Here is a 115,343-nt window from a genome sequence, read left to right on the forward strand (position 1 = left end):
CCCCAACATCGCCCCGGCCTTGCCCCTCCATCGGCCAGTCCATATCGGCATCACATCATGCCGGATCGGCACCATCCCGGACGATAGCGTGGGCGCCTGTTGCGGCGCATTTGCAACCGGGCCGCCGCTCCCGCGCCAGGCCTGGCATGGTCATTGCAAACCCGCCCCGGCACGACACAGTCCATTCAACGAAAGGGATTTACATGAAATTTGCCAAACCGGTGCTGGCCGTCTCGCTGGCCCTGCTGGGCCTGTCCACCCAACTCGCACGGGCCGACGCGCTGGCCGACATCCAGAAGGCCGGCACCATTCGCATCGCCGTGCCGCAGGACTTCGCGCCGTTCGGCTCGGTCAATTCGGAGCTGCAACTGCAGGGCCTGGACATCGATGTGGCCAAGCTGATCGCGCAAAAAATGGGCGTGAAGGTGCAACTGGTGCCGGTAGCCAGCGCCAACCGCATCGCCTACCTGCAGACGCACAAGGCGGACCTGGTCATCTCCACATTGGGCAAGAATGCCGAGCGTGAAAAGGTGATCGACTTCTCGCAATCCTATGCGCCCTACAACAACAGCGTCTTCGGGGTAGCCTCAGTCAAGGTGAGCGGCCCGGCCGACCTGGCGGGCAAGACCGTGGGCGTGGCACGCGGCACCTTCCAGGACCTGCAGCTGACCGACACGGCCCCCAAGAGCGCCACCATCAAGCGCTACGAAGACAACAACGCCATGATCTCGGCCTACGTGTCCGGTCAGGTGCAGTTGGTCGGCACCGGCGATTTCGTGGCCTATGCGCTGGCCGAGAAGGCTCCCGAGAACAAGCCGGTGCTCAAGTACATCATCCAGGAATCCAGCTGCAGCGTCGGCCTCAACAAGGGCGAAGCGGCCTTGCTTGACAAGGTCAATGAGGTCCTGACCGCGTCCAAGAAAAATGGCGAACTCAATGCCATCGTGCAGAAATGGCTGAACGTGCCCTTGCCCGCCAAGATGGCTACCACTTTCCAATAAGCAGAACGGCCCGCCAGGGCGGGCCGTCCTTGCGGGCCGGATCGCTTACTGGTAAGTCGTGGCGATCTTTTCCGGCAGCGGCACATTGAGCCACTTCTTGACGATGCCATTGAGCTCACCGCTCTTCTTGGAGGCAGTCAGCGCCTCATTGACCTTGGCCATGAGCGCGGGCTCACCCTTGTTCATGCCTACATAGCAGGTCGAGACGTTGATGATGTACTTGAGCAGCGGCTTGTTGGCGGGTGTCTTCTCGGCCAGCGCATAGGCCACGAAATCGCCGGTGCCGACCAACTGCACCTGACCGGACACGTAGGCCGAGATCAGCCCGTTGTTGTCTTCGTAGCGCTTGATGATGGTGCTCTTGGGAACGCTGTCAGTGAGCATCAGATCTTCGAAGGTGGAACGGGCCACGCCCACAGTCTGGTTGGCCAGGTCAGCCGGACCCGCGACCTTGATGGCGGCCACGCCGAAGACACTGTTGTTGTAGGGCGCATAGCCTTGCGAGAAGTCGATCACCTTTTCACGCTCGGCATTCTTGCCCAGGGTGGAGATGATGAGGTCGATCTTGTGCGTCTGCAGGAACGCCATGCGGCTGGAGATCGGCACCGGTACCAGTTCGGCCTTCACACCCAGGCCCTTGGCGACCAGCTTGGCGACCTCGATGTCCAGCCCCTGCAGCTGCAGATCAGCCGTGACCGATCCATACGGCGCAAAGTCCTGCGGCACACCGATCCTGACCACGCCGGCCTTCTGGATGTCGGCCAGGTTGTCGGCGCAGGCGGTAGCGCTGAGAGAGGCCAGAGCGGCCAGGGCAATGATGGTCTTGATGAACTTCATGAAGGTTCCCTTGTTGTCGTGGATGTCGTCAACGGTGCGGCAGACAAAGACTTAGAAAATCACACGCCGCAATCCGTACGCGTCCCGCATCGTTGCCATGAAGCAGGAGCTGCCGGACGCGATCTTCTTCCCTGCAAGGACCATGCCAGCCAGTCCCGGATAGCGGAAATCATTTCCGTCATCGGAGCACCCGGGGGAAATCCGATATCGCTCCGGATATCGCTCCCGATCTCTGCGGTGCCTGCCCGAAGTTCTAAGGTTTCCGGATCGGACAACACCATGCCGGCCCACGCGCCAACGCCCATCCCCCGAGCGAAAGCGGAGAGGCCGGCCGCCGTGCACGATTGATCGCGACGAGGCAAAATCTAAGGAATGCAGGACTGGCCCAAAGGGACAATATTGTGGGAATTCGCTTGACACGAACTTCAAGCAGGAATAAAAAGCGGGGGCATCTTCGCTGTTGCGATCGCGCCAAAGATCGGCACCGGCATTCCCGCCAAATAAGAGCGGCCCGACAAAAATCGTAAAATCGAAGAAATAAGTTCTTCTGCCTTTACGATCGAAGTTATATTGCCGCAGGCACCTCAGCAACCTCATTCCAGACCAATCACAAGGGAGATACCCATGCCCAAGCGTTCCAAGACCATCGAACCCGTCGTGGTGGTTCCGCCGCAGTTTCTGACCGAACCGGATGGTTTCCTCAATGTCCCGGTGAGCCGCAAGACCCGCGATCACATCCACCACCTCAAGAAAAGCATGCGGGTTTCCAGCCAGGCTGAAGTGATCGAGAAGGCCGTCGCCATCGTGCGCGCCATTGATCTGGCTGCCAAAGGCGAGTTGCCCGAAACCTGAACCATTCTCGGCACCACCTCCGGCCATGCAAAAGGCCATCCGTTCATCCGGATGGCCTTTTTTCATTGCACGACCTGAACAGCCGCTTCGGCTGGCACGGCGCGCTGCCGTCGGCACCGCGCCAGGCGCCTTACTTGCCGGCCATCTTCTCATCGAACCAGCGTTTCCACGCCGGCACGGCCGTGGCAAAAGTGCCGCGATGCGTAGTCGGTCCGGTCGACACCGCCTGCACATGCGGATTGCCCGCGCCCATGGCTTGCGCGTAGGTCATCGCCATGCGGCCTACGCCAGGGGTGATGGCTTCGTCCGTCTCGCCATAATAATTGCGCACGTCGGAACGGATGACCCAGCGATAGGCCTGGGTCGCCGCGATCAGGCGCCCGTAGGCGGACTGGGCAAAGTATTGCGGGTCGAAATATTCAGGGCGCATCAACTTGTGCAGGTCGGTCGGAATGTCGGCCACATTGAAGGGCTGGCGATCATAGGCTTTCTTGGCCACGTCATAGACGGAATCCTTGAGTACCGAACGCGCCAGCCCCGGTACACCGTAGTAATTCTCGAAGGCGAAGGCCGAGAGGATCACGATGCTGTTGAGCCAGGCCGCATCATTGGGACGCGGATAGGTAAGAAAGCCTTCAAGCAGTGCGAACACATCCAGGGGCGCACTGGCGGTGGTGGCGGCATCGACCCTGATGCCGGCCGCCTCCAGCTTTTCGAGGAAGGCCATGGTCACGAAGCCGCCCTGGGACCAGCCCGAGAGGAACAGTTTGTCGTCGCGCACGCCCATGCTGGCCAGCACGCTGCGCGCCGCCAGCAACATGTCGTAGGTGGCCTGCTGATGGCTGCCCTTGACCATGTAGCCTTCCGGCTCGCTGGAAATGCCCATGCCGAAATAATCGGCACCGATGAGGGCATAGCCCTGGCCGGCGAACTGGGCGATCATCAGTTGCGTTTCGGGAGATTGCTCGGGGAAGGAAGGTACCTGCTGGCGCTCATACACTGTGCCATGCTGGTAGGACACCAGCGCATAAGATCTGGCGGACGTATCGGGCAATGCCAGCAGGCCGGACGCCAGGATGGGCTGATTGCCGCGCTCCGGGATCACCGAAGGATAGGTCACTCGATAGAGCAGCACGGCATTGCGCGCGGGCGTGTAGTTGACCTGGACACCGGAGAAGGCGGGCGTGTCCTTTTGCAGAATGGCATTGAGCCGGTCGACATCCCAACGGCCGATCAGCTGATAGCGCACACCCGAGGCCACCGCCTGCACCGCCGGAGCAACGGGCGTCTGCGCCCATGCCGGAGATGGCAAGGCGGACAACATCCCGGTCAGTATTGCCAGAACCATGCTGGCGCGCATCAGGCATGACTTCATTGCTTCCCCTTTTTTGTATTGGAATTGAATCGCTGCAATCGTTTGCATCGCCTGTAGACGGCGCTTGCGTGCAACATGCAGCGTATGTATATACTGTCCAGCCTGGCGCATTATGACGAGCCGGTGCGCGTCGCAAAGCGGGAAAAGCGGGGGCTTTACCGTGCAAGCGCAGGTTTGGGGCTGAAGTGACTTCTGGTATAAACAGTGACTGGAACGCCGTCTGCCCTTTCCCCCCGATGGCCGGCGGCGCCATTCACATTCCGACATCGAGAAACGAGCAAGCCATGAACAAGCGTTCCCCCTCCCGCGTCCGCTTTCTGAAGCTGGCCGCCCAGGCCGGCCTGATCTGCGCCGCAGCCCTGAGCTACCCTGCACATGCCCAGGCCAACCTGGACTTCTTCTCCAACACGGCCGTGGCCGACCTGAAGAAGGAACAGATCAACTCCCTCTATGCCGCCATCAGCGCCTCGCTGGATGCGGGCGTGAGCGGCAAGACCTCGCAGTGGACCGATGGCCCCAAGCCCTCCACCACGGCCAAGATCACGCCGACCTTCGAGCAGAGCACCCCGCCCTGCGCCAAGGTGGACCTGGTGGTCTCCAGCAAGCGCGGGACCGAGCCGCTGAAATTGCGCTATTGCAAGAACAGCGCAGGCAAGTGGGCGCTGAGCAACTGATCCGCTGACTGACTGCATTACTGCGCGCAGCGCGGCGTCGGCATGCTTTTTGCACCCCGCGCAACTCACACCGCTTCCTCAAGGTAGCTTTACACCATGGCTGATACAGACCAACATTTTCTTGTCGTCGATGACTTTTCGACGATGCGCCGCATTGTCAGCGGCCTGCTCAAGGAACTCGAATACACCAAGATCGTGGAAGCCGATGATGGCTCCACGGCCCTGAAGATCCTGGAGTCGGGTGCTTCCAACATTACCTTCGTGCTGACCGACTGGAACATGCCGGTCATGGACGGCCTGACCCTGTTGAAGAAAATCCGCTCCACGCCGGCGCTGGCGCATCTGCCGGTATTGATGATCACGGCCGAGGCCAAGAAGGAGAACATCGTCACGGCGGCCCAGGAAGGCGCCGATGGGTATATCGTCAAACCCTTCAACGCCACCACGCTCAAGGAAAAGATCGAGAAGATCCTGGCGCGGCGCGCACAGATGAAATGAGAGAGCGCGATGGACATCCCCGCCAATGACGACCAGCAGGAACCGGAACCGGGCAGCATCATCAAGCACGCCTCCATGACGACCCGCATCCACCGGACCATCTATACCCTGGAGAGTCGTATCGTGCAGCAGGGCAGTGGCGTGCAGCGCTCGGAATATCGTGTGCTGCTGGAACGCAATGTCATCAAGGACTGGACCGAAGGTGACGTGGCCCAGTATTTCGGACTGGACATCTACTGATTCCTGCGGATTGTGGTGCGCGCTTTGCACACACCGGCAGAAAACATCAACGGCAGCCTCGTGCTGCCGTTGTCGCGTCACGTCGTGCAAAGACCGACGCAGCGCTCAACCGCGGCGGCCACCTGCAACGGGTCGAAGCGAGTCCAGCGGGCTGCAACGTGCTGGTCCGGCCGGATGAGGTAGGTGCATCCCTCGCGCGCGGCATAGCGCTGTGCGACCAAGCCTTGCACATCCTCCAGCATGGCCCCGGAACCGGCCGGGCCGATGGTCTTGACCGCAATCTCAAGGCCTGCCGCATGCAGGCTGGCAGGGGTCTCGCCACTACCGAACACCAGTACGGTGAAGCCCTCCCCCAACTGATCCAGCAGCCAGCCCGGCCGCCTTGCCTGCCGCACCGGCGCATCGGCGCAGGGGGTGCCGGGCACCATGCGTGGGCCAAACAGGACGTTGTCGGGGGTATTGAGCGAGGACGCCACATAAGGCGTGGGCGTGGACAGGCGCCCGCTGTTGACCAGGGTCCGCGCGAACGGCTCGCGCTCGGCCAGGGTCAGCACGGCATCGCGCAGCACACGACTGACACGGCTCTTGGGCGTGATGAAATCGGTGGAGCGCGTGGACTGGCGCAGGTTGTCGTCGGCGGCGAAGGCGCGCTCCTCGTGATAGCTGTCGATGAAGCTGGCCGGTGCCTGGCCATCGATGACCAGCTTGAGCTTCCAGATCAGGTTGTCGATATCCTGCACGCCGGTATTGGCGCCACGTGCCCCGAAGGGGGAGACCTGGTGCGCCGCATCACCGGCAAAGAGTACCCGCTGGACGCGCATGTTGTCGATGCGGCGGCAGGCAAACTGGTAAACCGACACCCATTCCAGCTCGAATTCCACACCCTCGCCCAGCATGGCCTGGATGCGCGGGATGACCTTGCCGGGCTTCTTCTCTTCCTCCGGATCGGCGTCCCAGCCGAGCTGAAAATCGATGCGCCAGACGTTGTCGCACTGCCTGTGCAGCAATACGCTCTGGCCGGGATGAAAAGGCGGATCGAACCAGAACCAGCGCTCGGTGGGAAAATCGGCCTTCATGATGACATCGGCGATAAGGAAGCGGTCCTGGAAGAACTGACCGGTAAATTGCGCGCCGACCATCTTGCGCGTATCACTGTTGGCACCGTCGCAGGCGATGACCCATTGTGCCTGCATGGTGAAGATGCCATCCGGCGTTTCCACGCTCAGGGTGGCACCGTCGTCGTCCTGCTCCAGGGCCAGCAGGCGATGCTTCCAGCGCAGCTCGATGAGCGGCTGCGCCAGACAGGCTTCCACCAGATACTGCTCCAGATAGTATTGCTGCAGGTTGATCATGGCCGGCATCTTGTGCCCGGTCTCCGGTAGCAGGTCGAACTGGTAGACCTGGCGCTCCTCAAAAAACACCTTGCCCAGTTGCCAGCCCACGCCCTTGTCCACCATGCGCTGCGCCACGCCCAGGCGGTCCCAGATTTCCAGCGGACGCTTGGCATAGCAGACCGCACGCGAACCGATGCTGACCGTGTCATTGTCATCCAGCACCACGGCGGGCAGGCCGCGTGCTGCGCATTCCAGTGCGGCCGTCAGGCCGATGGGACCGGCGCCGATGATGACCACCGGATGGCGCAACGGTTGCCCGCTGCGCTGTTCATCAGATTGCCGGTAGGCGAAACGGGGATAGGTATAAGTGCTCTGCATGGGTGTCTCCTGTCAATGAACGGGTGATGCTGGTGTCATTTTTTTATCGGATCAATGGTCTGCCGCCGTGAATTCCTGCGCGTGCATCCAGGCAGCGTGCCGGGGCGCACGGCGGGTCCGCGACCACTCTTCGAGCATGTCCCACTTCACCTCGTCCAGGCGCTGCATCTGCTGCGCACTGGCGCAATCGGCGGCCAGTTCGATGCGGTGGCCACTGGGATCGAAGAAATAGATGGATTTGAAGATGGTGTGATCGGTAACGCCGACCACGTCGATGCCATCGGCCCGCAGGCGCTGCATGACTTCCCGCAACGTGGCTTCGCTGTCGACCTTGAAGGCGATGTGCTGCACCCAGGCCGGGGTATTGGTGTCGCGCCCCATGGGCGGAGAATTGGGGATCTCGAAGAAGGCCAGCACATTGCCCTGGCCGGCGTCGAGGAAGACGTGCATGTAGGGGTCAGGTGCCTTGGTCGAGGGCACCTGGTCTTCGGCGATGGCCAGAATGAAATCCATGTTCAGGTATTTCTGGTACCAGAGCACGGTTTCTTTGGCGTCCTTGCAGCGGTAGGCAACGTGATGGATGCGATCGATCTTCATGGCAGTCTCCTGGAGGGCGTTCTTCGAATTAGTAACGGTTGTTACTATATGGACAGCCGACGGCCAGGGTCAATGTGGAAGATGGGCAAGAACGGCAGCACAGGCAGGGGTCTTGACATGGATCAAGCGCAGGACGGCTGCGTTGAATTGGTAACATCTGTTACCATGCGGGAATGAAACTGCAATCCTTCTTTCCTTATCAACTGGCGCAACTGGCCGAGGCGGTCAGTCGTTCGGTGGCCGGTGTCTATGCCGACCGCTTCGGGCTGAGCCGTGACGAGTGGCGCATTCTGGCTGCCCTGGCCGAAGAGGGGCAGATGCAGGCCAGTGCTCTGGTGCCCCACACCTCGCTGGACAAGATGCAGGTCAGCCGCGCGCTGGCGCGCATGGAACAGGAAGGACTGGTACTGCGCCAGCCCTGTCCGGACGATGCACGCGCGCGCATCGTGCGGCCAACGGCGCAGGGCCGCAAGCTGTACCGCAAGATCGTTCCGATGGTGCAGGCGCGTGAAGCCTATCTGTTGCAGGCCTTGAGCTGTGGCGAGCGCGAGGCACTCCTGCGCGCCATGGAGAAGATCCGCGAGCGCGCCATGCAGGCCGTGGACGCGGCCGACTGAGGCTGCTCGTTGCCAGCCTCAGACCGCTAGGCGGACCAGGCCAGCTTGGGTTTTCTGACGGGGAATTCGCGGTAGACCGCCCTGCCGCGCCCGGCCTCCTTGGCCTGATAAAGGGCCTTGTCGGCGCTTTCGATGAGTTCGCGCGGGAGGTAGGAAAAGCCCTCGTCGGAGGTGATGGAGGTAAGGCCGATACTGACCGTGACCGTACCCTCGACGCTGGATGCGTGCGGGATAGCCCGGGCCCTGACGGCTGCCTCTATCCGTTCGGCCACGACGAGGGCACCGGCGCTGCCGCACTCAGGCAACAGCACGGAAAACTCTTCGCCCCCGTAGCGGGCCACGGTATCGATCTCCCGCTGGACGGCGCCGCAGATGGCCGCTGCAATGTTCTTCAGGCAGACATCACCTACCACATGGCCGTAGCGGTCGTTGTATTGCTTGAAGTGATCGACATCGATCATCAGCAGCGAAAACGCCCCGCCCACTCGCGCAAAGCGCGCCGCTTCGGCCTCCAGCAATTCATCGAAATGGCGGCGATTGATGGCGCCGGTCAATCCGTCACGGCGCGACTGAGTCTGCAGCAGCTCGAACATGGCCTCAAGTTCCGCCTGCGCCCTTACCGCATCAGCTTGTGCCCGCTCCCGCAGTGACACCTGCGCCACCATCCTGGTACCGCCGTAGCAGATCGCAAGCAGCAGGACAATGATGCCCACGCCGCGCACGATGGCATGCCTGGCCCAGCCGTGCAGGACTTCGTCCTCGGACACGGCCACGATGACAAAGAGCGGGTAGTTGGCAAGGTGCTTGAAGCCATGGATGCGCAAGATACCGTCCTGCGTCGAGCGGCTCTCTACCGCACCCGCCTCTTGCACCTTGATGTGCTGTTGGAACAAGGGCGACTGCGCGAGCGACTTGCCCATGGAATCGGCAAGCAGTGGCCGGCGATACAGGACCGTGCCGTCGTTCGAGCCGAACAGGATGGCACCCTGCTGCCCGATATCGAACTTGTGATAGAAGCGCTCGAAGAACTGAATGTCCAGCGTGGCCAGCACGACGCCACCAAACGAACCGTCGGGCTTGCTGACGCGGCGGCTCATGGTGAGAACCCAGTGTCCGGTCGACTTGCTGCGGATGGGCTTGCCGATGAAGGTGGTATCGGCCTGATGTGCCTGGTGATGCTGGAAATAGTCGCGGTCGCTGTTGTTGAATCGTGTTTCGAGAACCGGCTGGGAGGAGGCGATCCATCGGCCTTTTTCGTCATAGACGAACAGGCCCGCCAGTTGCGGCACCTCGCTTACGTTGCGGACCAGGAAGTTGTGCAGGCGCTCGTTGTCCGTGGTCGCCAGCCGCTTGTCCTGAACCTGCTCCATCACGGCCTTGAGCACGATGTCGACCTCGTCGAGCGCCTGGTCCGCATGCTGCGACAGGGCCAGCGCCATGTTGGCCGTGGCGCGGAAGGATTCGTCCATCTCGGTGCTGTGCTCGTGCCAGGAGGTCCATGCCTCCAGCACGAGGATGATGATGCAGACGGCCGCCACAAACCCCTTGGCCGCCCTGGACGCCACCTTGATCGGACACACTTGCATTGCTCTCCCCTGAACGGTGACGTCTCGTGGCGCCATTATTGTTCAACCGGGCGGGCATTGCCATCAGAGATTGCCTGAGATGCGCGTAGTGCGCCACAGCGCGGCAAGGCGGCTCAGGATTCTCCCGATGGTATCAAAGAGCCAACACAGTATAAGCTCGGGGGATGGGAGAAATCATGCTAAACAGTTTTGCAGAAGAGATTGCGGACCGATATGTCCTGATCATAGAGAAGCTGGCCGAGATGGCCGGAGCCAACCTGATCGTGGGCGACCTCATCCGCAATGCCACCCGCAATTGCCTGGTCGCGATGTCGGCTGCCGGTGCCGAGTCCGGCGAGATACGCCAGTACGCAGGTGGTCTGATCGGCAGGCATATCGGCGCCCTGCAGGCGCACAGCGGACGGACGCTGGCGGCATGGGTGCATGCCCGCAATCATATGGAATTCCTGCTGTTCATCGAAGAACAGGACGTGTTGCCACAGTCCGCAGAGGTGGGAGCCGGCGCCGGGGTGACGGTGCACTGAAGCCGGCAGCGGCCGGGCAAAAGGACAGCTGAGCGGGACAGAATCTGTCTCCCTGCGAAGCGCAGCACAAGCAATTTTCAGCTGCCCAAGAAGGGATTTGACGACGGCTACGGCGTTGGCACGGACAACCGTGCAGATCAGCTTGTGACTACGATTTCTCTCCTCTCGGCAATGCCGGCTCGCCCTTTCCTACAAAAGTTAGAGAAAAGCGCTGATCGCTGCGCCCGAAGTGACTGCTCTAGGATGATCCAGCCTTTCCGGTCCGTCGGACCGGTCCTGTGACCATACACTTTCTGGGGTAGTGACCACTATGAAGCTCGATTCGCTCGCACGTCCTTGCTTGCCCATCAGGACATTTCGCCTGATGGCTTCTCTTTCCGGCACGGTTGCACTGAGCCTGCTTGCTCAAGGCGCCCATGCAGATCCCTCACCGGCGCTCGATCGTTTCAGCCTGTCGGCAGGCGGCTATTACGTCAATCCGACCTTCAACGTCCAGGCCAATACGCGCTACGGCTCCGCTGACAGCGGTGACATCGACCGCAACCGCACCACCCTGCCGCGCTTTCGCGCCGAACTTCTGCTGGGAGACAGCCAGGGGCTGTCCTTCGATTATTTCCGCTACCGCAACGACTACAGCTACAGCACTTCGCGCTCCTTCAACGTCGGCGGTACGCCAGCCATCCTGGCCGGCACAGCCAACGCCAATATCGAGGTGGACTTCGCCTCGCTGGCCTACAAGTGGTGGCTGGGCAAGGGCAATGACGTGTTCGGCATCGGCCTGGGCGCTGGTTATTACCGCGCCCACTATGATCTCAGAGCCAATGGTGTCTTCAACGGCACCACCGGCTCCCTCGATGAAAGCGATACCGAAAAGACCTTCGCACCGCTTCTTGAGCTCGGATGGAAGCACGCTTTCAGCAAGGACCTGCGACTGTATGCCGAGGCTTCGGGGGTCAAGAAAAACTGGGGGACGGTGACCGGACACATCTATGGCGCGGCTCTGGGCGTGGAATGGTATCCGCTGAAAAACCTCGGCATTGGCGCCGACTATGGCATCACCCGCATTCATATCGACCGCGATGGCGGCAGTTCGCAAGCCGCACTCGATGTGAAGCTGACCGGGCCATCGGCCTATCTGAAAGTGCGGTTCTGATTCGGGATCGTCCGGCAAAGTGGCGAGCAATAAAAAAGCCCCGCAATGCGGGGCTTTTAGCACTACTGGCGGAGAGGGGGGGATTCGAACCCCCGATAGGCTATGAACCTATACACGCTTTCCAGGCGTGCGACTTAAACCACTCATCCACCTCTCCTGGATTTGGGTTCGCGTTCAGCGAAGCCACGCATTATAGCAAGCTTCTCGGCGAAGCCAAGTCTTTTCTGCATGTTTTTCAAAAAGACCATAAAAAAACCGGCAGGACCAGGCATCGCTACCACAACGCCCTGCCCCGCCGGTTTGCCTGCCGCCGCCTTGCAACGGCAGTATCAGGCTTACTGCGCTTCCTTGAGCTGATCCAGGATGGCCGGATTTTCCAGTGTGGAGACGTCCTGCGTGATCGCCTCGCCCTTGGCCAGCACGCGCAGCAGACGACGCATGATCTTGCCGGAACGGGTCTTGGGCAGGTTGTCGCCGAAACGGATTTCCTTGGGCTTGGCAATCGGACCGATTTCCTTGGCCACCCAGTCGCGCAGCTCCTTGGCAATCTGCTTGGCCTCGTCTCCGGTCGGACGCGGACGCTTCAAGACCACGAAGGCGCAAATCGATTCACCCGTCGTTTCATCGGGCTTGCCGACCACGGCGGCCTCGGCCACGATGCTGTTGGCGACCAGCGCCGATTCGATTTCCATGGTGCCCATGCGGTGGCCGGAGACGTTCAACACATCATCGATACGCCCGGTGATGGTGAAGTAGCCGGTCTCCTTGTTGCGCACCGCGCCGTCGCCAGCCAGATAGATGTTGCCACCCAGCTCCTCCGGGAAGTAGCTTTTCTTGAAGCGCTCCGGATCGTTCCAGATGGTGCGGATCATCGACGGCCACGGACGCTTGACTACCAGGATGCCGCCATTGCCATTGGGGATGTCATTGCCAGTCTCATCGACGATGGCTGCCGTGATGCCCGGCAACGGCAGCGTGCAGGAACCGGGTACCTGGGGCGTTGCGCCCGGCAGCGGTGAAATCATGTGGCCGCCGGTCTCGGTCTGCCAGAAGGTGTCGACGATGGGGCAATTCTCGCGGCCAACGTTCTTGTAGTACCACATCCAGGCTTCCGGATTGATGGGCTCACCCACCGAACCGAGGATGCGCAGCGAGGACAGGTCGTATTGCTTCGGGTGGACCTTCTCATCTGCATCGGCGGCCTTGATGAGCGAACGGATCGCCGTCGGTGCGGTGTAGAAGATGGTGGCCTTGTGGCGCGCCACCATGTCCCAGAAGCGGCCAGCGTTCGGATAGGTGGGTACGCCTTCGAAGACGATCTGGGTCGCACCCACGGCCAGCGGGCCATAGGCGATGTAGGTGTGGCCGGTGATCCAGCCGATGTCGGCAGTACACCAGTAGACATCATCAGGCTTGATGTCGAAGGTCCACTTCATGGTCAGCACGGCCCACAGCAGGTAGCCGGCCGAGGAATGCTGCACGCCCTTGGGCTTGCCGGTGGAACCGGAGGTGTAGAGGATGAACAGCGGATGCTCGGCATCTACCCATTCCGGCTCGCAGGTATCGGGCTGGTTGGCCACCACGTCGGAAAGCCACAGATCGCGCCCTTCGACCCAGTTGATCTCGGCACCGGCGCGCTTGTAGACGACCACGTGCTTCAGGGTGTCGCAGCCGCCCATGGCCAAGGCTTCATCGACGATGGATTTCAAGGGCAGCTGCTTGCCGCCACGCACCTGGTAATCCGCGGTCAGCACGGCCACGGCGCCAGCGTCGATGACGCGCTCGTGCAGGGATTTGGCGGAGAAGCCGCCAAAGACCACCGAGTGCGTCGCACCGATGCGCGCACACGCCTGCATGGCGGCTACGCCCTCAACCGACATGGGCATGTAGATGACCACGCGGTCACCCTTCCTGATGCCCAGCGATTTGAGGCCGTTGGCGAACTGGCAGACCTTCTGGTGCAGTTCGCGATAGGACACGCGGGTGACCTTGCCGTCGTCGGATTCGAAGATGACCGCAGTCTTGTCGGCATTGCCGTTGTCCAGGTTGACGTCCAGGCAGTTGTACGAAACGTTCACCTGGCCATCGGCGAACCACTTGTAGAACGGGGCGTTGGATTCATCCAGGGTCTGCGTGAAGGGCTTGTGCCATTGGAGGTTGTCCTTGGCCAGTTTGGCCCAGGTGCCTTCGTAGTCTTTTTCGAATTCGGCGTTCAGGGCCTGGTAGGCGTCCATGCCCGAAATGGCGGCGTGCTTGACCAGCTCGGCCGGCGGTGCGAATACGCGGTTCTCTTGCTTGAATGTCTCGATGTCTGCCACGGTAGTCTCCAAAAGGTTTGTTTTTGCTTTCCGCAAAACATAGGCCGTTTCACTTACTCAGTCCTTACACAAGCAGCACCCATCGGGGCGGGAAGCCGCTTGCATCAGGGCTGACCGGCGATGACGGCGCCTTGGTAGGCGTCGGAGCGGCACAGTAGTGCGCTGGCTCCATGGACGCAGACCTTCATATCGCTGCAATGTTCTCTGATGTTCAAGACAACATATTGGCATTCTGGCACAGGTCGATGTTTCCCGCAGGCACTGTCCACGGCGCTTGCGAGGCGGGTCCCCGGAAATGGGCGAAGGGCGTGTAGAATACGGCCCCAAATCCGAAGCCGCGCTGGTCCTCCGCAGTCGGCGCCCTCCTCGGATATCGCCACCATCGCCAGAATCACGCGTAGCCCAGACCCATGAAAAACTCGTCGCCCCAGCCTCCCCGCAAGATCGGCATCCTGCCCAACCTGATTTTCATGAGCCGCTGGCTGCAACTGCCGCTCTATCTGGGGCTGATCCTGGCGCAGTGCGTCTACGTCTATCACTTCTGGGTCGAGCTGGTGGACCTGATCGGTGCGGCCATGGGCAGTGCCAGTTCGCTGGCTCACATCCTGGACGCCGTGGCCATTCCCGGCGCCATCCGCCCGGAAAAGCTCAATGAACAAACCATCATGCTGGTGGTGCTGGCGCTGATCGACGTGGTGATGATTTCCAACCTGCTGATCATGGTGATCGTGGGCGGATATGAAACTTTCGTCTCCCGCATGAACCTGGAAGGCCATCCGGACCAGCCCGAGTGGCTCTCGCATGTGAATGCTTCTGTCCTGAAGGTCAAGCTGGCCACGGCCATCATCGGGATCTCGTCGATCCACCTGCTCAAAACCTTCATCAACGCCAATCTGTATGATGCCAAGACGCTCATCGCCCAGACCGGCATCCATATCGCCTTCCTCTTGTCGGCCATGGCCATCGCATATTGCGACCGGCTGATGGTGCATCCGACCGAATCGTCCGACAAGCCGCACTGACTTTGCCTCATCCAAACCGAGAGAACCAGCCATGACCATCATCAAGCAAGACGATCTCATCGAATCCGTCGCCGCCGCGCTGCAGTACATCAGCTACTACCATCCGGCCGACTATATCCAGCATCTGGCCCGCGCCTACGAGACCGAGCAAAGCCCGGCCGCCAAGGATGCCATCGCACAGATCCTGACCAACTCGCGCATGTGCGCCGAGGGCAAGCGCCCGATCTGTCAGGATACCGGCATCGTCAATGTCTTCCTGAAGATCGGCATGGGCGTGCGCTTCGAAGGCTTCTCGGGCTCGATCGCCGACGCCGTCAACGAAGGCGTGCGTCGCGGCTACTCGCACCCGGACAACGTGCTGCGCGCCTCCATCGTGGCCGACCCGCAGTTCGAGCGCAAGAACACCAAGGACAACACCCCGGCCGTGATCCACATGGAACTGGTGCCCGGCAACACCGTGGACGTGCAGATCGCGGCCAAGGGCGGCGGCTCCGAGAACAAGACCAAGTTCGTCATGTTGAATCCCTCCGACAACCTGGTGGACTGGGTCCTGAAGACGGTCCCGACCATGGGTGCCGGCTGGTGCCCGCCGGGCATGCTGGGTATCGGCATCGGCGGCACCGCCGAGAAGGCCATGCTGATGGCCAAGGAAGTGCTGATGGAAGACATCGACATGTACGAGCTCTTGAAGCGCGGCCCGCAGAACAAGACCGAAGAACTGCGTATCGAGCTCTATGAGAAGGTCAACGCACTGGGCATCGGCGCACAGGGCCTGGGCGGCCTGACCACCGTGCTGGATGTGAAGATCATGATGCACCCGACCCATGCGGCCTCCAAGCCCGTGGCCATGATCCCCAACTGTGCCGCGACCCGCCACGGCCACTTCGTGCTGGATGGCTCCGGCCCGGCCTACATGGAACCGCCGTCGCTGTCGGACTGGCCTGAAGTGCACTGGGTAGCCGACACCGAGAAGTCCCAGCGCGTCAATCTGGACACCCTGACCAAGGAAGAAGTCGCCTCCTGGAAGCCGGGCCAGACCCTGCTGTTGAACGGCAAGATGCTGACCGGCCGCGATGCCGCCCACAAGCGCATCCAGGACATGCTGGCCAAGGGCGAGAAGCTGCCGGTGGACTTCACCAACCGCGTGATCTACTACGTCGGCCCGGTCGATCCGGTACGCGACGAAGTGGTGGGTCCGGCTGGCCCGACCACCGCCACCCGCATGGACAAGTTCACCGACATGATGCTGGAGCAGACCGGTCTGATCTCCATGATCGGCAAGTCCGAGCGCGGCCCGGCTGCCATCGAGGCGATCAAGAAGCACAAGTCGGCCTACCTGATGGCCGTGGGTGGTTCGGCTTACCTGGTCTCCAAGGCGATCAAGTCGGCCAAGGTGCTGGGTTTTGCCGACCTGGGCATGGAAGCGATCTACGAGTTCGACGTCAAGGACATGCCGGTGACGGTGGCCGTGGACGCCAACGGCATCTCGGTGCACAACACCGGGCCGGCCGAATGGAAGGAAAAGATCGCCCAGAGCGTGTCGCTTTCCAAGATCCCCGTCACCACGGCCTGATCAAACTCAGGCAAGCCTCGCAGCAGGAGCGCGCGCAGCACCATGAATGAAGCCGTCAAGCAGGTCAGCGTGCCTTCTGCCGCAGGGTCTGACAGCACTACCGCAATGCCGACCGCAGCTGATGCCGCGGTCGGCATTTTCGATTCCGGCATCGGCGGCCTGTCGGTGCTGCGTCACATCCACGCCGCCCTGCCGCGCGAACAATTGCTCTACTTTGCCGACTCCGGCTATGCGCCCTATGGCGACAAGACCGAAGCGCAAATCGTGGAGCGCTCCCTGGCCATCGCCTCCTTCCTGCTGGAGCAAGGCGTGAAGGCCCTGGTGGTGGCCTGCAATACCGCCACCGCCGCCGCCATCCAGGCCATCCGCGCGCACTGGCCGCAACTGATCGTGGTGGGCATCGAGCCCGGCCTCAAACCGGCTGCCCAGCAAACCCGCAGCGGCACCGTCGGCGTGCTGGCCACGCGCAGCACGCTGGCCAGCACGCGCTTTGCCTTGTTGCAGCAGCAGATGCAGGCGCAGTATCAGGTGCGTTACCTGCCCCAGGCCTGCGTGGGCCTGGTGGACCTGATCGAGAAAGGTGAACTGTTCTCGCCAGCGACGGTGCAACTGCTGGAGCGCTATCTGGCACCCCTCCTGGAGCAGGGCGCCGATACGCTGGTACTGGGCTGCACCCACTACCCCTTCGTGCGCCCGGCCATCGAGAGCGTATGCAAACGCCTGATCGGTGAGGTCCCGGAGATCATCGATACCGGCCAGGCCGTCACCCGGCAACTGCAACGCCTGCTACAGACCGAGGGCTTGCAGACCCGGGCCGCCACCGGCTCGCTGGCCGGCTTCACCACGGCCAGCGGCACGACGCTGGAACAGGCCTTCCGGGGGCTGCTCAAGCTCGATCCCCCGGTACGGGCCTTGCTGCCACAAGCCGGTGGGTGAAGCAGATCCTGGCTGGGTGAGGAAGGAATTTCAGGGGAATTGCCAATTTGCATGGAAATTGTGTTGCCATTCCCTTCAAGTGTTTGTATAATCTTTTGCTTACTTGATGACGGACGCGAGTCTGTCTGACAGTCGACGGTGGCTGTAGCTCAGTTGGTAGAGTCCAGGATTGTGATTCCTGTCGTCGTGGGTTCGAGTCCCATCAGCCACCCCACAAATTCAAGCAAAAAGCCCGGTCCTGGTGACCGGGCTTTTTGTTTTGGCGGGGCGCGCCGCCTTACCTCCTCTGCTCCCCTCCCCGACAAGGCCGGCACCAATGCGGTGCCGGGCACTTTCCTGCGTCAGTTGATCATCCCCGTCGAATACGCATACTTGATCAGCTCCGCATCCGTACTCAATCCCAGCTTGCGCATGGCATTGTTCTTGTGAGTGCTGATGGTGCTGGGCGTGCGCGAAAGGCGCACGCAGATTTCCCCCAAAGACTGCCCCTCGACGAACAGACGCACCACTTCCAGCTCGCTCTGGGTCAGCTCGCGCACCAGGCCGAAGCCCTCGCCCTGGGCCCAGCTCATCTCCAGCTCGCCGCGCAGCGAGACCGGGAAATACAGCTGCTTGCTGCTCTGGGTGGCCAGGCAGGCATTGATCAGCTCGTCGGTCTTCTCGCGCTTGTTGATGACGGCAAACACGCCCATGCGATACAGGCGCCGGATGACCGCACCATTGTTCATGGCGGTGTAGACGATCACCTTGGTCGACGGATGCTCGGTCTTGAGGCGCTTGACCAGCGCGAAGCCATCGGACTCGTCGCTGTCATCGGCCGGCATGGCGAAGTCGGTGATGACGATCTCGCAGGGCGAACGCTTGAGCGCGTTGATCAGGGCTTCGCCATTCTCGACTTCCAGGTCGATACGGATTTCCGGCAGGCGCGCCAGCTCACCCCGAAGCGCGCCCAACACGATGGGATGATCATCGGCTATGGCAACGTGCAGGACTTTCTTCAAATTCATGCTACCCCCAAATGGTTCAATTGACTGACAGGTGGCGACTCCGCGACATCATTGCCCGCGTTCATCCTCCCATATATCGCCTTTGTATTGCCTCGGCTGGCGCCCTCGATTTGTCTGCATCGATGTCGGCTCCCCATGTCGGACGATGCCACTACGGCATCGCGAAAACTTCCATCGTTAGGAGATAGAGAAAATCTGAAGAAAATAGAAAGGAAAGTGCGTTATTCCCACAAAAAATCGAATTATTTCGAGGTGTCAATAGAAAATATTCGATCCCAAGCTTTTAGTGAAGATATCTAAAAAATATTTGTGACCTGGCTCGATATCGTGTGAGGTTCCCACGGAATTCTCATCGCTCCTCACCAACACGCACCATCAAGCCCAGGTACGCCCAAGCTGCATCGCAGCGTCCTGGCTTTGTCCGGCTGACGCCTCAAGGGCTTGCACCGGGGCGCCTCCTGCATCACCAGTAATCCTCGGTCACGAACTGCCCGCCACCGGTACGCCGCAGCGGCGTCATGCCGCGTTCCCGCAGCAACTCGCGCACCTCGGTGACCATGTCCGGATTGCCACAGGCCATCACGCGGCTGTGCTCGGGGCTCAGGGCCAGACCGCTGGCCTGTTCCAGCCGGCCGTCCCGGAGCAGAGTCGTGATGCGCCCGCCCAGCCAGCCTGGGGCGACCGGCAGGTCGGCCTCGCGCGTGACGCAGCACAGCCGATGCAGGCGCGCCGGCCAGTCCTGCTCGCGGGCTTGCTGCTGCAAGCGGGCGAAGGTTTCGGTATAGGCCAGTTCCTCGCGCTGGCGTACACCGTGGACCACGATCAAATCCTCGAATCGCTGCCACACCTCGGGCTGCTGCAGGATCGAGACATATGGCCCCAGGCCGGTACCGGTGGCCAGCATCCACAACTGGCGACCATCGGCGAAACGATCGGCAGTCATGAAGCCGTAACTGAGCTTTTCGACCCAGACGGCATCGCCCGGCTGAAGCTGGTTCAGGCGTGAAGTGAATTTTCCTTCCGGGACGATGATGGCGTAGTACTCCAGGTAATCGTCCCCTTCGGCCGAGGTGATCGAATAGGCACGCGAGACCACCTCGCCATCGATCTCCAGGCCCAGGCGCGCAAACTGCCCGGCCGTGAAACCGTAGCCGGCCGGGCGCGTGGTGCGAAAGCTCAACAGCTTGTCGGTCCAGCGATGCACCCACAACAGGCGCTCGCAAGTCGCCTTTTCCGAATACGCATCAAAGCTCACACTACTGGTACTGCTCACAGGATTCTCCTTCGATGAACTGCCAGATTGCCCGTACGACAACCACTGCCGGGGCATTACAATAGCGGGATGAACAGGCGGGCAGGCCCTCCGGGGCTTGCACCGGCAATACAGCAAGCGGCGTGCATGGCACCGTGTCACAGGATGACATGCAGGGCGAGCCGAAAATGAAGCTTGCGCCGCCTGCACGGCCAGGAACTATCCGCACTGCGCAAAGGTCAGGCCTGGGTGGCATGCCGCCAGCCCTCATCCTACCCGACTTGCCTTGCGGCGCGTCAGGCCGCCTCAACCGACAACCGATGATGCAGTGAATCAATGACTTGGACCCGCAGTCTGGCCATCGCCTTCCTCTGGTGCGCCGCCGATACCGCCCACGCCGCCTACAAGGTACAGATCGACGCCCCACGGCCGGTGCAGTCGCTGCTCAAGGATTTCCTGGACCTCTCGCGCTACCAGGACCGCGACGACATCAGCGACGAGCAGCTCAAGTTCATGATGGATACCGCCGCCGACCAGGTGCGTGAGCTGACCTCCACCGAGGGTTACTTCACGCCCGTCACCAAGGTCAGCCAGCAGGACGATGCCGGCGCGGAGGGCAAGAAGGCGGTACGCCGCATCACCATCAGCGTAGACCCCGGTCCGCGCACCGCCATCAGTGCGACCGACATCGGCGTCACCGGCGTGGCCGCGCGCGAGGACCAGGCCACCGTGGCGCGTATCCGCGCAGACTGGGCGCTGCCGGTCGGCCAGCCCTTCCGCCAGGAAGACTGGGACCGCGCCAAGAACGCCGGCCTGGAAAAACTGCAGCAGAAGAAGTACGCCGCTGCCCGCATCGCCAGCTCCGAGGCGCGTATCGATCCCGACGAGCACCAGGCCGAGCTGGCCGTGCGCTATGACAGCGGTCCGGCCTTCACGCTGGGGCCTGTGCAGATCACCGGCACCCGGCGCTACCCGGAAAGCATCATCCGCCACGTCAATCCGCTCATCGTGGGCGAATCCTATGACGTCAACCGCCTGCTGGCCCTGCAACGGCAGATCCAGAACACGCCGTATTTTTCCAATGCCATCGTGGCCATCGATGACGATCCCGCGCATCCCGACCAGACCCCGGTGAAGGTACAGGTCACCGAGTTCCCGACCCAGCGCATCCGCGCCGGCGTGGGCTACAGCACCGATACCGGCGCCCAGGTCGAGGGCCGCTACTCGCACTACAACGTGTTCAACAAGGCCTACGTCTTCGACAGTCAGTTGCGGCTGGAGCAGAAGCGCCAGTACGGCGTGCTGTCGCTGGCCATGCCGCCGGACGACAAGGCCTTCGTCAACAGCCTCAATACCTCCTACGACCGGACCAAGTTGGAAGGCATCGATCTGCGCAGCCAGCAGGTCGGGTTCAAGCGCGCGCGCAACAGCGAGAACTACGACACCACCTACTCGCTGACCTATTACCGCGACGAGCTCAGCCAGGAAGACGGCAGCACCCTGCCCGCCAACACCATCGTCACGCCCGGCAAGCACCGCGCGCTGGTGCCGGGCTTTGCCTGGTCGCGCCGCAACGTGGATGACCCGATCTTCCCGCGCAAGGGCAACCTGCTGACCCTGGAAGCCGGTTTCGCCCTCAAGGGCTTGCTGACCGACCAGAGCTTCTCGCGCCTGTATGGCCGCTTCAAGCAGTTCGTGCCGGTCGGCAAGCGCGACATCGTGGTGCTGCGCGCAGAACTGGGCGGGGTCTTCACGGCGGGCAGTGCCGGAGCGGTGCCGCCCTCGCTGCTGTTTCGCACCGGCGGCAACGATTCGGTGCGCGGCTACAGCTACCAGAGCATCGGCAACGAGCAGAACGGTACCGTCTATCCGACCAAGTACCTGGCCGTGGGCAGCTCGGAGTACCAGCGCTGGTTCAGCGAGAACTGGGGGGCGGCGGTCTTCTATGACGTGGGCGCAGCCGCCGACAACTGGAACAACAAGACCTTCTATCACGGGGTCGGTACCGGTGCGCGCTGGCGCAGTCCGGTCGGCACGCTCAACCTGGACCTGGCCTATGGCATCCAGAAGCACCAGATCCGGCCGCACGTTTCGCTGGGCATCGCGTTCTAGCGCCGGACCGGCAGCGCGCCCACCTCCCGATGAACTGAATTCGAATCACCACCCAGCATGAGCGAACCGCAACACGATCCGCAACAAGCCCCCGCCACACCGCCGCCGCGTCGTCGCGCCCGCAGCGGCCGTCGCATCGCCGCGTGGAGCGGCGGCAGCGTGGCCGCGCTGGTGCTGGCCGTTGCCGCTGCCGCCCTGTTGGCCACCCATACCGAAAGCGGTGCGCGGCTGCTCTGGGACACCGCCGTCAAGGCCCTGGACGGCAAGCTTTCCGGCCAGTTGCTGGGCGGCACGGTCGCCGACGGCCTGCGCCTGCGCGACCTGCATTACCAGGATGAGAAGCGCATCCTCGACATCGACAGCGTCGACGCGCGCTGGCACCTGGCGCTGTTGCGCCGCAAGTTCAACCTCGATTACCTGCGCGTGGGCAACGTGCAGTTGAACCAGCAACCCTCGCCCTCCGAACCGAGCACCCTGCCGGCCTCGCTGGAGATCCCGCTGGCGCTGGAGATCCACGAGATCAGCGTGGCCAGCCTCAAACTGATCCAGGGGACTTCCACCACCGAACTCGCCAAGCTCAAGCTGCATGGCAACTCCGACGGCGTGCAACATACGCTGGTGCTGGACAGCCTCAACACCGCCTTCGGCGACGCCACTGCCTTGCTGCATCTGAACGGCAAGCGGCCGTTTGCCATCGGTGGCGGGCTGGAACTGGCCGGGGCCTACCAGTACGGCGAGAACAAGGAGCTATACCAGCTCAACGCGCAATTGTCGGGCTCGCTGCAGGAACTGGGCATCGCGCTCACGGCGGGCGGCGACAAGCTCAAGGGTAATGCCGACATCGTCGCCACGCCCTTTGCCAGTGTCCCGCTCAAGCGTGCCAGGGTGGACCTGCAGCACCTCAATCCGCAAGCCTTCAACGCCGCAGCGCCCGCCGCCGACCTGAACCTGCGTGCCGACCTGGCACCACCTGCCGGGTTGGCCGCCGACGCTCCCTTGCAGGTGGCGGGCCGTGTGGAGATCGACAATGCCCGCCCCGGCAGCCTGGACCAGCAACGCTTGCCGTTGCTCTCGGCCAGCGCCGACCTGAAGCTGGACCTGCAGCAACAAACCCTGTCGCGGCTGGAGATCCGCCTGCCGCAGCACGCACGCATCGAAGGCAGCGGGCAGTTTCGGCCCGGCAGCAGCGAGCCCGGCAAGGCTGAGCCCATGGCGGGACAGTTCAAGCTGCGCGTGAGCGACCTGGACCTGAACCAGCTGCATCACCAGGTGCGGCCAACCCGGCTTTCCGGGCCGGTGGATGTCACGCTTGCGCCCGACGCGCAGCAACTCCTGCTGACCCTGCAGGACAGCACCCTGAAGCTACATGTGGACAGCCTCATCGGCAAGGATCAAATACAACTGCGCGACGCCTCGCTGAGCGCCGGCAAATCGCGCCTGGAGACCTCCGGTACCCTGCAGACCGCCAATGCAATGGATTACGCCTTCAAGGGCCGGCTGGTGGACTTCGATCCGACCGCCGTGCTGCAGGCGGTGAGGCCGCCCCCGACCACCTCCGGCAAGGGCCGCAAGCGCGTTGCCGCGACCACCTCCAAGCCCATCCCGGCGCGCATCAACATGGACTTCGACGCCGCCGGTGCGCTCTCTCCGGAACTGAAGCTCAAGCTGGGTTTCCGCATCCACGACAGTACTTACGATGCCCTGCCCATGCGCGGCCAGGGCGACATCAACCTGGCCGGCATGCGCCTGATGCCCAGCCACGCCAATGTGCAGATCGCCGGCAATACGCTGGACCTGGACGGCAGCTTCGGTGCCGCCCGCGACAAGCTCAGGCTCAAGGTCGATGCGCCGCAGCTCGCGCGGCTGGGCTATGGACTGGCCGGCCTGTTGCGGGTGGATGGCATCCTCACCGGCACGCGCGAGCGCCCCAACCTGCTGGCCAGCCTGCAGGCCGAGCAGCTGGCCTTCGGTGCGCACAAGCTGCATCACCTGACCGGCCAGAGCGAATTGCACAGCAACCTGGCTGCCGGTGTGGCCTCGCCCGACAACCGCCTGTCCCTGAGCATCGAAGGCGACGGCTACAGCGGTCCGCACGCCGAACTGGCACGCCTGGCCCTGAAACTGGATGGCACCTATGCCAGCCACACCCTGTCCATGCAGGCCAGGGGCAAGCTGGCCGACCAGCCGCTGGACCTGAACCTGGCCGCGCACGGCAAGCTCACCGAAAAGACCCGTGGCAACTATGGCTGGGCCGGCAGCCTGGACCAGTTCAGCAACCAGGGCCTGCCGCGCATCGCCCTGACCAGCCCGCTCACACTGGACGCGTCGGCCGACGACATCGAGACCGGCAGCACCCGCATCGAGATCGACCACAGCGCGCTGGAACTGAAGCGCCTGTCCTACCACCAGGGCCGACTGGCTTCGGCGGGACAGGTGCGCGCGCTGGATGTGGGCCGGGTACTTGAACTGGTGCAGCAGTTCACCGGGACGCCGCCGCCCGTCAAGACCGACCTGGTGCTGGACAGCGACTGGGACTTCAGCCTGGCCGAGACTGCCAGCGGCTACCTGCAGATCGCGCGCAAGTCGGGCGATCTGCGGGTCACCACCAGCGTGGGCGAAGCGGCGCTGGGCCTGTCCGAACTGCAGCTCCGCGGCCAGTTCCAGGGCGAACGCATGAATGTCACCGGGCGCGTCAACGCCGCGCGCATCGGTACACTGGAGCTGGGTGGCGAGGTCGGCCTGCGTCGTGTGGATGCACTGCTGGCCCTCGCGCCCGAATCGCCGCTGAACCTCAGGGCCAGCCTCGATGTACCGGAACTCAAGCGCGTGGGCGACCTGATCGGCCCGCAAGTGAGCCTCAACGGCAAGCTGGCCGCCACCCTCAACGCCGGCGGCACGCTCGCCCAGCCGCGCCTGTCGGGCGCCATCAATGGCGACAACCTGGCCGTGACCGAATTCGACCAGGGTATCCAGTTGAAGGATGGCATCGTGCGTATCGTCATGGACAGCAACGTGATCGATCTGCGTCAGATCGAGTTCCACGGCGGACGCGGCACCCTGCGCGCCGGTGGCAAGGTCCAGCTGGGTGCGGATAATCCCGACCTCAACGCCACCCTCACCGCCGACCATCTGGAACTGTTCGCCAGCCCCGACCGCCAGCTGATGCTCTCCGGCGAAGGCAAGATCAGCAACGTCAACGAACAGTTGCGGGTTGATGGCAAGTTCACCGTCGACCGTGCCCTCTTCGACCTGCCCAAGAGCAGCGCGCCCAAGCTGGGCGATGACGTGGTCATCGTCAGCCGCAGCGGCAAGAACCGCGTCGGTGCAGCCGCCTCGTCACAACAGAAACTGGAAGCGGCCACCGAGAAACCGGCCAGCAAGTTCGCCCCCGTCATCAACCTGGCGCTCGATCTGGGCAACGACTTCCGCTTCCGTGGCAGCGGCGCCGACCTGCGTTTGCGGGGTGATATGAATGTTCGTAGCGAACCGCTCTCCCCGCTGCGCGCCACGGGCACCATCAACGTGGCCGAGGGCAGCTATGAAGCTTTTGGCACCAAACTCAATATCGAGCGCGGCATCATCAACTTCCAGGGCCCGATCGCCAATCCCAACATCAACATCCTGGCCATGCGCCGCAACCAGGATGTCGAAGCCGGGGTCTCGGTGACCGGCAACGTCAACCAGCCACGCGTGCAACTGGTGTCCGAACCCAATGTGCCGGATGACGAAAAACTGTCCTGGATGATGTTCGGTCACGGCACCGACAGTTCCAGCATCGGCCAGCGTACCGCCAGCAGCCAGGCCCTGGCGCTGGTGGGCAACATGGGCGGCAAGCGCATCGCCAAGGATATCGGGCTGGACCAGTTCAGCATCGGTTCCAGCGAATCGGGGCTGACCGATGACCAGGTGGTCAACCTGGGCAAGGCCATCACCCAGAAGATCACGCTGGGCTACGAGCAGAGCCTGCAGGGCGCGGCCAGCGTAGCCAAGGCCACCTGGCAGATCTCGCGACGCTGGTCGGTGGTGGCGCGGGCCGGCACCATCAATGGCCTGAACATCCTGTTCAGCCGCCGCTACGACTGAGGGGTACAGGCAACGGCGGCTCGCCCTTGCATCAGGGGAATCTGTTAATCTCGATACAAGTTCAGGACATCCCTGATAGACGCGCCCAACAGCCTGAACAACAATGCAGACAGGCAACAGGGCGCCGGGGGGTAAAGCCGTTTCCGGGGGAAAGCGACAACATGCCAGAACACAGAATCCAGCGCGCATCCAGAACAGCCAAGCTGTTCGTGGTCGTGGTCTGTCTCGTCATCCTGCTGCTGGAGGCGTGGTCGGCCTGGCGTGCCTATGAGGTGGCCACCGACGAGGCCATCCGCAATGCCTCCAACATGGCACTGGCCATGACCCAGCATGCCGACCAGTCCTTCAAGGAAATCGACGTGGTCCTGCAAGGCATCCAGGAGCATATGGAATATGACGGTCCCGGCGTGGCCGGGCGCCAGCGTACCCATGATTTCATGGTGGCCTCGGTGGCGGCCGTACCGCAGCTGGCCAGTCTGATGGTGTATGACGAAACGGGCCTGGCCATCGGTACCTCGCAGGCCACTCTGGAACACCGCTACATCCAGGACGATTACTTCCTGCATCACCAGCGCCTGCGCACCGACCAGGCCTACATCGGCAAGCCCATGCGCAGCCGCACCAACGGCCAGTGGATCGTGACCATGAGCCGGCGCGTGAACCACACCGACGGCAGCTTTGCCGGGGTGGTGGTGGCCGATGTCGACCTCAGCCACTTCCAGCGCTACTACGAACAGTTCGCCATCGGCCGCGACGGCGCCATCCTGTTCGGCCTCAACGAAGGCACCGTGATCTATCGTCAGCCGCTGCTGAGTTATTCCATTGGCCTGGACATCTCCAAGTCCGTGCTGGTGACCCGATACCTCAGCCGGGCCGAAGAAGGCAGCTTTGAGATGCGCTCGCCGCGTGACGATATCGTGCGCCTGACCAGTTTCCAGCATTGCAGCCTGTATCCCCTGTTCGTCGCCGTGGCGCTGGCCAAGGACGACGTCCTGGAAGACTGGACACGGCGCGTGTGGATCCGCGGCATCGCGGTGCTGCTTCTGCTCATCGTCATCGGCTATGGCGGCAACCGCCTGGTGGCGCAGGTGGCCGGACGCGAAAATGCCGAGCTCGAAGCCATCACCGCCCGGACCGAACTGGAAAGGCTCTATCGCACCCTGGAAGCGCAGTCGCAGAAGGACGGCCTGACCGACGTCTTCAACCGCCGCTACTTCGATGCGGCGCTCACCGCTGAACTGGCGCGACTGAACCGTTCCGGCGAGTCGCTCTCGCTGATCATGGTGGATGTGGACCACTTCAAGCGCTACAACGATACCTATGGTCATGCTGCCGGCGACATCTGTCTCAAGCAGGTGGCGGCTGCCCTCAACAGCGTGGCACGTCGCCAGGGCGACATCGTGGCACGCTATGGCGGCGAGGAATTTGCGCTGATCCTGCCCAACTGCAACGCTGCCAGCGCCCATGCCATTTCCAACCGGCTGGTACAGGCCGTGCGCGCCCTCGACATCCCGCATGAAGGCAGCTCGGTGGGACACGTCACCATCAGCGTAGGAGTCGCCAGCCTGGCCAGCGGCAAGGGTGCACAGGTCGATGCCCGCGAACTGATCGACACCGCCGACGCTGCCCTCTACCGCGCCAAGGAACAGGGTCGCGACCGTGCGATCCAGCACGACTATCCGCGCCTGACGATGATCCCCGAACACCCGGGGCGGAGGTGAAGATGCGCTGCCTGATCCGCTACCAGCTGCGTGACGAAGCGGCCCCGGCCCATCACGAATTCAGCAGCGAGGCGCCCGATGTCGAGCAGGTCGTCCAGCACCTCACCGAATTCCTGCATCCGGAAGTGCTCTTCGAATTCCTGCCGATGCGGCCCGGCGGCAAGGACAGCATCACGCAACTGCGCGAGCGCATGGCGCACGCGCGCGATTATCTGGAACAGTATTGCGGCCTGCAGAGCCTGTCCTACATGCTCCTGCCGGAAGGGGCCAGCTCAGCCCAGGGGAAATGGACCAATGTGCTGCTGGGCAGCCAGAAGGAGACGACTTACCCGCAGCACGACGACGACCGGCAAGGCAGCGCCTGAACAGGCCCTAGGGCGGTGGCCCCAGCAGCAGGCGCCGGTCTGCCACGCAGCGCACGATCTGGGCATCATGCGTCACCAGCAGCACGGCGCTACCCGCCTCCCTGGCCTGCTCCACCAGCAGTGCGATGACCTCCTGCTGGGTCAGCGGGTCCAGGCGCGAAGTCGGTTCATCCGCAAAGATCAGGGCCGGACGCATCAGTAGCACGCGCGCCAGCGCAATGCGCTGCAACTCACCGCCCGAGACCTGGCGCGGCAGGCGCTCCAGCAGACTGGGACAGAGCCGCATGCGCGCCAGCAGATCCTCCAGAGGCTGCCAGTCCAGTCCATGCAGGCGCACCAGATCGCGCAACGACTGACGCAGCGTGACGGTGGGCGCAAAGGCCGCCGCCGGGTCCTGATAGATCTTCTGGAAGGCGGTGCGCGCCAGACCGGCCGCCCGCGTGACCTGTCCGGCATCGGGCCGCAGCAGGCCCAGCACGATATTGCCGAAAGTGGTCTTGCCAACGCCGCTGGGGCCGCTGACGGCGACGATTTCCCCGGCACGCAGACGTGCACTGATGCCGCTGAACAAAGGCTGCTCACCGAAGGACTTGGCCACCTGGCTGAGCTCGACGAGCACGGAGGAGGCCGGAGCCGATGCCGTGGACACGGTCGCCGCCGGTTGCGGCCAGCACGCCGGATCAGCCGCCAGCAGTCGACGCGTGTAGGCGTGCCCGGGCCGCGCCAGCAGTGCTTCAGCCTGGCCGCGCTCGACCATGCGCCCCTCCAGCATCACCGCCAGTTCGCCGCCCAGCGCGCGCGCCAGCCACACATCATGGGTGATGCACAGCAGACTCATGCCCTGCTGCTGCGCCCTCTGCAACAGGGCCAGCACCTCGCCGCGCCGGTCCGCATCCAGCCCCTTGGTCGGCTCATCGATGATCAACAGCGGCGCGCCCGCGGCGTGGGTGGCCAGGAATGCCACGCGCTGGGCCATCCCGCCCGAGATCATGAAGGGGTAATGATCGGCCGCTGCCTCCAGCCCCAGGCTGGCCAGGGCCTGCCCGGCCAGCGTACGGGCCTGGCGGCGCGCGCCGCGCAGGCTCTCGTGGCGGCTGTCGGCGGCGGGACGGCTGACCAGCTCATAGGTCTCGGCCACCTGATGCGCCACTGTCATGGTCGGGTCCAGCGCCAGCCAGGGCTCCTGCGGCAGCAGCGCCACGCGCCGCCCCCAGCCGCGCCGGCGTGACGCGGCATCGGCGGCCTCGGTGGTCGCTCCATCGATCTCGATCCGGCCGCTGGCATGCAGGCTGGCCGGCAGATTGCCCATGATGGCCTGGGCCAGCAGCGACTTGCCCGAACCGCTCTCGCCCAGCAGCGTCATCACCCCACCGCGCGCAATGGAGAAATCGATGCCCTGTACCAGCGCGCTCTGGCCGTGCCAGACCGACAGGTCCTGCACCCGCAATGCCGCATTCGAGGAAAGAATGTTCATTCCTGCTCCTTCTGTCCTGACGACAACAGCAAACCCAGCAAGGTGAGGAACAGCACCAGCACCGGCCCGCCCAGCAGCCAGGGTGCTTCGCGGTAATACGGCAGCAGTTCGATCATCATCACGCCCAGTTCCGCCGTGGGCGGCTGCAGCCCGACGCCGACGAAACCCAAGGCCGACATCGCCAGCACCGCACCCGCCAGGCCAAAGCGCATCAGCGTCAACAACCGTGGCAGCAGCGCCGGCAGCAGATGGCGGCGCATGATGTAGACGGCCCCGAATCCCAGCAGGCGCGAGGCTTCCACCTGCGGACTGGCCAGCAGGATGCGGCTGGCGGCGCGCACCACGCGGAAATATTCCACCCACAAGGCCAGCGAGATGCCCACATACAAAGGCCAGAAGCCGCCCGGAGCAAAGGCCGCCAGCAGCAACACCAGCAACAGGCCCGGCAGGGCCAGCACGGCATCGGCCAGGGCGGAGAGCACACGCTCGGTCCAGCCGCCGCACCAGGCCGCCAGCAAGCCGATGAGTACCCCGGGGAGCGCCGCCGAGAGCACGCTCAGCAGCGCCAGCGCCAGCGACAGCCGCGCGCCATGCGCCAGTCTTGCCAGCATGTCGCGACCGAGCTGGTCGTAGCCCAGCGGATGGGCCAGGCTGGGCGCTTCAAGAAAGCGCGCCAATTGCTGGCGCGCCGGATCGGCATCGATGAGCAGCGGCCCCAGCCAGGCGAACAGGAAAATCAACAACAGCAGCAACAGGCCCGCGATCTGCGCGGGTCGCCAGCGCCGTGTGCCCGGCTGCAGCGGCCATTCGGAGGTAGACAGATTCATGGTCGGCGGCGCGGATCGATGAAGGCGCAGGCGGCATCGACCAGCGCATTGAAGAGAACGAACAACAGGCCCAGCATCAGCGCCGTGCCCTGGATCATCGGCACGTCCCGTCCGAAGATGGCATGCACCAAGGCGTGACCGATGCCGGGCCAGGCGAAGATGGTCTCCACCAGCACCACCCCTTCGACCAGCATCACCAGTTGCACTCCCAGATAGGCCGTGACCGGTGCGGCCACATTGCGCACGCCATGGCGCAGCAAGGCTTGCCCGGGCGTGAGTCCCTTGGTCAGCGCGAAGGCGAAGTAATCGGAGGCGCGCACCTGCACCATGGCATCGCGCGCCACCCGGCAGGACACTGCCGCCAGCCCCAGTGCCAGCGTCAGCGCCGGCAACACAATGCCACCGTGGTCGGTATGCCCCGCCGCCGGCAAGGCGCCCAGCTGCACCGAGAACAGCAGGACCAGCACCAGGCCCAACAGGAAGGAAGGCAAGGCCCGCAACAACACCGACACTGCCAGCGTGGCGCGATCGATCCAGCCACCCGGAAGCAGTCCGGCCAGCACACCGAGGGGCGGGCCGATCAGCAGCGACAGCACCATCGCCAGGAAGGACAGGCGCAGCGTGGGGCCCAGCTGATGCGCGATTTCCACCAGCACCGGCAGCGCCGTCACCTGAGACACCCCCAGGTCCAGGTGCAGCAGACGACTCCACCATTGACTCAAGGCCATGAACCAGGGTTGGTCCAGGCCCAGTTCGGCGCGCACGGCCAGGGCCGCCTCGGTGGTCACCATGTCGTAGCCGTAACGACCGGCGGCGATGCGATAGGCCATGTCGCCCGGCAGCAGGCGTGTCATGAAGAAACAGAGCGTGCCCACCAGCAAGGCCACCAGGGCGGCTTGCAGCAGGCGCTGGCTCAAGGCGCCGGCCAGTTGCCGGCGCGTGGCCGGTGGCAGCAGCAGAAGGCGGGTCAGGTCCATTGCAGGGAAGCGATGCGATAACTGCGTTCGAAGGGATCGATGCTGGCGCCGCGCAGGCGACCACTGACGGCACAGGTCTGGCGATACCACAGCACCGGGATCACCGGCAACTGCGCCTGCAAGACGGCCACGATGCGCTCGCGCTCGGCTCGCCCGGTGTTGGCGTCGCCGCTCGGGAGCGCCGCCAGCCGGGCCAGCAGGGCCGGGACTTCCCCGTCATGCCAGCCCATGGCACCCCAGTCGCCCCCTTGCGGGCCGAAGTCCTGCAAGAGGCTGGCCACCGGGTCGGGCAGGTTGCCGTAGTTGCGCGCGGCCAGCGCCATCTGCAACTGGCCGCTGCGATGACCGGCCGGGATGTCGCTGGAATTGCCGATCTGTACGCGCACGGCGATGCCGATCTGGCGCATTTCTTCCTGCAGGGCGGTGGCGATGAGCGGCAGCTCGGGACGATCGACGAAGGTGATCAGGCTCAGTTGCAGCTTCTGGCCATCCTTCCAGCGGGCGCCATCGGCACCGAGGCGCCAGCCGGCTTCTTCCAGCAGGCGGCGCGCCTGCCGGAGATCGGTATGCAGCGGCGGCAGGCGGGCATCATGCCAGCGTGCCAGCGACGGCGGCAGCAGTTGCGTCGCACCGAGGTCGGCATCGCGCAGCAAGGCACGGGCGATGCCCTCGCGCTCGATGCCCAGGGAGATGGCGCGGCGCACCCGCACATCGGCCAGAAAAGGATGGCCGGCGTTGAGCTTGAGGATGGTGGTACGCGGCAGCATGGCCGACAGCAGCACGGCATGCGGACTATTCTGCAGCGCGCGGATGCTGGGCGGATCGAGCGAAAAGGCCAGATCGGCCTGGCCGCTCTGGACCAGCAGCGTACGCGTTTCCGCGCGTGAAACGCTGATGTAGCGCGCACGCCGTACCGCCCTGCCCGCCCCGCCCTCCACCCGCTCGACATCAAACTGCTGCGGCAGGCTGATCGACTTGATGCGGAACGGGCCGCTGCCGAGGATGGCCACTACCTTGCCCCGTGCATCGAAACTGGCCGGCGCCAGGATCTGCGTGGAGTAATGCGTGAGCAGATAAGGCAGCGGGCCGAAGGGCTGGCGCAGAGACACCACCAGATCACTTTGCTGCACAGTCATGGCCGTGATGCCTGCCAGTTGCAGTACACCTGGCAGGACAGCGGCGCGCTGCAGACAGGCCAGGATGCTGGCGGGCGTGACTTCGCTCCCATCGTGGTAGCGCCGTCCGCGGGCCAGCGCAAAGCGCCATTGCAGGCCATCGGCGCTGACCTGCCAGGCCGTCGCCAGCCCCGCCTGCAACTGCCCGGCATCGTCCACCTCCAGCAGGGTCTGCACGACTTCCATGCGGGCGAACATGTACCCGGCGCGGGAGGGATCGAGCCCGGTCAGTTCCCACGGCCCGACCACGGTCAGGACATCGCTGTCGCTCCCGGTGATGGCATGGGCATGGGTGCTGGCCGCCTCATCGCCATGCGCCCATGCCTGCGGCCACGGGCTGGCGACCAGCAGTGCCAGCAAGGCGCGCCGACGTGACATCTGAGAATAACGCTTCAAGCAGGGCCTCTTCAGAACTTCACGTTCAGCGCCAGCGTGGCGGTACGTTCCTCGCCCGGCATGATCCACACAGTGCTGTAGGAGCTGCTGTAGTAACGCTTGTTGAAGAGATTGTTCAGGTCCAGCGAGAGCTTCATCTTGGGGGTGAACTGCCAGTAGGCCAGAGCACGCGCCGTCACGTAAGCGGGCAGCTTGAAACTGCCGGCCTGGTCACCGGTACGGTTGCCCACATAGTTCAGGCCACCACCGATACCGTAGGGCCTGCCACTTGCAGACGCATCTTCAAACACTGCCAGTACACTTCCCGATACACGCGGCACGTTGATCAGCCGCGAACCGACCGTCAGGGTGTTGTCCTTGCTGACGTAGGCGTCGGTATAGGCCAGGTTGCCGGTCAGCCGCCAGTGGTGGCCCAGGCGCGCATTGGCGTCCAGTTCCACGCCCTTGCTGCGCACTTCACCGGCCGCTATCGAGAAGGATGGATTGGCCGGATCGGTGGTCAGCACGTTTTGCTTGCTGATGTCGAACACGGCCAGGGTGGCGCCGCTGCGCTGGTCTTCGCTCTGGAACTTCAGGCCGACTTCGGCCGCACGCGAGGTTTCGGGGCTGAAGGCATTGCCGCTGGCATCGCTGCCGCTGTTGGGGCGGAAGGACTTGCTGGCGCTGACGTAGGCTGACCACGCGGGCGTGACGAGGTAGGTCAGGCCCAGGCGTGGCGAATAGGCGCTCTTGTCCTGGCGGGTGGTGGTGCCGGTGCGCCAGTTGTTCAGAGTGGAACGGAAGCCATCGGCACGTATGCCGGCCAGGAGCTTCCAGCGCTCGCTCAGGCTGATCTGGTCCTGCAGATAGAGCGCGGTACTGATCTGGCGTTCGCTGGTATTGGTGTTGGGGGTGGGGGTGGGCTGCGCCTGGCCGTAGACCGGGTCGTAGATGTTGACGGCATAGGGGGCCGCAGCGCTCGGGTTCACGCGCAACATGCGCTGATCCAGCGTGAGCCAGTCCACTTCGGTCCCCACCAGGACCTCATGCTGTATGCCCCCGGTGTGCAGCTTGCCGCCCAGTTCCGCCTGCAGCGCGGTATCGTGCCAGCTGTAGTCGCGGTAGCGGCGCTGGCGGCGCAGGGTGGTGTTGTCGGCCTGCAGGGCCGAGGCTTCGGTGGAATAGCCATCCAGCGTGCCATCCTTGTGGAACACACCGGTGCGCAGGTGCCAGTTGTCGTCGAGACGATGTTCCAGGGTCAGCAGGTGATTGGCGTTCTGCATCGTCATGTCGCCATCACCAGGCTCGCCCAGGAAGCGCGAGACCGGCAGCACGCCCGGATTGCCGTTGACGGCGACGATGCCGCGATCCAGCGGCGCCTTCTGGCGCAGGTACTCGCCTTCATAGTTCAGCACGGTACGCTCACTGAGCACCCAGGTGAACGCCGGTGCCAGGAACTGGCGGTCGCTACTGACGTTGTCGCGGAAGCTGTTTTTGTGCTCGACGGCTGCATTGAGCCGGTAGGCCACTTCGCTGTTGAGCGCCCCGGTGGAGTCCACCGCGCTGCGATAGCCGCCGCGGCTGTCCACCGACAGATCAAGGGAATGGGCCGCCTTGAACTGCGGCTTCTTGGTGACCACGTTGACGGTGCCGCCCGGTTCGCTGTTGCCATAGAGCGCCGCCGCCGGCCCCTTGAGGAAATCGATGCTCTCCACGTTGGCGGTATCGCGCGGCGGCGCGTAGCCGCGATTGGAGGCGAAGCCATTCCAGAGGATGTTCATGCCGCCATTCTCGCTGCCGGAAAACCCGCGGATCGAATAGTTGTCCCACAGCCCGCCGAAGTTGTTCTGCTTGGCCACGCCACTCACGTAGAGCAATACGTCATCCAGGCGCGTGGCCCCGAGGTCGTCCATCAGCTGGCGCGAGACTACCTGCACCGACTGCGGCAGTTCCTGCAGGGGCGTTTCGGTACGGGTGGCGCTGGAGGTGGTGCTCTGGCGATACTGCTGGCGCTGGCTGGTACCGGTGACGACCACCTGGCCCAGGCCGCTGTCGGTGCCGGTGATGGTGAGGGCGTCGGCGCTCCAGGCCGGTTGCTGGCCGTAGCCGATGGCGAGCGCGCCCAGCACGGCCGCCCGCAGTGCGGTCATTTTCATCTTTTCCCTTGTGATGTCGTTGTGCTGCGGCTGGGTGCGTGGACTGCCTGGCCGCGATGGAGAGACCGTCTTGCGCGGTCAGGGCGGGATTCTAATGCAACTTTGTTGCAATTATCAAGAGAAATGAATCGCATTTAGAACGCGAGTCCTGCACATGTGGGCAGGATGCACACTCTGCGCGCAGTGCGTGCGCAGTGTAGCGACGCAAACGAGCCTGCGGGTGCGGCATATTGCCGCACCCGCAGGAAGTCTTTACAAGCGAAGCAGGAACGTGCCCCCGTTAAAGCCAGCCCGCCTTGCGCAGCCGCCGCCACAACAGCGTGCAGGCGGTGACGATGCCACCCAGTACCAGCGGGAAGCTCCATTGCCAGGACAGTCCCGGCATGTGCGCGAAGTTCATGCCGTAGAGGCTGAAGATCATGGTCGGGATGGCCAGGATGGCACCCCAGCCGGCCAGGGTCTGGACGATCTCGTTCTGATGAATGGTGACCTGGGCCAGGTTGATCTGCACGGCCGACTCCACCATTTCGCGCAGGCGGTCGCCGGTATCGATGAAGCGCACCACGTGGTCGTAGATGTCGCGGAAATAAGCCTTGCCTTCCTTGGTGATGAGCCCTTCATGGAAGCGCAGCAATTGCGTACAGACGTCCAGCAGCGGCGTGGCGGCCGAGCGCAGGCGGATCAGCTGGCGCTTCAGCTGGTACAGCTCCTGCAGGTAGGCCTTGCCGCTCAAGGCACCGGGATTGAAGAGCTGTTCCTCATACTGGCTGAACTTGGTTTCAAGGTCGTCCATGATGGGACGATAGTTGTCGACCACGAAGTCCATGATGGAATAGAGCACGAAGCTGGGGCCGCGCATGAGCCGCTCGGGCAGCATCTCGCAGTGCTCGCGCACCTTGGCATAGCTGCGCGAGGCGCCATGCCGCACCGTGACCACGAAGCGCGGACCGGTCAAAATGTGAGTCTCGCCGAAGAGCACTTCGCCGCCGGCCAGTTGGGCCGTGTGCAGCACCACGAAGAGGGTGTCGCCGTATTCCTCGATCTTGGGGCGCTGGTGCGCGGCGTAGGCGTCTTCCACGGCCAGCTCGTGCAGGCAGAATTCTTCCTTGATCTTGTTCATCAGTTCGACATTGGGCTCCAACAGGCCCAGCCAGACGAATGTGCCCTCCTCTTCCAGCACGTCGCTGATGTCGTCGAGGCTGATGTCGCGCAGCTTCTTGCCCTTCTTGTAGACCGTGCAATTGACGATCATGGCGGGATCGATCATGTCTCTTTCCTGTTCTTGTCAGATCAGCCGGCGCGCCAGCGCAGGCGCTGCTTGAAGACCTGGGCCATGATCACGCCGGCCAGCGTGATGAGCCCACCAATGGCGTGGTAGGCGTGCAATTGCTCGCCCAGCGCCAGCACTGCAATGATGACAGTGAAGACCGGCATCAGGTTCACGAAAATGGCACAGCGGCTGGCCCCCAGATACGCCACGCCGCGCATCCACAGGAACTGCGAGAGGATGGAAGCGGCAATCCCCGCATACAGCAGGATAGGCAGGTTATCGCGCGTGATCGGCGAATGATGGCCCAGCACGTAACCGGGAAAGAGCAGCACCACCGCCGTCAGCACCTGCATGTAGAGCAGTTGCCAGGTACGCAGCGGCAGCGCCCAGCGACGCAGCATGACGCCATAGAGTCCATAGGCGATGGTGGCCAGCAGCATGAGCAGGTCACCCGTGACCACACCCTGGTCGAACAGCGCCAGCGGATGGCCGCGCCCGATCAGCACCGCCAGGCCGAAAAGCGAGAGGATGCCACCGGCCAGGGTGCCGACCGTCGGCGGCTCAGAGAGCAGCTTGATGCTCAGTACCAGCGTGAGCAGCGGCATGAGCGAGGCGATGATGCCCATGCTGGTGGCCGAGGCCGTGGCCGCGGCGAAATACGCCAGACTCTGGAACAACACCATGCCCAGCAGGGCCAGCACCAGTATCTTGCCCAGGTGCGGACGGATCTGCGCACGCGCCGCCCAGGTCGGGCGCGCCAGGAAGGGCGACATCAGCAGCGCCGCCAGCACCCAGCGGTAGAAGGAGATATCCTCCGGCGCAATCACCCCTGCCGACATCTTGCTGATGACGGTATTGCCGGCCCAGATCAGGACCGCGCCCAGCGGAAACCACAGGGACTTGTACGTCATGGGCTGCATGCTTCTCCTCGTTGTGCCGTGGCCGGACGTGGGTGCGTCAGGCCGGCTTGTTGTCCTGCTGGCCCGCCATCTCGGCACCGGCATTCGGCGGCAGCTGGCGCAGCATCAGCAGCGCCAGCGAGGCCACCGTGCCCACTACCAGGAAGGCCGGCCAGAAGTCCTGTGCCACCAGCGTGGCATGGCCCTGGATTTCATTGGACATCTGCAGTGCAAACCCGGCCAGCACCACGCCCATGCCGATGGACAATTGCTGCGCTACGCTGGCCATGCTGGTGGCCTGGCTCAGGCGAACCTTGTCGACATCGGCATAGGAAATCGCATTGAGACTGGTGAACTGCAACGACCGGAAGCAACCACCGATGAGCAGGATGATCACCATCAGCAGGTAAGGCGTCTGCGGCGTGAAGGTGGCCATGGCCCACAGCCCCAGCACGCCCAGCGCGCCATTGACCAGCAATACGCGGCGGAACCCGTAGCGACGCAGGAAGCGCGCGGCGATGGTCTTCATGAACATCGCACCGGCGGCCGATGCACAGGTCAGCAGGCCCGAATGGAAAGGCGTATAGCCAAAGCCCAGTTGCAGCATCAGCGGCAGCAGGAAGGGAATGGCACCGATGCCCACGCGATAGAGCGAACCGCCGAACACACCGGCACGCAAGGTCGGAATCTTCAGCAATGCCAGATCGATCAGCGGTGCCGTGGTGCGGCGTGCATGCCACACATAGGCACACAGAAACAGTGCCCCCGCCACCACACAGGCCAGCGAGATATCCCCCGCGACCAGATGGCGGCCCGAGGTGGCCAGGCCCATCATCAGCAGCGAGCAGCCCAGTGCCGAGAGGATGAAACCCAGGATGTCCAGGCGGGCTACCTGCTCGGCCTTGAGGTCGGGAATGAAGCGCGTGGCCAGATAGAGCCCGAGAATGCTGATGGGAATGTTGATGAAGAAGATCCAGCGCCAGTGGAAGTACGTGGTGATGAAACCGCCCAGCGGCGGCCCCAGCACCGGGCCGAACAAGGCCGGGATGGTGAGATAGGACAAGGCCTTGACCAGGTTGACCTTCTCCACGCTGCGCAGGATCACCAGGCGTCCGACCGGCACCATCATGGCCCCGCCGATGCCCTGCAGGAAGCGGGCGGCGACGAAGTGCGGCAGGGTCGAGGACACCCCGCACAGGACGGAGCCCAGCATGAACACGCAGATGGCCGCGCGGAAGATGGTGAGCGAACCGAAGCGGTCGGCCATCCACCCGGAAATCGGAATGAAGACCGCCAGCGAGACCAGATAGGAGGTCAGCGCCAGCTTGAGTGAAATCGGATCGACGTGCATGTCCAGCGCCAGCGCCGGCAGCGAGGTCGAGATGACGGTGGAATCCATCTGTTCCATGAACAGCGCACAGGCGACGATCAAGGGAATGATGAAGGTGCGGGGAATGGCCATGAGCAAGAAAGAATGAAGGGGCAGCCGGGCCGCATGCAGCCACAATGACCGGCCTTGCAAGCCGCCCGGCAAGCCTTGCAGTATACCTTTTACGCTATCATGCTGCCGGCGGCCGCCCTGGCCCCTCCCCTCGCTGTCATCGCTGCCCACGCCTCATGAACGAATGTTTCGCCCTCCTCGACGACCACCAGGCCAGCCCGGCCGAACCGCGCTCGCGCCTCTACACCGGGCATGTACGCACACTGGCCTGTACCGATGCCGCGCTCTTCCCGGCGATGCTGGACGAGATGCAGGCAGCGCTGGCCGAGGGACAGCACGCCGTGGCCTTGTGGCGCTATGAACTGGGCGCGGCGCTGCATGGCCTGCCGCATCACCCGCTGTCCGCCCCCCTGGCGCGCGTGCTCTTGTTTGCCCACTGCGCGCCTCTGTCTGCCGCCGAAGTGGATGCGTGGCTGTCCACCCAAGTACGCTCCGACAGCGCCGGCATCACCCGTCTGCGCAGCAGCGTCGATGAGACCGCTTTCACTGCGGCCATCGATCGTATCCGCGATTACATCGCAGCCGGGGATACCTACCAGGTCAACTATACCTATCGCCTGCACTTCGACGTGCTGGGCGACCCCATCACCCTGTACCGCCGCCTGCGTGCACGCCAGCCGGTGCCGTATGGTGCGCTGCTGCGCGATGAGAGCGGTGGCATGGTGCTCTCGTGTTCGCCGGAACTGTTCGTCGCCCATCAGCAGGGAACGCTGAAAGCCAAGCCCATGAAGGGTACCGCGCGGGCCGTACCGGTCGGAGAGGAAGGTGCGGACACGCTCAACGCGCAACGCGCTCTGGCCCTGTCCCACGATGAAAAGAACCGCGCAGAAAACCTGATGATCGTCGACCTGCTGCGCAACGATCTGGGCCGCGTGGCAGTCCCGGGCTCGGTGCAGGTACCGCATCTGTTCGACGTGCGTCGCTACGGCCAGGTGCTGCAGATGACCTCCACCATCCGCGCCCGCCTGCGCGCGAACGTCACCCTGGCCGATGCGATTGCTGCGCTCTACCCTTGCGGCTCGATCACCGGTGCGCCCAAGCGCCGCACCATGGAGATCATCGACGAGCTGGAAACCGAAGCGCGCGGACTCTATACCGGGGCCATCGGCTGGTTCGAGGCGCCGCGCGCGGGCGGGCATGCCATTGGGGATTTCTGCCTCTCGGTGCCGATCCGCACGCTGGAGCTGCAAGCCCCGCAGCAGGGCATGCGCAGCGGCGTGATGGGTGTGGGTGCAGGCATCGTCCACGACAGCGAGGCTGCCTCCGAATTTGCGGAATGCCAGCTGAAATCAGGTTTCCTCACGGAATTGACACAAAGCCTCACGCTCTTCGAAACCATCCATGCCACCCGCAGCGGTTGCCGCCATCTGGCGCTGCATCTGGAGCGTCTGAAGCAATCTGCTTCACTGCTGGGCTATCCCTTCGATGCGACGGCCATCCGAGCACAACTCGATGCGCGCTGTGCTGAACTTTCCGACCAGACGGCCTATCGCCTGCGGCTGGCGCTGGATATCCACGGGGGCATCGCGATCCAGCATACGGTGCTGACCCCGTTGAGTACGCCGGTCAAGGTCTTCCTGGCGGATACCGCCACCGACAGCCATGACCCCTTCCTGCGCCACAAGAGCAGCCAGCGCGCCCGCTACGACGCCGCCTGGCAAGAAGCCGAACGGCGCGGCGGCTTCGACCTGCTGTTCTTCAATGAACGCGATGAACTGACCGAGGGCGGCCGCAGCAATGTCTTCGTCAAGATCGCCGGCCGCTGGTGCACGCCGCCGCTGGCGTGCGGGGTCTTGCCGGGCGTCATGCGGCAGGTGCTGCTGGCCGATCCGCAATGGGATGCCGTGCAAGTCGTCATCACCCGCGCCGACCTGATGACAGCGCAGGAGATCGTGGTCTGCAATGCCTTGCGCGGGGCGCTGCCGGCAGTACTGGTCACCGCCTGAGCACGGTCCATACGCAACTCGGATCAACGCAGCGCTGCGTTGCCCTTCAGGCCCCTGGCCTTGTCAGCCGTCTGCTGCTGCAGCGGGCCGAGGTCATCCAGGCTATGCCCGTCCCAGCCCCCGCCCAGCGCCTTGGCCAGCAGCACGCTGGCGGCCATGCGGCGGTTGAGGATACTGAGCGAAGTCAGCTCGGCCGACAGCGCAGTGGCCTGGGCCGTGATGACGTTGACGTAGCTCACCGTCCCCGCCTTGTACTGGTTGGTCACCAGCGTAACGGCCTGGCGCGCAGCCTGCAGGGCCTCGCCCTGCACGGCCGCTTCCTGCTCCAGGATGCGCAGCGCGGCGAGGTTGTCTTCCACTTCCTGGAACGCCGTCAGCACCGTCTGCTTGTAGGTGGCCACCGTCCCGTCATAGGTGGCGATGGCCTGATCGGTGGCCGCTGCGCGCGCACCACCATCGAAAATGGTCTGCGCCAGTTGCGGGCCCAGCGACCACACACGTCCCGGCAGCGTGAACCAGTCGGCGAAGGTGGAGCTCTGATAACCGCCCGAGACCGACAGCGTCAGGCTGGGGAAGTAGGCGGCCTTGGCCACGCCGATCTTGGCATTGGCCGAGGCCACGCGGCGCTCGGCAGCGGCCACATCGGGACGACGCTCCAGCAGCATCGACGGCACCCCCTGCGGCACCGGCGGCGCCACCGCCGTGAGCGGCGCGCGCGGCAGCGAGAACTGGGCCGGCGTCTTGCCCACCAGCAGCGCGATGGCGTGCTCCACCTGCGCCCGTGTGACGCCATTGTCCAGCGCCGACGCCTGGGCCGATTTCAGTTGCGTCTGCGCCTGGATCACGTCGGACTTGGCCACCAGCCCGGCGGCATACTGGTTCTGCGTGACCTGCAGCGAGCGCTGGTAAGCCTGGACCGTGTCTTCCAGCAATTGCTGCTGGGCATCCAGCACGCGCAGTTGCAGATAGTTCTGCGCCAGCTGGGCCTGCGCCGACAGGCGCGCTGCGGCGAGATCGGCTGCACTGGCCTGGGCGCTGGCCTGGCTGGATTCGACGTCGCGCCGCACCTTGCCCCAGATGTCCGCTTCCCACGAGGCCGTCAGCGAGAAGGTATAGGCGTTGCGCACGCTGCCCGATGAACTCGACGAGGTGGACATGCCGGAGGATGTGGCTGAGGACGAACCGGCAGAGCCGGAGCGCCCGCGCGAGGCACCGGCCGAGGCCGACAGCGTGGGCGCATAGGCCGAGCGCGAACTTTGCACCAGCGCCACGGCGCTGCGGAAATTGGCTTCGGCCAGGGCCAGGTTCTGGTTGGAGATGTCGACCTGATCGGCCAGCGCATTCAATTGCGGATCGCCAAACATTTCCCACCACTTGCCATCGGCCATCAGGTCACGCGGCTGGGCCGGCTTCCAGTGCTGGCCTTCCTTGAAGACGGCCGGGCCGGTGTCCATCTGCGGACGGACATAGTCAGGCCCCACCGAGCAGGCCGCCAGCGCAAGGCTGGCTGCCAGCACCGCCAGCAGCGGCTTGAGTTTGAACAGGTCTTGTTGCGTCATGCGTTTCTCCATGGCGGCAGCCTCAGGCCGCCGAGGTTTCTGTCTTGTTCTTGCGGCCGAAACGGCGGCGGCCCCAGGCGCTCAGGCGTTCCATGTACAGATACACCACCGGGGTCGTGTAGAGCGTGAGCAGCTGGCTCACCACCAGCCCACCCACAATCGAGATGCCCAGCGGCTGGCGCAGTTCAGCGCCATCGCCGTGGCCGATGGCCAGCGGGATGGCGCCCAGGAGCGCGGCCATGGTGGTCATCATGATGGGGCGGAAGCGCAGCTTGCAGGCCTCGAAGATGGCGTCGCGCGGTGACAGGCCGCGATTGCGTTCGGCATCGATGGCGAAGTCCACCATCATGATGGCGTTCTTCTTGACGATGCCGATCAGGAGGATCACGCCGATGAGCGCGATGAGGCTGAAGTCGGTGCCGGTCACCATCAAGGCCAGCAGCGCCCCCACGCCCGCCGAGGGCAGCGTGGAAATGATGGTGATGGGATGGATCAGGCTTTCGTACAGAATGCCCAGCACGATATAGACCGCCAGCAAGGCCGTCAGGATCAGGATGGGCTGGCTGGAGGTGGAGGCCTGGAAGGCATTGGCCGTACCCGCGAAAGTGCCCAGCACGCTGGTGGGTACGCCCAGTTGCGCCATGGCGCGGTCAATGGCGGCGGTGGCCTGCGACAGCGAGACCCCCTCGGCCAGGTTGAAGGACAAGGTCGAGGCCACGAACTGGCCCTCATGGCTGACCGACAGCGCCGTGGTGGTGGGCTCGAAGCGTGAGAACGCCGCCAGCGGAATCTGGCGCGAGGCCGCCGTCGAGATGGTCTGCGCCAGCCCGGTATTGGCGTTCAACTTGCCCGAGGCCGACAGCGCCGGCGGGGTCGACAGGCTGGAGGTGGTGGGCGAGAGATTGGAGGAACCGGCCAGGCTGACGTAGGTATCGCGCAGGATCTCCGGGCTCTGCCAGTATTGCGGTGCGGCTTCCATCACCACGTGGTACTGGTTCATGCCGCTGTAGATGGTGGAGATCTGACGCTGGCCGAACAGGTCGGACAAGGTCGAGTCGATCAGCTGCGGCGTGACCCCGGCACGCATGGCCGTCTCGCGGTCGATGGTCAGGGTGGTCTGCAGACCGTTGTCCTGCTGGTCGGTGCTGATGTCTTCGAGCTCCTTCAGGTTGGACAGCGCCAGGCGTATCTTGGGCTCCCAGATGCGCAAGAGGCCCACATCGTCGGACTTGAGCGAATATTCATATTGCGAATCGCTCTGGCGCGCACCGATGCGGATGTCCTGTACCGGCACCAGAAACACCCGCGCACCGGCCACTTTGGCGGTCTTGATGCGCAGCCGCGCGACCACCTTGTCGGCACTGTCTTTTCGTTCAGAGAGGGGCTTGAGCGTGACATACATGAAGCCGCCATTGCGCCGCTGTCCACCGGTGAAGGCCACCACATCGGACACATCCGGATCGGCCTTGACGATATCGATGAACTCGTTGAGCTTGGTGCGCATGGCCTGGAAGGAGATGGCCTGGTCGCCACGGATGCCGCCGATCAGGCGCCCGGTATCCTGCTGCGGGAAGAAGCCCTTGGGGATGGCCTTGTAGAGGTAGACATTCAGGGCGATGGTGGCCAGGAGAATGAGCATCATCAGCGGTGCCGCACGGAGCGCCCAGGCCAGGGTGCGCTCGTAGGCCAGCAGCATGTCAGCGAAGATGGCCGCGCTCTGGTCGGCGATCTTCTGCAGCCAGGGATGACGGCGTTTGCGGCGGGCCTCATCGGCCTGCGGATCATGGCGCAGCAGTTGCGCACACATCATCGGCGTGGTGGTCAGCGACACCACCAGCGAGACCAGAATGGCCACCGACAAGGTGATGGCGAACTCGCGGAAGAGCCGCCCGACGATGCCCTCCATCATCAGAATGGGAATGAAGACGGCGATCAGCGAGATGCTCATCGACAGCACCGTGAAGCCCACTTCGCGCGCTCCCAGCAAGGCCGCCTTGTAAGGCTTCATGCCGGCCTCGATGTGGCGCGAGATGTTCTCCAGCACCACGATGGCATCATCGACCACGAAGCCGGTGGCAATGGTCAGCGCCATCAGCGACAGATTGTCGAGGCTGAAACCGGCCAGGTACATGATGCCGAAGGTGCCGATCAGCGAGACCGGCACGGCCACCGCGGGGATCAACGTGGCCCGCGCATTGCGCAGGAACAGGAACACCACCATGATCACCAGCGCCACCGAGAGCATCAGGGTGAATTCGGTTTCCTTCAAGGAGGCGCGGATGGTGGGAGTGCGGTCCAGCACCACCTTCATGTCGATGGCGGCCGGAATCGATGCCTGCAACTGCGGCAGCAGCGCACGCACGCTATCGACCGTCTCGATGATGTTGGCGCCGGGCTGGCGGTTGATGATGATCAGCACCGAGGGCTTGCCGTTGGAAGAACCGGCATTGCGCACATCGGCCACCGAGTCGCGCACCTCGGCCACGTCCTGCACCCGAACCGGCGTGCCGTTGCGATATGCAACGATCAGCGGGGCATATTCGGCGGCGGTCTTGGCCTGGTCGTTGGCATAGATCTGCCAGTTGCGGCCATCGTCCTCCAGCAAGCCCTTGGGACGGTTGGCATTGGTGGCAGCCACGGCCGTGCGCACATCCGCGCTGCCGATACCGTACTTGTTCAGGGCCGTGGGGTTCAACTCGATGCGCACCGCCGGCTGCGAGCTGCCGCCCACGCTCACCTGCCCCACGCCGCGTACCTGCGACAGTTTCTGCGCCACGATGCTGTCGGCGGCGTCGTACATCTGGCCCTGGGTCATGGTGTCCGACGTCATGGCCAGGATCAGGATGGGCGCATCGGCCGGGTTGACCTTGCGATAGGTCGGGTTGCTCGGCATGCCGGTAGGCAGCAGGTTGCGCGCGGCATTGAGCGCGGCCTGCACGTCACGGGCGGCACCGTCGATATCGCGGCTCAGGTCGAACTGCAAGGTGATGCGGGTGGAGTTCTGGGAGCTGGTCGAGGTCATCTCGGTCACGCCCGCAATGGCGCCCATGGCGCGTTCCAGTGGCGTAGCCACGGTCGCGGCCATGGTCTCGGGGCTGGCCCCGGGCAGCGAGGCCGAGATCGAGATGGTCGGATAATCCACCTGCGGCAGCGGCGAGACCGGCAGCAGGCGGAAGGCCACCATGCCGGCCAGCGCAATGCCAATGGTCAACAGCGTGGTCGCGATGGGCCGCTTGATGAAGGGAAGCGAGATATTCATGCGCGCATCCGCTTACACCGCAGGCGGCAGGGTGGCCGGTTTGCCGTCATCGTCATCCTCGCCGCCATGGCCCGGTTCGCGCAGTCCGAAGCGCGCGCGCAGGCGGCGGCCCAGGCTGTCGAAACCGAGATAGATCACCGGCGTGGTGAACAAGGTCAGCACCTGCGACACCAGCAGACCACCCACCATGGTGATGCCCAGCGGCTGGCGCAACTCGGAACCGACACCGGTCCCCAGCATCAACGGCAGCGCCCCCAGGAGCGCGGCCATGGTGGTCATCAGGATGGGGCGGAAGCGCAGCAGGCAAGCCTGGTAGATCGCCTCGCGCGGACTCTTGCCTTCATGCCGTTCGGCTTCCAGGGCGAAGTCGATCATCATGATGGCGTTCTTCTTGACGATGCCGATCAGGAGAATGATGCCGATGATGCCGATGATGCCCAGGTCCGTGCCCGAGATCATCAGCGACAGCAAGGCACCCACGCCCGCCGAGGGCAAGGTGGAGAGGATGGTGATGGGATGGATGTAGCTCTCGTAGAGCACGCCCAGCACGATGTACATGGTGATGATGGCCGCCAGGATCAGCCACAGCGTGTTGGACAGCGAGGCCTGGAAGGCCAGCGCCGCGCCCTGGAAGTTGGTGACGGTGGAGTCGGGCATGCCGATCTCGTCTTCGGCCACCTTGATGGCCTTGACCGCCTCGCCCAGGGAAGCGCCCTTGGCCAGGTTGAAGGAGATGGTCGCCGCCGGGAACTGGCCGATGTGGTTCACCACCAGCGGGGCCGTGCGTTCGGTCACGGTGGCAATCGAGGACAGCGGCACCTGGCCGCCGGCGGAGGTGACCAGGAAGATGCTGTCCAGCGCTTCAGGCCCGCGCTGGAATTCCGGCTTGACCTCCATCACCACGCGATACAGGTTCGATTGCGTGTAGATGGTGGAAATCAAGCGCTGGCCGAAGGCGTTGTAGAGCGCATTGTCGATGGCGGCCGTGGTGATGCCCAGGCGCGAGGCGGCATTGCGGTCGATCTCGATATAGGCCTGCAAGCCCTGGTCCTGCAGGTTGCTGGCCACGTCGGCCAGTTGCGGCACCTGCTGCAGACGCGCGATCAGCTTGGGCACCCAGGTGCTCAGGGTGGTCGGGTCGGCGTCTTCCAGCGTGAACTGGTATTGCGTGCGCGAGACGCTGTCTTCGATGGTCAGATCCTGCACCGGCTGCATGTAGAGCGTCACGCCCGGCACCTCTTGGGTGAGCTTGGGTTGCAGGCGGCGGATCACGTCGGAGGCCGAGACATCACGCTCTTCATGCGGCTTCAGATTGATGAGCATGCGGCCGCTGTTGAGGGTAGCGTTGGTGCCGTCCACGCCGATGAAGGAGGACAGGCTTTCCACCGCCGGATCTTCCAGCACCACCTTGGCCAGTTGCTGCTGCTTCTCGCCCATGGCGCCGAAGGAGATCGATTGCGTGGCCTCCGAGATACCCTGGATGACACCGGTATCCTGCAGCGGGAAGAAACCCTTGGGCACGAACACGTACAGCAGCACGGTCAGGCCCAGCGTTGCCAGGGCCACCAAGAGCGTGAGTTTCTGGCGCTCCAGCACCCATTCCAGCATCACGCCATAGCGCGCGATGATGCGGTCGAAGAAAGCCTGGCTCTTGTGATAGAACCAGCCCTGCTGTTGTTCCGGCTGGTGGCGCAAGAGGCGCGCGCACATCATCGGCGTGAGCGTGAGCGAGACCACGGCGGAGATGAGGATGGAGACCGCCAGCGTGACCGCGAATTCATGGAACAGTCGACCGACCACGTCGCCCATGAAGAGCAATGGAATCAGCACGGCGATGAGCGAGAAGGTCAGCGAGATGATGGTGAAGCCAATCTGCTCGGCACCCTTGAGTGCGGCCTGCATGGGCTTCATGCCCTCTTCGATGTAACGCGAGATGTTCTCGATCATGACGATGGCGTCATCGACCACGAAGCCGGTGGCAATGGTCAGCGCCATGAGCGTGAGGTTGTTGATCGAAAAGCCTGCCAGGTACATCACCGCGAAGGTGCCCACCAGCGACAGCGGCACCGCCACGCTGGGGATGATGGTGGCGGGCACGTTGCGCAGGAAGACGAAGATCACCATCACCACCAGCGCCACCGAGAGCAGCAGCTCGAACTTCACGTCCGCCACCGAAGCGCGGATGGTGGTGGTGCGATCGGTCAGGATGTGGACATCGATGGCGCCGGGCAGGCTGGCCTGCAACTGCGGCAGGATCTTCTTGATGCTGTCGACCACGGCGATCACGTTGGCACCGGGCTGGCGCTGGATGTTCACGATCACCGCCGGCTGCTGGTTGGCCCAGGCCCCCAGGCGGACGTTTTCTGCACCGTCGATCACATCGGCCACATCCGAGACGCGGATGGGCGCGCCGTTCTTGTAGGCGATGATCAGGTTGCGGTATTCATCGGCCGAGCGCAGCTGGTCGTTGGCGTCAATGGTGGAGGCGCGCGTGGGGCCGTCGAAACTGCCCTTGGCCTGGTTGACGTTGGCGTTGCCGATGGCCGTGCGCACGTCATCCAGGTTCAGGCCCAGCGCGGCCACGGCGCGCGGATTGATCTGCATGCGTACGGCCGGACGCTGGCCGCCCGACAGACTCACCAGACCGACGCCGGACAATTGCGAAATCTTTTGCGCCAGGCGGGTATCGATCAGGTCCTGCACCTTGGGTAACGGGATGGTCCTGGAGGTGACCGCCAGCGTGATGATGGGCGTATCGGCCGGATTGACCTTGCTGTAGACCGGCGGCATCGGCAGATCCGAGGGCAGCAGGTTGCTGCCGGCATTGATGGCGGCCTGCACTTCCTGCTCGGCCACGTCCAGGCTGAGATCAAGATTGAATTGCAGCGTGATCACCGAGGCCCCGCCGGAGCTGGTGGAAGACATCTGCTTCAAGCCCGGCATCTGGCCGAACTGGCGTTCCAGCGGTGCGGTGACGGAGGAGGTCATCACGTCCGGACTGGCACCGGGATAGAGCGTGACCACCTGGATGGTCGGGTAATCGACTTCGGGCAGGGCCGACAGCGGCAGGAGCCGGTAGGCGACGATGCCCACCAGCAGGATCGCCAGCATCAGCAAGGATGTGGCGACCGGCCGCAGGATGAACTGGCGCGAGGGATTCATGCGTGAGCCTTGTGCAGATTGGGCAAATCGGACTGAGGGTGCTTACTTGGCGCCGTTGGCGTTGCCTGCATTGTTGGCGCCGCCTTCGCGCTGGCGGCGCAGCTCCATCATCTTCTGGCGACGCTGGTCTTCGGGCAGCTTCTTGATTTCTTCGCCGAATTCACCGGCATCGATGCGCTTGTTGAGTTCGGCCCAGCGCTTCTGCCGCTCTTCCGGACTCAGGTTGGCCTCGCCGCCCTGGGCCGCTTGACCGCCCTGCCCCCGCTTGCCATGGCGACGTTCCGGATTCTCGGTGGTGAGCTTGTTGGCCGGATCATCGGCGCCGCCGCGCGTGACCGCTTCCACCTTGGCGCCTTCGCGCAGGCGGTCGATGCCATCGATGACCACGGTTTCACCGGCGCTGATGCCATCGGTGATGACGGTCTGGTCATCCTGCACCGGGCCGGTCTTGACCGGGCGCACGGTGACGGTGTTGTCCTGCTTGACCACATACACGAACAAGCCCTTGGCCCCGCGCTGGATGGCGGCCGTGGGGATCACGGTGGCGCCCTTCTCGGTCTTGAGTTGCAGGCGGATGTTGACGAACTGGCTGGGGAAGAGCGCGTAATCGGTATTGGGGAACTGGGCCTTGAGCTTGACCGTGCCGGTGGTGGAGTCGACCACGTTATCGATGGTCAACAACACGCCATCGGCCAGTTTCTTCTTCTGCTCGCGGTCCCAGGCCTGGGCCGGCAGCTTGCGGCCGCTCTGCAGTTGCTGCAAGACCTTGGGGATATTGTCTTCGGGGATGCTGAAGATGGCCGTGATCGGCTGCAACTGGGTGATGATGACCAGCCCATTGGTATCGCTGGTAGTGACGTTGTTGCCCACGTCGGCCTGGCGCAGGCCGAGGCGACCGCTGATCGGGGCGGTGACGCGGGTGAACGACAATTGCAGACGGGCGCTGGCGACACTGCCTTCATCGGCCTTGACCGTGCCTTCGTATTGCTTGACCAGCGCGGCCTGGGTATCGACCTGCTGGCTGGCAATCGAGTCCTGCGACAGCAGGGTCTGGTAGCGCTTGAGATCCAGCCGGGCCGAGGCGAGCAAGGCGCGATCGCGCGCCAGCTGCCCTTCGGCCTGGGTCAGCGCGGCCTGCAGCGCACGCGGATCGAGCTCGGCCAGCAGCTCACCGGCCTTGACCACCTGGCCTTCCTTGTAATGCAGCTTCATCAGTTGTCCATCCACGCGGGCCCGCACGGTGGCCGTGGCCGTCGGAGTCACCGAACCCAGACCGTTGAGGAACACATCCACGTTCTGCACCTGGGCCGTGGCCACGCCCACCGGCATGGTCTGGCTGCCAAAGGCGCCGGCACCGGGGCGCCGCGCACCCGGCCCACCAGGGCCACCGGGACGTCCGCCCGGGCCACCCATGGCCGCCATCTGCTCCTGTTCGGTCTTCTTCTTGGACCACCATTTGGCGCCGCCACCTGCGGCCAGCACCGCTACCAGGACCCAGAACCACCAGCGGCGCAGAATGCTGCCACGGGAAGAGCTGTTGGAGGGAGACGGCTGCCGGGAATTGGGAGTATTTGTCATGTCAGGAAAACCTGTGAACCGATCAAGTCGGCGGGCTGGCACGCAGTGTACCCAGCTATTGCCGCCATTGCACGATGTGCCAACGAGAACAGCCTTGCGGGCAAACGCAAGGCTGTCGGGTGGAACTGCACGCTGCGCCGGTATCAGGCTTGCACCGGCGCAGCGGCAGGTCATGCCTGCCCCAGTTTAGTTGGCCGGCGGGGCATCCGGTGCCGGCTTGCCGCCATGCGGGGGACCCTTGCGGTCGCCGTGGCGCATGTGTTCCATCTTTTCCCAACGATGGCGCTCCATCTTGGCGTGCTCGGCATCGAAGATCTTCTGCTGCTCCGGCGACAGAGTGGCGTAGAAGTCCTTGGTGGCGGCGATGCGCTGCTCGGCGAAGGCTTCACGCTTGCGCATCATGTCAAGCTGCTTGTCCAGACGTTCCGGGGTGCTCAGCTTGGCCCATTCTGCCTTGTCGGGACGGCCGGCCGGGTCGAACGGGGCCGGTTTGGTCTTGTCGAGGAAGAGCTTCCAGGCGGCTTCCTGGGAGGCGGTGATCTTGAGCTTGTCGTGCAGCTCGGCCTGGTGCTTGGCGCGCATCTGCTCGAACTTGGCGATCTGTTGCGGGCTTGGCGCATGACCTTGCGGGCCGCCCGGGGGCATCTGGGCAAAGGCCGACAGGGTGACGGCGCTGATGCTTACGGCGGCGACGCCGGCCAGGATACGGTTCTTGAATGTCAACATGGCTTGCTCCTTTCAGGGGGTGGTGCTCGTTATGCTTTTGAACAGCGACGTGCTGTCCTGGCATGGTTCCCATTAAACCGGCGGCGTGTATCAAGGATTTTTCCGCTGTGGCGTCATTTGTATCGTTTTGTATATATGCGGGCCGCGCAGGTATCGTTTTATTTCTGCCCTGCTCCTTGTAAAGACCCGATACAAATCCCCCCTGCAGGGACGGACAAGTTCGGCATAATGCGGTCCATGGATACAAATACTCACATCCTCGTCGTCGATGACGACCGCGACATCCGCACCCTGCTGGCCGAATATCTGGACAGCAATGGCCTGCGCACCCTGACCGCCACCAATGGCAGCGAAATGCGCCGGGTACTGGAAGAGTCGCGCGTGGACCTGATCGTGCTGGATCTGACCCTGCCCGGCGAAGACGGTCTGACCATCTGCCGCAACCTGCGCGCCACCTCCTCGGTACCGGTCATCATGCTGACCGCGCGCGGCGAGCCGCTGGACCGCATCCTGGGGCTGGAGATGGGCGCCGATGACTACCTGGCCAAGCCCTTCGAGCCGCGCGAACTGTTTGCCCGCATCCGCAGCGTGCTGCGCCGTACCCAGGCGCTGCCGCCCAACATGGCCCAGCCGGACGTTGCCACCATGCGCTTTGCCGGCTGGACCCTGGATCTCACCGCGCGTCACCTGGTGAGCCGGGATGGTGTGGTGGTGGCCTTGTCGGGGGCGGAATTCCGGCTGCTGAAGGTGTTCCTCGACCATCCCAACCGCGTGCTCAACCGCGACCAGTTGCTGGAGCTCACGCAAGGCCGCGAATCCGATCCCTTCGACCGTTCGGTGGATATCCAGATCAGCCGCCTGCGCCAGAAGCTGGGCGATGATGCGCGTACCCCCACCATCATCAAGACCGTGCGCAACGAGGGCTACGTGCTGGCCACGACCGTGACGGCCGAAGGGACGGGCCGCCCGGGATGAAGAATTTCCTCGGCTCCATCGGCAACCGCATCTTCTTCCTGCTGCTGGGCGGGATCGTGGTGGCGGTGTTTGCCACCAACTGGCTGGCCGGCAACGAGCGCCGCAATATCTTGCGTGAGCTGCGCTTCCAGCATCTGGCCGACCGCGTCGAGCAGATCGTGCAGGCGGTGGACAACATCCCTCCCGCGCAGCGGCCCATCGTGCTGCAGGCGGCGACCAACTTCGGTTTCGAGGCGCGCATGGTGGACGACATGAACGACGCCATCGGCTCCAATGTCAGCAGCAGCAGTCCCTTGATCGAGATGCTGCAGGCGCGCCTGGGCGAGGACCGCAAGATCGCCGTGCAGCGTGAGAGCGAATGCCCGCCGCTGCATGCCGATGACGGGCGTGGTCCGCGCCGTGATACCTGTCGCGTCATCTACATCAGCCTGCATGACCAGGCGCTCATGCGCCTGCGCCTGCACCAGCCGGGCGAGCCCCCGGCCCTGCGCGGGCGCGGCGGACCGGGCGGGCCGGCCGGTCTGTTCGGTCTGCAATATATCCTGCTGTTCCTGGTACTCATTGCCATGCTGGCGTGGCTGGTGGCGCGCATGGCCACCCGCCCTATCCGCCAGCTGGCGCAAGCCGCTTCGCGCCTGGGCCGCGACATCGACCACGCCCCGCTGGCCGAAACCGGTCCCACCGAAATCCGCCAGGCGGCCCATGCCTTCAACGCCATGCAGGGACGCATCCGTCGCCAGATCCAGCATCGCACCCACATGCTGGCGGCCATCACGCATGACTTGCAGACGCCTTTGACGCGCATGCGGCTGAGACTGGAAAAGGTCAGCGATCCCGGCTTGCAGCAGAAGCTCATCGACGACCTGGGCGTCATGCACGGCATGGTGCGCGAAGGGCTGGACCTGGCGCGCAGCATGGATTCTTCCGAGAAGATCCAGGCTCTGGACATCGATTCCCTGCTCGACAGCGTCTGCGCCGACGCCGCCGATGCCGGCCAGGACGTCACCCTGCAAGGCAGCACCCGCGCCTTCGTGATGGCCCAGCCGGGCGCGCTGCGGCGCTGCCTGACCAACCTCATCGACAATGCCTGCAAGTACGGCAAGTCAGCCCGCGTCAGTATCGCGCTGGAACAGCAGAAGATCGCCATCCGCATCCGCGACCAGGGGCCGGGCATTCCGGAGGCCGAACTGGAGGCCGTGTTCGAACCCTTCTATCGCCTGGAGACCTCGCGCTCGCGCGATACCGGCGGTACCGGGCTGGGCCTGACCATCGCGCTCAACATCGCCGAGAACCATCACGGCCAGCTGCGCCTGCGCAACCTGCCGGAGGGCGGGCTGGAAGTCCTGCTGGAACTGCCGCCGATGACGCCTCCCAAAAATCGGTAAAAACCTTCACGCAGGCATAAAAAAACCGCCGCAAACCCGGATGGGATGCGGCGGTTTTCATATAGTCGGCAAATGTGCCTTAACCGAAGTAGTTCAGGCCCAGGGCAGCATTGACTTCGGCCATGGTCTGCGCGGCCACGGCGCTGGCGCGTTCGGTGCCGCGCTTCAGGATGGCCAGCACTTCGCCGCGATCCTTGGCGAACTCTTCGCGGCGGGTGCGGATGGGTTCCAGCATTTCCTGCAGGATGCCTTCCAGACGGCGCTTGACCACACTGTCGCCCAGGCCACCTCGGGTGTAGTGGGCCTTCAGTTCGGCCACGGCGTCGCGGTCGGGATCAAAGGCATCGAGGAAGGTGAAGACCACATTGCCCTCGACCTGGCCCGGATCGTCCACCCGAAGATGGTTGGGGTCGGTGTACATGCGGTGCACGGCCTGCTTGATCTCGGTCGGCGTGGCCCCCAAGGGGATGGAATTGCCGAGCGACTTGCTCATCTTGGCCTTGCCGTCGATGCCGGGCAGGCGGCCGGTTTCGGAGAGCACTTCCTTGCACTCGACCAGCACTTCGCGGTCGACGGTGGCATTGAATTTGCGCACCAGCTCATTGGTCTGCTCGATCATGGGCAACTGGTCACTGCCCACCGGCACCAGCTGGCCCTTGAAGGCGGTGATGTCGGCGGCCTGGCTGACCGGATAGGTCAGGAAACCGGCCGGGATATCGCGCTCGAAGCCGCGCAGGCGGATTTCTTCCTTGATGGTGGGGTTGCGCTCCAGGCGCGAAACCGTCACCAGGTTCAACAGCACCATCGACAGTTCATACAGCTCGCGCACCTGGGACTGGATGAAGATGGTCGACTTCTCGGGATCGATGCCTACGGCCAGGTAATCCAGCGCCACTTCCAGAACATTGTCGGTGACCTTCTGGTGGCGGCCGACGTTATCGGTCATGGCCTGGGTATCGGCCAGCAGCAGGAACTGGCGCGAGGTTTCCTGCAGCGCCACGCGCGACTTGAGCGAGCCGATGTAGTGGCCCAGGTGCAGTGGCCCGGTGGGGCGATCGCCGGTGAGGACCACAGGCAAGGCGGAGGAGGTATTGCTCGGTGCGTTCGAAGACATGGTCATTCCTGATCGTTATCTGGAATGCCGCCGGTCCCGAAGCTGAAGAAACAATGCCGCCGGAACCGGCGGCATCATGGTCACATGGTCAAGCTGTGTGAAAACGGGCCGCCTCGTTCAGGCGCGCCACCAATGCTGGGTTTTCGCAAGTTGATTTCGGAAAAGCATGGCGGCGAGTATAGCACCGGCAGCGCGCCATGTTGCGCTGCATAAGAAAAAACCGCCTCCGCAGAGACGGTTTTTGTGCGAGCGCTCAATAGGCGCCCGGCGGTGGACCGTAATACACCGGCGGCGGGCCGTAATACCCCGGAGGCGGCGGCGGTGCATAGTAGTAGCGTGGATGATAGGTGTAGACGGTGGTGGTCTGGACCGGCTGCTGGACCTGGTTACCCTTGCTGACCATGCACTGGGTGTAGGTCATGTCGTAGCGCTGCTGCATCGAGTAGTTGCCACCTGCTGCCGCGTTGCTGCCGGCGGCACTGCCCACCAGCAAGCCACCACCGGCGCCGATGGCGGCACCCGCTCCGGCGTTGCCCGAGGCGGCCCCGATCAGTGCGCCGGCCACGGCACCGACGGCGGTACCGACAGCGGCGCTGTTGGCGGCATTGTTCTGGGTCTGCGCGGCCTGCCCGCCGATGGCGTCCTGCGCGTATTGCTGGCATTGCTGCTGGTCGGCGCGGAACTGTTCGTAGGTCTTGTCCTTGCCGGGCATGGCCATGACCGAGGGGCCGGTGGGTACGCTCACGCAGCCGCCCAGCGCCAGCATGGCGCCCAGAGCGGAAACGGTAGCAGCGGTCTTGTAGAGGGGCTTCACGATGTTTCCTTTATCGGGGGGATCGACGACAGACGACGCAGGCGGCTTGACTCACTGCGGTGGCGCGCCACCCGGCACGCCTGGCGTGTTGGGCACCACCTTCATCCACGGACTGGGGCAGTTCTGGACGTAGGGATAATAAGACTTGGTATCGGAGCAGTAATACCAGTACTCCTGACGTTGCGGTTCCACATAGACCGGCGCCGGCACACGCTCCACGTAGACCGGCGGCGGGTAATACACCGGTGGCGGATAGTAGACCGGGGGCGGCACCCACAGAGGGCCACCGATGACCACTCCACCATAGAAGCGTCCATGCGCATAGGCCGAGGCACTGGCGACCAGGCCGGCGGTTGCCAGCATGCCGCAGAGGCCAATTGCCGCTAGTTTCTTCATATTGTTGCCCTTGGGTGTGTCGCAGAATGTTTGAAATGCCTGGAATATTTGCCAGAGGGCATCACGGGCGCGTTCCCCTCGCACTCGTATGAGCCTGGAATCCTTTCCGGCTGCGGCTTGCAGACGCATCTGGCGCAGGAAAGCAATATACGCGCGGGGCGCGGTGAAATCTTGAGATGTTTCATTTCGTAACCCTAATCAACAGAGATATACACGGGGTTGAAAAGGCTTTGCAATCAGGGGCTTGTCGCGCCCGCGAAGCACGATCTCATGCGTGCCACAAAAAACAAAACGGCCTTCTTCAAGGCCGTTGATGCTCGCACTCTCCGGTAACGCAACACTTCCGGCGCCCCTGCAACCGGGGCGAGATCGCAGTGCTCAACCCGGCCGCGTCATCTGCTCCGGCTTGATCCACTCGGCAAACTGCTCTTCCGTCACATAGCCCAGCGCCAATGCCGCCTGCTTCAGGGTGGTGCCGTCGTGATGCGCCTCTTTGGCGATCTTGGCGGCCTTGTCGTAACCAATGTGTGGGGCCAGGGCCGTCACCAGCATGAGCGATTTTTCCATCAGCTCGCCAATGCGGCTGTGGTTGGCTTCGATGCCGCGCGCGCAGTGCTCCTCGAAGCTGGCCATGCCATCGCCCAGCAGACGAACGCTCTGCAGGAAGTTGTGAATGATCACCGGCTTGAACACATTGAGCTCGAAGTTGCCGCTGGCACCGCCAATGTTGAGCGCGACATCGTTGCCGAAGACCTGGGCACACAGCATGGTCATGGCTTCGCACTGGGTCGGGTTGACCTTGCCCGGCATGATGGAACTGCCCGGTTCATTCTCGGGAATGGTGATCTCACCCAACCCGGAACGCGGGCCGGAAGCCAGCCAGCGCACGTCGTTGGCGATCTTCATCATGGCCGCCGCCAGGGTCTTGAGTCCGCCGTGCGCGGCCACCAGGGCATCGTGTCCGGCCAGGGCGGCAAACTTGTTGGGCGCAGTCTTGAACGGGAAACCGAAATACTTGGCCAGCTCGGCCGCCACGCGCTCGCCGAATTCGGGATGGGCATTGAGCCCGGTACCGACGGCCGTGCCACCAGCGGCCAGCTCGGAGATCGCGTTGAGCGTGGCGATGATGGCCGACTCGGCATGATCCAGCTGCGCCACGTAGCCCGAGAACTCCTGGCCCAGCGTCAGCGGCGTGGCGTCCTGCAGGTGGGTACGGCCGATCTTGACGATGTCGGCAAACTGCGCGGACTTGTCCGCCAGCGTGGCGCGAAGGGTGTGCAGCGAGGGGATCAGGTGCGTGGCCACGGCCATGCAGGCCGCCACGTGCATGGCGGTCGGGAAGATGTCGTTGGAGGACTGGCCACGGTTGACGTCGTCATTCGGGTGGATCAGACGGTCCTCGCCGCGCACGCCGCCCAGCAGTTCGGAGGCGCGGTTGGCCAGCACCTCGTTCATGTTCATGTTGCTCTGGGTGCCGGACCCGGTCTGCCAGACCGACAGCGGAAACTCCAGCGGATGCTTGCCGGCGATGACCTCATCGGCAGCCGCAATGATGGCCTCGGCCTTCTTGCCGTCCAGCTTGCCCAGGTCGCGGTTGACCGTGGCACAGGCGCGCTTGACGGCGGCCAGGGCCACGATCAGCTCGGCCGGCATGCGCTCGGTGGAAATGTGGAAGTGGTGCAGCGAACGTTCGGTCTGCGCGCCCCACAGGCGTTCGGCCGGGACTTCGATCAGGCCAAAGGTGTCGCGCTCCATGCGGTGGTTCATGATGCTGGTTCTCCGTGATGAGAGGGCCGCAAGCGGCCCGATGATCCCGTGAGACTCTGGCGCAATGACAAGGCTGAGTCATCGACGAGACTGACAATGTGACATCTAGTGTAACTGCTGGCGGGACCGCCCGCAGGACGCGGCGGCATGAAGCTGGCGAGGGGTTGGCAATGCCGCAGCAAGACCGGCGCGGCAGCGGCAGCGAGGAATCAGCCGGCCTTGTTGTCCTTGGGCGGATCGGGCAGCACACAGGCCTCGACCACTTGCAGGTCGTTGTCCTTGGCGAAGTTGACCACGAAGTGATAGGCCAGTGGTTCCAGCTCGCGCAGGGCTTCGTTGACCACCACCGAGCGCACGCCATCGATGTGGGTAGGCAACACGTAGGGAGAATATTTCAGGTGTGCATTGCGACCGCCGCTGCCTTCAGGACGGAAGCACGACATCACGCCGCACAGGCGCTCCGCCCAGTCGCTGGGGCGGAACTGCCGGCCATCCGAGGTCTTGCCCAGGATGATGAATTCTTTGGCCGGTGCGTTTGCGGGTTTGATGGGATCAGCCATACATGCAGTTCTTCTAAAGCGCTTGCAACCGAATGCCCTTGTCCTGGTGGGACCGGAGCCCTGGAGCGCGCGGTGCCTCGGCGATGCTCTGCCTGGGTGCCTGCGCGGTACTGAGTATTATATCTTATAGAAGACTTGGCTTCTACCGGTCTCCCCGGCTCCTGCATGCCGCTCTGCGATTGCCGGGGCATGCTGCTGCCAGGCAAGTGGCGATCTCGTGAAGTGAAGCCGGAAGTATACCGGGTTGGCGAGAAATGCGTTCCCAAAAACAAAGCGGGCCTGCGCCCGCTTTTTCATCCATCTTTCCGCCTAGCCCATCCACACCGCCACCGACAGCAGCAGCAACAGGAACATCCACAGCAGCAAGGCGCGCCAGACCAGGCCCACGGTGCTTTGCAGGGTGCGTGGCGAGGGTGTGTCGCCAGGCAGGCCGTCGGTTTCCTCGGGCATGGAATCGACCGTGGCAGCGTCAGCCGGCAGGATGATGCCGGCTGCTGCTTCCTTCTCGGTGCCGAAGCGCACACCCATGGCACCGCCACCGGCGGCCAGGATGATGCCGGCGGCCTCATCGTCCCAGCGGCGGGCGAAGTTGCGCCAGGCATAGATGGCCTCCTCGAAGTTGCCCACCACGGCAAAGGCGGAGGCGGTCAGACGGGCCGGGATCCAGTCGATCCAGTAGAAGGCCTGGGCGGCAAAGCGACCGAAAGCTTCGAACTTCATGTGATCCGGCTCGTTCCAGGCGCGCGACAGATATTCGGCGACGCGGTACATCACCGCCAGCGCCGGCCCCACCGGCATGAGGAACCAGAAGAACACCCCGAACACATGGCGATGCGTAGTGATGAGCGCACGCTCGGAGGCGATGCGCGAGATTTCGCTCACATCCATGCCCGTGGTGTCCTGCCTGGTCCATTCGGCCAGCAGGGTACGCGCGGTCATCTCGTCGCCACTGTTGAGCGCCAGCTGGATGGAAGTGAAGTAATGGCTGTAGTGGCGGAAACCCAGGGTCATGTAGACCACCAGCACGTTCCAGGCGAAGGCGGCCACCAGGCTCACATGCAGCAAGAGCCAGTAGACCAGTGCCACCGGCACCGTCAGGGCACCTACCATCACCACCCAGCCCAGGCGCCCATGATGGGCGTGGCCGGCGTTGAACCAGCCTTCAATCGTGGCCGCGAAAGACTTGATCGACGCGTATACCGGATTGTCTGCGCGCAGTGGTTTGAGTTGTTCGATTAACAGCGCAAAGAGAATGGAAAGAAATGTCATCAAGCTGCCTTAGGGGTCTCTATAGCCCGTACGATAGCGCAGTGCAAGAGGGGAATCAAACAATTGATTCACCCAGCAGGATCAAGCGCGCAATGTCACGGATTTTTACTTACTTGAACACTAACAGAGACATAGCGTCGCAGAGGCGCGACATATTGCACTGTCAACTACGCAGGAAGTGGAACAGGTTGCGCAGCATGCCGGCGGTGGCGCCCCAGATGAAGTAACGTTCATAGGGCATGGTATAGAAGCTGCGTCGACCGACCGGTGCCGGCAGCTCCACCGAACGACGCTGATGGTTCACGCCATCCATCAGGAAAGCCAGCGGAACTTCGAAAATCTCGGCCACTTCGCGCGGATCGCCGATAGTCTCGAACGGCGGCTGGATCAAGCCCGCCACGGGCGTGACGCGATAACCGGTGCCGGTGAAGTAATCGGGCAGCGAACCGATGACTTCGATGTGATGACGCGCCAGGCCGATTTCCTCTTCGGTCTCACGCAGGGCGGTGTCGATGGCCGAGCCGTCGTAGTCTTCGCGGCGACCACCGGGGAAGCTGATCTGTCCGGCATGGTCCTTCAGGTCAGCTGTGCGCTGAGTGAAGAGAACCGTCAAACCTTGCTCGCGCAGCACGATCGGGATCAGCACCGAGGCCAGCCGGAAACGTCCCTTGGACTCGGCCAGCCGGGCCATCTGGTCGCCGCTGTGCTCGGGCTCCCAGCGCGGCGGGTCGGCGAAGCGCTGGCGCAGCCAGTCGGCATTCAGGCGCGCAGTCTCCAGCGCACTTTCGCCGGCGACGGCATCCACCGGCAGATTGAGAGGATCGAAACTGGCCACGTTGTGCTCGCTTGATCGTTAGGTTGGCAGGACTTCCACTTCAACTTCCATTGGGCGTCGGAAACGAAAAAGGGGCGTCGTGAGACACCCCTTTTCCTGACGCATCAACAGGCGACCGATTACTCGGCAGCAGCAGCCTTTGCCGCACGGCTGGGCAGCTTTTCCTTGATACGTGCCGACTTGCCCGAACGTTCGCGCAGGTAGTACAGCTTGGCACGACGCACGTCACCACGACGCTTGACTTCGATCGAGGCGATCAGCGGCGAGTACAGCTGGAAGGTACGCTCCACGCCTTCGCCCGAAGAAATCTTGCGGACGATGAAGTTGGAGTTCAGACCACGGTTACGGCGGGCGATGACCACGCCTTCGTAAGCCTGAGCGCGCTTGCGGGTACCTTCAACCACGTTCACGTTGACAATCACGGTGTCGCCGGGGGCGAAGTCGGGAATGTTCTTGGCGAGACGCGCGATCTCTTCTTGCTCGAGTTGCTGGATCAGATCCATTTTTTGCTCCTGTAACCATCTTGCCGGCGCCGTTGCCACGAGGGCGGATTGTAAAGCCCGGTAGAGGATGGGGTTTCAAACACGGTGACATCGGCCACCGCACGGTGCAGGTCCGTTGCCGGGCCTGCGGTACTGCATTTGCTACAAACCTTCAGGGCTGCGCCAGACCGCCCAGAAACTTTTCATCGGCCTTGCTCAGCAAGCCCTGCTCGCGGGCCCGGACGATGAGGTCGGGACGCTTGGCCTGCGTGGCCTCCAGTGCCCGCTGCCGGCGCCATTTCTGGATCTCGGCATGGTGTCCACCCAGGAGGATGGAGGGCACCGGCTCACCTTCATAGACTTCCGGACGCGTGTAATGGGGCGAATCCAGCAGACCGTTGACGAAACTGTCTTCCACTGCCGAGGCACTGTCGTTGAGCGCACCCGGCAAGAGCCGGATCACTGCATCCATCAGCGCCATCGCCGGCAATTCACCGCCGGAGAGGACGAAGTCGCCGATGCTGATTTCCTCGTCCACGCACTTGTCGAGCAGGCGCTGGTCAATCGCTTCATAGCGTCCGCACAGCAGCACTGCCCCGCTGTCCTGCGACAGCCGCACCACGCGCTCATGCGTCAGCGGTGCACCTTGCGGTGAAAGATAAATCACACGCGGCCGGGCCAGGCCCAGCGCTTGCTGTCGCTGCTGCGCCGCCTCGATGGCAGCCTGCAGCGGCTTGGCCAGCATCACCATGCCGGGACCGCCGCCATAGGGGCGGTCATCCACGGTGCGGTGATTGTCAGTGGTGAATTCACGCGGATTCCACAACTGCAAGCCCCAGCGCCGCTGCTCCAGCGCCCGGCGGGTAATGCCGGATTGCGTCAGCGCGGCGAACATCTCGGGAAACAGAGTGACGACATCAAACTGCATCACGCCTCCATTTCCTGGGTTCTTTTGAATCTTTTGAATCTGCCGACATCAGCGCCGGAAAAGAAAAAACTGACCTTGAAGGTCAGTAATCCTTGTCCCAGTCGACGATGATCTTCTTTTCGCTCTGCTGCACCGTCTTGACGAACTGGTCGACAAACGGAATCAACAGTTCGGGCGCCGCCGCGGATTTCTCCTTGGCACCCTTTTTCGGCTTTGCGTCGGCAGCGGGTTGCGGTTGCAGCGCTGGTGCAGCTTCCTGCACCGGGGCCTTCACCACCAGGATGGGATGGGCGCCGTTGTCCATCATGTCGGACACCACGCCCAGGTGTTCACCCTGGAGATTTTCCACTGCCGAGCCGATCAGATCGACCCAGTAGAATTCATTGTCATCCAGCGCCGGGAAGTGCTTGCGGGAGATGGAGACCACCGTTCCCTTCATGGCTTCGGCCGCATTGCGGTCCGCTACCCCGGTCAGGCGCGCAACGACATCGCCGCTGTGCCCCTTGGACTGCATGACATCGACATCCTGCTTGGGCTGGCCGGACATCTCCAGCCACCAGGTCTTGGCATTCAGCAAGGCATCTGCCTCGGAAGAATAAGGACGCACGCGAATCCAGCCCTGGATTCCGTAGGCTCCGGTCACATGGCCGACGGTCACGAGATCGTCGGGTGCGGAGAACCCCGCCTGGGCTGGATGAGTCATGAGTACACCAGACCTGTTCTTCATCCGGGCGCCAGCAGAACCGGCGCGGAATCAGACAGGAAAACCTGTATTAGGCAGCAGCCTTGGAACCGGCTTCAGCGACCAGGCGAGCAACGGTCGGCGACAGTTGTGCGCCAACGCCTTGCCAGTGAGCCAGACGGTCAGCAGCGATACGCACGGTTTCTTCCTTGCCGGAAGCGACCGGGTTGTAGAAGCCGATGCGCTCGATGAAACGGCCATCGCGACGATTGCGCGAGTCGGTTGCAACGATGTTGTAGAAGGGGCGCTTCTTGGCGCCGCCACGAGCTAAACGAATAACGACCATAATGGTTCCAGTAAGAATACGGACACGGAAAAGCCGCAGATTATAACGGACTTCCGCCCACCCGGGCAAGTTGCTTGGGGCTTTTGTGCCAGAGACCAACGCACAAAAGCCCTGAAACTCCCCAAAACACGGCAAAAGTGATGCCAAAAGACATCACTTTTGCCCCCATCCGGGCAGGACAGCGGGGTTGCCGACTGTCCTGCCGGAAATGCCTGCCCGCCACGGGCTGGGCTATACTGCTCCGACCCATGACGACAAAATGACCGCCGGCGTCACTTGCGCCGGCGTATAACAGAATAAAGAGACAAGCAGCATGCCCCCATCGCCCCGCCACAAGAACAAGACCCTGACGACCTTCCTGGCCACTGTCTTCGGCAGCATCGGTCTGCATCGCTTTTACCTCTACGGGGGCCGCGACCGCTTCGGCTGGCTGCATGTACTGACCATTCCCTTGTCATTGGCCCTGATGGCGGCTCGACCGGACTCCCCCAAGCTCTTCACGGGACTGCCCTTCGTGCTCTCGGCCCTGATCGCCTGCCTGGAAGCGCTGGTCATCGGCCTCACCCCTGACGAAAAATGGGATGCACGCCACAACGCCGCCAGCGGCCAGTCCTCGGACTCGCACTGGATCCTGGCGCTGATCCTGGTCCTGACCGTAGGGCTGGGTGCCCTGGGCGTGATCGCCCTGCTGGCGCGCAGCTTCGATTTGCTCTTTACGGGCGGCGCCTTCGGCTGACCACTGCCCTGCCCCAATGAACAAGCCCGGCATGCCGCCAATGCGGCATGCCGGGCTTTGCTTGCAGACGCGGATCAGAACTGGTCTTCGGCCAGCGCCATCACCGCAGCACCGCCATCGACGATGGCCGTGCGATAGGCCAGCGCCTGCGGCAGGATCTGCTCGGCATAGAAACGTGCGGTCGCCAGCTTGGCCTCAAAGAACTTGCCATCGCCCTCACCGGACTTCAGCTTGCCCGCCGCGATGGCCGCTGCACGCGCCATCTGCCAGCCGCCCAGCACCACACCGGCCATCTTCAGATACGCAACGCTGCCCGCGAAGACAGCCTTGATATCGCTCTTGATGTTGGCCACCACATAGTCCACCACCTGCTCCAGCGCATCGGCGGCCTCTGCCAGGCGCGCCGCGATGGGCTGCAGTTGCGCATCGCCCTGCAGCTCGGACACGGTCTGGCGCACCTGGGCGATGATGCCCTTGGCAACGGCACCGCCGTCACGCACGGTCTTGCGGCCGACCAGGTCATTGGCCTGGATGGCCGTCGTGCCTTCGTAGATCGGCAGGATGCGCGCATCGCGGTAATGCTGGGCCGCACCGGTTTCCTCGATGAAGCCCATGCCGCCATGCACCTGCACGCCGGTGGAGGTGACATCGATGGACATCTCGGTGATCCAGCCCTTGACAATGGGCACCAGGTATTCGTAGAAGGCCTGGTTGGATTTGCGGGTCGCCTCGTCATCACTGAAATGCGCCGCATCGGAAGTCGCTGCCGCCACGTAAGACAGCGCACGCGCCGCCTCGATCTGGGCGCGCATGGACATCAACATGCGACGCACATCGGGCTGGTGGATGATGGCCACCGGACCGGGCGAGCCGGCCAGGTCGCGCGACTGGATGCGGTCGCGGGCGTAGGACACAGCCTTCTGATAAGCACGTTCCGACACCGACAGACCCTGGATGCCCACGGCGAAGCGTGCCGCATTCATCATGATGAACATGTATTCCAGGCCGCGATTCTCTTCACCGACCAGGGTGCCGATGGCGCCACCATGGTCACCGAACTGCAGCACGGCAGTCGGGCTGGCCTTGATGCCCAGCTTGTGTTCGATGGAAACGCAATGCACGTCATTGCGCGCGCCCAGCGAACCGTCGGCATTGACCAGGAACTTGGGCACGATGAAGAGTGAAATGCCCTTCACGCCTTCAGGCGCATTGGGCGTGCGGGCCAGCACCAGATGGACGATGTTCTCGGCCATGTCGTGCTCGCCATAGGTGATGAAGATCTTGGTACCGAAGAGCTTGTAGGTCCCGTCGCCCTCCGGCACGGCGCGGGTGCGCACCAGTGCCAGGTCGGAGCCGGCCTGCGGCTCGGTCAGGTTCATGGTGCCGGTCCACTTGCCGGAGATGAAGTTGGCGATGAAGGTTTCCTTCTGCTGCTGCGTGCCAGCCGTCATCAGCGCTTCGATGGTGCCATCGGTCAACAGCGGGCACAGCGCGAAGGAGAGATTGGCCGAGTTCAGCATCTCGATGCAGGGCGTGGCCAGCAGCTTGGGCAGGCCTTGTCCGCCGAACTCCACGGGATGCTGCACGCCTTGCCAGCCGGCCTCACCGAACTGGCGGAAGGCCTCCTTGAAACCGGGGCTGGTGGTGACCTTGCCGTCGGACCAGCTGCTGGGCGCCTTGTCGGCAGAATGGTTCAGCGGGGCGATCACTTCACTGCAGAAACGGGCGTTTTCTTCGAGAATGGCCTCGGCCGTTTCCGGCGTGGCATCCTCGCAGCCGGGCAGCGCATTCACGGCTGCCAGACCGGCCAGTTCGTTCATGACGAACAACATATCCTTCACGGGCGCGGTGTAACTCATCTCCAACCTCCATTGGGAACGCTCTGCCGGCGTTCCTTGGGTACACGAAAACACCCCGGCTTGAGCCGGGGCGGATACTACGGTTCAGACCAGATCAGCCAAGCTGCTTGACCAGCTCGGGGACGACCTCGAAGAGGTCACCCACCAGGCCATAGTCAGCCACCGAGAAGATCGGCGCTTCCTCGTCCTTGTTGATGGCGACGATGACCTTGGAGTCCTTCATGCCGGCCAAATGCTGGATCGCGCCGGAGATACCGACGGCGATGTAGAGCTGCGGCGCGACGATCTTGCCGGTCTGGCCGACCTGCCAGTCGTTGGGCACGTAGCCTGCGTCGACAGCGGCACGGGATGCACCCATGGCGGCGTTGAGCTTGTCGGCCAGCGGCTCCAGGATCTTGAAGCTTTCCGCCGAGCCCATGCCACGGCCACCGGAAACGATGATCTTGGCTGCGGTCAGTTCCGGACGGTCCGACTTGGCCACTTCACGGCCCACGAAGCTGGACTTGCCCGAATCGGCCACGGCCGGGATGCTTTCCACGGCGGCCGAGCCACCCTGCGCGGCCGGATCGAAACCGGTGGTGCGCACGGTGATGACCTTGATCGGGTCGATCGACTGCACGGTGGCAATGGCGTTGCCGGCGTAGATGGGACGTTCGAAGGTATCGGCCGACTCCACCTTGGTGATGTCGGAAATCTGGCCCACGTCCAGCTTGGCGGCCACGCGCGGCAGGATGTTCTTGCCGTAGGCAGTGGCGGGCGCCAGGATGTGGCTGTAATCCTTGGCGATGGCCAGGACTTGTTCGGCCACGTTTTCGGCCAGGCCATCGGCAAATTGCGGGGCATCAGCCAGCAGCACCTTGGCCACGCCTGCCACTTGGGCGGCAGCGTCAGCGGCGGCCTTGGCGTTGGCGCCGGCCACCAGGACGTGGACATCACCACCGGCTTGTGCTGCGGCGGTGATGGTGTTGAGGGTGCTGCCCTTGAGGCTAACGTTGTCGTGTTCGGCAATAACGAGTGCGGTCATGATCAGATCACCTTGGCTTCATTTTTCAGTTTGGCGACCAGGGTCGCGACATCCGGCACCTTCACGCCGGCGCTGCGCTTGGCAGGCTCGGTGACCTTCAGGGTCTTCACGCGCGGGGCCACGTCCACACCCAGCTCTTCGGGCTTGACGGTATCGAGCTGCTTCTTCTTGGCCTTCATGATGTTGGGCAGCGTGACGTAACGCGGCTCGTTCAAGCGCAGGTCGGTGGTGATGATGGCCGGCAGGGTCAGGGCCAGGGTTTCCAGGCCGCCGTCCACTTCACGGGTCACGGTGACCTTGCCCTCTTCCAGCACGACCTTGGAGGCGAAGGTGGCTTGCGGCCAGCCCAGCAAGGCAGCCAGCATCTGGCCGGTCTGGTTGCAGTCGTCGTCGATGGCCTGCTTGCCCAGGATGATCAGCTGCGGCTGTTCCTTCTCGGCCAGGGCCTTCAGGATCTTGGCCACGGCCAGCGGTTGCAGTTCGACATCAGCCGCCACTTCGGCCAGGATACCGCGATCGGCGCCGATGGCCATGGCGGTGCGCAGGGTTTCCTGGCACTGCGTCACGCCGGCGGAGACGGCGATCACTTCGGTCACCTTCCCACCTTCTTTCAGACGCACGGCTTCTTCCACCGCGATTTCGTCAAACGGGTTCATCGACATCTTGACGTTGGCGATATCGACGCCGCTGCCGTCGCTCTTGACGCGCACCTTGACGTTGTAATCCACGACGCGCTTGACTGGTACTAATACTTTCATCGCATGGCCCTTGCAAAAAGGAATTGACGTAAACGTAAACTTCCGCAGGATTATAAAAGCAAAACGGGGTGCCTACCGGTTTTTAGCACGATCGTTCTTTTTAATGTTCGCAGCATACACCAAAGATTCACGTGAGCGGAAGAGGAAATGAAGAGAAGCTGAAAAAAACTTCATGCAGCGGAATTGAAGCGCGGCCTGCCCGCAGGCAACACCGCGCCGTTCAGACCGCCAGGTGGGGTACCGGTTCGCCGCGCAGGCCGGCCAACAGGCTGGAGACGGCCAGCTCGGCCATGGCCAGCCGGGTTTCATGGGTGGCCGAACCGATGTGGGGCAAGGCCACCACGTTGGGGAGTTGCAGCAAGGGCGATTCGGCGGGCAGCGGCTCGACTTCGAACACATCCAGGCCGGCACCGTAGATGGTCTTGTCTTGCAGGGCCGCAATGAGCGCAGCCTCATCGACGATGCGTCCGCGCGAGGCATTGATGAAGATGGCGCTGCGCTTCATCAGCGTGAATTCGCGTGCGCCGATCAGGCGTTCGGTCGCGGCGTTCAGGGGCAGCATCACGCAGACGAAGTCCGCCTGGGCCAGCAACTCATCCTGGCTGACGTAGCGCGCATCGAGTTCGCGCTCGGCCTCGGGATCGGGGCGACGGTTGTGATACAGGATGGGCATGCCGAAACCATGATGCGCCCGCCGTGCCACCGCAGAGCCGATGCGGCCCATCCCGATCAGGCCCAGCGTCTTGCCGTGCACGTTCACGCCGAACTGGGATTGGCCGATGCTGCCCTTCCAGCGTCCGGCCTTGACGTATTCGGCCAGTTCCACCACGCGGCGCGCAGTGGAGAGGATCAAGGCAAAGATGGTGTCGGCAGTGGCTTCGGTGAGCACGCCGGGCGTATGCGCCAGCATCAGCCCGCGCCGACGAAAATAATCCAGGTCGAAATTGTCCACGCCCACCGAGATGGTGGAGGCGATCTTGAGTAGCGGCGCGCCCTCCAGCATGTCGTTGGTGATCGGCAGGCTTGCGCCGATCATGCCGTGGGCGGTCTTCAGGGCCGCAAGGAAATCGGCGCGGTTGTCTTGCGTAATACGGTCAAAGAGCGTGACCTCACATTCCGCCTGCAGGCGCTGCAGCAGATGCTCGGGCAATTTTTTGTAGACGACTACGTGCGGCTTCATGGCGATTCCTGTAAGAGTCAAATCAGGCCGAGGCCGCCTCCAGCTCGGCCCGGATAGGCAAGCCTTCCATGTCACCGACCACCTGGATGGCAAACGCCCCGATGCGATTGCCGCGCATGACAGCCTCGGGCACCGACAAACCTTCCAGCATCGCGCTGATGACGCCGACCGCAAAGCCGTCACCGGCCCCCACGGTATCGACCACTTCCTTCACCGGCACCCCGGCCACCCTGCCCTCGCCTTCACCATTGCGCCAGTAAGCGCCCTCGGCGCCCAGCTTGATGACCACCATCTTCACACCGCGCTCCAGGTAGTAGCCGGCAATGGCGCGCGGATCTTCATATCCGGTCAGAAGCGTGCCTTCCGACAGCCCCGGCAGCACCCAGTCGGCCTTGCAGGCCAGCGCATTCAACTGCTGCGCCATGACCTCGCGCGACGGCCACAGCATGGGGCGCAGGTTGGGATCGAAGGAAATCGTCTTGCCCTGCGCCCGCATGAACTCCAGGGCGTGATGGGCGAAAGCCATCGTGGTGGGCGACAAGGCCGGCGCGATGCCGGTGGCGTGCAAGTGTCGCGCCGCGCCGAAATACGCCGGGTCGAAATCCTCCAGCGACAGGTGGCTGGCCGCCGAGCCCTTGCGGTAATACTCGATGGCCGGGTCTGCCCCATCGACTGCCTTGGCCTTCAACTGGATGGCCGTGCGAAATTCCATGTCGGTGAGTACGCGGCTGACGTCCACACCTTCCTGCGCCACCCGCTTGCGGATGAAACGACCAAAGGCATCATTGCCCACGCGACTGGCCCAACCCACTTTCAAGCCCAGTCGCGCCAGACCGATGGCCACATTGGTCTCGGCACCGGCCAGGCGGCGCGTATATTTTTCCACTTCCTCGAAGGGGCCGACTTCATCGGCCACCAAGAGTGCCAGGGCTTCCCCCCAGGTCACCACATCCAGCTGCATCGTCATTGTGCTTGTCCTCAGACCGCCGCCAGCATCGCCACGTGCCGGCGCGTCGTTTCTTCCAGATCGGTGCCCACCAACGGGAATTCGATGGCGCGCAAGATGCCCGCAGGGAAATGCCCCAGCATGGCCGGCCAGTGATGGTCCTGTGCCTGCAAGGGCACCGCCTTGAGCTTGCCCTGGTCCTCCTGCACGCCCTTGCAATGTACGTAGCGCACGTGCGGCGCCAGAGAGCGCGCGGCAGTCTCGGGGTCGACGCCCTGCCAGTGCCAGTTGCCCATGTCAAAGGTCATGCCGAAGGCATAGCCATTGCCGGTACAGAGCGCCAGAAAACTGACGATGGGCTCCAGCCTCCCCCCTTGCGGAGTCTGGTCGTTTTCCAGCAAGACTTCGATGGGGGCCTGCGAGAGAAAACGCAGCAGCGATTGCAGATCGCTGCCCGCCGAAAAATGTCCGAGTGATACCTTCAGGAAACGCGCCCCGATCTCTTCGGCCTCGCTCATCGCCAGACTGATCTGCTCACGGTCGAAACGTCCCTCGGTACCAAACAACTCAAACGGTGCGGAATACACCGAAAACAGCTTGTGCTGCTCCAGCAGTGCGCGCAAGGCAGGCAGGTCCTGCGGCCCATCGAACAGCTCGCGCCGAATTTCAAGGCCTGCGGCCCCGGCCGCCGCCACCATGGGGATGAGGTCAGCATGACCAACCCGCCGCACCAGATCGGCCCCATAGGCCGAGGCGGCGACCAGGACCGGGCTCATTTGATCGACCCTGCGCCGATGAACTGCTTGGCTTCCGGTGTCTGCGGATCGGCGAAAAACTCCTCCGAAGGACGTGCTTCCCACACCTTGCCCTGGTGCATGAAAACTGTCAGATCCGCCACCCGACGCGCAAACTCCATCTCGTGCGTCACCAGCAGCATGGTCATGCCGCCGCGCGCCAGCTCTTCCATGACCTTCAGCACTTCGGCGGTCAGCTCCGGGTCCAGCGCCGAGGTCACTTCATCGAACAGCATCACCTGCGGCTCCATGGCCAGCGAGCGGGCAATCGCCACGCGTTGCTGCTGGCCACCGGAGAGCTGCTCGGGATAGGCGTCGCGCTTGTGGTCCAGGCCGACCTGCTTCAAGACCTTCATGGCGGTCTCGCGGGCAGTCTCGGTGGCGGTCTTCTTGACGATGCGGGGTGACAGCATGATGTTCTCCTCCACGGTCAGGTGCGGAAAGAGATTGTAATGCTGGAACACCATGCCCACATCCTTGCGCAATTCGATCAGGTGTTCGTGCTTGTGGGTCAGCTTGTGACCGGCCACGGTGATGCTGCCGCCATCGATGGTTTCCAGGCCGTTGATGCAGCGGAGCATGGTGCTCTTGCCGGACCCGGAGCGCCCGATGACGGCCACCACCTGGCCGCGCTCGACCGACAGTGAAATGCCGTTCAAGACCTGGTTGCTGCCGAAGCGCTTGGTGATGTTGTCAATCTCAACGATGGGCATGGTATTTCCTTTCCAGGATAAAGGCGAAGCGCGACAGCGGATAGCAGAAAACGAAGTAAATACCGGCCACGATGGGGAAGACCAGGAAGGGCTGGAAGGTCGCATTGCTGACCAGCTTGCCGGCCTGCGCCAGTTCCACCAGGCCGATGATGGAGGCAATCGAAGTGTTCTTGACGATCTGCACCAGGAAGCCCACGGTCGGCGGCAGCGAAATGCGCACCGCCTGCGGCAGGATCACGTAGCGCAACTGCTGCCAGCGCGTCATGGCCAGGGCGGTCGAGGCTTCCCACTGCGGCACCGGCACGGCTTCGATACAACCGCGCCAGATTTCGCCGAGATAGGCGCTGGAATAGATCGTCATGGCGATGGTGGCGGCCACCATGGGCGGGAGCTTGTAGCCGAAGATCGCCAGTCCGTAGAAGGACAGGAACAGCAGGATCAGCACCGGCGTGCCCTGGATGATCTGTATATACACTGCCGAGAGCAGCCGCAGCGGGGCAAGATGCGAGGTCCGCATCAGGGCCACCAGGAAGCCGGCGATGCCGCCGCCGACGAAAGCCAGGGCCGACAGGAGCAGCGTCCAGCGCGCCGCTTCCAGCAGGAACAGGAAATTGTCCCAAGAAAAATCAGCAAGCATCACATTCTCCTCGGACGGGCCACGCCCAGGCGGCGACGGCGTTTGAAGACCACCAGACCGATCAGCCAGAAGGCCAGGCGGAACAGCAGGGCCAGCAGGATGTAGAGCACCATCACCACCAGGTAGATCTCGAAGCTGCGGAAGGTCTCGGCATCAAGCAGGTTGGCCGTGGCAGTGAGCTCTTCAGCCGAGATCGCCGAGACGATGCTGGAAGCCAGCATCATCAGCGTGAACTGGCTGGCCAGGGCCGGATAGACTTTTTCCAGCGCAGGCGTGAGGACCACATGCCAGATCACCTGCCAGCGCGTCAAGGCCAGTGCCTGTGCCGCTTCGATCTGCGAGGGGTGGATGGCCATCATGCCGGCTCGCACGATCTCGGTGGAATAGGCGCCGAGATTGACCGTCATCGCCACCAGCGCGGCAATGTTGGCATTGACCTGCACGCCGATCGACGGCAGGCCGAAAAAGATGATGAACAACTGCACCAGGAAAGGCGTACTGCGGATCAGCTCGACATAGGAGGTGACCACCAGGCGCGCCGGCCTGCTGCCGTGGATGGAAATGATGGCGCCGAAAATGCCGACGGCCAAACCGCAGATCATCGACAGCGCGCTCAGCCGTATGGTGAGCAGTGCGCCGACCAGCAACTGATCCAGATGCTGGAAGATGAACGCAAACTGAAAATCGTATTGCATCGTGTGCTCCTCCGACAAATCCGCGCCGCCCGTTCATCCCCTGAGCGGCGCGTGATCTGTTCTTTTCAGGCTGCGCAGGTCATGCCTGCGCAGTCGCTTCTGCAAGACAGGTTCCGTATGTCGGAATCAGAACACTGGCAGGTTGGGCAGCGGACCGGCCCACTTGCGCGAGATCGCATCCAGTTCGCCGTTGAGCTTGACGTAGTAGATGAAGTTGTTGAGCCACTGCTGCAGCTCGTAGGAACCCTTGCGCACGGTCATCGAATTGGGTTGCACCGAGTACGGGAACTTGACTTCGATCTTGCCCTGGCCGCGGCTCTTGACGATCTCATTGGCCATGGTGTTGGGAATCGAGATGGCATCGACCTGGTTCGACAGCAGTGCCTGAGTCACCGTGGAGTCATCCTCGAAGCGCACCAGCACCGTGCCCGGAGGCGCCAGGCGGGTCAGCGCGGTGTCGTTGGTGGAACCGCGCGAGACGCCCACTTTCTTCTTCACCAGGTCATCCAGCTTCTTGTAGCTGGTGCCGACCGGGCCGACGATGGAGAGCTCGAAGCCGCTGTAGGGAATCGTGAACAGCACCGACTTGGCACGCTCGGGTGTGGGTGCCAGCGTGGCGGCCAGCATGTCGACCTTGCCCGACTCCAGCGCCGGGATGCGCGCCGGCGGCACCAGCGGCACAATCTCCACCGGCAGGCCGAGATACTTGCCGATCAGATTGGCCACATCGACGTCATAGCCGATGGGCGTACCCTTGGCGTCAACCGAACCAAAGGGTGGCGTGCCGCTGACCACACCGATGGTGATCTTGCCCTTCTTGGTCAGCTCGGCGATGCTCTGCGCGCTGGCACTGGCGGTGGCCGCCACTGCGCAGGCGGCAGCCAGCGTCAGTGCGACGAATTTTGCGTTGAAAATTTTCTTGATGCTCATCCTGGTCTCCTGATCAATCAATGCCGTGTGGACGGCAGTCCGTTGAGTGCGACAGGCGCCCAATCCCGCCGCCCGCTATCGCAGGTGGCTGCGTGGATTCTGGTGCCCCTCTTTGTTGCTGCCTGCTTTGCTTCCCGCGTGCAGGTCTGTGATACGGCCCGAGGGCCGGAATGCGATTGCGTGATGCGATTGCGTGATGCGATTGCGAGCTGCTCTGGCCTTGCTGCTCTTCCGTCCTGTTGCAAGGTCTTACCAGTAAGGCGAACTCCGGCCTTCGTTGCCCTGCCCTTTGGTACCGGTTCCAGCGACCGGCTCAGTTACAGCGCATGGCAGCGACCGGCGCCGGACTGATCTTGGCGGCGATGCTGCGTGCCAACGCGCGTTGCGGATGCCCCTCCACGCTGGCGGTCGAGCCGCGACAGATGAGGCGGGGGTCCAGCAGCATTTCCATGCGCACCGAACGTTCGCCGTGGATGCGCACCAGCAGGCGTTCGATGGCGGTAAAACCGATGTCGTAGGTCGGTTGCTCGATGGTGCTGATGCCGCTACCCACCAGCGGCGACCAGGCCAGCTCATCGAAGCACAGCAAGCCCACGTCATCCGGAAAGCGCAGCGTCATGCTCTGCAAGGCCAGCGCGATCTGCAGCGACACCATGCCGTTGCCGGCCAGCAGGGCCAGCCGCCCGCCACCGGCTGCCGCCCGGCGCAGGAAGAATTCACGCAGCATCGTGGCCACATGGCCGGGCTGATCCACGTCCACTTCCAGCGTCTGGCCGTAGCAATCGGGACGCTGCGCCATCGCCTGCAAGAAACCGGCCTGTCGCCCTTGTCGCGAACTCACGCCCAGCAGCGGCTGCACCACCAGCGCGATATCGGTATAGCCTTGCGCCAGCAGATGCCGTGTGGCCAGTTGCGCGGCCTTGACGTTGTCGAGTCCCACCAGGTCGAAATCGCAGCCCTCCACATGGCGATCCAGCAGAACCACCGGAAAGGCCGCCTGTCCCAGCTCGCGCAGTGGCGTCACGTTGCGGCCCTGGGTATTGAACAGAAGCCCTTCAACGCTGTAGGAATGCAGAGCCGCCAGCGACTGCTTCTCGCGCGCCTCGTCATTGCCGGTGTTGCACAGCATGAGCGTATAGCCATGCTTCTGGCAGGCCGCTTCCGCACCATGCAGTACGGCCACCGAATAGGGATTGAGAATGTCAGCCACCAGCATGCCGATGAGCCGCGTACGGCCACCCTTGAGACCGCGCGCCATCTGGCTGGGCTGATAGCCCAGGCGCGCGATGGTCTTGCCGATCTGATCGCGCAGCGGAGCCGAGAGCGCGTCGAACTCGCCGCCCAGGTACCGCGATACGCTGGTCTTGGACACCCCGGCCTCCCGCGCAACCTGCGCAATGGTGACCCGGTCAGTGCCGGTCTTGGTGTGTTGTCTCACTATTGCCCGCCAAATCGTTGAACTGCGTCGAGTGATTTGCCTGAAGGTTCCGGGCTGATCATTTATATGAATCTTTTGGAACCGGTTCCAAGATAGCAGCGGGACCCGGGCGGGTCAAACTTATTTCAGATGAAAAATTTGAACAGATGCCATGAATGGCGCGCTCACGTTCTCGCACGGCAATATGAATGGATCGGCACATGAGACGGGCACTTTCGGACGACTGCTTCATTCCCGCCGTTCAAGGTCTGACACCTGGTTCCTGATTGATGCAACGCGCCAAACTCAATGCACCAGCGCCAGGCGACAAGATGCAAACGATCAGTAAAAATTTGTTGCCAGGCACAAGAATGCGATATCATGAATAGTAATTATTCTCATTATTATCTGATTCATGCCCTCGCTCACTCCCGGCGCTCTCGCCGTTCTGCTCGCCTTCTCCGTATTGCCCGCTTCCACCGTCCTGGCGCAGACTGCCAGCAGCACGGACAACAGCACGGCCACGACCCAGTTGCCCACCGTCGATGTGGTTGCCGATGGCGTCAACGACACCAGGTTCAAGGCCACCCAAAGCCAGGTCAACAAATCCGATACCCCGCTGTCGCAGACGCCGCAATCGGTCTCGGTGGTGACGCGCTCCATGCTGGACAGCCAGCAAGCCGTTTCTCTGGCCGATGCGCTGGAGAACGTGCCTGGAGTGGTCGCGCAGCAATACGGACGGCGCGGCTGGGATGACCTGATCATCCGCGGCCAGGTCGCCTCGGATTCGCTGTATCTGGATGGCCTGCGCACGACGGCCAGCTCGCGCGTGGCCGAGCAGTTGTTCGGCCTGCAGCAGGTGGAAGTACTCAAGGGACCAGGCTCGCTCTTGTATGGACTGGTCCTGCCGGGTGGCCTGGTCAACATGGTGAGCAAGCGCCCGCAGGGAACCGACTTTGCCAACGTCGACGTGACCGTGGGCAGCCACGACTTCTACCAGACCACCGTGGACATGAACAAATCCCTGTCCGAAAACGGCAAGCAGGCCTTCCGCATCAATGGCCTCATTTCCAATTCGGACGACGCCACCGACAATGTCTGGTTCAAGAACCGCTACATCGCGCCCTCGCTGTCGCTGGACCTCGGTGCGCGCACCGACTTCACCATTCTGACCAGCTACCAGGAACGCAACTACGTGCGCCAGCAGGGTCTGCCGCTATCGGGCTCGATCAACAGCAACGTCAACGGTGCGCTACCGCGCAGCCTCTTCATCGGCGAACCGGGCGCGCGCCCGTATGCCGCCAACGAGACCCGCATCGGCTACGCGCTGACGCACCGCTTCGATGATGGCTGGACGCTCAACAACAATGTGCGCTACCAGCAGTTCGGGATGAGTGGACAACTGGTGGCCAACAATGCCCTCTCCCGCACCGGCAGCAGCCTCACCCGCACTGGTACGGATCAGACCTATGACGGACAGACCTTCAGCATCGACACCAATGTCCAGCGCAGCTTCAGGACGGCCTTCGGCAAGCACGAGATCACGCTGGGCACCGACTATCTCAACTCGCGCGAAGATACGCGCTCCTATACCTGTACGGTAGCCGCGCTCAACGTCTACAACCCCGTGTATGGCGCACGTTTGAATTGCCCCACCACGCCCACAACCTATACTTCGACCAGCATTCGCGATACCGGCTTGTATGCGCGCGACAAGATCAGCTTCGGCGAACGCTGGCAATTGCTGACGGGCTTGCGCTACGACAATGCCTCGACCTACTCGACCAATCTGCGTACCGGCGTGCATACCGACAATCCGGCCAGCGCCACGACGGGCTCGGCAGCATTGATGTATGAATTGCTTCGCGGGGTACGTCCATACATCAGTTATGCGACCTCGTTCTATCCGAACAGCGGCACCGATGTGAGTGGCGGCACCTTCAAACCAGAGACCGGCAAGCAATGGGAAGCCGGCGTGAAATTCGACCTCGACGAAGGCCGTACCAGCCTCAACGTGGCCGTGTTCGACCTGCGCCGCCGCAACGTGCTGGTGAGCGATCCCAACAACACCGGCTTCAGCGTTGCAGTGGGTGAGCAACGTTCGCAAGGTGGCGAGATCAGCGTGACCTCCGACTTGCGCAATGGCCTCAGTCTCAACGCGGGCTACTCCTACACGGCGGCCATCGTGACCGACGACGGCGGCCAGCGTACCACTACCGTGGGCCAGTGGCTGGACAACGTGCCGCGCCACAACTTCACCACCAGCGCGCGCTATCGCTTCAAGGGCCAACTGGCCGGTTGGGAGTGGAATGGTGGCGTGCATGGGCAGAGCATGATGCGCACCAATGGCTATACCCTGCCCGGCTACGTGCTGGCCGATACCGGTGTGGCCTACAACGCCGAGCGCTGGCGCGCTGCACTGAACGTGAAGAACATCTTCAACACGCATTACTTTGCGGGCGGTCTGGCCAAGGCGGTGGCTCTGGGGGATGACCGGACCATTTTGCTGACGTTGGGGTATCGTTACTGATCCAGCAGTAGCTTCATCAATAAAAATCGGCCCCATCGAGGGCCGATTTTTTTCACTGGAAAGCAGAAAAGAAAAATGGCGGACTTCAAAAGAAGTCCGCCCGAAATGAAGGCCAGAAGGAGCCTATGACGAAACTGAACAGTGTTCCTTTCAATCTCGGCCTTCATGGTAGTGAGCCCTTGCGATCCATGGCAAATCGGTACCACCGATAAGCCGCATCCATACTGCAAATACTCCTCCTCACTGGGTAACGTCCCTCTCGCGTTTGGTGCATATCCGCGCCAAACCCGCTTCCCGCGCGACTTTCACGCATCATGCAGGTGCACCACGCACAAGTCTGCGCGCAATCACGGAGCGGCCTAATCATTATTACTAATATTCATCCGGCCAATTCCTAAATAGAATTTGACCCTGCTTTGACCCCGGACGACACTCAGCTACCTTCTTTCAACCAAAGTGGTGTGCCATGAATTCGATCACGCTCGATGTTTATCCCGTCCAGAAAAAAGTCGTCACCGCCGTCTCCCCGCATGCGGACTCTCCCGAAATGGATGCGCTCATCGCGGAAGTGATCGCTCGCCGCGACGAGTTCGACCAGCTTGGCCACGTCCCCCGCGATCTGGTGGCCACGATGAAGAAAGCCGGTATCTTCCGCAGCGGCACACCCCGCAAGTTCGGCGGCGAAGCACTGGCTCCCGCGGCCTTCCTGGCGATGGTCGAACGCATCTCCAAGGCCGATGGATCGGCCGGCTGGGTCGCCGCCTTCGGTTCGGCCAATACCTATCTCGCCGCACTGCCCGTCGAGACGCAACGCAAGATCTACGCAAGCGGTCCCGACCAGGTCTACGCCGGTGGACTCTATCCGCTGCAGGAAGCCAAGGCCGTCCCCGGTGGCTGGGAAATCTCCGGACGCTGGCACTTCGCCAGCGGTTGCAAGGGCGCGGACTGGATCGGCGTGGGCATCAAGGACAGCAGCAGCGCAGATGATGACGCACCCAAACCCGCCCTCATGGCCGTGATGCCGGCCGCGGAAATCGAGATCATCGACAACTGGAACGTGGTCGGCATGCAGGGCACGGGCAGCCACGATACGCGTCTGAAAGACAAGTTCATCGCCCACGAATGGACCTGCGCACGCGGTGCCGCCGGACTCATCGACGAGCCGCTGTATCGCTATCCCGCACTGGCCTACCAGGCTGAAGTGCATGCCGCCGTCAACATCGGCCTGGCACGCGCCGCCCTGGATATCGTCACCGACATGGCCGCTGGCGCCAAGATCATGCCGGGTGCACTGCGACTGGCCGATCGTGCCTACTACAAGATCAAGCTCGGCCTGTCCGAAGCCAAATGGCGCAGCGCCCGCATGTTCTTCTACGATGCCTGCGAACAGGCATGGGAACAGATCGTGGCCGGCAACCCCGTCACCGAGGAGATCGACATGATGCTCAAACTCTCGGCCACCTACGCGGCACGCGTCTCGATGGACGTCGTCAACGACGCCTACCAGGCCGCCGGGATGGCCGCCATCCAGCGCACGCACCGCCTGCAGCGCATCGTGCGCGATGCGATGGTGGTTACGCAGCACGCCGCGCTGTCGGAACTGAATTACGAAAGCGCTGGTGCGCTTTTTGCAAAGCTGGGGATCAGGCGCTGAGTCGCCTTCCCCGCTGACGCCTTGCCTGCATCGTCACCGACGCTGCACGCGCAAGCACTCCTTGCGATTTGCCTTTGTTACTGCCGTGCCTGCCAACTCCACTGGCGCTTCACCAACTTTACAAAGAGGACCCAGCCCGTGACCCACTCCACCATCTCGCCACACCGCCGCAAGCTGCTGCTCGGCGCCGCCTCCATGCTCGCCGCAGGCGCTGCACCTGCCCTGCCAGCCCTGGCCCAGGATGCCCCCGTCGTCATCGGCGTCGGTGCCGATCCCGTCTTCACGGCCTTCTTCGTGGCCGCCAACGAAAAGCTCTTTGCCAAGCATGGAGCGCCCAACGTCACCGTGCAGTCCTACACCGATGGCGGCGAAGCGCTCAATGCGCTGGTGGCCAACCAGGTACAGATGGGCTGCGCCGGCGAGCCCACGCACATCGTGCGCCTGTCACGCGCGGAACTGCGCCCGCTGGCCGTTACCTACCAGTCGAAAACCTACGTCAAGCTGGTGGCGCGCAAAGCCATCGCCTCGGCCGACAAGATCAGGAAATTCGGCATCGTTGCCGGCTCGGTCTCGGAGTACGTCACCGGCCTGACCTTGAAGACCCTCAACATCGATGCCACCAAGGTCGAGATGGTGCGCTCCGGTCCGCCGGAACTGCCCGCCCTGCTGGCGCGCGGCGACATCGATGCCTACTTCGTCTGGGAACCCTGGCCTACGCTGGGCGTGCAGCAAGGCGGCCACATCCTGATGACCTCGGGGGACGTCGGCTACACCAGCACCCTGTGGCTCTCGGCCACCGCGCCCTGGCTGGCCGCCAACAAGGCAGTGGCCGGCAACATCCTCAAAGCTCTGGCCGAAGCCTCCGAGATCACCCGCAAGGACCCGCCGCGCGCGGCGCAGTCGGTGCAGGCCATCACCCGCATCCCGGTGCCGCAGACCTTGAATTCGCTCAAGGACATGGAACCCATCGTGCGCGACTTCACCGAGACCGACGTCAAGACCGCCAATGCCATCGGCGACTTCCTGCTGTCCAAACAGGCCATCAAGGCGCCGGTGGACATGAGCAAGATCTTGCAGCGCGGCTTCTACAAGGGGTAAGCCATGGGACACGGATCTGCAGTTTCCATCAAGCGTGTGGGACTTGCCATCGGCAAGAACGAGATCATGGCGGGCATCGACCTCGATATCCGCGCCGGCGAATTCATCTGCCTGCTGGGGCCCTCGGGCTGCGGCAAGTCCACGCTCCTCAATGCGATTGCGGGCTTCCAGGAGGTGGCAGGAGAGATCACCGTGGCGGGCAAGCGCGTCAGCGGTCCGGGACTGGATCGTGGCGTGGTGTTCCAATCCTCGGAGGCGCTCTTCCCCTGGTTGTCGGTGCGCGAGAACGTCGAGTATGGCCTCAAGCTGCGCGGTATTGCCGGGCCCGAACGCCGCTCGGCGGCCGAGCGCTACGTCTCGCTGGTGGGCCTGAAGCACGCCATCGACAAGTTTCCCGCCGAGCTCTCGGGCGGCATGCGCCAGCGTGCGCAGATTGCCCGGGTGCTGGTCAATGAACCATCGGTGGTGTTGATGGACGAGCCCTTCGGTGCCCTCGACGCGCAGACCCGCGAAGTGCTGCAAAGCGAGCTGGATCGCATCTGGAAAAGCACCGGCTGCACCATCGTCTTCGTCACCCACGACATCTGGGAAGCCATCCTCCTGGCCGACCGCGTGGTGACGATGACGGCCGGTCCGCGTGCCCACATCAAGACCATCGAAGAGGTCGACCTGCCGCATCCACGCGATCCGGCCGACCCCGCCTGCATGGCGCTGTATGCCCGCATCCGCGACGACATCGGCGCCGAAGTCACGCGCGTGCTGCGCGCCCAAGGTTTGATTGAAGAGGAATCCCTGCAATGACGCAGCTCACACAGACAGCCACCCCGAGCGCGCCCGCCTCGGCCATGCCATCCAGCCTGGGGCGCCGCATGAAATCGGTCCGTCCTTTCCTCATTTCCGTCATCGCCATCGTCGGTGGCCTGGTGCTGTGGCAACTGGTCTCGATGACCACCTCGCCACTGTTCCTGCCCTCGGTCCCGATGACCTGGGCCGCCGCACTGGAACTCATCGGTGACGGTACCCTGCAGCAATCCGTGCTGGCCTCTTCCGGACGCATCCTGGCCGGCTGGGGTGCCGGGGTCGCCATCGGGGTGCCGCTGGGCATCTTCATGGGCCGCTTCGATCTGGTGCGGCAGCTGCTCGATCCCTATATCGAGTTCTTCCGCTTCATTCCGCCGATTGCCTTCGTCACCCTGGCGGTGATCTGGCTGGGCCCGGGCGAGCTTTCCAAGATCGCGCTGATTTTCTACACCACCGTCTTCATCGTCACGCTCAACACCATCGCCGGTGTGCAGGCGGTGAACCCGCTGCGCCTGCGTGCGGCGGCTTCGTTGGGGGCGGGACAATGGAAGATCCTCACCACCGTGATCCTGCCCTCGACCGTTCCCTTCATGGTCACCGGCGCCCGCATCGCGATGGGCAATTCCTTCCTGACCGTGGTGTCGGCCGAGATCGTGTCGGCGCGTGAAGGACTGGGCGCTCTGATCTGGACGGCGCGCAACTTCAGCCGTACCGAATGGGTATTCGTGGGCATCATCACCCTGGGCCTGCTGGGCTACCTGTTCGACCGCGTGCTGCGCATCGCCACCCGCAAGCTGCTGGCGCGCTACCTGTAAGCCCTGCGCGGCGACGCACTGGTCGCCGCCGCCAATCGTGCATGTACGCACGATTGGCTTTTTCCCTTTCACACAAGATGACAAGCGAGAAGACACCATGACCGACTTCACCCAGGAAATCCAGCAACTCAAGCGCCGCCTCGACATCCTCGACGCCGAGGCCGACATCCGCCGCATTCAGGCGCGCTACATGTTCCTGTGCGACACGCCCTGCCCCGAACCGGTCGCCGACGACGCCGAACGCATCGAGAAGATCCTCGACCTCTATGCCGAAGATGCCATCTGGGAAGGCGTGGGCTCCTACTACGAGGGCCAGTTCGGCCAGGCCGTCGGCAAGGACGCGATCCGCAAGCACTTCCAGGCATTCTGGGGGCAGAAAAAGGATCCGGAACTGCTGTTGAACGTGCACTACCTGACCTCGGAACAGATCCACGTCCATGCCGACTGCACGCACGCCGATGGCCAGTGGGTGCACTGCCAGCCGTGGATCTTCGCCGACGGCTCGTCGTTGCTGCGTTCCAGCCGGCTCAACAACCTGTTCAAGAAAGTCGACGGAGTGTGGAAGATCGCGCGCACCCGTACCGAGAATGTGTTCGTGGCACCGCTGGCTTCCGGCTGGGCCAACAATGTGCCGACCTATTCGGTGCTGATGAAGTAACGAAGTGCTGAAATCTAAAAACGATACAACTCATTTATATCATTTTGTATTGCACGCTGCTGTTCGTTGTTGATGATATGACCGGGAAGAGGCTGCTGCCTCTTCACCGTGTCGGAGAGCCATTCTCATGTCCCCTGCCCTTCCCGCCCTCGTACGCCAGTTCATCCCCACCAGCGCTGGCCCGCTGCACGTAGCCAGCATGGGCGAAGGATTGCCGGTGCTGCTGCTGCACCAAACCCCGCGTTCCTGGGACGAATTCCGCGACGTGCTGCCGCTGCTGGCGCGGCGCTACCGGCCCATCGCCATCGACACGCTTGGCTTTGGCGACTCGTGCAAGCCGCCGCCGGCTGAGCACAGCATCGAGCGCTGGGCCAGCCTCGCCTTGGAAGTGATGGACCAGCTGGGGATCGGCCAAGCGGCCGTGGTTGGCCACCATACCGGCGCCGTCACGGCCATGGAAATCGCGGCGTCGGCTCCTGAGCGGGTAGCGGCGCTGGTGCTGTCATCCTGCCCGTATAACGATGCCGCGCGGCGCAGCGCCCACGCGGGCAAACGCACCGTGGACGATGTGGAGGTCCGACCGGATGGCACGCACCTGCAGGAGCTGTGGCAGCGCCGCCAGCCCTTCTATCCGGAAGGCGATACCGACCTGCTGACGCGCTTCATGGTCGACGCCCTCAAGGCCGGGACCATGGCCTCGCATGGCCATATCGTGGTCCGCAACTATCACATGGAAGATCGCATCGGCCTGGTACGCGCACCCACGCTGGTGTTGCGGGCGGGACGCGATCCGCATGCGGCGCCCTACAGCGAACGCATCGCCCAGGCCATCGCAGGCAGCCAGCTGCTGACGCTGGAGGAAGGCATGGTGCCCATGCCGGACCAGATGCCGGAACTCTTTGCACAAGCGGTGATGGATTTCCTGCAGCGCAGTTGCTAGGGCTCAATCGCGGGTAAAGGCCCCGGCACTCAGCATCAGGCAACCTCCGCCTCGCGTCCGAACATCTCGATCAACAGGCTGCGCAGCCACTGTATGCCCGAGTCCGCCGAGAACCGTGTATGAGTGTAGAGGCTCACCGGGATGCGCGGCATGTCCAGCGGCAAGTCCAGCAGCACACACGCCTCATCGAGGTTGTGGCGCTCGGCGATGCTGCGCGGCAGGAACAGGGCCAGGTCGGTATTGCGCACGATCTGCGGCGCCACCGTGAAATGCGGCATGCGCAGCGCGAAATCGCGCTTCACGCCCGCATTGCGCAGCACGTCCTCGGCCAGCTGGTGGCCGGTGGTATTGGTGCTGGCGTAGACGTAGCGCAGTTGCAGCAGGTTCTCCATGGTCAGCGGCTGCCCTGCCAGGGCATGGGTCCTGCGCAGCATGCAGACGTAATCGTCGTAGAGCACCAGCTGGCTCTGGCAATCCTCGGGCAGCCCCGGCAGGTAGCCGAAGGCCAGATCGATGTCGCCATTGCGCATGGCCGCACCGAGGTTTTCCATGGCCATCTGCTGCACTTCAATGGAGACGTGCGGTGCGGCGTGCGCCAGTTCTTCCATCAGCATCGGCAGCACATGGCTGCAGGACATGTCCGACATCACCAGATGAAAGGTGCGCGTGGCCGTGGCCGGGTCGAAACTGGCGTGGCTGTGCAGGGCTTCATGGAGGATGCCGAGCGCGCGCGAGATCGGCTCGTGCAGGCGGATCGCGGTTTCGGTGGGCACCATGGCGGTGGTACTGCGCACGAAGAGCGGATCATCGAACATCTCGCGCAGGCGCCGCAACGCGTGACTTACGGCCGGCTGGGTCAGGTGCAGGCGATCAGCGGCGGCGGTGAGGCTGCGCAGCTCCCAGATGACGATGAAGGTCTTGAGCAGGTTCAAGTCCACTGCGCCGATATTCATTTGCTTCATGCGGAACATTCCAGACAATCATTTGACCCGTCAATTGTGCAGGGTCTATTGTTCATCCCAGGACGCAGGCTTTTTCAAGCGATGCGTTCTCCCTCTCACCTGCTGATCGACATCCGCCTGACGGCGCCGCAGACGACCTTGCTGATGGCGCAAAGGATACGAAGCCTTGTGCCGGATGTCATCTCTTTTTTGGATGGACCTACCATGAAGCAAGATTTTCGCGACGCCATGGCGCGTCTCTCGGCGGCCGTCAACATCATCACCACCGATGGTCCTGCAGGACGCGCGGCCATGACAGTCTCCGCCGTCAGTTCGGTCTCCGACGACCCGGCCACGGTGCTGGTGTGCATCAACCTCAAGAGCGCGGCCCATCCCATCCTGATTGGCAACGGACGCCTGTGCATCAACATCCTGGCCGGACATCACGAGGACGTGGCGCGCATGATTGCCGGCATGACCGGGCTGGCCGCTGAAGAACGCATGGCGCAGGTGGGCTGGGAGACCGGTGACTACGGCCAGCCGGTGTTGCCCGATGCGCTGGCGGTGCTGGAGGGCGACATCGTATTGCAGCAGCAGGCGGGCACGCACAGCGTGCTGTTCGTGGAGATCCGGCATATTCGCCTGGCCGCGTCGCAAGCCGATGGGCTGGCTTATTTTGGACGGCGTTTTCACCGGATTGCGGCGGAGGTGGCGTTGGCGGCGTGAGGCGGTTTGGTATGGCGAGCCTAGCAGAGATGTCTAATTCGCCTATTGCGGTGAATCACTCTAGTTTCCAATGTCTCTCTCCACTGTACTGGACACCAAATTTGAATTTTCTTATAGCTGCAGACTGCCCGCGTAATTCCAATATCGATCTGTTTTCCACTACTGAACACTGACGAAATAGCTCAATCAGAGCCGCTGTTCAAGAAATATTCTTTACTCACCTGTGACAGGTTGCATCTCCAACACCTCTGCCTCCGGCCACAGTCCTGGGAAAAGATAACGGAAACTACCCAAGGGGAAGCCTGGCTGCAACACCCCCACACGCCCCTCTGAGACGATCAGTCGCTGCTCCAGCAAGCGACTGATCAGCCGGGTCGCCGTGCGATCCGAAATATCGAGGGCGGCCTTGAACTCGCTGCGCTCCATCTGTCCGGCGCGGAACAGCCGATACAGGATCTTGCCCAACAATTCCGGGCGCAGGATGCTGCGATGATGTGGCACCGGCTCCCGGCCAAAACCATGTGCGAACAGCAGTGCCAGATTGACGTAGCGCGCTTCCATTTCCGGAAACCGCAAGAGTTGCCCCATGAATCGAACCTGATCCAGGCAGGTATCAAGCCAAAAGCGGATGAAATCGGCCAGTCCCTTGGAACTCAATTCACCCCGGCCATCGGTGGCATTGCGGCGAGGCAAGTCTGCCTGATGGAGGGCACCATAGTACTCCTCCTGCTTGCGCGCCAACCCGCGCATGGGTGACCACAACCCATCGGTCAATCCGAGATGGTGCAACAGGACATGATTGTGCAGACGGCTGACGCGTCCATTGCCATCCATGAAGGGGTGGATCCATGACAGCCGATGCAAGGATGCGCCAGCGACGACGATCTTGCTGACATCGCGGTAATGCACCTTGCCGTAGCGACCATGAAAGTGTGTCAGCAGATCAGGGAGCAGTTTGTGCTCCGGAGGTATATGCGCCCCGACCTTTACCGCATGCCGGCGCAGAGCGCCCGGCTGAAAGCGTCCGCGTTCGCGCCCATGCTGGTCCAGCACGATATGGCTTTCCTCCTGCAGCCGCGCATATAGCGACGCATGCAGATCGCTGATCCACTCCTGTGTGAACATCGCATCCCACGGCATGGTCCGCGCCCGCACTTCGAATTCTTCTTCCGCCGCCATGTGCGCCAGTGCCAAGATCTGACGCCTGTGGATCTCGGCATCGGCCGAAAAATGGCGGTGCAGCGCATCCTCAAGATCTGCGGGATAAGTATGCTGGCCTTCGATCTTGTTGGAGTAATAGGAATTCATCGCGCGCAGCATGCTCGCCAGCATTGGCCGGGATTGCTCCCCGACATGCGAGAGCAGCAAAATGGATTCAGCCCGCAGATCCGAGGCCAGTTCCAGCAATGGAACCAGCTCCGAGTCCATGGGCAGCAGCGGTTCTATCTTTCCAATGGCGAGCATTTGGCGGACTTTCACGATTTTATTGCCGTGAATTTTATCCATCAAATCAATATCTTATCAACGTTTTTTTACATCTATTGGCGGACTATTGGCGCTTTCTCGAAGTTTTTCTGGCAAACTGAATTGCTTATCGGCACCCGCACCTCACCGACGAAAAAAAACCGCTCATCCAACCGAGCGGTTTCCTCGAATTCACAAGCAGGCAGCGGCCCTACACCGCCAACTGCTGCATATGCCGGTTCACTGCCTCCAGCACGATGGCATCCAGGCCCTCGCCCTGCGTCTTCTCGATATGCTCCAGGAAGGCCTTGCGCATGCGTGGCTCCCAGAATCGTTTCAGATGCGTAGCCAGGTCGGCAATGGCCTGGTCGCGGTCCGGCATGGTGGAAAAGAAACTGCCAATCTGGTTGGCCATCTTGACCAGGTGTTCGGTGTTCATGAGTGTTCTCCTCCTGCTCCGTTCGTCAATTGTCCATCCCTTGTCCACGCGCCTGCGGCTCAGCGCAGGCGATGCGGTCGGGCATACACCACGTGGCCCTGCTTGCGCACGAAGCCCAGCAAGGTCACATCCGTCTCTTCGGCCAGCCGGATCGCCAGCGCCGTCGGTGCCGAGACGGCAGCGATGAAACCAATGCCGACCGTGGCCGCCTTCTGCACCATCTCGTAACTGGCACGGCTGGTGATGATGGCCGCGCCTTGCGAGAAATCCGCCTCCTCTTCGGCCAGCGCGCCAATGAGCTTGTCCAGCGCGTTGTGACGACCCACGTCTTCGCGCACCAGCACGATGCTTCCTGACGCATCCATCCACGCGGCGGCGTGCGTGGCACCGGTGGCTTGCTGCAATTGCTGTGCGGCCTGCATCTGCTCGAAGGCCGCATGCAGCTGGTCCACCGAGAACGACGCACCGCCCTGCACCGCCTGCGGATGACGTACCGCCTGCTCCAAGGTCTCGGCACCACACAGCCCGCAGCCGGTACGACCAGTCAGGTTGCGGCGCCTTTCCTTCAACGCCACGAAACGCTCGGTGGCGATGCGCATCTGTACCTGCACGCCTTCGCAGCCCGGCACGATCTCGCACTCATACAACTCGCCCGGATCGCCCAGGATGCCTTCGGTGAGCGAAAAGCCCAGCGCAAAATCTTCCAGATCGCTGGGCGTGGCCATCATCACGGCATGCGAAATACCGTTGTATTCCAGCGCGATGGGGACCTCTTCGGCGACCACATCCTCCACCGTCTCGCGTTGTCCATCTCGCCAGCGATCCACTTGCACGCGGGCGAAGGTGGCGTAGTCGCCGGTGGTGTCGTCAATGTGGAGGCTGTTGCGCTTGCTTGTGTTCATGCTGTCCTGCTTGATGCGGCTTGATGTGATTGGGTCGGTCGGGCTCGCTGCGGAAATCATCTAAGCACGAGCCCGACGAGCCCGTGCCGCTTACTTCGTCACCAGAGGCTCGTTCTGCACCTCGCCCTTGAGCAGATCCAGCTGGGTACGGTTGAAGCGCTCGTAATGCTGCTGCCATTGCGAAGGCTGCGTCACCGGCATGACCTGCACCGCCGTCACCTTGTACTCGGGGCAGTTGGTGGCCCAGTCGGAGTTGTCGGTGGTGATCACGTTGGCGCCCGATTCCGGGAAGTGGAAAGTGGTGTAGACCACGCCCGGCTGCACCTTCTCGGTTACGGTTGCACGCAGCACGGTCTGGCCTGCACGCGACTCCACGCCCACCCAGTCGCCCTCGCGGATGCCCCGGTCCTCGGCATCGTGCGGGTGGATCTCCAGCCGGTCTTCGCTATGCCATTGCGAGTTCTCGGTGCGGCGGGTCTGCGCGCCCACGTTGTACTGCGACAGGATGCGGCCGGTCGTCAGGATCAGCGGGTAGCGCTGCGTCACCTTCTCGTCGGTGGCGAAGTATTGCGTGTTGATGAACTTGCCCTTGCCCCGGATGAAGCTGCCCACGTGCATGATGGGCGTGCCTTCCGGTGCTGCTTCGTTGCAGGGCCACTGGATGCTGCCGAGCTTTTCCAGCTTGTCGTAGCTCACGCCGTGGAAGCTGGGTGTCAGGGCGGCAATCTCGTCCATGATTTCCGAGGGGTGATTGTACGGCATCGGGTAACCCAGCGCTTCGGCCAGGGCTACCGTGACTTCCCAGTCGGACTTGCCAGCCTTGGGCGGCATCACCTTGCGCACGCGCGAGATGCGACGTTCGGCGTTGGTGAAGGTGCCATCCTTTTCCAGGAAGGACGAACCGGGCAGGAAGACGTGCGCATACTTGGCCGTCTCATTCAAGAACAGGTCCTGCACCACGATACATTCCATGGCCTGCAGGGCGGCTGCGACGTGCTGGGTGTTGGGGTCCGATTGCACGATGTCCTCACCCTCGCAGTACAGGCCCTTGAAGCTGCCATCGAGCGCCGCATCAAACATGTTGGGAATGCGCAGGCCCGGCTCGGGATTCAAGGTCACGCCCCACGCCTGCTCGAACTGGCCGCGCACGGTGGAGTCGGAAATGTGCCGATAACCCGGCAGCTCATGCGGGAAGGAACCCATGTCGCAGGAACCCTGCACGTTGTTCTGCCCCCGCAGCGGGTTCACGCCCACACCTTCGCGGCCGACGTTGCCGGTGCACATGGCCAGGTTGGCGATGCCCATCACGGTGGTCGACCCTTGCGCATGTTCGGTCACGCCCAGGCCGTAATAGATCGCCGCATTGCCGCCGGTGGCGTACAGGCGGGCAGCACCACGGATGATCTCGGCGGGTACGCCGGTGATGGCGGCCATGGCTTCGGGGGAATTGTCTTCGCGCAGGACGAACTGCTTCCAGTCCTGGTACGACTGCAGGTCGCAGCGTTCCTGGATGTAGGCTTCGTTCTGCAGACCCTCCGAGAGGATCACGTGAGCCAGCGCGGTGATGATGGCGGTGTTGGTGCCGGGGCGCAGCTTGAGGTGATAGTCGGCCTGCAGGTGCGGCGACTTGACCATCTCGGTGGTACGCGGGTCGATCACGATGAGCTTGGCGCCCTGGCGCACGCGGCGCTTGATCTGCGAGGCAAACACCGGATGGCCGGCCGCCGGATTGGCGCCCATGATGAGGATCACGTCCGACTTCATCACCGATTCAAAGGTCTGCGTGCCCGCCGATTCGCCCAGGGTCTGCTTCAAGCCATAGCCGGTCGGCGAATGGCACACGCGCGCGCAGGTATCGACATTGTTGTTGCCGAAGGCGGCGCGCACCAGCTTTTGCACCAGATAGGTCTCTTCATTGGTGCAGCGGGACGAGGTAATGCCGCCGATGGAATCCTTGCCATGCTTGGCCTGGATGCGGCGGAATTCGCTGGCGGCGTAGGACAGCGCTTCTTCCCACGACACTTCGCGCCAGGGGTCGTTGATGCTCTTGCGGATCATGGGGTTCAGGATGCGGTCCTTGTGGGTCGCATAGCCCCAGGCAAAACGCCCCTTGACGCAGGAGTGGCCCTGGTTGGCCTTGCCATCCTTGTACGGCACCATGCGCACCACTTCATTGCCCTTCATCTCGGCCTTGAAGGAGCAGCCCACACCGCAATAGGCGCAGGTGGTGACCTTGCTGTGCTCGGCCTGGCCCAGCATGATGACGGTCTTCTCGGTCAGTGTCGCGGTCGGGCAAGCCTCGACGCAGGCGCCGCAGGAGACGCATTCCGATTCCATGAAGGCTTCCATCTGCCCGGCCGAGACGCGCGATTCGAAACCGCGCCCGTTGATCGTCAGCGCGAAGGTGCCCTGGGTTTCTTCACAGGCGCGCACGCAGCGATTGCAGACGATGCACTTGGAAGGGTCATAGGTGAAGTAGGGATTGGATTCATCCTTCTTCATCTTGGTATGGTTCTCGCCCTCGTAGCCATAGCGCACTTCGCGCAGGCCCACCACACCGGCCATGTCCTGCAGTTCGCAGTTGCCGTTGGTGGGGCAGGTCAGGCAATCCAGCGGGTGGTCGGAGATATAGAGCTCCATCACGCCACGGCGGATCTCGGCCAGCTTCGGGGTCTGCGTCTGCACCTTCATGCCTGGCTCGCAGGGCGTGGTACAGGAGGCCGGATAGCCCTTCATCTTGCGGCCATCCTTTTCGATTTCCACCAGGCACAGGCGGCAGGAGCCGAAGGGTTCCAGGCTGTCGGTGGCGCACAGTTTGGGCACGTTGATACCGGCCTCGACCGAGGCGCGCATCACCGACGTGCCGGCCGGGACCGTCACTGCCACGCCGTCGATTTCCAGCGTGACCAGGTTTTCCGAGGCACGTGCGGGGGTGCCGTAATCCGTTTCATTGAGCTGATTCATGGTGCAACTCCTTGCATTCGGTAATGGGATCAGGCCGCCTGTTCGCCGGGCGCGCCGAAGTCTTCCGGGAAATGGTTCAGGGCCGACAGCACCGGGAACGGTGTCATGCCCCCCATGGCACACAGCGAGCCATTGACCATGGTGTCGCACAGACTCTTCAACAGATGGATCTGTTGCGGCCGGTCATCGTTGGCGATGATCTTGTCGATCACCTCCACGCCCCGGGTGGAACCGATGCGGCAAGGGGTGCACTTGCCACAGGACTCGACTGCACAGAACTGCATGGCGTAGCGGGCCTGACGGGCCATATCGACACGATCGTCAAATGCCACCAGTCCGCCGTGCCCGATCATGGCGCCGATGGCGGCGAAAGCTTCATAATCGAGCGGCGTATCGAATTGCGAGGGTGGCAGATACGCGCCCAGCGGCCCACCCATCTGCACAGCGCGAATCGGACGGCCCGAGGCGCTGCCGCCACCGAAGTCTTCCAGCAGCTCACGCAGCGTCAGGCCGAAGGCCTTCTCCACCAGGCCACCCTGCCTGATGTTGCCAGCCAGTTGAAAAGGCAGCGTGCCGTGCGAACGGCCCACACCAAAGTTCTTGTAGAAGTCCGCACCGCGCGCCAGGATCACCGGCACCGAAGCCAGCGAGATCAGGTTGTTGATCACGGTCGGCTTGCCGAACAGACCCTCGATGGCCGGCAGGGGCGGCTTGGCGCGCACCACGCCGCGCTTGCCTTCCAGGCTTTCCAGCATGGCGGTTTCTTCGCCGCAGATGTAGGCACCTGCGCCCTTGCGCACTTCCAGCCGGAAGGACTTGCCGGAACCGAGGATGTCCTTGCCCAGATAGCCGCGTTCGGTGGCGATGGCGATGGCTTCGTTCATCGTCGCGATCGCATGCGGATATTCGGAGCGCACGTAAATGTAGCCCTCGGTCGCACCCACCGCGACGGCAGCGATGGTCATGCCTTCGATCAGCGTGAAGGGATCGTCTTCCATGATCATGCGGTCCGAGAAGGTACCGGAATCCCCCTCATCGGCATTGCAGACCACATACTTCTGCGCCGACTGCGCACGCAGTACGGTCTGCCACTTGATACCGGTCGGGAAGGCTGCACCACCCCGGCCCCGCAGGCCGGAGTCGATCATCTGCTGGACGATGGCCTCGGGCGTCTTGGCCAGGGCATTCTTCAATCCGACATAACCTTCATGGGCCAGATAATCCTCCAGCGAGAGCGGATCGATGATGCCCACCCGCGCGAAGGTCAGACGTTCCTGGTTCTTGAGGAAGTCCATTTCTTCAGTCAGGCCCAGATGCAGCCTGTGCTGGCCAGCTGCGAGCAGCCCTGCGTCGAAGAGACCGGGGACATCCTCGGGCGTCACCGGTCCGTAGGCGACGCGGCCTGCTGCGGTAGAGACTTCCACCAGCGGCTCCAACCAGAACATGCCGCGCGATCCATTGCGCACCAGCCTGATGGACTGGCCGCGTTGTTGCGCCTGGGCAGCGATGGCGGCCGCCACTTCGTCAGCGCCCAGTGCCAGCGCGGTGGAGTCGCGCGGGACGTAGATGGTCACGATATCGGGTGCGCTCATCATGCCTCCCGCTTGGCCTGGATCAGGCGCTTGAATTTATCGGCATCGACACGGGCATGCAGCTCGTCATCGAGGGTGAGATTGGGGCCGATGGCACACTGGCCCAGGCAATACACCGGCTCCAGCGTGAACTGGCCATCTGCGCTGGTTTCATGAAAGCCGCAGCCCAGCACGTTCTGCGCGTGCTCGGCCAGAGCTTCGCTGCCACGTGCCTGGCAGGCTTCGGCACGGCAGACCTGCACCACGTGGCGACCCGCCGGTTCCTGGCGGAAAAAGTGATAGAACGAAATCACGCCATGCACCTCGGCGCGCGAGACGTTCAACTCGCCCGCGATCATCGGGACTGCATCGGCCGGGATATAGCCGACCTTGTCCTGGATGCCGTGCAGGATGGGGAGCATGGCACCGGCCATGTCCTTGCGCTCGGCGATGATGCCGCGCACCGCCGCCACGTCGAAAACCTGTTGCCTCTTCATTGTTGCCTCCTGTGTTGCTTCGATGCGGACCGCGTCCTTCTCCCGGAGGATCTTCTGTGGACCGCGCAAATGACGAATGAAAGGAAATGGACCGCCCTAGGGAGGAGCGGCCTGCGGAAAGCAGATCAAGGGATGGGAAGAACAATGCGGCGGCATGACGCCACCCTGGTAAAGGGCGCGCACGGCCTTGCGTGATGAACCAGCTGGTCTCCGTTGCTGCATGTTCTCCCTGCCTTGGGGGTTGGTGTGAACACTGCGGATGCTGGCCTGCGCTTACCTTCAAGGCAAGGGCCGACCAGGCTCCTGTTTTTTGATAGTCGCTGACACAAGCCGCCCCGGTTCACGGGGCCATGGCGGCTTGTGTCAGCGGCTTTCGCCGCTGGGGTCCTGCGTGCAGGCCGGGTGGAGCCGGCCTGCCGATGAAGCGAAACTACGAACGACTCAACTGCGCGATCAACGGAACAGCACGGCCGATTTCTGCAACACCAGGGTGATGCCCCAGATCAGCGGAATACCCACGGCCGCCCATGCCAGACCGATCACCACCGGGTTGCCGCCAGTACCGATCTGCGACATGTCGCCCGAACCTGCAGTGGCGACGGCATCGGCTGCCGACTTTTCGTGGGCCAGCTGCTTTTCACGGGCCAGTTCTTCCGGCGTCATGAAGTGCTTGGCCGCGACCGGACGGATCAGCAGGTTGCAGATCAGACCCAGCACCAGCATGCCCGCCAGGATGTACATGGTGGTGTTGTAGACCTGGCTCTTGGGCATGCCCAGGGAGAGCTGGTACTCACGCATGTAGTTCACCACCACCGGGCCCAGGATGCCGGCGGTTGCCCACGCGGTCAGCAGGCGACCGTGGATGGCGCCCACCATCTGGGTGCCGAACAGGTCGGCCAGGTAAGCCGGCACGGTCGCAAAACCGCCACCGTACATCGACAGGATGATGCAGACTGCGCCCACGAACAGCGGGATGTTGCCGGCCTTGGCCGACCACGGCAGGCTCACGTACAGCACGAAGCCCAGCACGAAGAAGATGGCATAGGTCATCTTGCGGCCGAAGAAGTCCGAGCACGACGCCCAGGCGAAACGGCCACCGATGTTGAACAGCGAAATCAGACCGGTGAAACCGGCCGCCAGTGCGGCGATGGCTGTCTTCTGCTCGACCGACAGATCATTGAAGCCGATGTTCAGACCCAGCAGCTTGCCGCCGAAGACTTCCTGCAGCATCGGCGAGGCGATGCCGATGACGCCGATACCGGCCGACACGTTCAGGCAGAGCACCAGCCACACCAGCCAGAACTGAGGAATGCCCCAGACCTTGGAGACGTGCACGTGGTTCTGGGTGATCATGGTCGCCGAGGACTTGGCCACCTGCGGGGTCCAGCCAGCCGGCTTCCAGCCGGTGGGCGGTACGCGGTAACCGAAGGCACCGGCCATCATGAAGACAAAGTAGATGATGGCCATGACCACGAAGGTTTCCCACACGCCCACGGAAGTGGGGGAGGCGAATTTCTTCATCAGTGCATCGGCCAGCGGCGTGCCGACCAGAGCACCACCGCCGAAGCCCATGATGGCCATACCGGTGGCCATGCCGCGACGGTCAGGGAACCACTTGATCAGGGTCGACACCGGTGAGATGTACCCCAGGCCGAGGCCGACACCACCGATGACGCCCGAACCCAGCCACATCAGCCAGATCTGGTGCGTCTTCACGCCCAGGGCCGAGATCAGCAAGCCGCCGCACCAGCAGATGGCAGCGACCACGCCGGCCTTGCGGGGACCGGCGTGTTCCAGCCAGCCACCCCACAGTGCAGCGGAGATGCCCAGCAGGACGAAGAACATGGTGTACATCCAGCCCAGCATGGAAATCTTCCAGTCACAGGTGGACGAGAAGACTTGCGCGAAGAAGCCGATGTCAGCGCCGCAGGCGATGGGCGCGGTCACGCCCAGTGCCTTGGACAAGGGCAGCCAGAATACGGAAAAACCGTAAGCCATGCCGATGCACAGGTGGATTGCGAGCGCCGCCGGCGGGACCAGCCAGCGATTGAAGCCAGGCTTGGCGACTGTGTGTTCCTTGTTCAGGAAATCGAAAGCCATTATTCCTCCGAATATTTTATGAGTGTGATGTGGGCAAATCGAAGGAAGGATTGCATCGCAAAGCCGGTAGGGCCGGATCGTGACACCGACCCATCTTTGCGACGATATCCTTCTCTTTTCGTTGATTTATTTATGTACAACACCGCATATATTTTCTATCATTTATGCAGAGTGACGCGAAATTATCACCGATAAACGGCCGTATCAATATGCTTTATTTCACATAAATGTTCAAAGTCCACATCAAACCTCACTGGGAAATCGCCTACGACAACGAGGCGGCGCTGGACACGGCCAATCTGTTGACGCTGCTCACCGCAATCCAGCAAAGCGGCTCGATTGCACGTGCCGCGCAATTGACGCGCTATTCCTATCGTCATGCCTGGGGTCTGTTGCGCGAGGCCGAGCGTCTGTTCGGTAATGCCCTGATCGAAAGCGGGCGTGGTCGCGGCACCACACTGACCGATTTCGCCAGCAAGCTGTTGTGGGCCGATCGCCTGGTGACGGCACGCCTGTCGCCCACCCTGGACAGCCTGGCCTCGGAACTGGAAGTGGAGCTGGGAAAAACGGTCGAAGGCAAATCCGAGAAGGTGCGCATCAACGCCAGTCACGGTTTTGCGGTGGCGGCGCTGTTGAACAAGATCAACGAAGGCCGCCTGCCGGTGGAGGTGCGTTATCGCCACAGCACCGATGCCGTGGCCGCGCTGTCGCGCCAGGAATGCGACCTGGCGGGCTTTCATGTTCCGCTGGGCGAATTCGAGAAACCCGCCATCGCCACCTATGCCAAATGGCTCAACAAGCGCAGCGACTGCCTGATCCACCTGGCCATCCGCAACCAGGGTCTGTTCGTCGAGCCGGACAATCCCAAGGGCTTGCGCGGCCTGGCCGACCTCACCCGCACCGACCTGCGCTTCGTCAACCGCGAGGCCGGTTCGGGTACGCGCATGTTGCTGGAACTGATGCTTCAGGGGGCCGGCATCACCCACAAGAAGATCAACGGTTTCGAGAACACCGAGTTCACGCACTCGGCGGTGGCCGCCTTCATCGCCAGCGGCATGGCCGATGTCGGTTTCGGGGTGCAGACCGCCGCGCATCGCTTCGGTCTGGGCTTCATTCCGCTGGTGCGCGAGCGTTACTTCTTCGCGCTGCCGGCGGCCTCCCTGCAGGATCCGCTGATCCGCGCGGTGATCGACATCCTGCAATCGGATGCCTTCCGCAAGGTGGTCAACAATCTGGCCGGCTACGACGCCACTGACATGGGCAAGATCCAGACCATCAAGGAAGCCTTCGGCTAAGCCGCAACGCGGCCCCGCGCCCCTTGCCCCAAACGGCGCTTGTGGGCGCCCGGCGAAGCGGCTACACTCGCGCCCCTGGCCTGCTGCCGTCCTGGCGGCAGGCCTTGTCACTTTCGCTGCCACTGCCTCACTGCGCCATGAATTCCGCTGCCAGTCCTGCCCCTGTGTTCTCCCCTGCCCTGCCCGCACTGACCGCAATGGATGCGCGCCTGCTACGCCTGCTCGACGCCGTCCTCGATGAAGTCCATCTGGCGCGCGCCGCAGCGCGAGTCGGCCTGCCGCTACCGGCGGCAGCCAGTGCACTGGAGCGCTGCCGCCAGCTGCTGCGCGATCCGCTGCTGGAAGACGGCGGTACGCAGATGCGACTGACGGCCACCGCACAAGCCCTGCGCGAACCCCTGCGCCTGGCGCTGGCCGGGGGCACCGAGGCAGCACAGGCGCTCCTCCCGGCGCCGGCACAGGCGACTGTGACCCAGCGCGTACGCATCCTCATGCCGGATTATCCGGCCCAAGTGGTAGCGCATGCGCTGTATCAGGCGCTGGCCGCCGACGCGCCGTCGCCGGACCTGGAGTTTCAGACCTGGCTGGGTGATGCCGATGCCGTGGCTCGGCTGGAGCGCGGACAGACCGACCTGGTGCTGGGCAGTGCCGCACCGACCGGCCAGGTGCGCGGGCGCGAAGTGCTGCAGGAACGCTGCGTGGCCGTCATGCGGCGCGACCATCCGGCTGCGCACGCACTGACTCTTGCGCGCTGGCTCTCGTATCCACATCTGCAGATCGCCTGCCACGACACCCTCAACCGCATGATCGACGAGCAGATTGCCATGCAGGGTCTGCGCCGCCGCATCGGCATGGTGGTTCCCAATTTCCTGATGGTGCCGGCGCTGTTGCAGGGCTCGGACCTGATCGCCGTCATGCCCATGCACTGCGTGCCGGCGGCTACCGCCGCGCATCCGGTGGCGCTGGCCTGTCTGCGCCCGCCGCTGCCGCTGGAGGCACCCCCACTGCGGCTGCTGCAACATCGCCGCCATGTGGAAGATGCCTCGGTGACGCTGGTGGCGCAGGTGCTGGAACGTATCGTGCGGCAGCGATTCGACGGACGTTGAACGCGAGTCTGGCCTGCTTACACCGTGGCCGATGATGCGGTCACATCCAGATGCTTTTGCAGGAAGCGCACGCATTCGCGCACCTTGGCTGAATTCTTCAGTTGCACGGGATAGACCGCGCACAGGTCGGCCTCCTGGGCATACTGCGGCAGTACCCGCACCAGCCGTCCGCGCTTGAGACTGTCGGTCACATCCCAGATCGAGCGCAGGATGATGCCGTGCCCGTCCACGGCCCACTGATGGATGATCTCGCCGTGATTGGAGGCCAGAGCGCCCGAGACCTTGACCGTTTCCTGCCCCTTGGGCCCCATCATGCGCCAGATGCCGAAGGACTGGTTGCGCTCACGGATCACCAGGCACTGGTGCTGGCGCAGCGCGGCCAGATCAGCCGGTGCGCCGTGCTTCTTGAGATAGGCGGGACTGGCGCACAGCACACGCTGGCTGGGCAGGATGCGCCTGGAAAACAGATGCGGCTCATGACCCGCGCCCACGCGGATATCGAGGTCGATTCCCTCATTGACCAGATCGATCTGCCGGTCCACCAGCTCCAGTTGTATCTTCAGTTCCGGATGTTCGGTGGCAAAGCGCGACAGCAAGGGCGACACCACCTTGCGCCCCAGTCCGAAGCTGGTACTGATCTTGAGCAGCCCGCGCGGCACGCGCTTGGCACTGCTGACGGTTTCCATCATCTGCTCCACATCGTCGAGGATCTTGCGCGCCCATTCATGGACGTTGCCGCCATCCTCGGTCATGACCACGCTGCGCGTGGTGCGGTGGAACAGCCGCACACCCAGCGCCTGCTCCAGCAGCGCGATGCGCTTGCTGATGAAGGCCGGGGAGGCACCCACTTCGCGCGCCGATTCGGCAAAATTGCTGTGGCGCGCCACCACGCAGAACAGGCGCAGGTCTTCCAGCAGGGGAGAATTGTTCACGATATGTAGCCGATGAAGTCCACGATTCGTGGATTATAGTCCTGACCCCGTCTCCGCTCGCATCACAACGAGACGCAGCGCATCGCCTGCCCGCGCGCCCGATCTCCCGCAAAGGCCCGAAATGTGGCAGTCTTGCACCATCGCAACGAATTCTCTTGGAGTGTCCGGCATGAGCCTCATCGAAGAACAGGAAGTCCCGCCCGATCTTCCGCATATCCAGCGCATCGAAGTCAACCAGCTGCAATGTCTGCGCGTGCAGACTGCGCGCGCTGAACTGCTGATCGCCGAGCAAGGCGCGCAGGTGCTGCGCTACCAGGTGCACGGTCAGGAACCGGTGATCTGGATGAGCGAGGAAGCCGCCTTCGAAGCCGGCAATTCGGTGCGCGGCGGCATTCCGGTGTGCTGGCCGTGGTTCGGCGACCTCATGCGCAATCCACCGCAGGTGCAGGCCCTGCACGCGGGCGGGCGCCTGCCTGCGCACGGCCTGGTGCGCGGCATCCCCTGGCTGCTGATGGAGAACGCCATCGAAGGCGATACCGTGCGTCTGGTACTGGCCATCCCGCCCACCAGCGAATCACCGGCGCTACGCCACCTGCCCCCGGGGATCGAACTGCGCCTGGAAATCCTGCTGGACGACCGCCTGCATCTCAAGCTCACCACCCGCAACGGCAGCGAAGAGCACCTCGCCCTGACCCAGGCACTGCACAGCTACTTCGCCGTCAGCAGCATCCACAACGTGAGCGTCGATGGGCTGGAAGGCCGACGTTACATCGAAACCCTGGAAGGCTGGGCTGAGCGCGAACAGAAGCGTGCGCTGGTGGTCAGCGGCGAAACCGACCGCATCTACCTCGACCTGCCGCCGCACCTGACCATCCGCGACGAGGGCTGGAACCGTCGCATCCACATCCAGGCCAGCGGCTCGACCTCGGCCGTGGTCTGGAACCCCTGGGTGAGCAAGGCACGCCGCCTGTCGCAGTTCGCCGATGATGCCTGGCAGCGCATGCTGTGCATCGAGACGGCCAACGTGATGGACGATCTGGTGGAACTGGAGCCCGGCGCCGAGCATACCCTGGGCGTGACACTGTGGGGCGAGGCCGCGGGCAGCTGAGGCGCAGCCATGTCGCGGGCAGGCCGCAGAACAGGCAGTGTCGGGATGACCGCACTGCCTTTTTTCATGGCTGACGCTTTCTGCACTGTTCACGAATCGTGTTTTATTACATCACCAGTTCGTGGATGATCCATCGCGTGAAGCGATTTATGATGAGGGCATGTTTTCATTGCCCGGTCACCTCGGGCAGCCCGTCGACCAGTCAACCAGTCAACCAGTCATTCAGAGGAGCAGCAACGATGAGCAAGACCCACAGAATCGCCGTCATCGCCGGCGACGGCATTGGCCAGGAAGTGATGCCCGAAGGGCTGCGCGCGGTCGAGGCCGCCAGCAGGAAGTTCGGCATCGACATCGAATTCACCCATTTCGACTGGGCCCATTGCGGCTACTACGCCAAGCATGGTCAGATGATGCCCGATGACTGGTTCGATCAGTTGAAGGGATTTGAAGCCATCTTCTTCGGCGCGGTCGGCTGGCCGGCCACGGTGCCGGATCACGTTTCGCTGTGGGGTTCGCTGCTGAAGTTCCGCCGCGACTTCGACCTTTACGTCAACCTGCGTCCGGTGCGCCTGATGCCGGGCGTACCCTGCCCGCTGGCCAACCGCAAGCCGGGCGACATCGACTTCTACGTGGTGCGCGAGAATACCGAAGGCGAATATTCGGCCATCGGCGGCCGCATGTTTGAGGGAACCGAGCGCGAGACCGTGATCCAGGAATCGGTATTCAGCCGCAAGGGCACCGACCGCATCCTCAAGTTCGCCTTCGAGCTGGCACAGAGCCGTCCCAAGAAGCACCTGACCTCGGCCACCAAGTCCAACGGCATCGCCATCACCATGCCCTACTGGGATGAGCGCGTCGAGGCCATGGGCGCGAACTACCCGGAGGTGCGCCGCGACAAGTACCACATCGACATTCTGACGGCGCACTTCGTGCTGAACCCGGATCGTTTCGACGTGGTGGTGGCATCCAACCTGTTTGGCGACATCCTCTCCGACCTTGGCCCGGCCTGTGCCGGCACGATCGGGATTGCGCCTTCGGCCAACATCAATCCGACGCGCGAGTTGCCCTCGCTGTTCGAGCCGGTACATGGTTCGGCACCGGACATCTTTGGCAAGAACATCGCCAATCCGGTGGCCACCATCTGGTCCGGCGCGATGATGCTGGACTTCCTCGGCGATGGCCAGGGCAAGTATCGCCAGGCGCACGACGCCATGCTGGCTGCCATCGAAAACGTGCTGGTCAATGGACCGACCACGCCGGACCTGGGTGGCAAGAGCAACACCACGGAAGTGGGCAAGGCGATTGCGGCGGCGATCTGATCGGTCCGCGTCATTGCTGCAGCAGAAAGTGGCTCGCCCTGGTGCGGGCCATTTTCATGTCGGGGGTCATGTCCATTCGTAAAGGGCATGTTAGGATGGCCGCACTTTCATTTTTCGCAATCGATGAGTTGGACATGGCTGCAAGCCTGCGCATGACGCTGACAGGACACCGCGTGCTGGCGGAACTGATCTTCTGGAGCATCACCCTGGTGCTGTTGCTGGAGGACGATGTCGCCATGCTGGCCATGATGCTGACCTGACGCGACGCCCTGCCCGACATGGATCAACGCTCTTCTTCTCCCTCCCCTGCGCCGCGCCTGGCACTGCTGCTGGCGGCGGCACTGACGATGACCTGTGTGTCGGCCCATGCGGAGTGGATGCCTCTGGGGGAGAACAACATTGGCAGCTTCTTCATCGACAAGAGCAGCATCGTCACCACCCGCAGCGTGCGGCAGGCGCAGATCCTGCTGAACTGGAACCGTCCGCAACTGCTGATGGGCCAGGGCAGCAAGACCTATTACCTGTCGGAGATCTCCACCGCCTACTTCGACTGCAGCGCGCGCCAGCTTGGCTTTGGCAGCCGCAAGATGTATGCGCAGGCCGATGGCAAAGGGCAGTTGCTGCTGGCGCCGCAGCTGGCGTATTCGGATGTAAAGCTTCAGGATCCGATTCCGGGCTCGACGGGGGAACGGGCCATTGAGGCGGTGTGCGGTAAATAATTTTCACATCGGCTGTCTGCCGTAGCTATCGGGGCTTGCCCGAAGCAACGAAATCGGTAATAATCGCTGGCTCGCGTCGCCGGGATGGCGGAATAGGTAGACGCACGGGACTCAAAATCCCGCGCCGCAAGGCGTGCCGGTTCGATTCCGGCTCCCGGCACCATTAGTATGCCCAGCAAAACCAAAGTTTGCACATAAGCCCTTGATTCCAAACGGACAAGGGCTTTTTTGTTGCCCATCGTTGCCCACGCAAACCCAGTAACTGCAATCCTGAATTGCAGTAACTATCGCAGTAAACCTAAAATAGACGGGTTACTGCAATTCGAGTTACTGCATTTTCACTGCCGGTTACTGCGAAAGGGCTGCCAGCCATGGCGATCAACAAAATCTCAGACACCACCCTTCGTGGTTTGAAGGCCACGGCGACCACGCATAACGGCAAGGGCCGCATTGATGATGGCGGCGGACTGTATTTGCTGCTGGCGGTGAAGGGCGGCGGCAGAGCCTGGCGACTGGATTACACCATCAACGGCAAGCGCAAGACGATCAGCCTTGGCAAATACCCCGAAACGACTTTGAAAGTGGCGCGAGATTTTGCGGAGCAGGCGCGCAAGGAAGTGGCAGCAGGCATTGACCCCAGCGAATCGCGCAAAGCCAGCAAGGCGACGCAACGCGCCGAGCTGGCAGCAGAAAAGCGCGAGGCATCTGGCCTGCCGTCCATTGACTCATTCGAGTATGTGGCGCGCGAATGGTATGAAAGCCGCGTCAGCGGCTGGTCAGAGAGCCATGCAGGCCGCACCCTTGCCTATCTCGAAAAAGACCTGTTCCCCTGGCTGGACAAATTGCCCATCGCTGAAATCAGAGCCCCTGCCCTGCTGGAATGTCTGCGCCGTGTAGAAGATCGGGGCGCGACAGAGACGGCGAACCGGTTGCGCGAGCAGTCGGGCCAGATATGGCGCTATGCCATCGCCACGGGCCGCGCGGAGCGCGATATTGCTGCCGATCTGCGCGGCGCACTCAAACCCCATGAGGGCAAGAATTACTCGCACATCAAAGACCCAAAACAGTTAGGCCAGCTTCTGCGCGATATCGAGGGCTATACCGGCTCCCCGATGGTGAAGACGGCACTTCGCTTGCTTCCCCTGCTATTCACCCGCCCCGGCGAGTTTCGGGCTGCGCGGTGGGCAGATATTGACCTGGATGCGCGGGAGTGGCGCTATGTCGCCCCCAAGACCGGAGCCGATCATATCGTTCCGCTCTCATCTCAGGCAGTGAGCTACCTCACCGAATTGCGGCCACTCACTGGAAATGGTGAATATGTGTTTGGCGTGAGAGCTGGTGCGCGTCCCTTGTCGGAAGGCACTATCAATCAGGCTCTCAAAGGGCTTGGCTACAGTGCCGACATGATCCAGCCGCACGGATTCAGGCACACGGCGGCAACCATGCTTGCAGAAATGGGCTGGAACACAGAAGCAATCGACCGCCAGTTAGCCCACAAGGAGGCAGGCGTTAAGGGTGTCTATCAGAAGGCGCAGTACCTGGATGAGCGGCGCAAGATGATGCAGGCATGGTCTGATCATGTGGACACTTTGCGCGCCGGTGCGACCGTTATACCAATCAAGGCCGCCTAGCGGCTAACTTTTTGTCATGCCTACCGCGACGGCGGGAAAACAGGTTATTGCCCCTTTGACCTGCTGGCATGGCTCCCGATTTGAAGGGGTAAGGGGCAGAAATTGCTAATCCAAAAGCGCGGAAGAAAACCACCCGTATTTAAGCGAGAGCAACAGCTCAAAGCGGAAGGCGGTCTTGGACCATATGATGATGAAATCGCTTGGTTACGAGAGATAACTTTCGAGCAGCTCGAACGTCTCGGTATTGATCCAGAAAATTCCGAACAAGCGGTTTCGTTTATGGCGGAGAACGCGCCATCTAATAATCTACATCAAAACGAAGGCGGCCTAAGAAAGAAAGCTGAGCAGCTCCTTGCCCAAGTAATGGTAAATCTGATGTTGACCGGCGACTCAGAAAATTACGATGAGCTAACCGTCTTCAGATTGTGTCAATCTTTTTTATATGTAGGATTAGTGGCCGGCACCCCTGATTTTGATTCGCGTTACGTTTGCCCTACGTGCATTATCAAGCAGCACTCAAAGCACAACGGCGAGAGCGGCGCTAAAAAGAGGTACGCCCCACTGCACGAACTGAGAGTATGGGCAGTCGAGAAATACAAAATGCGCAACTGGCCTTCTGCTAGCAACGCAGCGTATCAACTCATGAAGGAGGTTATCGCCCACGGGAAAACCCTCGGCGTTAGTTTGAAGGAATCGAACGCGCAAAGAACTATCGCAGAATGGTTCCGCGAGTCTGACTAGCAGCTAGACCGACACGTCTAGCCGCCACACCGACACGTCTAGCGGCTAGACGATAAAGACAAAGAACTAGCTGTTTGCGAACCTTGCATCACTCCGCCCCATTGCGGCGGCACTGTGCAAGGAAAGGCAAACATGGAAAACGCAGCATCCCCCAGCAAGGCACTCCCAGCGGACGGCATGAGCAGATGGCGAGACCTCGAACCCTTCTGCCCTTTCAGCCGCGAGAAATTCCGGCAACTGGTCATTGCCGGTAAAGCGCCCCAGCCGGTGAAGTTCTCCGAACGATGCACGGCCTACCAAAACCGCGAACTGCACAGGTTCTTTGCTGATCCGCTGAACTATCGTGCCAGCAAGGAGGGCAAATAATGTCCTCGCGCATAGATCAACTGGCGGAAATTCTCCGCACCACACCTGGCAATAGCAGGGAGGACCAGCGCTCCCGAATGATGAAGGCCATGCAGCGCACCGGCCATATCACTACCTTTGAAGCGATGCGCTTTCTGGATGTTTACGACCCCCGTCCACGTATCTACGAGTTGCGCGGCGAGGGTAAGCCCGTCAAGACAGTGATGCGGATTGAGCAGACCGAGAGCGGCGAGCATCACCGTATCGGAGTGTATATCTTGGAGGGCAAGTGATGGCCGCCACCAGCCCAGCTACACAATCCCACGCTGAAGAACTCAAGAGCCTGCGCGCTGCCATTTACGATATGGATGCGCTCTCGCAGTCTGCTTTCTACCGTATCGCCGGAATTGCAAATCTCGCCCTCATGGCGATGGAAACGCCGGAAGCATATCTGCACCCGGAAAAACTCGCGCAAGCCTTCGAGGCGATTGCCGCTATCTCTGAAGATGCGGTTAGCTGCATCAGTCACTTGGCAGAAGAAACGGGTAACTCGCACAAGGGCGGCAGTGAGGCGCGCTTTAGTGCGCGCCTCAAGGCAGAACAGATGAGGGGGGCTTGCGGATGATTGCATCGATATCTCAAGTCGAATCTCAATTCGCTGAAGCCTTGGCGGCGTATGGCCTGCAACCGCCTGAAATTGTGGCTGATGGACAACGCCGCCGTTTTGACGGCCCGGAAGACAAACCCGGCAAGAAATCCGCCTGGTACGTTCTTCACGGCGATAGTGTCCCGGCCGGGGCTTTTGGCGACTGGAAAACCGGGCTCTCCGAAAAGTGGTGCGGCAAGCCAGACAGAACGATGACGGATGCTGATCGGGCGGAGTATCGCGCCAGGATCGAGAAGGCAAGGCAGTTAGCAGAGTTTGAGCGCTTGGAGATGGAAGCCGCAGCGGCTACAGATTGCGCGAGGATTTGGGCTGCTGCGCGTGACGCCACGGACGACAACCCCTATTGCCAGCGCAAGGGCGTCAAGCCCTACGGCTTGAAAGAGTTCCGGGATCGACGCACCCTCATTGTCCCGATCCGTGACGCTACCGGCCAGATCACCAGCGCCCAATTCATTGACGCAGACGGAGGCAAGCGATTCAAGACCCACGGAAGAATCAAAGGCTGCTATTACAGCTTCGGCGGCAAGCCCTCTGACGCTTTGTTGGTCTGCGAAGGGTTTGCGACTGGCGCAAGTCTCCACGCTGCTACGGGTTTGCCCGTGGCGGTGGCCTTCAATGCCGGGAATTTGGAAGACGTAGCGCGGGCTCTGCGCGGCAAGCTGCCTGATATCAAAATTATCTTGTGCGCAGACAATGATCGTTTCAACGCAGGCGGCAATATTGGAATTGAGAAGGCCACGGCAGCGGCGCGAGCGGTGGGCGGCTATCTGGCGGTTCCCATTTTCCCCAGTGATGAAGGAAAGCCCACGGACTTTAATGACCTGCGCCAATTAGACGGCGGCGCGGAGCTGTTGCGCCAGGCTATTGAGGCAGCCCAGCTTGTGCAGGCGCAGGATTTACAAGCGGTGCAATCAGAGCAGGCCGAGGCGGTGCGCAGTGAGGTACGCACGAAAATGCCAACCCAGACGTGCCGCTATGGGGATGGACATTTTGAGCTTTCCATGCAGCGCGGCGTCTTCTATGTTGGTACAGACAGCCAGGGAAACAGCACGGCACCGCAATGGATTTGTGCCCCGCTGGAAGTCATCGCCATGACCCGTGACAGTAAAAGCGGCGCTTGGGGCCGCCTGCTGGCTTGGCACGATGCGGACGGAGTACGCCATCAACAGGCTATCCCAATGGAGGCCCTGCAAGGCGATGGTATCGACATGCGCCGGGAGCTTGCGAGTAATGGACTCGCCATCACTACCAGGCGCGGCACCCGCGATCATCTGGCGACCTATATTCAAGTCTGGCCGGTGAAGGAACGTGCGCGGAGTGTGGAGCGCCTTGGGTGGCATGGGCATGTGTATGTGACGCCAACGGAGTCCATCGGCCAAGATGGGGAGGTAGTAGTCTTCCAGAACTCTCACGCCATTGAACCTGCCTTCTCGACTGCTGGCACCCTGGACGGCTGGCGCGATACCGTGGGCAGGCTGGCCGGTGGAAATTCGCGGCTGGTGTTTGCCTTGTCGGTGGCCTTTGCTGGGCCGCTGGCGGATATCGTCAATGAGGACTCAGGTGGGTTCCATCTGCGCGGCGGATCATCGTCAGGCAAGACCACGGCACTGAAGGCAGCGGCATCTGTATGGGGCAGCCCCAGCACATACCCCAGGCTTTGGCGGGCCACGGCAAACGGCCTGGAAGGACTGGCAGCCCTGCACAATGACGGCCTGCTGATTCTGGACGAACTGAGCCAGATCGACCCCAAGGAGGCGGGCGAGTCGGCCTACCTGCTGGCGAACGGGCAAGGCAAGGCCAGAGCATCACGCACAGGCACTGCGCGCCAGTCTTCGCGGTGGCGCGTCCTATTCCTTTCTGCTGGCGAGGAATCATTAACGGCCCTGATGGCGCGGGCGGGCAAGAAGGCCAACGCGGGGCAAGAAATCCGCCTTGCTGATATCGAGGCCGACGCAGGCGCGGGCATGGGCTCCTTTGAGTTCTTGCATGACCTGAGCACCCCAGCTGATCTGGCCTTGGCCGTGAAGGAGGCAGCAGCCGCCAGCTATGGGACAGCAGGCGTTGTATGGTTGCGCGCCATTGTGAAAGACCGGGAAGCCTTGGCCGCGACCATAGCGGATGGCATGAGGCAATTTGTCACTGAGGTAGTGCCTACTGATGCAGCCAGCCAAGTGCAGCGGGTGGCGCAGCGCTTCGCACTGGTGGCGGCTGCTGGTGAGCTGGCAACGCACTACGGCATCACCGGATGGCAGCAAGGCGATGCAGAGAAGGCAGCGCGCAAATGCTTCGATGCTTGGTTGCAAGCCTTTGGGGGAACTGGGAACAGAGAAGAACGCAACATCTTGTCCCATGCACGTGCCTTCTTTGAGGCCCACGCCGCGAGCAGGTTTGAGGATATCCACGCCACCAATGAGCTCCGAATCATCAACCGGGCCGGGTTCTATCGCATCGGTGAGAATGGAGAGCGGGAGTTTCTGGTTTTGCAGGAAGCATTTAAGCGGGAACTTTGCCAAGGCTTTGATCCCAAGGCGGCAATATCTGCACTTCTGGCCGCCGGATGGTTGCAACCCGGCAAGGATGGCAGGCCGACCCAGAAACCAAGAATCCCCGTTCTTGGCAGCACAACCCGATGCTATGTGTTCACGTCGAAGATGTGGGAGGCTGAATGATGCGCCTCGACTTCTCAAAGCTAACGCAGAATAGCCCAAAAACAGTGGGGACACTGGGGACATTGGGGACAACCAATACCGGCGCGGGTTTGCGCCGTCTCCACCATGAAAACGTGACTGGGGACACTGGGGACAAAATCATAGAAAGTCGCGTATTTGTCCCCAATGTCCCCACTGCGAAAAACCACTGGGGACAGCGGAAAGCCGCGCCAGTAGCGGTGTCCCCAATGTCCCCAGCAAAAAACGGCACTTCTCATTCGTCACGGGAAAGCGAAGACTTGATCCGGGAATTTATGGAAGTAGACGGCATGACATTGGAGCAAGCGGAAGCGATGGCGGCTATCAGTATCAGACCGCGACCGATGGCCGAATGGCTGGCGGATATCCGGGAGCTTGATCGTCTAATCGCTGTTTATTGCTTGGCCGCAAGAGTCAGCCCAGAGTCAGCGGAGCGGATCAGGGAGGCCAGCAAGCGGCAGTCCCTGGCGTCAATCCCGGACTGCTTGGCGTGGTTTCGACGTCAGTGCGAAGCCCTGGAGCGGCAGAAGCAAGGATGGTGAGGCTTGATCGGATTTGAAATCCGCCCAAGTATCGGGGAGCCCGCAACCCGCGCAATGCGCGAGTTCCCCGAGCGCTACCGGTAGTTGAAAAACAATCAAAGTAAATCAATCGGCGGGGCGGCCCGGTAGGCGACTGGCGGAAGTGGGCTGCTTTGTAAAATTTGAAATTGAGCTTTGGCCGGAAGTCCAAAATGGGCATCCGGGTCACTGCCGACCAAGACCCGGATTGTCCGAAACGCAAGAAGCATCAAGGTTTCAGGTGAAGGTTTCAGGCAAATAGAGTGGGCGATGCAGCGGCTCAATACCTTGACCCACCATTGACGGGTGTCCTCCAAAGAAATGACACCTCATTATCTTGCTCTCGGACAGGTTGCCAGTCAGGTTTCCACGGAAACAGCCTGCAATCTGGAGTCCATGCCCACGGTATCCGCATAGGTATCCACGGAAACGGGACTTTCGCAGCGTTGCGGCAAACAAGCCTCATTAGCTGCGCCCTCAATTCGAGGGGCTGGCCTACTTGCGAAGAATACCCATCCGGCTTTAGGTCGAGACTCCCATTTGGGGTGTCTCGGGGAAAGGGGTAGCGTTTGAAACGCGGCTTCGGGGAAATGGTAGCGTTTGAAACGCGGGCAAGCCGAGCGGCGATAAGTCCGAACATAAGTGCGCACCCTGTCAGCCCAAAAAACCAGCAGCACCAGCATGGCGGGCCAGCAAAGGGCCGGAAAAGTGCGCAGATAAGTCCGAATCTTTCCAGGCAAAAGCGGTATCGAATCCATACCAAAACCGGCACACCGTTCCCGAATTGCAGTAACTATCGCAGTAAAAAATAGTCATGCGCCCGGAAAGCAGCGCCAGTGCTGCATCTTCGATTCCGGCTCCCGCACCAACAAGTTATCCAACGAAGTCCAAAGATGTTCTAAAGCCCGCGTGTCTGCTGACACAGCGGGCTTTTCTTGTCCGCGTCCGTCCAAGGACGTAGCATTACATCCACGATTAATGCCGTCATTTTTGACGGCATCTCCTCCCTACCCAATTCCAGATACCGTCAAACACGCTATGTCTCTGACCGATACCTTTGTGAAGCAGGTAAAGCCCATCAAACCCAATGGCGACAAATACGCCGATGGCGGCGGCATGTATCTTCTCGTGAAGGCGACGGGGAAATACTGGCGCATGGACTATCGGTATTTAAATAAACGCAAGACCTTGGCGTTAGACGTCTATCCAGAGATATCTCTTGCCAAGGCTAGAAAGCGCCGCGAGGAAGCCCGCGAAATGCTCGCAGATGGCATTGATCCTGCTCAAAGTAAGCGAGACATGAAACAAGCACAAATTTTCGCAGCGGGAAACACCTTTGAGATTGTTGCCCGTTAATGGCTTTCAAAGACGGCAGCAAATCGGGCTACCACTACACAAGAAAAGATTACGAACTGGCTGGAAAGCAATGAGTTCCCGGCCATCGGAAAGCAAGCCATTTCGACCATTGGTCCCCGTGACGTGCTGACTGCCGTCCGCAAAATGGAAGCAAGAGGCGCCATCGATTCAGCGCATCGAGTTAAGCAGATATGCGGTCAGGTTTTCAGGTTCGCATTAGCCGAGGGAACTGCAGAGCAGGTTTTCAGTGGGTCATTACAGTTGCGTATTTCGGCGAAGGTGGTCAGCCAGTTCGGCAACGTGGACATGTTCAGTTCGAGGAAAATGGACATCAATCTTCGCCTCCAGAAGATGGCATTCAAGATAAAAAAGCCCTTTGAACTGTTTTCTCAAAACCAGGTGGATTCGGCGAGCTGGATGGAAATCCGAACACGCCCTTCTTGAATTTACTCAATATCGGAAGAAGAATGCCCCCATTTCTGGCGGATCGCCCGGCTTGCGCTGTGCCTTGGTGGTCTTTTTAAGATCGATGCCTGATGGATCTCTTAATCCCAGTACTGAAAATACACGTTGCGCCGCTTTACCGAATGGCGTCCATTGCAGCATCAGCATGAAAATAATAAAGGTCCAACCAAATGCAATCCCCCCCCACGCAATCCAAAACGAAAACTCAAAAATAACGCGGTTAAAACCAAAAGCTAGAAAACCGAAGTAGGTGACCGCAGGAGGAAATATTCCAGAAAAAATAAACCACCAGCGGAAAACCAGCGCATAAAACGCACGGCGCCCCCGCACACAATGCGGATACAATGCAATGATCCGTTCAGATGGTTTTGCGAGTGCGACCAATTCGAAATATTCACCTTGCCATACAACCGCTGCATCGACGGTATCTCCTTCTTTGAAGGGGCTACGCCACAACCAGCCCTTCACAGATTTCCCTTCCAATTCAAATTCCACATAATCCGCTTCCTCTTGTAAATTGGCGGCGTTTGAAGCGGTTGCTATTGCTTGCCCCCCCATACCAGCGGCTGCCAGCGCAACAGACACCATGCCCATTCCGGTCTTATCTTTCTTGGTCAAGACAAAACTGGCCGCCTCCCTCTTGCTGGCATAATTCTTGATCTCGCCGCTAACTTTTATCAAGCCACCTTGCTGGCCTGGCGTTTCCAGATACTTATCCATTACCCAACTCCTACCGCGATCAAGGCATTACCTAATTCTGCACGCTGCTTCAACGCATCCTTATAAGCGTCGTCAGCACCTTTTTTGGTGCCAAAAACGCAAAGCGTGCACCAAGTTTCCAAGTCGTCATCACTTAGCGTCCAGATCATCACCTGAACAATAAAGACGAACACTCCAATCCACATTCCAGCCGACATAAAAAGAATCCGACAAGCAATGAATGCTGCCGCGCGGGTACCAATCAAATCCAATGCCTGAGCCGCAGCAATTCGCCCCGTCATTCTCAGAATAACTGGCGCAGCATATGTAAAGGCCGATAGACTGGTTGCAACGAGATTTACAGTGCCAAAGACTATCTTTATAAAATACAGCCCATGAATTCCATATTGACCTCTACCATATGCTTTTCCCATATCCTGAGCATCGAACACAATCCCGATAATCCCCGCAGCAACACTTAAACCCGCCCCACCCAACTTCATGACTTGATAAGAAGTCGCATTCGCCGTCTGCATTTCCTTGACCGCCACACCCCAGATATCAATGACGCCGCTAGCGATCGTCATCGCAGATGCCGCCAATCCAGCCCGACTCTTGCTATCCCCTTTCTCAATGCAGTCATGCATCATCTTCGCAAAATTCCCGCTCTCGATCAGCAACACCACCAACGCCATGCGCGCATCCCGCATGGCACTGGCGCTCTTCTCTGAATCGCGGAATGCGGCCCAATCACGCTTGAGCGTCCTGGACGACACCGTTTCCTTCTCAGGGACCTCCGGCGCAAGCGGGTTCTTGGATGCTCGCACGCGCTCCAGCATGTCAAGCCGACCGCTCATGGCATAACGCGCCTGCGCATCGGCCAGCGCACCCGCCGCAGCCACTTCCACACCGGCACGCAAACCAAACCAGATCTGAATGATCTTCTCGCAGGCCATGTCGGCCATTTTGCCGTCGAGTCTGAATTTCTTGAAGATGAAATCACCGAAGGTGGAGGCCGTCTTGTCGATGCCGAACTGCCGGTAGGGTTCAAGCTTCACATTGAAGGCGACGTTGGTGCCGGCCTTTGCCTTTTCGTTGGCGTTATAGAGGCCTGCCGCTTTCTTGTATAAATCCGCGATGGCCTTCATCGACTTCTGGATATACGCATACCAGTTCCATACCGTGGCTGCCGTCTGATCGCCCCTGAACGTCTCGGCCTGGGTCAGGAATTGTGAGACTTCGGTTCGCGCCGCATCCTGATTCATGCTCAACAGGCGGTACATCAGGTTGGATTCCGCGATCTGCAGATCATTGACCCATTCGTCGATCTTGCCGCGACCGCTCTTGGTCGTGTTCAACAGGAACGTGACTTCGCTGACATGCGATTCGAAGGCGACGGCATCCTGGATATCATCGCCGTGGTACTCCCGCAGCCCATCCAGGAAATGCCGGGACTGCATCCACGCGAGCATGTCGGCGGTGCGCTTTTCGATCAGGGCCGTGGCTTCATCCTGCAGGCTTTCGAAATTCTTCTTGAAGGTCTCGTAGGCCTTCATGTCGAGTTTCTCCGCATATGGCGGCCAGGCTTTTTCAACACGGCCTTTCCGGTAGGCGGCGCGTGAACTCACCACCGTGTCGGCATCGGCCTTGATCTGGGCATACTCCTTGTCGCGCGCGGCGTCGGGCAGCATGGTGGCGTGCATGATGCGGTTCTCGTAGACGTTATCCACTTCGACGTCTTTGGACTGCACATACTCCTGCATCTCGATCGCCTTGAGGCGCTTTGCCCTGGCCTCCGCGGGCAACTTTTGTGCATCGACCCGTTCCTTGGCAAAGTCATGCTGCTGCGCGCGCTGCCTGGCCAGGTCCGCATTGCGATCGACGACGGCACCTGCGTGATTTTCCAGCAGATCCTTCAGACTGCTGATGGTCAGCATGCCATCGATCTGAAGCGCAAGCTCGGTGTTGTAGCGATGCATCCACCCCGCCGGTTCGTTGCGGAAGTTGTTGAGTTCGATACCAATCCCCAGCGCGTCCCACACACCCATGATCATGGGTTTGTATTTCTCTCCCTTGCCGTGGGTGCAGATTTCTTCCATCTTGGCCACCAGGGGCTTGACCTCGTCCTTACGGCTGAAGGATCGATGGATCGTGGTGTTGGCCTGAAGCTTGGCGCGGTTATATCCACCACTCGCGCTGCCAAATAACCCGATGGCGGCCTTTTCATTGAGCAGGTCGGGCGAATAGGCCGGGTTGTATTCGAGCACCTTCTGTACGTTGCCCTCGGTGGCGACCATGCCGTGGCGATAACCGCCCGCGCTGATCCACAGCTTGGGAATAAAGGTCTGCATGCGCTGATCGCGCAGTTTGATGTCGCTGGCGAACGCCTTGAAGGTCGCCTCACTCCAGGCATGCTGCGAGAATGCTATCCAAACACGACCGCACTTGGCAGGATGTTCGATGTGGATCACTGATGTCGGAATATTGTCGCCGCTGCGCGTGCATACCGGCTCCACGGGTACCGGTTGGGGAAAGAGGTGCGAGGGTCGCTTCCACAGCCGTCCCTCGGGGGAGACGGCATAGGCTTCCCATTTGACGGTGATGTTGGAGGGGTGGCGCTCGTAGAACAGGTAGACGAAACCTTCGCGCAGCGTACGCAATACATACTTGTAGTTCGTCAGCGCGGTACCAGTGACCTTGTTGCCTAGTGGTGCCGGGACGTCGCCCGGAATGTTGAGCGGGACCACGGCATAACGGGCCAGCAGAATCGCCAGGCCGTCCTTGTTGCAATTTTTGCAGTCAGGGTTTTGGGGGTTGGTGCAAGCCATAACAAGAATTCAATCCATCAGGTAGGTGGACAATTGCTCGAAGGAACGACCCGACACGGCTTCGACGGCATCTACAAATGGCTCACCGCCGGCGGTGCGTCGCCAGACGTCGGCCATGCGTGCATGCGCGTGAAAACCGATGCCATGGCACAAGCCACAGACCAGGAACAACATGCGGTCGTCAGCTGACGTCACGCCATAGGACGAAGCCACGCCCAGGCTGTGTCGCAAGGCTTCGGTCACTGGGGTATCACGGCTGATCAGGTCTTGGCCTACCAGATAGCTCCAGGCAGCATGTACGGTGGAGTAATCATTGACCTGCTGCCATTGCTGCTCGCTGAGCCGCAACTGTTCATCAAGGCGATTGGAGGCGGTCGCATTGGGGTCGCTGGCTGGCGTCGATGGCGCGCTGAAGGACTCCAGCGCCTGATGCCGGTTCAACGAGAAGACGGCTTTCACCGGGTGTAGCAGCAAGGCGCGCTGCCTCGCATCGAGATCCTGCCATAGCATGGCACGCACACCGGGATCATGGAAACGCAGCAGACGGGTCCGTCCTCGCGCGATATGCAAATAGCAGTGCCTGCCCCAATACGCGGCAACCTCGCGCGCACTGCGGTCACTGATGATCCAGCCGCTAATCGGCTGCCCTCTGCGCGCCGTGAGAAAAGGTATGCTCCATGCAGTCCAGGCGAGCTCCATGCTGGCCGTGAGAACGCAATCGTCGCTGAAGCGACTGAGATTCAATGGCACCAGATAGGGGGCAAAACGGCGGTCGTAATTGGGATGCACGATGGGGACGCTAACGCGCAGACCAGGGTCGGCCTCTCCTAGTTCAGGCTCTCCTTGGGCGGGGTCAACCCAGACGAAACACCTACCGTCGCCATGTTGATCGATCTCGCGATGCAGTTGCTGCAATACTCCATCCCATGGAGGAGACGCTGGTGCGGCGCGGCCCGCGATCTGTTCAATCAAAGGTTGGTCGTCCAAGTTTATCTCCGATACAGCGTCGGCACACGGACACGGCGCCGGATGACGACGTCTGCATTCTGATTTACGCGCCGAATTTCTCTTGGTAACGTCATTGCGTTGCGGCATGCAAATATCCCGATGGATGCGACAAACATGTCATCCCTGCGAAGACCCACGTCATGACGACTGAGTTATTTGAAGTGTTGCTTTTTAATTATTTCTTGCGCACTGCGATGAGATGGCGCGCGCCGTTTCGAGAGGGGCGGCTGGACTTAGTTCCCGTATTACAAGAACTATCGGTGATGGAAGATTTACCGGCCCAAGTGGGGACGCGAGTGCATTAGACGAAAAAGGGGCCTATGACCAATCCGGCAGGCATCAAAGAGTTGCGGCTTCCAATGCAGGCGTCTCTCCCAAAGAACTGCTAATCGTCGTTCAACGATCAAAACGCGCGGTCAAGCTCAACGACTACCCCCGGAAATGAAAAACCTTCTGCTCCTGCTCTCTGTATTGTCCCTGCCCGGCTGCAGCCAGCCCGAAGGCACATGGCAGGCAACCCAGGACATGACAGTATTCAAGGCTGCCGATGAGGCCGATGAACCGGCTTTCTTCCTGCGCAAAGGAGAAACCTGTGCCTTGGGCCGGGAGCAGATCGTCAAGGCCTTCATGTATCGGGAAGTCTCCTGCGCACAGGGCAAAGGCTGGATCATCTACGAAGCGGGCTACCCCTTCGTGCGCAAGAATCCCTCTCCTTCTGAGTGAAAATAATTTTCTCAATCGAGCAGTATCATTTTTCCGCCCATGACTATATAATCGCCCCCTCTTCGAAAAAAGACCGCCGCAGCAGCGCCTCTCGGCATAGCGCAGGAAGCCATTTTTCGACGAGCTGCGGGAATCGCAAAACGGCATCAGACACTGCCGGAATGGCAAAGAACATCCACAAAAAGGCCCTCGCTTGCGAGGGCCTTTTTTTATGGCCAACGGTTTTGCAAATAATTTGCGCAACCTCCCCAGAAACCGCGCCAGCGCTGGAAACTTATCCCCGTTTTATGTGCATAAACTTGTGGATAAGCTCCTTTCGCCCCACGCAAGTGCCGTCCCCGCCTGCCCTCCCAATAAACCGCACAAAATTTAGGCAAGCTGCAGAGCCCGGAAATCATTTCCGGCCCTTTCCGGCCATGGCTTCCCGCAAGGCTTGCGCCAGCGTTGCCGCAGCCGGTTTCAGCACGCGCCCCTTCAAGGTAATGAGCCCCATCGCGCGGCTCAACACCGGGCTGGTGACGGGGCGCGCCACGATGCCCTTGTACGGCGCATTGCGAATGGCCAGCTCCGGCAGCAGCGCCACGCCCAGACCGGCAGCCACCAGGCTGATGGCACCGGCCACGTGATTGGTCTCGTACTGGATCACCGGCCGCTGCGGCACCCGCGCGAAGGCATTGTCGATCAGGCTGCGGTTGCCGCTGCTGGAGGACACCGACACCAGCTTCTCCCCCGCCAACGATTTCCAGTGCAAAGTACTCTGCGCGGCCAGCGGATGATGGGCCGGCATCACGGCCAGGTAGCGCTCGCGCGTCAATTCTTCGAAATCGATCTCGGCTTGCTGCGCACCGATGAAATTCACGCCGAAATCAGCCT

At 62.3% G+C, this 115,343-nt stretch carries 98 protein-coding genes and 3 tRNA genes (1 of these 101 running past the window's edge); 44 read left to right on the forward strand and 57 right to left on the reverse strand.

Annotation, left to right across the window (positions count from 1 at the left end; translation table 11 throughout):
* The first annotated feature begins 203 nt into the window (after nucleotides 1-203).
* Nucleotides 204-1,001: a transporter substrate-binding domain-containing protein gene (locus HNO82_RS05440; RefSeq protein ID WP_008327334.1), complete on the forward strand. Its 798-nt coding sequence runs from the start codon at nucleotides 204-206 to the stop codon at nucleotides 999-1,001.
* 45 nt (nucleotides 1,002-1,046) lie between these two features.
* Here HNO82_RS05440 and HNO82_RS05445 read toward each other — a convergent pair whose 3' ends face one another.
* Nucleotides 1,047-1,838 carry a transporter substrate-binding domain-containing protein gene (locus HNO82_RS05445; RefSeq protein ID WP_175343005.1) on the reverse strand — a complete coding sequence of 264 codons (792 nt, stop codon included), beginning with the start codon at nucleotides 1,836-1,838 and terminating at the stop codon, nucleotides 1,047-1,049.
* A gap of 624 nt (nucleotides 1,839-2,462) precedes the next feature.
* Between HNO82_RS05445 and HNO82_RS05450 the strand changes: the two genes are divergently transcribed.
* A complete protein-coding gene (locus HNO82_RS05450) occupies nucleotides 2,463-2,690 on the forward strand; it encodes a hypothetical protein (protein ID WP_008327329.1) in 228 nt (75 codons plus the stop codon).
* Nucleotides 2,691-2,820: 130 nt separating this feature from the next.
* On the opposite strand, the gene HNO82_RS05455 is transcribed toward HNO82_RS05450, so the two are convergent.
* Complete coding sequence (locus tag HNO82_RS05455) at nucleotides 2,821-4,065, reverse strand: alpha/beta hydrolase family protein (RefSeq protein WP_249776944.1); 1,245 nt, start codon at nucleotides 4,063-4,065, stop codon at nucleotides 2,821-2,823.
* A 284-nt stretch (nucleotides 4,066-4,349) separates the two neighbouring features.
* Here HNO82_RS05455 and HNO82_RS05460 point away from each other — a divergent pair, with 284 nt between their 5' ends.
* From HNO82_RS05460 to HNO82_RS05470, 3 genes are all read left to right on the forward strand, one after another.
* Nucleotides 4,350-4,739: a hypothetical protein gene (locus HNO82_RS05460; RefSeq protein WP_175343006.1), complete on the forward strand. Its 390-nt coding sequence runs from the start codon at nucleotides 4,350-4,352 to the stop codon at nucleotides 4,737-4,739.
* Between the two features lie 96 nt (nucleotides 4,740-4,835).
* Nucleotides 4,836-5,237 (forward strand): response regulator, encoded by a 402-nt coding sequence (locus HNO82_RS05465; RefSeq protein ID WP_034350101.1) that lies wholly within the window; start codon nucleotides 4,836-4,838, stop codon nucleotides 5,235-5,237.
* A gap of 9 nt (nucleotides 5,238-5,246) precedes the next feature.
* The gene (locus tag HNO82_RS05470) at nucleotides 5,247-5,477 is read left to right on the forward strand and encodes a hypothetical protein (protein ID WP_008327323.1); all 231 of its coding nucleotides are present in this window, start codon (nucleotides 5,247-5,249) and stop codon (nucleotides 5,475-5,477) included.
* 77 nt (nucleotides 5,478-5,554) lie between these two features.
* Here the strand turns inward: HNO82_RS05470 and HNO82_RS05475 are convergent, their stop codons facing one another.
* Together HNO82_RS05475 and HNO82_RS05480 are read right to left on the reverse strand one after the other, a co-directional pair.
* Nucleotides 5,555-7,189 (reverse strand): FAD-dependent oxidoreductase, encoded by a 1,635-nt coding sequence (locus HNO82_RS05475; RefSeq protein WP_175343007.1) that lies wholly within the window; start codon nucleotides 7,187-7,189, stop codon nucleotides 5,555-5,557.
* Between the two features lie 51 nt (nucleotides 7,190-7,240).
* Nucleotides 7,241-7,786, reverse strand: coding sequence for a VOC family protein (locus HNO82_RS05480; RefSeq protein WP_008327319.1), 546 nt, complete (start codon nucleotides 7,784-7,786; stop codon nucleotides 7,241-7,243).
* Nucleotides 7,787-7,959: 173 nt separating this feature from the next.
* Between HNO82_RS05480 and HNO82_RS05485 the strand changes: the two genes are divergently transcribed.
* The gene (locus tag HNO82_RS05485) at nucleotides 7,960-8,403 is read left to right on the forward strand and encodes a MarR family winged helix-turn-helix transcriptional regulator (protein WP_008327318.1); all 444 of its coding nucleotides are present in this window, start codon (nucleotides 7,960-7,962) and stop codon (nucleotides 8,401-8,403) included.
* Between the two features lie 26 nt (nucleotides 8,404-8,429).
* Here the strand turns inward: HNO82_RS05485 and HNO82_RS05490 are convergent, their stop codons facing one another.
* Complete coding sequence (locus HNO82_RS05490) at nucleotides 8,430-10,025, reverse strand: sensor domain-containing diguanylate cyclase (RefSeq protein ID WP_249776945.1); 1,596 nt, start codon at nucleotides 10,023-10,025, stop codon at nucleotides 8,430-8,432.
* 140 nt (nucleotides 10,026-10,165) lie between these two features.
* Between HNO82_RS05490 and HNO82_RS05495 the strand changes: the two genes are divergently transcribed.
* Both HNO82_RS05495 and HNO82_RS05500 read left to right on the forward strand, forming a co-directional pair.
* Complete coding sequence (locus HNO82_RS05495) at nucleotides 10,166-10,513, forward strand: hypothetical protein (RefSeq protein ID WP_175343008.1); 348 nt, start codon at nucleotides 10,166-10,168, stop codon at nucleotides 10,511-10,513.
* 364 nt (nucleotides 10,514-10,877) lie between these two features.
* Nucleotides 10,878-11,666, forward strand: a complete 789-nt coding sequence (locus HNO82_RS05500) for a hypothetical protein (RefSeq protein WP_249776946.1) — start codon at nucleotides 10,878-10,880, stop codon at nucleotides 11,664-11,666.
* 66 nt (nucleotides 11,667-11,732) lie between these two features.
* Here the strand turns inward: HNO82_RS05500 and HNO82_RS05505 are convergent.
* Nucleotides 11,733-11,823, reverse strand: a tRNA-Ser gene (locus HNO82_RS05505).
* A gap of 178 nt (nucleotides 11,824-12,001) precedes the next feature.
* Entirely contained in the window at nucleotides 12,002-13,984 is a 1,983-nt protein-coding gene (acs, locus tag HNO82_RS05510; RefSeq protein WP_175343010.1) for an acetate--CoA ligase, read from the reverse strand.
* 410 nt (nucleotides 13,985-14,394) lie between these two features.
* Here acs and HNO82_RS05515 point away from each other — a divergent pair, with 410 nt between their 5' ends.
* The 4 genes from HNO82_RS05515 (at nucleotide 14,395) to HNO82_RS05530 (ending at nucleotide 17,729) form a co-directional block, all read left to right on the forward strand.
* On the forward strand, nucleotides 14,395-15,006 hold the full coding sequence (locus tag HNO82_RS05515; protein ID WP_008327296.1) for a YqhA family protein: 612 nt from the start codon (nucleotides 14,395-14,397) through the stop codon (nucleotides 15,004-15,006).
* A 31-nt stretch (nucleotides 15,007-15,037) separates the two neighbouring features.
* Nucleotides 15,038-16,579, forward strand: coding sequence for a fumarate hydratase (locus HNO82_RS05520; RefSeq protein WP_008327295.1), 1,542 nt, complete (start codon nucleotides 15,038-15,040; stop codon nucleotides 16,577-16,579).
* A 42-nt stretch (nucleotides 16,580-16,621) separates the two neighbouring features.
* Complete coding sequence (gene murI, locus HNO82_RS05525) at nucleotides 16,622-17,515, forward strand: glutamate racemase (protein ID WP_008327294.1); 894 nt, start codon at nucleotides 16,622-16,624, stop codon at nucleotides 17,513-17,515.
* Between the two features lie 138 nt (nucleotides 17,516-17,653).
* Nucleotides 17,654-17,729: transfer RNA gene (locus HNO82_RS05530), tRNA-His, on the forward strand.
* Between the two features lie 127 nt (nucleotides 17,730-17,856).
* Here the strand turns inward: HNO82_RS05530 and HNO82_RS05535 are convergent.
* Both HNO82_RS05535 and HNO82_RS05540 read right to left on the reverse strand, forming a co-directional pair.
* The gene (locus tag HNO82_RS05535; protein ID WP_008327293.1) at nucleotides 17,857-18,522 is read right to left on the reverse strand and encodes a response regulator; all 666 of its coding nucleotides are present in this window, start codon (nucleotides 18,520-18,522) and stop codon (nucleotides 17,857-17,859) included.
* A gap of 463 nt (nucleotides 18,523-18,985) precedes the next feature.
* On the reverse strand, nucleotides 18,986-19,795 hold the full coding sequence (locus HNO82_RS05540; RefSeq protein WP_175343011.1) for a ferredoxin--NADP reductase: 810 nt from the start codon (nucleotides 19,793-19,795) through the stop codon (nucleotides 18,986-18,988).
* Nucleotides 19,796-20,110: 315 nt separating this feature from the next.
* Between HNO82_RS05540 and HNO82_RS05545 the strand changes: the two genes are divergently transcribed.
* The 4 genes from HNO82_RS05545 (at nucleotide 20,111) to HNO82_RS05560 (ending at nucleotide 28,055) form a co-directional block, all read left to right on the forward strand.
* The gene (locus HNO82_RS05545) at nucleotides 20,111-21,886 is read left to right on the forward strand and encodes an autotransporter assembly complex protein TamA (RefSeq protein WP_175343012.1); all 1,776 of its coding nucleotides are present in this window, start codon (nucleotides 20,111-20,113) and stop codon (nucleotides 21,884-21,886) included.
* Nucleotides 21,887-21,943: 57 nt separating this feature from the next.
* Entirely contained in the window at nucleotides 21,944-25,969 is a 4,026-nt protein-coding gene (locus HNO82_RS05550) for a translocation/assembly module TamB domain-containing protein (protein WP_175343013.1), read from the forward strand.
* 161 nt (nucleotides 25,970-26,130) lie between these two features.
* Entirely contained in the window at nucleotides 26,131-27,690 is a 1,560-nt protein-coding gene (locus HNO82_RS05555; protein WP_175343014.1) for a sensor domain-containing diguanylate cyclase, read from the forward strand.
* Between the two features lie 2 nt (nucleotides 27,691-27,692).
* Nucleotides 27,693-28,055 carry a hypothetical protein gene (locus tag HNO82_RS05560; RefSeq protein WP_175343015.1) on the forward strand — a complete coding sequence of 121 codons (363 nt, stop codon included), beginning with the start codon at nucleotides 27,693-27,695 and terminating at the stop codon, nucleotides 28,053-28,055.
* A 7-nt stretch (nucleotides 28,056-28,062) separates the two neighbouring features.
* Here HNO82_RS05560 and HNO82_RS05565 read toward each other — a convergent pair whose 3' ends face one another.
* The 8 genes from HNO82_RS05565 to HNO82_RS05600 all read right to left on the reverse strand — a co-directional run bounded on the left by HNO82_RS05565 (nucleotide 28,063) and on the right by HNO82_RS05600 (nucleotide 38,670).
* Nucleotides 28,063-29,529 carry an ABC transporter ATP-binding protein gene (locus tag HNO82_RS05565; protein WP_175343016.1) on the reverse strand — a complete coding sequence of 489 codons (1,467 nt, stop codon included), beginning with the start codon at nucleotides 29,527-29,529 and terminating at the stop codon, nucleotides 28,063-28,065.
* Nucleotides 29,526-30,356 (reverse strand): ABC transporter permease, encoded by an 831-nt coding sequence (locus tag HNO82_RS05570; protein ID WP_175343017.1) that lies wholly within the window; start codon nucleotides 30,354-30,356, stop codon nucleotides 29,526-29,528. Before HNO82_RS05570 ends, HNO82_RS05565 begins: the two co-directional genes overlap by 4 nt.
* Entirely contained in the window at nucleotides 30,353-31,333 is a 981-nt protein-coding gene (locus HNO82_RS05575; RefSeq protein WP_175343018.1) for an ABC transporter permease, read from the reverse strand. The genes HNO82_RS05570 and HNO82_RS05575 overlap by 4 nt, the downstream gene beginning before the upstream one ends.
* Complete coding sequence (locus HNO82_RS05580; RefSeq protein ID WP_175343143.1) at nucleotides 31,324-32,886, reverse strand: ABC transporter substrate-binding protein; 1,563 nt, start codon at nucleotides 32,884-32,886, stop codon at nucleotides 31,324-31,326. The genes HNO82_RS05575 and HNO82_RS05580 overlap by 10 nt, the downstream gene beginning before the upstream one ends.
* A gap of 29 nt (nucleotides 32,887-32,915) precedes the next feature.
* Nucleotides 32,916-35,039: a TonB-dependent siderophore receptor gene (locus HNO82_RS05585; RefSeq protein ID WP_175343019.1), complete on the reverse strand. Its 2,124-nt coding sequence runs from the start codon at nucleotides 35,037-35,039 to the stop codon at nucleotides 32,916-32,918.
* Nucleotides 35,040-35,319: 280 nt separating this feature from the next.
* On the reverse strand, nucleotides 35,320-36,306 hold the full coding sequence (locus tag HNO82_RS05590) for a magnesium and cobalt transport protein CorA (protein WP_008327273.1): 987 nt from the start codon (nucleotides 36,304-36,306) through the stop codon (nucleotides 35,320-35,322).
* A 23-nt stretch (nucleotides 36,307-36,329) separates the two neighbouring features.
* Entirely contained in the window at nucleotides 36,330-37,220 is an 891-nt protein-coding gene (locus tag HNO82_RS05595) for a DMT family transporter (protein WP_175343020.1), read from the reverse strand.
* A gap of 46 nt (nucleotides 37,221-37,266) precedes the next feature.
* A complete protein-coding gene (locus tag HNO82_RS05600) occupies nucleotides 37,267-38,670 on the reverse strand; it encodes a DHA2 family efflux MFS transporter permease subunit (protein WP_175343021.1) in 1,404 nt (467 codons plus the stop codon).
* A 155-nt stretch (nucleotides 38,671-38,825) separates the two neighbouring features.
* On the opposite strand from HNO82_RS05600, the gene HNO82_RS05605 reads away from it, so the two are divergent.
* The gene (locus HNO82_RS05605; protein WP_175343022.1) at nucleotides 38,826-40,655 is read left to right on the forward strand and encodes a chorismate-binding protein; all 1,830 of its coding nucleotides are present in this window, start codon (nucleotides 38,826-38,828) and stop codon (nucleotides 40,653-40,655) included.
* Nucleotides 40,656-40,678: 23 nt separating this feature from the next.
* Here HNO82_RS05605 and HNO82_RS05610 read toward each other — a convergent pair whose 3' ends face one another.
* From HNO82_RS05610 to HNO82_RS05630, 5 genes are all read right to left on the reverse strand, one after another.
* Nucleotides 40,679-42,214: an efflux transporter outer membrane subunit gene (locus tag HNO82_RS05610; RefSeq protein ID WP_175343023.1), complete on the reverse strand. Its 1,536-nt coding sequence runs from the start codon at nucleotides 42,212-42,214 to the stop codon at nucleotides 40,679-40,681.
* Nucleotides 42,215-42,236: 22 nt separating this feature from the next.
* Nucleotides 42,237-45,473, reverse strand: coding sequence for an efflux RND transporter permease subunit (locus tag HNO82_RS05615; RefSeq protein ID WP_175343024.1), 3,237 nt, complete (start codon nucleotides 45,471-45,473; stop codon nucleotides 42,237-42,239).
* A 12-nt stretch (nucleotides 45,474-45,485) separates the two neighbouring features.
* The gene (locus tag HNO82_RS05620; RefSeq protein ID WP_175343025.1) at nucleotides 45,486-48,635 is read right to left on the reverse strand and encodes an MdtB/MuxB family multidrug efflux RND transporter permease subunit; all 3,150 of its coding nucleotides are present in this window, start codon (nucleotides 48,633-48,635) and stop codon (nucleotides 45,486-45,488) included.
* A gap of 42 nt (nucleotides 48,636-48,677) precedes the next feature.
* On the reverse strand, nucleotides 48,678-50,213 hold the full coding sequence (locus HNO82_RS05625; protein WP_175343026.1) for an MdtA/MuxA family multidrug efflux RND transporter periplasmic adaptor subunit: 1,536 nt from the start codon (nucleotides 50,211-50,213) through the stop codon (nucleotides 48,678-48,680).
* A 186-nt stretch (nucleotides 50,214-50,399) separates the two neighbouring features.
* Entirely contained in the window at nucleotides 50,400-50,939 is a 540-nt protein-coding gene (locus HNO82_RS05630) for a Spy/CpxP family protein refolding chaperone (protein WP_008327257.1), read from the reverse strand.
* 237 nt (nucleotides 50,940-51,176) lie between these two features.
* Here HNO82_RS05630 and HNO82_RS05635 point away from each other — a divergent pair, with 237 nt between their 5' ends.
* Together HNO82_RS05635 and HNO82_RS05640 are read left to right on the forward strand one after the other, a co-directional pair.
* Entirely contained in the window at nucleotides 51,177-51,914 is a 738-nt protein-coding gene (locus HNO82_RS05635) for a response regulator (protein ID WP_217509821.1), read from the forward strand.
* Nucleotides 51,911-53,299, forward strand: a complete 1,389-nt coding sequence (locus HNO82_RS05640; protein WP_175343028.1) for an ATP-binding protein — start codon at nucleotides 51,911-51,913, stop codon at nucleotides 53,297-53,299. Before HNO82_RS05635 ends, HNO82_RS05640 begins: the two co-directional genes overlap by 4 nt.
* Nucleotides 53,300-53,378: 79 nt before the next feature.
* Here the strand turns inward: HNO82_RS05640 and trpS are convergent, their stop codons facing one another.
* The 11 genes from trpS to rpsP form a co-directional block, all read right to left on the reverse strand.
* On the reverse strand, nucleotides 53,379-54,413 hold the full coding sequence (gene trpS / locus HNO82_RS05645; protein WP_175343029.1) for a tryptophan--tRNA ligase: 1,035 nt from the start codon (nucleotides 54,411-54,413) through the stop codon (nucleotides 53,379-53,381).
* A 253-nt stretch (nucleotides 54,414-54,666) separates the two neighbouring features.
* Complete coding sequence (locus HNO82_RS05650) at nucleotides 54,667-55,227, reverse strand: glycine zipper family protein (protein ID WP_008327250.1); 561 nt, start codon at nucleotides 55,225-55,227, stop codon at nucleotides 54,667-54,669.
* 51 nt (nucleotides 55,228-55,278) lie between these two features.
* A complete protein-coding gene (locus HNO82_RS05655; RefSeq protein WP_008327249.1) occupies nucleotides 55,279-55,623 on the reverse strand; it encodes a hypothetical protein in 345 nt (114 codons plus the stop codon).
* A 378-nt stretch (nucleotides 55,624-56,001) separates the two neighbouring features.
* Nucleotides 56,002-57,390 carry a class II fumarate hydratase gene (gene fumC, locus HNO82_RS05660; protein WP_175343030.1) on the reverse strand — a complete coding sequence of 463 codons (1,389 nt, stop codon included), beginning with the start codon at nucleotides 57,388-57,390 and terminating at the stop codon, nucleotides 56,002-56,004.
* A 209-nt stretch (nucleotides 57,391-57,599) separates the two neighbouring features.
* On the reverse strand, nucleotides 57,600-57,950 hold the full coding sequence (locus HNO82_RS05665) for a DUF3579 domain-containing protein (protein ID WP_008327247.1): 351 nt from the start codon (nucleotides 57,948-57,950) through the stop codon (nucleotides 57,600-57,602).
* Nucleotides 57,951-58,259: 309 nt separating this feature from the next.
* Entirely contained in the window at nucleotides 58,260-59,219 is a 960-nt protein-coding gene (locus HNO82_RS05670) for a CobD/CbiB family protein (protein WP_175343031.1), read from the reverse strand.
* A gap of 163 nt (nucleotides 59,220-59,382) precedes the next feature.
* Nucleotides 59,383-60,054, reverse strand: coding sequence for a CoA pyrophosphatase (locus tag HNO82_RS05675; protein WP_175343032.1), 672 nt, complete (start codon nucleotides 60,052-60,054; stop codon nucleotides 59,383-59,385).
* Between the two features lie 119 nt (nucleotides 60,055-60,173).
* A complete protein-coding gene (gene rplS, locus HNO82_RS05680) occupies nucleotides 60,174-60,557 on the reverse strand; it encodes a 50S ribosomal protein L19 (RefSeq protein ID WP_008327243.1) in 384 nt (127 codons plus the stop codon).
* A 151-nt stretch (nucleotides 60,558-60,708) separates the two neighbouring features.
* Complete coding sequence (gene trmD / locus HNO82_RS05685; RefSeq protein WP_175343033.1) at nucleotides 60,709-61,464, reverse strand: tRNA (guanosine(37)-N1)-methyltransferase TrmD; 756 nt, start codon at nucleotides 61,462-61,464, stop codon at nucleotides 60,709-60,711.
* An 82-nt stretch (nucleotides 61,465-61,546) separates the two neighbouring features.
* A complete protein-coding gene (gene rimM, locus HNO82_RS05690) occupies nucleotides 61,547-62,167 on the reverse strand; it encodes a ribosome maturation factor RimM (RefSeq protein ID WP_175343034.1) in 621 nt (206 codons plus the stop codon).
* A 70-nt stretch (nucleotides 62,168-62,237) separates the two neighbouring features.
* Nucleotides 62,238-62,492: a 30S ribosomal protein S16 gene (gene rpsP / locus HNO82_RS05695; protein ID WP_008327198.1), complete on the reverse strand. Its 255-nt coding sequence runs from the start codon at nucleotides 62,490-62,492 to the stop codon at nucleotides 62,238-62,240.
* Nucleotides 62,493-62,805: 313 nt separating this feature from the next.
* On the opposite strand from rpsP, the gene HNO82_RS05700 reads away from it, so the two are divergent.
* Nucleotides 62,806-63,228 carry an NINE protein gene (locus HNO82_RS05700; protein ID WP_175343035.1) on the forward strand — a complete coding sequence of 141 codons (423 nt, stop codon included), beginning with the start codon at nucleotides 62,806-62,808 and terminating at the stop codon, nucleotides 63,226-63,228.
* 74 nt (nucleotides 63,229-63,302) lie between these two features.
* On the opposite strand, the gene HNO82_RS05705 is transcribed toward HNO82_RS05700, so the two are convergent.
* From HNO82_RS05705 to HNO82_RS05755, 11 genes are all read right to left on the reverse strand, one after another.
* On the reverse strand, nucleotides 63,303-65,087 hold the full coding sequence (locus tag HNO82_RS05705; protein ID WP_175343036.1) for an acyl-CoA dehydrogenase: 1,785 nt from the start codon (nucleotides 65,085-65,087) through the stop codon (nucleotides 63,303-63,305).
* 94 nt (nucleotides 65,088-65,181) lie between these two features.
* On the reverse strand, nucleotides 65,182-66,111 hold the full coding sequence (locus HNO82_RS05710) for an electron transfer flavoprotein subunit alpha/FixB family protein (protein ID WP_175343037.1): 930 nt from the start codon (nucleotides 66,109-66,111) through the stop codon (nucleotides 65,182-65,184).
* Nucleotides 66,112-66,113: 2 nt separating this feature from the next.
* Nucleotides 66,114-66,869 (reverse strand): electron transfer flavoprotein subunit beta/FixA family protein, encoded by a 756-nt coding sequence (locus HNO82_RS05715; RefSeq protein ID WP_034350081.1) that lies wholly within the window; start codon nucleotides 66,867-66,869, stop codon nucleotides 66,114-66,116.
* A gap of 220 nt (nucleotides 66,870-67,089) precedes the next feature.
* A complete protein-coding gene (locus tag HNO82_RS05720) occupies nucleotides 67,090-68,049 on the reverse strand; it encodes a 2-hydroxyacid dehydrogenase (protein ID WP_175343038.1) in 960 nt (319 codons plus the stop codon).
* A 22-nt stretch (nucleotides 68,050-68,071) separates the two neighbouring features.
* On the reverse strand, nucleotides 68,072-69,016 hold the full coding sequence (locus HNO82_RS05725) for a sugar kinase (protein ID WP_175343039.1): 945 nt from the start codon (nucleotides 69,014-69,016) through the stop codon (nucleotides 68,072-68,074).
* An 11-nt stretch (nucleotides 69,017-69,027) separates the two neighbouring features.
* Complete coding sequence (locus tag HNO82_RS05730) at nucleotides 69,028-69,771, reverse strand: sugar phosphate isomerase/epimerase family protein (RefSeq protein ID WP_175343040.1); 744 nt, start codon at nucleotides 69,769-69,771, stop codon at nucleotides 69,028-69,030.
* Nucleotides 69,768-70,502 (reverse strand): amino acid ABC transporter ATP-binding protein, encoded by a 735-nt coding sequence (locus HNO82_RS05735; protein WP_008327183.1) that lies wholly within the window; start codon nucleotides 70,500-70,502, stop codon nucleotides 69,768-69,770. Before HNO82_RS05735 ends, HNO82_RS05730 begins: the two co-directional genes overlap by 4 nt.
* Nucleotides 70,489-71,139: an amino acid ABC transporter permease gene (locus HNO82_RS05740; RefSeq protein ID WP_008327181.1), complete on the reverse strand. Its 651-nt coding sequence runs from the start codon at nucleotides 71,137-71,139 to the stop codon at nucleotides 70,489-70,491. Before HNO82_RS05740 ends, HNO82_RS05735 begins: the two co-directional genes overlap by 14 nt.
* Nucleotides 71,139-71,834: an amino acid ABC transporter permease gene (locus HNO82_RS05745; protein WP_175343041.1), complete on the reverse strand. Its 696-nt coding sequence runs from the start codon at nucleotides 71,832-71,834 to the stop codon at nucleotides 71,139-71,141. The genes HNO82_RS05740 and HNO82_RS05745 overlap by 1 nt, the downstream gene beginning before the upstream one ends.
* Before the next feature lie 126 nt (nucleotides 71,835-71,960).
* The gene (locus HNO82_RS05750) at nucleotides 71,961-72,764 is read right to left on the reverse strand and encodes a transporter substrate-binding domain-containing protein (RefSeq protein WP_008327168.1); all 804 of its coding nucleotides are present in this window, start codon (nucleotides 72,762-72,764) and stop codon (nucleotides 71,961-71,963) included.
* 313 nt (nucleotides 72,765-73,077) lie between these two features.
* Entirely contained in the window at nucleotides 73,078-74,202 is a 1,125-nt protein-coding gene (locus HNO82_RS05755; protein ID WP_175343042.1) for a LacI family DNA-binding transcriptional regulator, read from the reverse strand.
* Between the two features lie 394 nt (nucleotides 74,203-74,596).
* Here HNO82_RS05755 and HNO82_RS05760 point away from each other — a divergent pair, with 394 nt between their 5' ends.
* From HNO82_RS05760 to HNO82_RS05790, 7 genes are all read left to right on the forward strand, one after another.
* On the forward strand, nucleotides 74,597-76,711 hold the full coding sequence (locus tag HNO82_RS05760; RefSeq protein WP_175343043.1) for a TonB-dependent siderophore receptor: 2,115 nt from the start codon (nucleotides 74,597-74,599) through the stop codon (nucleotides 76,709-76,711).
* Between the two features lie 466 nt (nucleotides 76,712-77,177).
* Complete coding sequence (locus HNO82_RS05765) at nucleotides 77,178-78,365, forward strand: acyl-CoA dehydrogenase family protein (RefSeq protein ID WP_008327160.1); 1,188 nt, start codon at nucleotides 77,178-77,180, stop codon at nucleotides 78,363-78,365.
* A 138-nt stretch (nucleotides 78,366-78,503) separates the two neighbouring features.
* A complete protein-coding gene (locus HNO82_RS05770; protein WP_175343044.1) occupies nucleotides 78,504-79,463 on the forward strand; it encodes an ABC transporter substrate-binding protein in 960 nt (319 codons plus the stop codon).
* Nucleotides 79,464-79,466: 3 nt separating this feature from the next.
* Nucleotides 79,467-80,264, forward strand: coding sequence for an ABC transporter ATP-binding protein (locus HNO82_RS05775; RefSeq protein ID WP_008327158.1), 798 nt, complete (start codon nucleotides 79,467-79,469; stop codon nucleotides 80,262-80,264).
* Nucleotides 80,261-81,079 carry an ABC transporter permease gene (locus tag HNO82_RS05780; protein ID WP_008327157.1) on the forward strand — a complete coding sequence of 273 codons (819 nt, stop codon included), beginning with the start codon at nucleotides 80,261-80,263 and terminating at the stop codon, nucleotides 81,077-81,079. The genes HNO82_RS05775 and HNO82_RS05780 overlap by 4 nt, the downstream gene beginning before the upstream one ends.
* 97 nt (nucleotides 81,080-81,176) lie before the next feature.
* A complete protein-coding gene (locus HNO82_RS05785) occupies nucleotides 81,177-81,737 on the forward strand; it encodes a nuclear transport factor 2 family protein (protein ID WP_175343045.1) in 561 nt (186 codons plus the stop codon).
* Nucleotides 81,738-81,864: 127 nt separating this feature from the next.
* Nucleotides 81,865-82,677: an alpha/beta fold hydrolase gene (locus HNO82_RS05790; RefSeq protein WP_175343046.1), complete on the forward strand. Its 813-nt coding sequence runs from the start codon at nucleotides 81,865-81,867 to the stop codon at nucleotides 82,675-82,677.
* Nucleotides 82,678-82,712: 35 nt separating this feature from the next.
* Here the strand turns inward: HNO82_RS05790 and HNO82_RS05795 are convergent, their stop codons facing one another.
* Nucleotides 82,713-83,639 (reverse strand): LysR family transcriptional regulator, encoded by a 927-nt coding sequence (locus HNO82_RS05795; protein WP_034350080.1) that lies wholly within the window; start codon nucleotides 83,637-83,639, stop codon nucleotides 82,713-82,715.
* A gap of 204 nt (nucleotides 83,640-83,843) precedes the next feature.
* Here HNO82_RS05795 and HNO82_RS05800 point away from each other — a divergent pair, with 204 nt between their 5' ends.
* Nucleotides 83,844-84,344, forward strand: coding sequence for a flavin reductase (locus HNO82_RS05800; RefSeq protein WP_034350079.1), 501 nt, complete (start codon nucleotides 83,844-83,846; stop codon nucleotides 84,342-84,344).
* Nucleotides 84,345-84,557: 213 nt separating this feature from the next.
* On the opposite strand, the gene HNO82_RS05805 is transcribed toward HNO82_RS05800, so the two are convergent.
* The 7 genes from HNO82_RS05805 to HNO82_RS05835 all read right to left on the reverse strand — a co-directional run bounded on the left by HNO82_RS05805 (nucleotide 84,558) and on the right by HNO82_RS05835 (nucleotide 94,281).
* Complete coding sequence (locus HNO82_RS05805) at nucleotides 84,558-85,850, reverse strand: Fic family protein (protein WP_175343047.1); 1,293 nt, start codon at nucleotides 85,848-85,850, stop codon at nucleotides 84,558-84,560.
* A gap of 169 nt (nucleotides 85,851-86,019) precedes the next feature.
* Nucleotides 86,020-86,247: a formate dehydrogenase subunit delta gene (locus HNO82_RS05810; RefSeq protein WP_008327146.1), complete on the reverse strand. Its 228-nt coding sequence runs from the start codon at nucleotides 86,245-86,247 to the stop codon at nucleotides 86,020-86,022.
* A 59-nt stretch (nucleotides 86,248-86,306) separates the two neighbouring features.
* Nucleotides 86,307-87,149: a formate dehydrogenase accessory sulfurtransferase FdhD gene (gene fdhD, locus HNO82_RS05815; protein ID WP_034350078.1), complete on the reverse strand. Its 843-nt coding sequence runs from the start codon at nucleotides 87,147-87,149 to the stop codon at nucleotides 86,307-86,309.
* 90 nt (nucleotides 87,150-87,239) lie between these two features.
* On the reverse strand, nucleotides 87,240-90,113 hold the full coding sequence (fdhF, locus tag HNO82_RS05820; protein ID WP_175343048.1) for a formate dehydrogenase subunit alpha: 2,874 nt from the start codon (nucleotides 90,111-90,113) through the stop codon (nucleotides 87,240-87,242).
* 29 nt (nucleotides 90,114-90,142) lie between these two features.
* Entirely contained in the window at nucleotides 90,143-91,705 is a 1,563-nt protein-coding gene (locus HNO82_RS05825) for a formate dehydrogenase beta subunit (protein ID WP_175343049.1), read from the reverse strand.
* Complete coding sequence (locus HNO82_RS05830; protein ID WP_008327136.1) at nucleotides 91,705-92,181, reverse strand: formate dehydrogenase subunit gamma; 477 nt, start codon at nucleotides 92,179-92,181, stop codon at nucleotides 91,705-91,707. Before HNO82_RS05830 ends, HNO82_RS05825 begins: the two co-directional genes overlap by 1 nt.
* Nucleotides 92,182-92,634: 453 nt before the next feature.
* The gene (locus tag HNO82_RS05835) at nucleotides 92,635-94,281 is read right to left on the reverse strand and encodes an OFA family MFS transporter (RefSeq protein ID WP_175343050.1); all 1,647 of its coding nucleotides are present in this window, start codon (nucleotides 94,279-94,281) and stop codon (nucleotides 92,635-92,637) included.
* Between the two features lie 227 nt (nucleotides 94,282-94,508).
* On the opposite strand from HNO82_RS05835, the gene HNO82_RS05840 reads away from it, so the two are divergent.
* Both HNO82_RS05840 and HNO82_RS05845 read left to right on the forward strand, forming a co-directional pair.
* Nucleotides 94,509-95,576 carry a substrate-binding domain-containing protein gene (locus HNO82_RS05840; RefSeq protein ID WP_175343051.1) on the forward strand — a complete coding sequence of 356 codons (1,068 nt, stop codon included), beginning with the start codon at nucleotides 94,509-94,511 and terminating at the stop codon, nucleotides 95,574-95,576.
* 137 nt (nucleotides 95,577-95,713) lie between these two features.
* Complete coding sequence (locus HNO82_RS05845) at nucleotides 95,714-96,682, forward strand: LysR family transcriptional regulator (protein ID WP_175343052.1); 969 nt, start codon at nucleotides 95,714-95,716, stop codon at nucleotides 96,680-96,682.
* 17 nt (nucleotides 96,683-96,699) lie between these two features.
* Here the strand turns inward: HNO82_RS05845 and HNO82_RS05850 are convergent, their stop codons facing one another.
* Nucleotides 96,700-97,614 carry a LysR family transcriptional regulator gene (locus tag HNO82_RS05850; protein ID WP_175343053.1) on the reverse strand — a complete coding sequence of 305 codons (915 nt, stop codon included), beginning with the start codon at nucleotides 97,612-97,614 and terminating at the stop codon, nucleotides 96,700-96,702.
* A 169-nt stretch (nucleotides 97,615-97,783) separates the two neighbouring features.
* Here HNO82_RS05850 and HNO82_RS05855 point away from each other — a divergent pair, with 169 nt between their 5' ends.
* From HNO82_RS05855 to HNO82_RS22210, 13 genes are all read left to right on the forward strand, one after another.
* A complete protein-coding gene (locus HNO82_RS05855; protein WP_175343054.1) occupies nucleotides 97,784-98,722 on the forward strand; it encodes a D-hexose-6-phosphate mutarotase in 939 nt (312 codons plus the stop codon).
* A gap of 239 nt (nucleotides 98,723-98,961) precedes the next feature.
* Nucleotides 98,962-100,041 carry a tartrate dehydrogenase gene (locus tag HNO82_RS05860; RefSeq protein ID WP_008327101.1) on the forward strand — a complete coding sequence of 360 codons (1,080 nt, stop codon included), beginning with the start codon at nucleotides 98,962-98,964 and terminating at the stop codon, nucleotides 100,039-100,041.
* Nucleotides 100,042-100,175: 134 nt separating this feature from the next.
* On the forward strand, nucleotides 100,176-100,301 hold the full coding sequence (locus HNO82_RS22345; RefSeq protein WP_008327100.1) for a hypothetical protein: 126 nt from the start codon (nucleotides 100,176-100,178) through the stop codon (nucleotides 100,299-100,301).
* A gap of 18 nt (nucleotides 100,302-100,319) precedes the next feature.
* Nucleotides 100,320-100,760: a surface-adhesin E family protein gene (locus HNO82_RS05870; protein WP_008327099.1), complete on the forward strand. Its 441-nt coding sequence runs from the start codon at nucleotides 100,320-100,322 to the stop codon at nucleotides 100,758-100,760.
* A gap of 78 nt (nucleotides 100,761-100,838) precedes the next feature.
* Nucleotides 100,839-100,923: transfer RNA gene (locus HNO82_RS05875), tRNA-Leu, on the forward strand.
* A gap of 208 nt (nucleotides 100,924-101,131) precedes the next feature.
* Entirely contained in the window at nucleotides 101,132-102,391 is a 1,260-nt protein-coding gene (locus HNO82_RS05880) for a tyrosine-type recombinase/integrase (protein ID WP_175343055.1), read from the forward strand.
* A 102-nt stretch (nucleotides 102,392-102,493) separates the two neighbouring features.
* A complete protein-coding gene (locus HNO82_RS05885) occupies nucleotides 102,494-103,132 on the forward strand; it encodes a hypothetical protein (RefSeq protein WP_175343056.1) in 639 nt (212 codons plus the stop codon).
* Between the two features lie 132 nt (nucleotides 103,133-103,264).
* Complete coding sequence (locus tag HNO82_RS05890; protein WP_175343057.1) at nucleotides 103,265-103,498, forward strand: helix-turn-helix transcriptional regulator; 234 nt, start codon at nucleotides 103,265-103,267, stop codon at nucleotides 103,496-103,498.
* Nucleotides 103,498-103,770, forward strand: coding sequence for a helix-turn-helix domain-containing protein (locus HNO82_RS05895; RefSeq protein WP_175343058.1), 273 nt, complete (start codon nucleotides 103,498-103,500; stop codon nucleotides 103,768-103,770). The genes HNO82_RS05890 and HNO82_RS05895 overlap by 1 nt, the downstream gene beginning before the upstream one ends.
* Nucleotides 103,770-104,102, forward strand: coding sequence for a hypothetical protein (locus HNO82_RS05900; protein WP_175343059.1), 333 nt, complete (start codon nucleotides 103,770-103,772; stop codon nucleotides 104,100-104,102). Before HNO82_RS05895 ends, HNO82_RS05900 begins: the two co-directional genes overlap by 1 nt.
* Nucleotides 104,099-106,813: a DUF927 domain-containing protein gene (locus tag HNO82_RS05905; RefSeq protein WP_175343060.1), complete on the forward strand. Its 2,715-nt coding sequence runs from the start codon at nucleotides 104,099-104,101 to the stop codon at nucleotides 106,811-106,813. The genes HNO82_RS05900 and HNO82_RS05905 overlap by 4 nt, the downstream gene beginning before the upstream one ends.
* 1,616 nt (nucleotides 106,814-108,429) lie before the next feature.
* On the forward strand, nucleotides 108,430-108,747 hold the full coding sequence (locus HNO82_RS22205) for an Arm DNA-binding domain-containing protein (protein ID WP_249776948.1): 318 nt from the start codon (nucleotides 108,430-108,432) through the stop codon (nucleotides 108,745-108,747).
* A gap of 60 nt (nucleotides 108,748-108,807) precedes the next feature.
* The gene (locus tag HNO82_RS22210) at nucleotides 108,808-109,191 is read left to right on the forward strand and encodes a phage integrase central domain-containing protein (RefSeq protein WP_502709267.1); all 384 of its coding nucleotides are present in this window, start codon (nucleotides 108,808-108,810) and stop codon (nucleotides 109,189-109,191) included.
* Nucleotides 109,192-109,197: 6 nt separating this feature from the next.
* Here the strand turns inward: HNO82_RS22210 and HNO82_RS05915 are convergent, their stop codons facing one another.
* From HNO82_RS05915 to HNO82_RS05925, 3 genes are read right to left on the reverse strand one after another with little or no spacing between them, the layout of a single operon-like run.
* A complete protein-coding gene (locus HNO82_RS05915) occupies nucleotides 109,198-109,932 on the reverse strand; it encodes a putative type VI secretion system effector (RefSeq protein ID WP_175343061.1) in 735 nt (244 codons plus the stop codon).
* A complete protein-coding gene (locus tag HNO82_RS05920; protein ID WP_175343062.1) occupies nucleotides 109,932-112,739 on the reverse strand; it encodes a T6SS effector BTH_I2691 family protein in 2,808 nt (935 codons plus the stop codon). The genes HNO82_RS05915 and HNO82_RS05920 overlap by 1 nt, the downstream gene beginning before the upstream one ends.
* 9 nt (nucleotides 112,740-112,748) lie before the next feature.
* Nucleotides 112,749-113,726 carry a DUF4123 domain-containing protein gene (locus HNO82_RS05925; protein ID WP_175343063.1) on the reverse strand — a complete coding sequence of 326 codons (978 nt, stop codon included), beginning with the start codon at nucleotides 113,724-113,726 and terminating at the stop codon, nucleotides 112,749-112,751.
* Between the two features lie 546 nt (nucleotides 113,727-114,272).
* Between HNO82_RS05925 and HNO82_RS05930 the strand changes: the two genes are divergently transcribed.
* Entirely contained in the window at nucleotides 114,273-114,470 is a 198-nt protein-coding gene (locus HNO82_RS05930; RefSeq protein WP_175343064.1) for a hypothetical protein, read from the forward strand.
* Nucleotides 114,471-114,864: 394 nt separating this feature from the next.
* On the opposite strand, the gene HNO82_RS05935 is transcribed toward HNO82_RS05930, so the two are convergent.
* Nucleotides 114,865-115,343: the 3' portion of a LysR family transcriptional regulator gene (locus tag HNO82_RS05935; protein WP_008327080.1), read on the reverse strand. The gene runs 430 nt beyond the window's last position; only the last 479 of its 909 coding nucleotides appear in the window; the start codon falls outside the window, past its right edge; the stop codon is at nucleotides 114,865-114,867.

The sequence above is a fragment of the Herbaspirillum sp. C9C3 genome, assembly GCF_013359625.1.
In the GTDB taxonomy this organism is placed as follows: domain Bacteria; phylum Pseudomonadota; class Gammaproteobacteria; order Burkholderiales; family Burkholderiaceae_D; genus Herbaspirillum.

Excerpts from the sequence above, each read along its gene's own strand:
- HNO82_RS05440 (WP_008327334.1), top strand. The coding sequence starts at position 204 with ATGAAATTTGCCAAACCGGTGCTGGCCGTCTCGCTGGCCCTGCTGGGC.
- HNO82_RS05445 (WP_175343005.1), bottom strand. The coding sequence starts at position 1,838 with ATGAAGTTCATCAAGACCATCATTGCCCTGGCCGCTCTGGCCTCTCTC.
- HNO82_RS05450 (WP_008327329.1), top strand. The coding sequence starts at position 2,463 with ATGCCCAAGCGTTCCAAGACCATCGAACCCGTCGTGGTGGTTCCGCCG.
- HNO82_RS05455 (WP_249776944.1), bottom strand. The coding sequence starts at position 4,065 with ATGAAGTCATGCCTGATGCGCGCCAGCATGGTTCTGGCAATACTGACC.
- HNO82_RS05460 (WP_175343006.1), top strand. The coding sequence starts at position 4,350 with ATGAACAAGCGTTCCCCCTCCCGCGTCCGCTTTCTGAAGCTGGCCGCC.
- HNO82_RS05465 (WP_034350101.1), top strand. The coding sequence starts at position 4,836 with ATGGCTGATACAGACCAACATTTTCTTGTCGTCGATGACTTTTCGACG.
- HNO82_RS05470 (WP_008327323.1), top strand. The coding sequence starts at position 5,247 with ATGGACATCCCCGCCAATGACGACCAGCAGGAACCGGAACCGGGCAGC.
- HNO82_RS05475 (WP_175343007.1), bottom strand. The coding sequence starts at position 7,189 with ATGCAGAGCACTTATACCTATCCCCGTTTCGCCTACCGGCAATCTGAT.
- HNO82_RS05480 (WP_008327319.1), bottom strand. The coding sequence starts at position 7,786 with ATGAAGATCGATCGCATCCATCACGTTGCCTACCGCTGCAAGGACGCC.
- HNO82_RS05485 (WP_008327318.1), top strand. The coding sequence starts at position 7,960 with ATGAAACTGCAATCCTTCTTTCCTTATCAACTGGCGCAACTGGCCGAG.
- HNO82_RS05490 (WP_249776945.1), bottom strand. The coding sequence starts at position 10,025 with ATGGCGCCACGAGACGTCACCGTTCAGGGGAGAGCAATGCAAGTGTGT.
- HNO82_RS05495 (WP_175343008.1), top strand. The coding sequence starts at position 10,166 with ATGCTAAACAGTTTTGCAGAAGAGATTGCGGACCGATATGTCCTGATC.
- HNO82_RS05500 (WP_249776946.1), top strand. The coding sequence starts at position 10,878 with ATGGCTTCTCTTTCCGGCACGGTTGCACTGAGCCTGCTTGCTCAAGGC.
- HNO82_RS05515 (WP_008327296.1), top strand. The coding sequence starts at position 14,395 with ATGAAAAACTCGTCGCCCCAGCCTCCCCGCAAGATCGGCATCCTGCCC.
- HNO82_RS05520 (WP_008327295.1), top strand. The coding sequence starts at position 15,038 with ATGACCATCATCAAGCAAGACGATCTCATCGAATCCGTCGCCGCCGCG.
- murI (WP_008327294.1), top strand. The coding sequence starts at position 16,622 with ATGAATGAAGCCGTCAAGCAGGTCAGCGTGCCTTCTGCCGCAGGGTCT.
- HNO82_RS05535 (WP_008327293.1), bottom strand. The coding sequence starts at position 18,522 with ATGAATTTGAAGAAAGTCCTGCACGTTGCCATAGCCGATGATCATCCC.
- HNO82_RS05545 (WP_175343012.1), top strand. The coding sequence starts at position 20,111 with ATGACTTGGACCCGCAGTCTGGCCATCGCCTTCCTCTGGTGCGCCGCC.
- HNO82_RS05550 (WP_175343013.1), top strand. The coding sequence starts at position 21,944 with ATGAGCGAACCGCAACACGATCCGCAACAAGCCCCCGCCACACCGCCG.
- HNO82_RS05555 (WP_175343014.1), top strand. The coding sequence starts at position 26,131 with ATGCCAGAACACAGAATCCAGCGCGCATCCAGAACAGCCAAGCTGTTC.
- HNO82_RS05560 (WP_175343015.1), top strand. The coding sequence starts at position 27,693 with ATGCGCTGCCTGATCCGCTACCAGCTGCGTGACGAAGCGGCCCCGGCC.
- HNO82_RS05565 (WP_175343016.1), bottom strand. The coding sequence starts at position 29,529 with ATGAACATTCTTTCCTCGAATGCGGCATTGCGGGTGCAGGACCTGTCG.
- HNO82_RS05570 (WP_175343017.1), bottom strand. The coding sequence starts at position 30,356 with ATGAATCTGTCTACCTCCGAATGGCCGCTGCAGCCGGGCACACGGCGC.
- HNO82_RS05575 (WP_175343018.1), bottom strand. The coding sequence starts at position 31,333 with ATGGACCTGACCCGCCTTCTGCTGCTGCCACCGGCCACGCGCCGGCAA.
- HNO82_RS05580 (WP_175343143.1), bottom strand. The coding sequence starts at position 32,886 with ATGTCACGTCGGCGCGCCTTGCTGGCACTGCTGGTCGCCAGCCCGTGG.
- HNO82_RS05585 (WP_175343019.1), bottom strand. The coding sequence starts at position 35,039 with ATGAAAATGACCGCACTGCGGGCGGCCGTGCTGGGCGCGCTCGCCATC.
- HNO82_RS05590 (WP_008327273.1), bottom strand. The coding sequence starts at position 36,306 with ATGATCGATCCCGCCATGATCGTCAATTGCACGGTCTACAAGAAGGGC.
- HNO82_RS05595 (WP_175343020.1), bottom strand. The coding sequence starts at position 37,220 with ATGACGTACAAGTCCCTGTGGTTTCCGCTGGGCGCGGTCCTGATCTGG.
- HNO82_RS05600 (WP_175343021.1), bottom strand. The coding sequence starts at position 38,670 with ATGGCCATTCCCCGCACCTTCATCATTCCCTTGATCGTCGCCTGTGCG.
- HNO82_RS05605 (WP_175343022.1), top strand. The coding sequence starts at position 38,826 with ATGAACGAATGTTTCGCCCTCCTCGACGACCACCAGGCCAGCCCGGCC.
- HNO82_RS05610 (WP_175343023.1), bottom strand. The coding sequence starts at position 42,214 with ATGACGCAACAAGACCTGTTCAAACTCAAGCCGCTGCTGGCGGTGCTG.
- HNO82_RS05615 (WP_175343024.1), bottom strand. The coding sequence starts at position 45,473 with ATGAATATCTCGCTTCCCTTCATCAAGCGGCCCATCGCGACCACGCTG.
- HNO82_RS05620 (WP_175343025.1), bottom strand. The coding sequence starts at position 48,635 with ATGAATCCCTCGCGCCAGTTCATCCTGCGGCCGGTCGCCACATCCTTG.
- HNO82_RS05625 (WP_175343026.1), bottom strand. The coding sequence starts at position 50,213 with ATGACAAATACTCCCAATTCCCGGCAGCCGTCTCCCTCCAACAGCTCT.
- HNO82_RS05630 (WP_008327257.1), bottom strand. The coding sequence starts at position 50,939 with ATGTTGACATTCAAGAACCGTATCCTGGCCGGCGTCGCCGCCGTAAGC.
- HNO82_RS05635 (WP_217509821.1), top strand. The coding sequence starts at position 51,177 with ATGGATACAAATACTCACATCCTCGTCGTCGATGACGACCGCGACATC.
- HNO82_RS05640 (WP_175343028.1), top strand. The coding sequence starts at position 51,911 with ATGAAGAATTTCCTCGGCTCCATCGGCAACCGCATCTTCTTCCTGCTG.
- trpS (WP_175343029.1), bottom strand. The coding sequence starts at position 54,413 with ATGTCTTCGAACGCACCGAGCAATACCTCCTCCGCCTTGCCTGTGGTC.
- HNO82_RS05655 (WP_008327249.1), bottom strand. The coding sequence starts at position 55,623 with ATGAAGAAACTAGCGGCAATTGGCCTCTGCGGCATGCTGGCAACCGCC.
- fumC (WP_175343030.1), bottom strand. The coding sequence starts at position 57,390 with ATGAACCACCGCATGGAGCGCGACACCTTTGGCCTGATCGAAGTCCCG.
- HNO82_RS05665 (WP_008327247.1), bottom strand. The coding sequence starts at position 57,950 with ATGGCTGATCCCATCAAACCCGCAAACGCACCGGCCAAAGAATTCATC.
- HNO82_RS05670 (WP_175343031.1), bottom strand. The coding sequence starts at position 59,219 with ATGACATTTCTTTCCATTCTCTTTGCGCTGTTAATCGAACAACTCAAA.
- rplS (WP_008327243.1), bottom strand. The coding sequence starts at position 60,557 with ATGGATCTGATCCAGCAACTCGAGCAAGAAGAGATCGCGCGTCTCGCC.
- trmD (WP_175343033.1), bottom strand. The coding sequence starts at position 61,464 with ATGCAGTTTGATGTCGTCACTCTGTTTCCCGAGATGTTCGCCGCGCTG.
- rimM (WP_175343034.1), bottom strand. The coding sequence starts at position 62,167 with ATGACTCATCCAGCCCAGGCGGGGTTCTCCGCACCCGACGATCTCGTG.
- rpsP (WP_008327198.1), bottom strand. The coding sequence starts at position 62,492 with ATGGTCGTTATTCGTTTAGCTCGTGGCGGCGCCAAGAAGCGCCCCTTC.
- HNO82_RS05700 (WP_175343035.1), top strand. The coding sequence starts at position 62,806 with ATGCCCCCATCGCCCCGCCACAAGAACAAGACCCTGACGACCTTCCTG.
- HNO82_RS05705 (WP_175343036.1), bottom strand. The coding sequence starts at position 65,087 with ATGAGTTACACCGCGCCCGTGAAGGATATGTTGTTCGTCATGAACGAA.
- HNO82_RS05710 (WP_175343037.1), bottom strand. The coding sequence starts at position 66,111 with ATGACCGCACTCGTTATTGCCGAACACGACAACGTTAGCCTCAAGGGC.
- HNO82_RS05715 (WP_034350081.1), bottom strand. The coding sequence starts at position 66,869 with ATGAAAGTATTAGTACCAGTCAAGCGCGTCGTGGATTACAACGTCAAG.
- HNO82_RS05720 (WP_175343038.1), bottom strand. The coding sequence starts at position 68,049 with ATGAAGCCGCACGTAGTCGTCTACAAAAAATTGCCCGAGCATCTGCTG.
- HNO82_RS05725 (WP_175343039.1), bottom strand. The coding sequence starts at position 69,016 with ATGACGATGCAGCTGGATGTGGTGACCTGGGGGGAAGCCCTGGCACTC.
- HNO82_RS05730 (WP_175343040.1), bottom strand. The coding sequence starts at position 69,771 with ATGAGCCCGGTCCTGGTCGCCGCCTCGGCCTATGGGGCCGATCTGGTG.
- HNO82_RS05735 (WP_008327183.1), bottom strand. The coding sequence starts at position 70,502 with ATGCCCATCGTTGAGATTGACAACATCACCAAGCGCTTCGGCAGCAAC.
- HNO82_RS05740 (WP_008327181.1), bottom strand. The coding sequence starts at position 71,139 with ATGCTTGCTGATTTTTCTTGGGACAATTTCCTGTTCCTGCTGGAAGCG.
- HNO82_RS05745 (WP_175343041.1), bottom strand. The coding sequence starts at position 71,834 with ATGCAATACGATTTTCAGTTTGCGTTCATCTTCCAGCATCTGGATCAG.
- HNO82_RS05750 (WP_008327168.1), bottom strand. The coding sequence starts at position 72,764 with ATGAGCATCAAGAAAATTTTCAACGCAAAATTCGTCGCACTGACGCTG.
- HNO82_RS05760 (WP_175343043.1), top strand. The coding sequence starts at position 74,597 with ATGCCCTCGCTCACTCCCGGCGCTCTCGCCGTTCTGCTCGCCTTCTCC.
- HNO82_RS05765 (WP_008327160.1), top strand. The coding sequence starts at position 77,178 with ATGAATTCGATCACGCTCGATGTTTATCCCGTCCAGAAAAAAGTCGTC.
- HNO82_RS05775 (WP_008327158.1), top strand. The coding sequence starts at position 79,467 with ATGGGACACGGATCTGCAGTTTCCATCAAGCGTGTGGGACTTGCCATC.
- HNO82_RS05780 (WP_008327157.1), top strand. The coding sequence starts at position 80,261 with ATGACGCAGCTCACACAGACAGCCACCCCGAGCGCGCCCGCCTCGGCC.
- HNO82_RS05785 (WP_175343045.1), top strand. The coding sequence starts at position 81,177 with ATGACCGACTTCACCCAGGAAATCCAGCAACTCAAGCGCCGCCTCGAC.
- HNO82_RS05790 (WP_175343046.1), top strand. The coding sequence starts at position 81,865 with ATGTCCCCTGCCCTTCCCGCCCTCGTACGCCAGTTCATCCCCACCAGC.
- HNO82_RS05795 (WP_034350080.1), bottom strand. The coding sequence starts at position 83,639 with ATGAAGCAAATGAATATCGGCGCAGTGGACTTGAACCTGCTCAAGACC.
- HNO82_RS05800 (WP_034350079.1), top strand. The coding sequence starts at position 83,844 with ATGAAGCAAGATTTTCGCGACGCCATGGCGCGTCTCTCGGCGGCCGTC.
- HNO82_RS05805 (WP_175343047.1), bottom strand. The coding sequence starts at position 85,850 with ATGGATAAAATTCACGGCAATAAAATCGTGAAAGTCCGCCAAATGCTC.
- HNO82_RS05810 (WP_008327146.1), bottom strand. The coding sequence starts at position 86,247 with ATGAACACCGAACACCTGGTCAAGATGGCCAACCAGATTGGCAGTTTC.
- fdhD (WP_034350078.1), bottom strand. The coding sequence starts at position 87,149 with ATGAACACAAGCAAGCGCAACAGCCTCCACATTGACGACACCACCGGC.
- fdhF (WP_175343048.1), bottom strand. The coding sequence starts at position 90,113 with ATGAATCAGCTCAATGAAACGGATTACGGCACCCCCGCACGTGCCTCG.
- HNO82_RS05825 (WP_175343049.1), bottom strand. The coding sequence starts at position 91,705 with ATGAGCGCACCCGATATCGTGACCATCTACGTCCCGCGCGACTCCACC.
- HNO82_RS05830 (WP_008327136.1), bottom strand. The coding sequence starts at position 92,181 with ATGAAGAGGCAACAGGTTTTCGACGTGGCGGCGGTGCGCGGCATCATC.
- HNO82_RS05835 (WP_175343050.1), bottom strand. The coding sequence starts at position 94,281 with ATGGCTTTCGATTTCCTGAACAAGGAACACACAGTCGCCAAGCCTGGC.
- HNO82_RS05840 (WP_175343051.1), top strand. The coding sequence starts at position 94,509 with ATGTTCAAAGTCCACATCAAACCTCACTGGGAAATCGCCTACGACAAC.
- HNO82_RS05845 (WP_175343052.1), top strand. The coding sequence starts at position 95,714 with ATGAATTCCGCTGCCAGTCCTGCCCCTGTGTTCTCCCCTGCCCTGCCC.
- HNO82_RS05855 (WP_175343054.1), top strand. The coding sequence starts at position 97,784 with ATGAGCCTCATCGAAGAACAGGAAGTCCCGCCCGATCTTCCGCATATC.
- HNO82_RS05860 (WP_008327101.1), top strand. The coding sequence starts at position 98,962 with ATGAGCAAGACCCACAGAATCGCCGTCATCGCCGGCGACGGCATTGGC.
- HNO82_RS22345 (WP_008327100.1), top strand. The coding sequence starts at position 100,176 with ATGGCTGCAAGCCTGCGCATGACGCTGACAGGACACCGCGTGCTGGCG.
- HNO82_RS05870 (WP_008327099.1), top strand. The coding sequence starts at position 100,320 with ATGGATCAACGCTCTTCTTCTCCCTCCCCTGCGCCGCGCCTGGCACTG.
- HNO82_RS05880 (WP_175343055.1), top strand. The coding sequence starts at position 101,132 with ATGGCGATCAACAAAATCTCAGACACCACCCTTCGTGGTTTGAAGGCC.
- HNO82_RS05890 (WP_175343057.1), top strand. The coding sequence starts at position 103,265 with ATGGAAAACGCAGCATCCCCCAGCAAGGCACTCCCAGCGGACGGCATG.
- HNO82_RS05895 (WP_175343058.1), top strand. The coding sequence starts at position 103,498 with ATGTCCTCGCGCATAGATCAACTGGCGGAAATTCTCCGCACCACACCT.
- HNO82_RS05900 (WP_175343059.1), top strand. The coding sequence starts at position 103,770 with ATGGCCGCCACCAGCCCAGCTACACAATCCCACGCTGAAGAACTCAAG.
- HNO82_RS05905 (WP_175343060.1), top strand. The coding sequence starts at position 104,099 with ATGATTGCATCGATATCTCAAGTCGAATCTCAATTCGCTGAAGCCTTG.
- HNO82_RS22205 (WP_249776948.1), top strand. The coding sequence starts at position 108,430 with ATGTCTCTGACCGATACCTTTGTGAAGCAGGTAAAGCCCATCAAACCC.
- HNO82_RS05915 (WP_175343061.1), bottom strand. The coding sequence starts at position 109,932 with ATGGATAAGTATCTGGAAACGCCAGGCCAGCAAGGTGGCTTGATAAAA.
- HNO82_RS05920 (WP_175343062.1), bottom strand. The coding sequence starts at position 112,739 with ATGGCTTGCACCAACCCCCAAAACCCTGACTGCAAAAATTGCAACAAG.
- HNO82_RS05930 (WP_175343064.1), top strand. The coding sequence starts at position 114,273 with ATGACAGTATTCAAGGCTGCCGATGAGGCCGATGAACCGGCTTTCTTC.